Origin of the sequence: Staphylococcus sp. GDX8P80P (assembly GCF_017893095.1) — a bacterium.
GTDB lineage: Bacteria > Bacillota > Bacilli > Staphylococcales > Staphylococcaceae > Staphylococcus > Staphylococcus borealis.
Genome location: NZ_JAESMI010000017.1, coordinates 1 through 106,645, shown reverse-complemented (window position 1 = coordinate 106,645; position 106,645 = coordinate 1). Strand labels below are relative to the sequence as shown.

93 protein-coding genes, 1 other RNA gene, 2 pseudogenes, 1 riboswitch and 3 other annotated features are annotated in these 106,645 nt (G+C 33.2%); of the genes and pseudogenes, 88 read left to right on the top strand and 8 right to left on the bottom strand.

All coding sequences use genetic code 11. The features are described from left to right. Nucleotides 1–238: 238 nt before the first annotated feature. Nucleotides 239–736, bottom strand: coding sequence for a universal stress protein (locus tag KA858_RS02415; protein ID WP_053029623.1), 498 nt, complete (start codon nucleotides 734–736; stop codon nucleotides 239–241). A gap of 143 nt (nucleotides 737–879) precedes the next feature. Between KA858_RS02415 and ald the strand changes: the two genes are divergently transcribed. Beyond that, nucleotides 880–2,001 (top strand): alanine dehydrogenase, encoded by a 1,122-nt coding sequence (ald, locus tag KA858_RS02410; RefSeq protein WP_053029622.1) that lies wholly within the window; start codon nucleotides 880–882, stop codon nucleotides 1,999–2,001. Between the two features lie 76 nt (nucleotides 2,002–2,077). On the opposite strand, the gene KA858_RS02405 is transcribed toward ald, so the two are convergent. After that, nucleotides 2,078–3,133 (bottom strand): M24 family metallopeptidase, encoded by a 1,056-nt coding sequence (locus KA858_RS02405; protein WP_210134918.1) that lies wholly within the window; start codon nucleotides 3,131–3,133, stop codon nucleotides 2,078–2,080. 155 nt (nucleotides 3,134–3,288) lie between these two features. Between KA858_RS02405 and KA858_RS02400 the strand changes: the two genes are divergently transcribed. Further along, the gene (locus tag KA858_RS02400; RefSeq protein WP_210134917.1) at nucleotides 3,289–3,978 is read left to right on the top strand and encodes a metal-dependent hydrolase; all 690 of its coding nucleotides are present in this window, start codon (nucleotides 3,289–3,291) and stop codon (nucleotides 3,976–3,978) included. A 283-nt stretch (nucleotides 3,979–4,261) separates the two neighbouring features. Here KA858_RS02400 and KA858_RS02395 read toward each other — a convergent pair whose 3' ends face one another. Then, nucleotides 4,262–4,675 carry a universal stress protein gene (locus KA858_RS02395; protein WP_210134916.1) on the bottom strand — a complete coding sequence of 138 codons (414 nt, stop codon included), beginning with the start codon at nucleotides 4,673–4,675 and terminating at the stop codon, nucleotides 4,262–4,264. A gap of 227 nt (nucleotides 4,676–4,902) precedes the next feature. Here KA858_RS02395 and KA858_RS02390 point away from each other — a divergent pair, with 227 nt between their 5' ends. From KA858_RS02390 to KA858_RS02350, 9 genes are all read left to right on the top strand, one after another. Beyond that, nucleotides 4,903–6,207: a DRTGG domain-containing protein gene (locus KA858_RS02390; protein WP_210134915.1), complete on the top strand. Its 1,305-nt coding sequence runs from the start codon at nucleotides 4,903–4,905 to the stop codon at nucleotides 6,205–6,207. Between the two features lie 35 nt (nucleotides 6,208–6,242). Next, complete coding sequence (locus KA858_RS02385; RefSeq protein ID WP_210134914.1) at nucleotides 6,243–7,181, top strand: DHH family phosphoesterase; 939 nt, start codon at nucleotides 6,243–6,245, stop codon at nucleotides 7,179–7,181. 21 nt (nucleotides 7,182–7,202) lie between these two features. Next, nucleotides 7,203–10,406, top strand: a complete 3,204-nt coding sequence (locus KA858_RS02380) for a DNA polymerase III subunit alpha (protein ID WP_210134913.1) — start codon at nucleotides 7,203–7,205, stop codon at nucleotides 10,404–10,406. 157 nt (nucleotides 10,407–10,563) lie between these two features. After that, nucleotides 10,564–11,793 carry an NADP-dependent malic enzyme gene (gene ystJ, locus KA858_RS02375; RefSeq protein ID WP_210134912.1) on the top strand — a complete coding sequence of 410 codons (1,230 nt, stop codon included), beginning with the start codon at nucleotides 10,564–10,566 and terminating at the stop codon, nucleotides 11,791–11,793. A gap of 157 nt (nucleotides 11,794–11,950) precedes the next feature. Then, nucleotides 11,951–12,817 carry an acetyl-CoA carboxylase, carboxyltransferase subunit beta gene (gene accD / locus KA858_RS02370; RefSeq protein WP_075108959.1) on the top strand — a complete coding sequence of 289 codons (867 nt, stop codon included), beginning with the start codon at nucleotides 11,951–11,953 and terminating at the stop codon, nucleotides 12,815–12,817. Next, the gene (locus KA858_RS02365) at nucleotides 12,810–13,757 is read left to right on the top strand and encodes an acetyl-CoA carboxylase carboxyltransferase subunit alpha (RefSeq protein WP_210134911.1); all 948 of its coding nucleotides are present in this window, start codon (nucleotides 12,810–12,812) and stop codon (nucleotides 13,755–13,757) included. Before accD ends, KA858_RS02365 begins: the two co-directional genes overlap by 8 nt. A 283-nt stretch (nucleotides 13,758–14,040) precedes the next feature. Then, nucleotides 14,041–15,009 (top strand): 6-phosphofructokinase, encoded by a 969-nt coding sequence (gene pfkA / locus KA858_RS02360; RefSeq protein ID WP_053029612.1) that lies wholly within the window; start codon nucleotides 14,041–14,043, stop codon nucleotides 15,007–15,009. A gap of 18 nt (nucleotides 15,010–15,027) precedes the next feature. Then, on the top strand, nucleotides 15,028–16,788 hold the full coding sequence (pyk, locus tag KA858_RS02355; RefSeq protein ID WP_053029611.1) for a pyruvate kinase: 1,761 nt from the start codon (nucleotides 15,028–15,030) through the stop codon (nucleotides 16,786–16,788). Nucleotides 16,789–17,116: 328 nt separating this feature from the next. After that, nucleotides 17,117–18,094: a tRNA dihydrouridine synthase gene (locus tag KA858_RS02350; RefSeq protein ID WP_210134910.1), complete on the top strand. Its 978-nt coding sequence runs from the start codon at nucleotides 17,117–17,119 to the stop codon at nucleotides 18,092–18,094. Between the two features lie 113 nt (nucleotides 18,095–18,207). On the opposite strand, the gene KA858_RS02345 is transcribed toward KA858_RS02350, so the two are convergent. Continuing rightward, complete coding sequence (locus tag KA858_RS02345; RefSeq protein WP_107629763.1) at nucleotides 18,208–19,569, bottom strand: amino acid permease; 1,362 nt, start codon at nucleotides 19,567–19,569, stop codon at nucleotides 18,208–18,210. A gap of 349 nt (nucleotides 19,570–19,918) precedes the next feature. Here KA858_RS02345 and KA858_RS02340 point away from each other — a divergent pair, with 349 nt between their 5' ends. The 28 genes from KA858_RS02340 to KA858_RS02205 all read left to right on the top strand — a co-directional run bounded on the left by KA858_RS02340 (nucleotide 19,919) and on the right by KA858_RS02205 (nucleotide 52,060). Continuing rightward, a complete protein-coding gene (locus KA858_RS02340; RefSeq protein WP_210134909.1) occupies nucleotides 19,919–21,037 on the top strand; it encodes a citrate synthase in 1,119 nt (372 codons plus the stop codon). Between the two features lie 42 nt (nucleotides 21,038–21,079). Next, nucleotides 21,080–22,348 (top strand): NADP-dependent isocitrate dehydrogenase, encoded by a 1,269-nt coding sequence (icd, locus tag KA858_RS02335; RefSeq protein WP_053029607.1) that lies wholly within the window; start codon nucleotides 21,080–21,082, stop codon nucleotides 22,346–22,348. Between the two features lie 367 nt (nucleotides 22,349–22,715). Further along, nucleotides 22,716–23,426 carry a response regulator transcription factor gene (locus KA858_RS02330; protein ID WP_210134908.1) on the top strand — a complete coding sequence of 237 codons (711 nt, stop codon included), beginning with the start codon at nucleotides 22,716–22,718 and terminating at the stop codon, nucleotides 23,424–23,426. Further along, entirely contained in the window at nucleotides 23,426–25,123 is a 1,698-nt protein-coding gene (gene pnpS / locus KA858_RS02325) for a two-component system histidine kinase PnpS (protein ID WP_210134907.1), read from the top strand. The genes KA858_RS02330 and pnpS overlap by 1 nt, the downstream gene beginning before the upstream one ends. Nucleotides 25,124–25,301: 178 nt before the next feature. Next, a complete protein-coding gene (gene polA, locus KA858_RS02320; protein ID WP_210134906.1) occupies nucleotides 25,302–27,932 on the top strand; it encodes a DNA polymerase I in 2,631 nt (876 codons plus the stop codon). Nucleotides 27,933–27,947: 15 nt separating this feature from the next. After that, a complete protein-coding gene (gene mutM, locus KA858_RS02315) occupies nucleotides 27,948–28,820 on the top strand; it encodes a bifunctional DNA-formamidopyrimidine glycosylase/DNA-(apurinic or apyrimidinic site) lyase (RefSeq protein ID WP_210134905.1) in 873 nt (290 codons plus the stop codon). 16 nt (nucleotides 28,821–28,836) lie between these two features. Next, nucleotides 28,837–29,445 (top strand): dephospho-CoA kinase, encoded by a 609-nt coding sequence (coaE, locus tag KA858_RS02310; protein ID WP_210134904.1) that lies wholly within the window; start codon nucleotides 28,837–28,839, stop codon nucleotides 29,443–29,445. 222 nt (nucleotides 29,446–29,667) lie between these two features. Next, entirely contained in the window at nucleotides 29,668–30,693 is a 1,026-nt protein-coding gene (gene gap, locus KA858_RS02305) for a type I glyceraldehyde-3-phosphate dehydrogenase (protein ID WP_210134903.1), read from the top strand. Nucleotides 30,694–30,947: 254 nt separating this feature from the next. After that, the gene (nrdR, locus tag KA858_RS02300; RefSeq protein WP_037551021.1) at nucleotides 30,948–31,418 is read left to right on the top strand and encodes a transcriptional regulator NrdR; all 471 of its coding nucleotides are present in this window, start codon (nucleotides 30,948–30,950) and stop codon (nucleotides 31,416–31,418) included. Further along, nucleotides 31,419–32,810: a replicative helicase loading/DNA remodeling protein DnaB gene (locus KA858_RS02295; RefSeq protein WP_210134902.1), complete on the top strand. Its 1,392-nt coding sequence runs from the start codon at nucleotides 31,419–31,421 to the stop codon at nucleotides 32,808–32,810. Continuing rightward, nucleotides 32,811–33,731, top strand: a complete 921-nt coding sequence (gene dnaI, locus KA858_RS02290; protein ID WP_210134901.1) for a primosomal protein DnaI — start codon at nucleotides 32,811–32,813, stop codon at nucleotides 33,729–33,731. A 308-nt stretch (nucleotides 33,732–34,039) separates the two neighbouring features. Further along, entirely contained in the window at nucleotides 34,040–35,977 is a 1,938-nt protein-coding gene (thrS, locus tag KA858_RS02285; protein WP_107629770.1) for a threonine--tRNA ligase, read from the top strand. A gap of 48 nt (nucleotides 35,978–36,025) precedes the next feature. Beyond that, nucleotides 36,026–36,201: riboswitch (Lysine riboswitch) on the top strand. A 161-nt stretch (nucleotides 36,202–36,362) separates the two neighbouring features. After that, the gene (locus tag KA858_RS02280; RefSeq protein ID WP_053029598.1) at nucleotides 36,363–37,856 is read left to right on the top strand and encodes an amino acid permease; all 1,494 of its coding nucleotides are present in this window, start codon (nucleotides 36,363–36,365) and stop codon (nucleotides 37,854–37,856) included. A gap of 63 nt (nucleotides 37,857–37,919) precedes the next feature. Continuing rightward, nucleotides 37,920–38,047 (top strand) — a sequence feature (ribosomal protein L20 leader region). A 22-nt stretch (nucleotides 38,048–38,069) separates the two neighbouring features. Next, a complete protein-coding gene (gene infC / locus KA858_RS02275) occupies nucleotides 38,070–38,597 on the top strand; it encodes a translation initiation factor IF-3 (protein WP_053029651.1) in 528 nt (175 codons plus the stop codon). A gap of 27 nt (nucleotides 38,598–38,624) precedes the next feature. Next, the gene (gene rpmI, locus KA858_RS02270) at nucleotides 38,625–38,825 is read left to right on the top strand and encodes a 50S ribosomal protein L35 (RefSeq protein WP_002448990.1); all 201 of its coding nucleotides are present in this window, start codon (nucleotides 38,625–38,627) and stop codon (nucleotides 38,823–38,825) included. 54 nt (nucleotides 38,826–38,879) lie between these two features. Next, nucleotides 38,880–39,236, top strand: a complete 357-nt coding sequence (gene rplT / locus KA858_RS02265) for a 50S ribosomal protein L20 (protein ID WP_011275545.1) — start codon at nucleotides 38,880–38,882, stop codon at nucleotides 39,234–39,236. Between the two features lie 150 nt (nucleotides 39,237–39,386). Further along, the gene (locus tag KA858_RS02260) at nucleotides 39,387–39,995 is read left to right on the top strand and encodes an NUDIX domain-containing protein (protein ID WP_107629771.1); all 609 of its coding nucleotides are present in this window, start codon (nucleotides 39,387–39,389) and stop codon (nucleotides 39,993–39,995) included. 12 nt (nucleotides 39,996–40,007) lie between these two features. Beyond that, entirely contained in the window at nucleotides 40,008–40,931 is a 924-nt protein-coding gene (locus KA858_RS02255; protein WP_210134900.1) for a hypothetical protein, read from the top strand. A gap of 159 nt (nucleotides 40,932–41,090) precedes the next feature. After that, on the top strand, nucleotides 41,091–42,395 hold the full coding sequence (gene tig, locus KA858_RS02250; protein WP_210134899.1) for a trigger factor: 1,305 nt from the start codon (nucleotides 41,091–41,093) through the stop codon (nucleotides 42,393–42,395). A gap of 157 nt (nucleotides 42,396–42,552) precedes the next feature. Further along, complete coding sequence (gene clpX, locus KA858_RS02245) at nucleotides 42,553–43,815, top strand: ATP-dependent Clp protease ATP-binding subunit ClpX (protein ID WP_070854903.1); 1,263 nt, start codon at nucleotides 42,553–42,555, stop codon at nucleotides 43,813–43,815. Nucleotides 43,816–44,021: 206 nt separating this feature from the next. Beyond that, nucleotides 44,022–44,609, top strand: a complete 588-nt coding sequence (gene yihA, locus KA858_RS02240) for a ribosome biogenesis GTP-binding protein YihA/YsxC (protein ID WP_107629774.1) — start codon at nucleotides 44,022–44,024, stop codon at nucleotides 44,607–44,609. 170 nt (nucleotides 44,610–44,779) lie between these two features. Then, complete coding sequence (gene hemA, locus KA858_RS02235) at nucleotides 44,780–46,126, top strand: glutamyl-tRNA reductase (RefSeq protein WP_210134898.1); 1,347 nt, start codon at nucleotides 44,780–44,782, stop codon at nucleotides 46,124–46,126. Between the two features lie 21 nt (nucleotides 46,127–46,147). After that, nucleotides 46,148–46,960: a cytochrome C assembly family protein gene (locus KA858_RS02230; RefSeq protein WP_075108319.1), complete on the top strand. Its 813-nt coding sequence runs from the start codon at nucleotides 46,148–46,150 to the stop codon at nucleotides 46,958–46,960. Nucleotides 46,961–46,991: 31 nt separating this feature from the next. Next, nucleotides 46,992–47,924, top strand: a complete 933-nt coding sequence (gene hemC, locus KA858_RS02225; protein ID WP_053029590.1) for a hydroxymethylbilane synthase — start codon at nucleotides 46,992–46,994, stop codon at nucleotides 47,922–47,924. Nucleotides 47,925–47,950: 26 nt separating this feature from the next. After that, nucleotides 47,951–48,631, top strand: coding sequence for a uroporphyrinogen-III synthase (locus KA858_RS02220; protein ID WP_210134897.1), 681 nt, complete (start codon nucleotides 47,951–47,953; stop codon nucleotides 48,629–48,631). Next, nucleotides 48,621–49,595, top strand: a complete 975-nt coding sequence (gene hemB / locus KA858_RS02215) for a porphobilinogen synthase (protein WP_070854909.1) — start codon at nucleotides 48,621–48,623, stop codon at nucleotides 49,593–49,595. Before KA858_RS02220 ends, hemB begins: the two co-directional genes overlap by 11 nt. 24 nt (nucleotides 49,596–49,619) lie before the next feature. Further along, nucleotides 49,620–50,903, top strand: a complete 1,284-nt coding sequence (hemL, locus tag KA858_RS02210) for a glutamate-1-semialdehyde 2,1-aminomutase (RefSeq protein ID WP_210134896.1) — start codon at nucleotides 49,620–49,622, stop codon at nucleotides 50,901–50,903. Between the two features lie 80 nt (nucleotides 50,904–50,983). Beyond that, entirely contained in the window at nucleotides 50,984–52,060 is a 1,077-nt protein-coding gene (locus tag KA858_RS02205; RefSeq protein WP_210134895.1) for an AbrB family transcriptional regulator, read from the top strand. 210 nt (nucleotides 52,061–52,270) lie between these two features. Here the strand turns inward: KA858_RS02205 and KA858_RS02200 are convergent, their stop codons facing one another. After that, complete coding sequence (locus KA858_RS02200; protein WP_210134894.1) at nucleotides 52,271–52,825, bottom strand: DNA-3-methyladenine glycosylase I; 555 nt, start codon at nucleotides 52,823–52,825, stop codon at nucleotides 52,271–52,273. Nucleotides 52,826–52,881: 56 nt separating this feature from the next. After that, nucleotides 52,882–53,100 (top strand) — a binding site (T-box leader). Between the two features lie 44 nt (nucleotides 53,101–53,144). On the opposite strand from KA858_RS02200, the gene KA858_RS02195 reads away from it, so the two are divergent. The 10 genes and pseudogenes from KA858_RS02195 to KA858_RS02150 all read left to right on the top strand — a co-directional run bounded on the left by KA858_RS02195 (nucleotide 53,145) and on the right by KA858_RS02150 (nucleotide 64,457). Next, the gene (locus KA858_RS02195) at nucleotides 53,145–55,775 is read left to right on the top strand and encodes a valine--tRNA ligase (RefSeq protein WP_210134893.1); all 2,631 of its coding nucleotides are present in this window, start codon (nucleotides 53,145–53,147) and stop codon (nucleotides 55,773–55,775) included. Between the two features lie 11 nt (nucleotides 55,776–55,786). Then, entirely contained in the window at nucleotides 55,787–57,049 is a 1,263-nt protein-coding gene (locus tag KA858_RS02190; RefSeq protein WP_053029583.1) for a bifunctional folylpolyglutamate synthase/dihydrofolate synthase, read from the top strand. Nucleotides 57,050–57,241: 192 nt separating this feature from the next. Beyond that, on the top strand, nucleotides 57,242–57,937 hold the full coding sequence (locus KA858_RS13055) for a prepilin peptidase (RefSeq protein WP_481906461.1): 696 nt from the start codon (nucleotides 57,242–57,244) through the stop codon (nucleotides 57,935–57,937). Between the two features lie 15 nt (nucleotides 57,938–57,952). Beyond that, nucleotides 57,953–58,492: pseudogene (radC, locus tag KA858_RS02180) on the top strand (RadC family protein); the annotation flags it as partial. 133 nt (nucleotides 58,493–58,625) lie between these two features. Further along, nucleotides 58,626–59,711: a tyrosine-type recombinase/integrase gene (locus KA858_RS02175; protein ID WP_000867968.1), complete on the top strand. Its 1,086-nt coding sequence runs from the start codon at nucleotides 58,626–58,628 to the stop codon at nucleotides 59,709–59,711. Then, complete coding sequence (locus tag KA858_RS02170) at nucleotides 59,708–61,606, top strand: tyrosine-type recombinase/integrase (protein ID WP_210134891.1); 1,899 nt, start codon at nucleotides 59,708–59,710, stop codon at nucleotides 61,604–61,606. Before KA858_RS02175 ends, KA858_RS02170 begins: the two co-directional genes overlap by 4 nt. Continuing rightward, on the top strand, nucleotides 61,607–61,990 hold the full coding sequence (locus tag KA858_RS02165) for a DUF6262 family protein (RefSeq protein ID WP_000517973.1): 384 nt from the start codon (nucleotides 61,607–61,609) through the stop codon (nucleotides 61,988–61,990). It begins immediately after the preceding gene. 316 nt (nucleotides 61,991–62,306) lie between these two features. Then, nucleotides 62,307–63,881, top strand: coding sequence for a Vga family ABC-F type ribosomal protection protein (locus tag KA858_RS02160; protein WP_000698182.1), 1,575 nt, complete (start codon nucleotides 62,307–62,309; stop codon nucleotides 63,879–63,881). Between the two features lie 75 nt (nucleotides 63,882–63,956). Further along, a pseudogene (locus KA858_RS02155) lies at nucleotides 63,957–64,097 on the top strand (JAB domain-containing protein); the annotation flags it as partial. 78 nt (nucleotides 64,098–64,175) lie between these two features. Continuing rightward, entirely contained in the window at nucleotides 64,176–64,457 is a 282-nt protein-coding gene (locus KA858_RS02150) for a hypothetical protein (protein ID WP_210134890.1), read from the top strand. A 56-nt stretch (nucleotides 64,458–64,513) separates the two neighbouring features. On the opposite strand, the gene KA858_RS02145 is transcribed toward KA858_RS02150, so the two are convergent. Beyond that, nucleotides 64,514–64,693 (bottom strand): hypothetical protein, encoded by a 180-nt coding sequence (locus tag KA858_RS02145; protein WP_053029580.1) that lies wholly within the window; start codon nucleotides 64,691–64,693, stop codon nucleotides 64,514–64,516. A gap of 165 nt (nucleotides 64,694–64,858) precedes the next feature. Here KA858_RS02145 and KA858_RS02140 point away from each other — a divergent pair, with 165 nt between their 5' ends. From KA858_RS02140 to KA858_RS02030, 24 genes are all read left to right on the top strand, one after another. Continuing rightward, a complete protein-coding gene (locus KA858_RS02140) occupies nucleotides 64,859–65,335 on the top strand; it encodes a DUF4930 family protein (protein WP_053029579.1) in 477 nt (158 codons plus the stop codon). Nucleotides 65,336–65,415: 80 nt separating this feature from the next. Next, on the top strand, nucleotides 65,416–65,541 hold the full coding sequence (locus KA858_RS12770; protein WP_107629785.1) for a hypothetical protein: 126 nt from the start codon (nucleotides 65,416–65,418) through the stop codon (nucleotides 65,539–65,541). 197 nt (nucleotides 65,542–65,738) lie between these two features. Then, a complete protein-coding gene (gene mreC / locus KA858_RS02135; protein ID WP_070854914.1) occupies nucleotides 65,739–66,575 on the top strand; it encodes a rod shape-determining protein MreC in 837 nt (278 codons plus the stop codon). Then, nucleotides 66,575–67,084, top strand: a complete 510-nt coding sequence (gene mreD, locus KA858_RS02130; RefSeq protein ID WP_210134889.1) for a rod shape-determining protein MreD — start codon at nucleotides 66,575–66,577, stop codon at nucleotides 67,082–67,084. Before mreC ends, mreD begins: the two co-directional genes overlap by 1 nt. Nucleotides 67,085–67,130: 46 nt before the next feature. Beyond that, nucleotides 67,131–67,206 (top strand) — a sequence feature (ribosomal protein L21 leader region). A 13-nt stretch (nucleotides 67,207–67,219) separates the two neighbouring features. After that, nucleotides 67,220–67,528 (top strand): 50S ribosomal protein L21, encoded by a 309-nt coding sequence (gene rplU / locus KA858_RS02125; protein ID WP_002448968.1) that lies wholly within the window; start codon nucleotides 67,220–67,222, stop codon nucleotides 67,526–67,528. A gap of 3 nt (nucleotides 67,529–67,531) precedes the next feature. Then, nucleotides 67,532–67,852: a ribosomal-processing cysteine protease Prp gene (locus KA858_RS02120; protein WP_210134888.1), complete on the top strand. Its 321-nt coding sequence runs from the start codon at nucleotides 67,532–67,534 to the stop codon at nucleotides 67,850–67,852. 11 nt (nucleotides 67,853–67,863) lie between these two features. After that, the gene (gene rpmA, locus KA858_RS02115) at nucleotides 67,864–68,148 is read left to right on the top strand and encodes a 50S ribosomal protein L27 (RefSeq protein ID WP_011275573.1); all 285 of its coding nucleotides are present in this window, start codon (nucleotides 67,864–67,866) and stop codon (nucleotides 68,146–68,148) included. A 280-nt stretch (nucleotides 68,149–68,428) separates the two neighbouring features. Continuing rightward, the gene (gene obgE / locus KA858_RS02110; protein ID WP_053029575.1) at nucleotides 68,429–69,721 is read left to right on the top strand and encodes a GTPase ObgE; all 1,293 of its coding nucleotides are present in this window, start codon (nucleotides 68,429–68,431) and stop codon (nucleotides 69,719–69,721) included. Between the two features lie 11 nt (nucleotides 69,722–69,732). After that, nucleotides 69,733–70,188, top strand: coding sequence for an ACT domain-containing protein (locus KA858_RS02105; RefSeq protein ID WP_070854917.1), 456 nt, complete (start codon nucleotides 69,733–69,735; stop codon nucleotides 70,186–70,188). 12 nt (nucleotides 70,189–70,200) lie between these two features. After that, entirely contained in the window at nucleotides 70,201–70,806 is a 606-nt protein-coding gene (gene ruvA, locus KA858_RS02100; protein ID WP_210134887.1) for a Holliday junction branch migration protein RuvA, read from the top strand. Nucleotides 70,807–70,857: 51 nt separating this feature from the next. Next, nucleotides 70,858–71,847 (top strand): Holliday junction branch migration DNA helicase RuvB, encoded by a 990-nt coding sequence (gene ruvB, locus KA858_RS02095; protein ID WP_075108336.1) that lies wholly within the window; start codon nucleotides 70,858–70,860, stop codon nucleotides 71,845–71,847. Nucleotides 71,848–71,864: 17 nt separating this feature from the next. Beyond that, nucleotides 71,865–72,890 carry a tRNA preQ1(34) S-adenosylmethionine ribosyltransferase-isomerase QueA gene (gene queA, locus KA858_RS02090; protein WP_053029650.1) on the top strand — a complete coding sequence of 342 codons (1,026 nt, stop codon included), beginning with the start codon at nucleotides 71,865–71,867 and terminating at the stop codon, nucleotides 72,888–72,890. A gap of 19 nt (nucleotides 72,891–72,909) precedes the next feature. Beyond that, entirely contained in the window at nucleotides 72,910–74,049 is a 1,140-nt protein-coding gene (gene tgt, locus KA858_RS02085) for a tRNA guanosine(34) transglycosylase Tgt (protein WP_070854918.1), read from the top strand. Nucleotides 74,050–74,065: 16 nt separating this feature from the next. Beyond that, nucleotides 74,066–74,326, top strand: coding sequence for a preprotein translocase subunit YajC (gene yajC / locus KA858_RS02080; protein ID WP_011275581.1), 261 nt, complete (start codon nucleotides 74,066–74,068; stop codon nucleotides 74,324–74,326). Nucleotides 74,327–74,552: 226 nt separating this feature from the next. Continuing rightward, nucleotides 74,553–76,838 (top strand): protein translocase subunit SecDF, encoded by a 2,286-nt coding sequence (secDF, locus tag KA858_RS02075; protein WP_193839256.1) that lies wholly within the window; start codon nucleotides 74,553–74,555, stop codon nucleotides 76,836–76,838. 138 nt (nucleotides 76,839–76,976) lie between these two features. Further along, a complete protein-coding gene (gene recJ, locus KA858_RS02070; protein ID WP_210134886.1) occupies nucleotides 76,977–79,250 on the top strand; it encodes a single-stranded-DNA-specific exonuclease RecJ in 2,274 nt (757 codons plus the stop codon). Nucleotides 79,251–79,271: 21 nt separating this feature from the next. After that, nucleotides 79,272–79,790, top strand: coding sequence for an adenine phosphoribosyltransferase (locus KA858_RS02065; protein ID WP_053029568.1), 519 nt, complete (start codon nucleotides 79,272–79,274; stop codon nucleotides 79,788–79,790). Between the two features lie 374 nt (nucleotides 79,791–80,164). After that, nucleotides 80,165–82,354 carry a RelA/SpoT family protein gene (locus tag KA858_RS02060; RefSeq protein WP_053029567.1) on the top strand — a complete coding sequence of 730 codons (2,190 nt, stop codon included), beginning with the start codon at nucleotides 80,165–80,167 and terminating at the stop codon, nucleotides 82,352–82,354. A 15-nt stretch (nucleotides 82,355–82,369) separates the two neighbouring features. After that, the gene (dtd, locus tag KA858_RS02055; protein WP_075108341.1) at nucleotides 82,370–82,822 is read left to right on the top strand and encodes a D-aminoacyl-tRNA deacylase; all 453 of its coding nucleotides are present in this window, start codon (nucleotides 82,370–82,372) and stop codon (nucleotides 82,820–82,822) included. Beyond that, nucleotides 82,819–83,694: an N-acetylmuramoyl-L-alanine amidase family protein gene (locus KA858_RS02050; RefSeq protein ID WP_210134885.1), complete on the top strand. Its 876-nt coding sequence runs from the start codon at nucleotides 82,819–82,821 to the stop codon at nucleotides 83,692–83,694. The genes dtd and KA858_RS02050 overlap by 4 nt, the downstream gene beginning before the upstream one ends. 359 nt (nucleotides 83,695–84,053) lie before the next feature. Continuing rightward, on the top strand, nucleotides 84,054–85,322 hold the full coding sequence (gene hisS / locus KA858_RS02045; RefSeq protein ID WP_210134884.1) for a histidine--tRNA ligase: 1,269 nt from the start codon (nucleotides 84,054–84,056) through the stop codon (nucleotides 85,320–85,322). Between the two features lie 23 nt (nucleotides 85,323–85,345). Then, nucleotides 85,346–87,112 carry an aspartate--tRNA ligase gene (gene aspS, locus KA858_RS02040; protein ID WP_053029563.1) on the top strand — a complete coding sequence of 589 codons (1,767 nt, stop codon included), beginning with the start codon at nucleotides 85,346–85,348 and terminating at the stop codon, nucleotides 87,110–87,112. Between the two features lie 221 nt (nucleotides 87,113–87,333). Next, nucleotides 87,334–87,524: non-coding RNA, 6S RNA (ssrS, locus tag KA858_RS02035), on the top strand. Between the two features lie 92 nt (nucleotides 87,525–87,616). Next, nucleotides 87,617–88,393, top strand: coding sequence for a tRNA threonylcarbamoyladenosine dehydratase (locus KA858_RS02030; protein WP_210134883.1), 777 nt, complete (start codon nucleotides 87,617–87,619; stop codon nucleotides 88,391–88,393). A 72-nt stretch (nucleotides 88,394–88,465) separates the two neighbouring features. Here the strand turns inward: KA858_RS02030 and KA858_RS02025 are convergent, their stop codons facing one another. After that, on the bottom strand, nucleotides 88,466–89,734 hold the full coding sequence (locus tag KA858_RS02025) for a replication-associated recombination protein A (protein WP_193839261.1): 1,269 nt from the start codon (nucleotides 89,732–89,734) through the stop codon (nucleotides 88,466–88,468). 85 nt (nucleotides 89,735–89,819) lie between these two features. Between KA858_RS02025 and cymR the strand changes: the two genes are divergently transcribed. Together cymR and KA858_RS12980 are read left to right on the top strand one after the other, a co-directional pair. Beyond that, nucleotides 89,820–90,242: a cysteine metabolism transcriptional regulator CymR gene (gene cymR, locus KA858_RS02020; protein WP_033080142.1), complete on the top strand. Its 423-nt coding sequence runs from the start codon at nucleotides 89,820–89,822 to the stop codon at nucleotides 90,240–90,242. Between the two features lie 138 nt (nucleotides 90,243–90,380). Further along, nucleotides 90,381–90,515 (top strand): SAS049 family protein, encoded by a 135-nt coding sequence (locus KA858_RS12980; protein ID WP_254613586.1) that lies wholly within the window; start codon nucleotides 90,381–90,383, stop codon nucleotides 90,513–90,515. Between the two features lie 300 nt (nucleotides 90,516–90,815). On the opposite strand, the gene KA858_RS02015 is transcribed toward KA858_RS12980, so the two are convergent. After that, nucleotides 90,816–91,829, bottom strand: coding sequence for an LLM class flavin-dependent oxidoreductase (locus KA858_RS02015; protein ID WP_210134882.1), 1,014 nt, complete (start codon nucleotides 91,827–91,829; stop codon nucleotides 90,816–90,818). A gap of 666 nt (nucleotides 91,830–92,495) precedes the next feature. Here KA858_RS02015 and KA858_RS02010 point away from each other — a divergent pair. The 13 genes from KA858_RS02010 (at nucleotide 92,496) to greA (ending at nucleotide 106,442) form a co-directional block, all read left to right on the top strand. Next, nucleotides 92,496–93,635 carry a cysteine desulfurase family protein gene (locus tag KA858_RS02010; protein ID WP_053029559.1) on the top strand — a complete coding sequence of 380 codons (1,140 nt, stop codon included), beginning with the start codon at nucleotides 92,496–92,498 and terminating at the stop codon, nucleotides 93,633–93,635. 2 nt (nucleotides 93,636–93,637) lie between these two features. Continuing rightward, entirely contained in the window at nucleotides 93,638–94,750 is a 1,113-nt protein-coding gene (gene mnmA / locus KA858_RS02005) for a tRNA 2-thiouridine(34) synthase MnmA (RefSeq protein WP_053029558.1), read from the top strand. A 114-nt stretch (nucleotides 94,751–94,864) separates the two neighbouring features. Beyond that, nucleotides 94,865–95,539 (top strand): tetratricopeptide repeat protein, encoded by a 675-nt coding sequence (locus KA858_RS02000; RefSeq protein ID WP_245342013.1) that lies wholly within the window; start codon nucleotides 94,865–94,867, stop codon nucleotides 95,537–95,539. 1 nt (nucleotide 95,540) lies between these two features. Next, on the top strand, nucleotides 95,541–97,973 hold the full coding sequence (gene recD2 / locus KA858_RS01995; protein WP_210134881.1) for an SF1B family DNA helicase RecD2: 2,433 nt from the start codon (nucleotides 95,541–95,543) through the stop codon (nucleotides 97,971–97,973). A gap of 298 nt (nucleotides 97,974–98,271) precedes the next feature. After that, nucleotides 98,272–100,902, top strand: a complete 2,631-nt coding sequence (gene alaS, locus KA858_RS01990; RefSeq protein WP_210134880.1) for an alanine--tRNA ligase — start codon at nucleotides 98,272–98,274, stop codon at nucleotides 100,900–100,902. A gap of 66 nt (nucleotides 100,903–100,968) precedes the next feature. Then, nucleotides 100,969–101,229: an IreB family regulatory phosphoprotein gene (locus tag KA858_RS01985; RefSeq protein WP_011275600.1), complete on the top strand. Its 261-nt coding sequence runs from the start codon at nucleotides 100,969–100,971 to the stop codon at nucleotides 101,227–101,229. Nucleotides 101,230–101,232: 3 nt separating this feature from the next. Then, the gene (ruvX, locus tag KA858_RS01980; RefSeq protein ID WP_075108353.1) at nucleotides 101,233–101,661 is read left to right on the top strand and encodes a Holliday junction resolvase RuvX; all 429 of its coding nucleotides are present in this window, start codon (nucleotides 101,233–101,235) and stop codon (nucleotides 101,659–101,661) included. Nucleotides 101,662–101,674: 13 nt separating this feature from the next. Continuing rightward, nucleotides 101,675–101,995 carry a DUF1292 domain-containing protein gene (locus tag KA858_RS01975; RefSeq protein ID WP_053029554.1) on the top strand — a complete coding sequence of 107 codons (321 nt, stop codon included), beginning with the start codon at nucleotides 101,675–101,677 and terminating at the stop codon, nucleotides 101,993–101,995. Nucleotides 101,996–102,410: 415 nt separating this feature from the next. Continuing rightward, nucleotides 102,411–103,046: an O-methyltransferase gene (locus tag KA858_RS01970; RefSeq protein WP_193839265.1), complete on the top strand. Its 636-nt coding sequence runs from the start codon at nucleotides 102,411–102,413 to the stop codon at nucleotides 103,044–103,046. Nucleotides 103,047–103,048: 2 nt separating this feature from the next. Next, nucleotides 103,049–103,972 (top strand): peptidase U32 family protein, encoded by a 924-nt coding sequence (locus tag KA858_RS01965; RefSeq protein WP_210134879.1) that lies wholly within the window; start codon nucleotides 103,049–103,051, stop codon nucleotides 103,970–103,972. Between the two features lie 15 nt (nucleotides 103,973–103,987). Then, a complete protein-coding gene (locus KA858_RS01960; protein WP_210134878.1) occupies nucleotides 103,988–105,256 on the top strand; it encodes a peptidase U32 family protein in 1,269 nt (422 codons plus the stop codon). Then, nucleotides 105,256–105,879: a uridine kinase gene (udk, locus tag KA858_RS01955; protein WP_011275606.1), complete on the top strand. Its 624-nt coding sequence runs from the start codon at nucleotides 105,256–105,258 to the stop codon at nucleotides 105,877–105,879. The genes KA858_RS01960 and udk overlap by 1 nt, the downstream gene beginning before the upstream one ends. 86 nt (nucleotides 105,880–105,965) lie before the next feature. After that, nucleotides 105,966–106,442: a transcription elongation factor GreA gene (greA, locus tag KA858_RS01950; RefSeq protein ID WP_053029550.1), complete on the top strand. Its 477-nt coding sequence runs from the start codon at nucleotides 105,966–105,968 to the stop codon at nucleotides 106,440–106,442. Nucleotides 106,443–106,645 lie beyond the last annotated feature (203 nt).

The following is a 106,645-nucleotide window of genomic DNA, read 5'->3' as shown; positions in this document are numbered from 1 at the left end:
ATGTTTGCGTAGAACCTTTTTATTATTACAAATTCGAATCATTGTTTAAAATGAGTATGAATATGCTCAAGTAATACCACCGACTTCCTACGGTTTAGTTGTATGATATGACAGTAGTAATATTATTTTAGGACTCCAAGAAGATTTTAAGAGGGACTAATGTTGTATTGGTGATAAAAAAATAGGATAGAGCATTAAACTCTATCCCATTCATGATTACATCGATTGTGCTTTAATCTTATGAATATTGTTGTCTAAATTCAGGTGTTGCAACTTCAGGTTGGAAATCTTCAGGAATTTCTTCTGTACGTACAACTAATACATCACATGGTGCATGACGAACAATAGCCTCTGATACAGAACCTACGATAAATCGTTCTACTGCGTTTAAGCCTGAAGTACCACACATAATTAAATCGGCACCTAATTCACTTGCTAATTTCTTAGGGATGATAGCTTTTGGAGAACCAAATTCTAATCGAGTTTCGACATTAGTTACGCCTGCGCGTGTTGCTACTTCTTGGTAACCTTTCAATAATTCTTCAGAGAAACTTTTAGATTTCTCAGTGAATTGTGCATCATATACTTCATAAGAAGAATATGTTCTTGAATCGATAATGTTCACTATAGTTAATTTAGCGTCATTACGTTTAGCTACGTCTACTGCTTTATTGAAAGCCCACTCAGCTTCGTGTGAACCATCAACTGCGATTAAAATGTTTTTGTATGTTAACATCTTAATTACCCCCTTAGCTTTTCTTACTTATATTTTACCACAAATTTCAGAATATTTATTCTTTATATTTTAACAATAATGTGTACTTTTTCTGATTGCGCTTTCATTGGTTTAGCGTTACGATAGTGATGGAGGTGGATGGAATGAAAATTGGTATTCCAAAAGAGATAAAAAATAACGAAAATAGAGTTGGTTTATCACCAAGTGGTGTACATGCATTAGTAGAACAAGGTCATACTGTACTTGTTGAGAAAGATGCTGGGTTAGGTTCATTCTTTGAAGATAAAGACTACAAAGATGCAGGTGCTGAAATTGTATCTGAACAATCATCTGTATGGGATGTAGAAATGGTTATCAAAGTTAAAGAACCATTAGAAGAAGAGTATAAATATTTCAAAGAAGACTTAATCTTATTTACATACTTACATCTTGCTAATGAAGAAAAATTAACTCAAGCGTTAGTTGACAATAAAGTCGTAGGTATTGCCTATGAAACGGTTCAATTACCTGACCGTTCATTACCATTATTAACACCAATGAGTGAAGTTGCAGGACGTATGTCTGCACAAGTTGGATCACAATTCCTACAAAAATTTAACGGTGGAATGGGTATTTTACTTGCCGGTGTACCTGGGGTACCAAAAGGTAAAGTAACTATTATCGGTGGCGGTCAAGCTGGTACAAATGCAGCGAAAATCGCATTAGGTTTAGGTGCCAATGTTACTATTTTAGATGTTAATCCTAAACGTTTAGCTGAATTAGATGATTTATTTGATGGCCGTGTGAACACAATCATGTCTAACCCATTAAATATCGAAAATGCTGTTAAAGAAAGTGATTTAGTTATCGGTGCCGTATTAATTCCTGGTGCCAAAGCACCTAACTTGGTAACTGAAGATATGATTAAACAAATGAAAGATGGTTCAGTTATCGTTGACATTGCTATTGACCAAGGTGGTATTTTTGAAACGACTGACAAAATCACAACACATGATGATCCAACATATGTCAAACATGGTGTTGTTCACTATGCTGTTGCCAATATGCCAGGTGCAGTACCACGTACGTCTACAATCGCATTAAATAATGCAACATTACCATATGCGCAATTATTAGCAAGTAAAGGCTTCCGTGAAGCATTTAAAGCTAACCATGCGTTATCATTAGGTTTAAATACTTACAAAGGACATGTTACACACAAAGGTGTAGCTGAAGCCTTTGGTTTAGAATATACTTCTATCGAAGAAGCACTTAAAGAAGATTAATAAACGATTGTAATAAAAATAATCCAGTTGTTTATAGATTATCATAGTCTATAAGTACAACTGGATTTTTTAAATTTTATTTATCGTAATGTGTCAGAATTTCATAACCATCTTCAGTGACTAATATATCATCCTCTATACGAACGCCTGCAACATTCGGTACGTAAATTCCTGGTTCAATCGTAATAACCATTCCAGCTTCAAGTAAATTCGTATTGCTACTTGAAACATCTTGGTATTCATGTTCTTCTAAGCCAAGACCGTGGCCTAATCGATGTGGGAAATACTCACCATATCCAGCGTTACTGATGATATCTCTAGCAATTTGATTGATATCTTGTAAAGGTACACCTGCTTTTATGGCTTTTATAGCGCTTGTTTCCGCTTCTAAAACAATTTTATAAATGGTTTGTGCTTCTTCAGAAGGGGTACCAAATTTAACTGTGCGTGTCATATCACTGCAATAGTGATTGTATATTACACCTAAATCAAATAATACATATTCATCATTGACTAATTTTCGGTCACCTGGTGTTCCATGAGGTGAAGCAGCGTGATCACCAAATAGTACCATTGTGTCGAAACTCATTTCACTCACACCATATTTTTTGATTTCATTTTCAATGTGATTAACGACTTCTCGCTCTGTTACACCAACTTTTAAGAATGCTGTTCCGATTTCAATACACTTATCAGCTAGTTTTGCAGCTTCACGAATATTTTCGATTTCTGAATCATTTTTAATGTTACGTAAATCTTTGATTGTTTGATCAATATCACCATAGTGTTGTACGCCAAAGTTCTGAGTTAATTCACGTTGACGTTTGACAGTTAAATGTTCGCTTTCAATTAATAATTTATTAAATGAGCGTGGTTCAATTTCAAATGGATTCTCAGTGTCTAAATAACCAATGATTTTTCCATCAAACGAAGAACGTTTCACTTCTTCAACTTCCATCTTAGGACAATATAACGTTTGGCTTCCATCTGAAGTAATTAAAAGAGCGAATAATCTCTCATGAGGTTCACTTCTATATCCAGTGAAGTAGAATACATTCAGTGGCGTTGTTATCCATGCCGCATCAGCTTTCGCTTGGTTTAATTGTTCAATTATTGTTTCAATTTTACTCATCTAATCATCTCCATTAAGTATTTAGTTTAATTTTACGTCTAATTGAATGATAATTCAAAATGATTTAATAAAGTAATGGTTTATTTCCAGTTTATGTTATAAGTTTTTATAGCTAGGGTATAATATAATTAATCAAGCTATAGGAGGCTATAATTATGAAACTTTCTTTTCATGGTCAATCAACGATTTATTTTGAAGGTAATGGTAAAAAAGTAATTGTAGATCCATTTATTTCAGGTAATGACAAATGTGATTTAGATGAACATACCTTAGATGTAGATTACATCATCTTGACGCATGGTCATGCTGATCACTTTGGGGATGTAGTAGAATTAGCAAATCGTAATCACGCAACTGTAATAGGCTCTGCTGAGTTACAAGGGTATTTAAGCACTTATTATGGTGTAGAAGACGTGCATGGCATGAATATTGGTGGGAAAGCAACATTTGATTTTGGTAGTGTGAAATACGTACAAGCTTTCCATAGTTCTAGCTTTACGCATGAAAATGGTATACCGGTATATTTAGGAATGCCTATGGGACTCATTCTAGAAGTAGAAGGTAAAACAATTTATCACATGGGTGATACAGGATTATTTAGTGATATGAAATTAATCGCTGATAGACACCCAGTTGATGTTTGCTTTGTTCCGATTGGCGATAATTTTACAATGGGTATTGATGATGCGAGCTATGCCATCAATGAATTTGTAAAACCCAAAATCTCTGTTCCTGTACATTACAATACATTCCCTTTAATTGAACAAGATCCTCAGCAATTTAAAGATGCAGTTCATGAAGGTGAGGTACAAATATTAGAACCTGGTGAATCAGTCACTTTCTAATTTAATCGTAAATGAACTTATAAATTATTTCATAATACGAATAAAAGAGGCTGGGACATAGTCATATGTCTCAGCCTCATTATCATTTTGGCAGTAGGTGACTGATTTGAAAATAGACTTAAATCAAGCTTTTTCAAATCTAGCCCTCCTTAACGGTAAGACCCCGGCGAAGAGAACTTCACTAAGAAATTCTACAAACAAAGCCAGATGGGGAGGACAACAAATTTTATTATTTCTGTCCCGCTCCCTAGTAATTTAATTTTTATTTCAAACAGTTTACTAACTATTTTACAATTAATACAGGGATGGTAGCACGTTTTGCTACTTTGTGACTTACGCTTCCTAGTACGAATTTTTTCTGTGATTCAGCTTTACGGTTACTCAATACAACAATTTCGTATTTACCGCTATTTGCGTGTTTTACTAATTCATCTTTAGGGTTTCCACGTACAATGATTTGATAGTAATCAATGCCATAATCTTCTAAAGTAGTACGTGTTTTTTCTAATAATCGACTACGTTTCTCAGTCAATTCATTAATGTGTGTACCAGCTTTAATTGATGCTTGGGCATCTTGCTCACCAATCGCATTTAAAATAGTTACTACAGTATCTGGACCTGCCAATTTTGATACTTCTTTTAACGCTTTCTCATTTTTTAATTGAGTATCTACACCTAATAAAATATTTTTATACATAGGTCATCCCTCCTCACATTCAATTATATATAAAATATTTTAATTTTACCAATGTATATAATTAAAATAATTAAATATTTAATTTACATAACTTGATTTAATATTTAATAAAAAATCAAACTCATTATGCTTATTTAAGACGGATGAATTTACATTTTGTAAATCGATTTTTTTGGATTAAAAAGTTATAATAGATAAAACACTGTACATTATAAAGAGGTATTTCAATGACTAAACATGAACAAATCATAGCATACATAGAATCATTAAATGTTGGCCAAAAAATTTCTGTCAGGAAAGTTGCCAAAGTAATGAAAGTATCTGAGGGGACAGCATATAGAGCTATTAAAGATGCGGGTCAACTCGGATTAGTAACTACCATAGATAGAGTTGGTACAGTACGTATTGATAAAAAGAACCGAGAAGAAATTGAAAATTTAACGTTCAAAGAAATATTAAAAATAATTGATGGCGATGTTATTGGTGGTAAAAATGGATTATCGAAAAGTGTTTCTAAATTTGCGATTGGTGCTATGGAACTTAAAGATGTCGTTAAGTATTTAAGTCATCATACACTTTTAATTGTTGGGAATAGACCAGATGTTCAATTAGAAGCTTTAAAAAGAGGGAGTGGCGTTCTGATTACAGGTGGTTTTAAAACCACTCAAAAGATTATTGATTATGCCAATAAACATGATTTACCAATCCTATCTTCAAATTATGATACATTTCTAGTAGCAAATATTATTAATAGAGCGATGTATAACCAAATGATTCGAAAAGAAATTCTAATCGTAGAAGATATCGTAAAGCCGATTAATGATATGACAGTTGTTTTTGATGAGATGGGAATAAAAGATTACAAATCACGTGCAAAAGTAACTGGACATTCAAGATTTCCTGTTGTAGATAAGGATTGGAGATTAGTTGGTATCGTTACGAGTAAAGAAGTTATTCAAATGAATGCCAATGATACGATTGCTAAGGTGATGACTAAACGTCCCATCAATGTGGAATTAAACACAACAGTAGCGAGTTGTGCACATATTATGATTTGGGAAGGTATTGAAATATTGCCAGTAACACAAAATAAAAAAGCGATAGGTGTCATTACGAGAGATGATGTTTTGAAAGCAATGCAACTGATTGGCAGACAACCTCAAATAGGTGAGACCATTAATGATCAGATAGCAAAACATATCACAATTGCCCAAAATGCTATTTCAGTGGAAGTATCTCCATTATTGACTAATCAGTACGGTACACTCAGTAAAGCCGTCTTCGTTGCAATTATTGAAGAGACAATTAAACACCAATTACGTAAATATAAAAAAGTCGATGTAATGATTGAAAGTTTAAACATTATTTATATTAAAACAGTGCCTATCGAAGCATCTATAAGCGTAGAATACGATATGCTTGATGTTGGACGTAATTTTGCTAAATTAGAAGTCACGATGTTAAGCGGTAATGATAAAGTAGCGAATGCAATGATTATTTGTCAGATGTTCGAAGATATGCAAAATAATTAATTTTAAAAGAAATATTTTTAAAAGGAGATTTTACAATGGTAGAAATTTTTAATGAGATTATGAACAAAATAAAAGAAGCGAATACAATTATTATTCATAGACACGTAAGACCCGATCCAGATGCTTACGGTTCTCAACTTGGATTGAAGTTATATCTTGAACGTAAGTTTCCTGAAAAAAATATATACGCAACTGGTGAAGGAGAGCCATCTTTATCATTTATAGGAGAGTTAGATACAGTTGAAGATAATGTATATAACGATGCACTAGTCATTGTCTGTGATACAGCTAATGCGCCTCGTATTGATGACCAAAGATACGGCAACGGACAAGCATTAATTAAAATCGATCATCATCCGGCAATCGATCAATATGGGGAAATCAATTATGTTAATACTGAAGCATCATCAACAAGTGAAATTATATTTGATTTTATTACTCATTTTAATGATCTTAGCATTATCGATGAACATGTCGCACGTGTATTATACCTAGGTATAGTGGGTGATACTGGACGTTTCTTATTCAGTAATACATCGACGCATACGATGGAAGTCGCTAGTCAATTATTAGCATTTCCATTTAATCATAATGCTGAGTTAAATAAGATGTCAGAAAAAGATCCTAAATTAATGCCGTTTCAAGGATATATTTTGCAGCATTTTGAGCTTTCAGAGTCACATGAATATTGTCAAATTCGAATTACAAATGATATATTAAAACAATTTAATATCCAACCCAACGAAGCATCTCAATTTGTAAATACTGTAGCAGATATTAGCGGTTTGAAAATATGGATGTTTGGTGTAGACGAAGGGGATCAAATTAGATGCCGCATTCGCTCAAAAGGGATTACTATTAATGATATCGCTAATCAATTTGGTGGTGGAGGACACCCTAATGCGTCAGGTGTATCTGTATACAGTTGGGACGAATTTGAAGACTTAGCGCAAGCATTACGCCAAAAATTATAAAATTTAGAAAGGAAGTCATCAATGGTTGCACACTTAAATCTTCATACAACCTACGATTTATTGAATTCTAGTTTAAGAATTAATGATGTAGTCAAAAAAGCACAACATAATCACTATGATTCGTTAGCAATTACTGACACTAATGTTTTATATGGCTTCCCTAAATTTTATGATGCTTGTATAAAAGCCAATATTAAACCAATTTTTGGAATGACCGCACACGTAACGGATGGTTTATATACAATAGAAACTGTGATTTTGGCGATGAATAATGATGGCCTAAAGTCACTGTACCAACTCTCTTCTGCAATAAAGATGAAACAAAAAGATGTCATCTCTATTGATTGGTTAAAACGTTATGCAAGCAATTTGGCAATTATTTTTAAACAAGCAGATCAATCACATTATGCCATTATTGATCATTTCAGTGATCACGACTATGTATATATTAATCATTCAAGTGATATAACTTTTTATAACCAATTAAAAATAGTTTGGCTTGAAAATACGCGTTATTTGAATGAAGAAGATGTAGAAACTATACCTGCGCTTGAGGCAATTAAAAACAACACTAAATTGGATTTAGTTCATGAAACTGAAAGCATGGGAGAACATTTTCCGAATCAAAATGAGATAGCGTCATTAAATGTATCGACAGAAGTGTGGGATAATACACTCGAATTGGCCAATATGTGTAATGCCAATATAGAATATCATCAAAATTTACTACCTAAATTTGATGCGCCATCAGGTGATTCCTCTAAACAGTATTTATGGTCTCAATTACAATCGCGTTTACAGAAGTTTGGATTACATCAAGATGAACGTTATATACAAAGGTTGAATCATGAATATCAGGTTATTACGGAAATGGGCTTTGAAGACTACTTCTTGATTGTAAGTGATTTAATTCATTATGCTAAAACACATGATGTAATGGTTGGACCTGGACGTGGTTCTTCAGCGGGATCTCTAGTAAGCTATTTGCTAGGTATCACAACCATCGATCCTATTAAATTCAACCTACTTTTTGAGCGCTTTCTAAACCCAGAACGTGTGACAATGCCAGATATTGATATCGATTTTGAAGATACAAGAAGGGACAAGGTCATACAATATGTACAAGACAAATATGGACACCATCGTGTCTCAGGTATCGTAACTTTTGGGCATCTATTAGCTAGAGCAGTTGCAAGAGATGTGGGTCGTATTATTGGCTTTGATGATACGACATTAAATGAGATTTCTAAATTAATCCCTCATCAACTTGGAATAACATTAGACAAGGCGTATGAAGATGAGCGATTTAAACAGTTTGTACATAGAAATCATAGACATGAGAAATGGTTTGAATTGAGTAAAAAATTAGAAGGATTACCTAGACATACTTCTACGCATGCAGCAGGTATTATTATTAATGATCAACCATTATATGACTATGCACCGTTGACATTAGGAGACACGGGTTTACTAACGCAATGGACGATGACAGAAGCGGAGCGCATTGGTTTACTTAAAATTGACTTTTTAGGATTGAGAAATTTATCCATTATTCATCAAATTGTGACTCAAGTGAAAAAAGATTTAAACATCTCTATTGAGATTGAATCTATACCATTTGATGATGACGATGTGTTTAAACTGTTGTCTAGAGGCGATACAACTGGTATTTTCCAACTTGAATCAGATGGCGTAAGAAAAGTTTTGAAAAGATTACAACCTGAGCATTTTGAAGATATCGTTGCAGTTACCTCGCTTTATCGACCAGGACCTATGGAAGAAATTCCTACATATATTTCACGAAGACATAACGAAAGTGAAATTAACTATTTACATCCTGATTTAGCTCCTATACTTAAAAATACGTATGGCGTTATCATCTATCAAGAACAAATTATGCAAATAGCAAGTAAGTTTGCGAGTTTTAGTTATGGTCAGGCAGATATATTACGCCGTGCAATGAGCAAAAAAAATAGAGCTGTCTTAGAAAGTGAAAGACAACACTTTATCGAAGGTGCGATGAAAAATAATTATGATAAAACAATAAGTAAACAAATCTTTGACTTAATACTTAAATTTGCTGACTATGGGTTCCCTAGAGCGCATGCAGTAAGCTATTCTAAAATTGCTTATATTATGGCATATTTAAAAGTACATTATCCTAATTATTTTTATGCAAATATCTTAAGTAATGTGGTTGGAAATGAAGCCAAAACCGCTGCTATCATTGACGAAGCTAAAAATCAACAATTAAAAATTTTACCACCTAATATTAATGAAAGTCATTGGTATTATAAGGCTACTCAATCCAATATTTATCTATCTTTAGGTGCCATTAAAGGTGTTGGTTATCAAAGCGTGAAATCAATTGTAGATGAAAGATATGAAAATGGTAAATATAAAGATTTCTTTGACTTTGCTAGACGCATACCGAATCGCATTAAAACTAAAAGATTACTTGAATCATTAATACTAGTAGGTGCTTTTGATTCATTTGGAAAAACACGTGCAACATTAGTAGGTGCCATTGATCAAGTGTTAGATGAAGTATCAGATGTAGAACAAAATAATTTATTGTTAGACATGTTAACACCAAAGCAATCTTACACTGACAAAGAAGAATTTAGTGATCAAATGATTAGTAATTATGAAATGGAATATCTAGGTTTTTATATCTCAAATCATCCAGTTGAAAAGCATTTCAAGCAAAAGCAATATTTAGGAATCTATACACTAGGTAATGTCCTAAATCACAAACCGATATTAATTCAAGTGGATCAAATTAAACAGATAAGAACAAAAAATGGTCAAAATATGGCGTTTTTAGTTCTAAATGATGGCCGTCATGTTATGGATGCAGTTCTGTTTCCGGATAAATTCAAACGTTATGAAACACAATTAAACGAGAAGAAAATGTATATTGTGTGGGGGAAATTTGAGAAGAGGAACCAACAATTGCAACTCATTATAAATCAAATAGATTCTGTTGAGCATTTTGAATCAACAAAAATTAAAGAAGCCACACAGATAGTTTTAAGAAACATTCAACACATAGAAGCTATAAAACAGCAACTCAATGCAGAACCTAATAGCCAAATGATTAATGTCAATATATATAACGAAAAGACTGGTGAACTTGATTATTTAGGAAGTTTGACTAAAACACCAGATACGATTACAAACATTATTAAAGGGTTTGAACCGAGTGATATAAGAATTTTATAACTTTTATGTCTAAAAAAATTATGATATAGTAAACTGATGATTTATAAAATAAAGTCATCAGTTTATTTTTTGTTAAAAAATTTTAAATAAAGCGTATATAAATTCATTATACTGATTAAATTGTCGGTATATTAGCAAATAAATAGGGGTTGATTTAATGTCTTTAAGAGATGATGCATTACAAATGCACAAAGAAAACCAAGGTAAGTTGGAAATAACACCTAATATTAAAGTTACTAATAAAGAAGAGTTAAGTTTAGCCTACTCACCAGGTGTAGCAGAGCCATGTAAAGAAATCCATGAAGATCCAAGAACGGTATACAATTACACAATTAAAAGAAATACCGTAGCGGTTGTTACTGATGGTACCGCGGTACTAGGTTTAGGTAATATAGGCGCATCAGCGAGTATTCCAGTTATGGAAGGTAAAGCTGTTCTATTTAAAAGCTTTGCCGGAATTAACGGTGTACCTATCGCTTTAGATACGAAAGACCCTGAAGAAATTATTAGAACTGTAAAATTAATTTCACCAAACTACGGCGGTATCAATTTAGAAGATATTTCAGCACCTAGATGTTTTGAAATAGAGGATCGTCTTAAAAAAGAAACAAACATTCCAGTATTTCATGATGATCAACATGGTACAGCAATTGTGACGATGGCAGGTTTAATCAATGCGTTAAGAATTGTAGATAAAGACTTATCCGATATCAAAGTTGTGTTAAATGGCGCAGGTGCAGCAGGCATTGCAATAGTTAAATTGTTAGATTCTTATGGTGTTAGAAACATGATTATGTGCGATTCAAGAGGTGCCATTTTTGAAGGACGTTCGTATGGTATGAATGATACTAAAGATTATGTTGCTAAATTCACTAACAAAGATAAGGTTGAAGGATCATTAAAAGATGTAATCAAAGATGCTGATGTATTTATAGGTGTTTCAGTTGCCAACTTACTATCTAAAGACATGGTTAAATCAATGGCTGATGACGCAATTATATTTGCAATGGCCAACCCTGATCCAGAAATCAAACCAAATGATGCAAAAGAAGCGGGTGCTAAAGTTGTAGGTACAGGGCGCTCAGATTTCCCAAATCAGATTAATAATGTATTAGCATTCCCGGGTATTTTTAGAGGCGCCTTAGATACTGAATCAACACATATCAATGAAGATATGAAAAAAGCAGCAGTTGAAGCAATTGCGAATTTAATAGAAGCTGATGAACTCAACCCAGATTATTGTATTCCTGGGCCTTTCGATAAAAGAGTGGCACCTTCAGTTGCACGAGAAGTCGCTAAAGCGGCAATGGAAACTGGTGTAGCAAGAATAGAGGTTGATCCACAAGCGGTTTATGATAAAACAATGCAATTAACAGATTTGAAATAACCTAGAAGGGCAACGATTTTTATATAGAAACATAGACATGTATAATTGAGACATTATGATATAACGTATCCATAATGTCTCGCTCATCTTTTATGTTCGATATTATTATTTCAGAATGTAAACAATTAATGTTGTATGGTTAGGTGGAGGTTTACGAATGTTTAAAGACTTTTTTAATCGCAGTAGTAAAAAGCGAAAATATTTAACAGTCCAAGACTCAAAACAAAATGAAGTACCAGCAGGCATTATGACAAAATGTCCTAAATGTAAAAAAATAATGTATACAAAAGAATTAAATGAAAATCTGAATGTATGCTTTAACTGTGATCATCATATTGCATTGCCTGCTTACAAGAGAATTGAAGCAATTACTGATGAGAATAGTTTCGTTGAATTCGATAAAGGTATGACATCAGCAAATCCATTAGACTTCCCTGGTTACCAAGAGAAAATTGAAAAAGATCAACAAAAAACAGATTTAAGTGAGGCTGTTGTGACTGGTACTGCCAAATTAGAGGGTATTGAATTTGGTGTTGCAGTTATGGATGCTAGATTTAGAATGGGAAGTATGGGGTCCGTTGTTGGTGAAAAAATATGTCGAATTATAGATTACGCTACAGAACATAGACTACCGTTTATTTTATTTTCTGCAAGTGGTGGTGCAAGAATGCAAGAGGGGATTATTTCGTTAATGCAAATGGGTAAAACGAGTGTTTCCTTAAAACGACATTCAGATGCGGGATTACTTTATATTTCATATCTAACGCATCCAACAACTGGTGGTGTTTCTGCAAGCTTTGCTTCTGTTGGTGACATCAATTTAAGTGAGCCAAAAGCATTAATAGGATTTGCTGGTCGACGTGTCATTGAACAAACTATAAATGAGAAACTTCCAGATGATTTCCAAACTGCAGAGTTTCTACTTGAACATGGACAATTAGATAAAGTTGTTCATCGTAAAGAAATGAAAGATACACTTGCTCAGTTATTAAAAATGCACCAAGAGGTGAAAAAAGATGCTTGATTTTGAAAAACCACTTTTTGAAATAAAAAATAAAATTGAATCACTTAAACAATCTCAAGAAAAAAATGATGTCGATTTACAGGATGAAATTGATTTACTTGAGGCATCACTTGAAAGAGAAACTAAAAAAATATATACCAATCTCAAGCCTTGGGATAGAGTACAAATTGCACGTCTTCAAGAAAGACCTACAACGTTAGATTATATCCCGTATATCTTTGATTCGTTTATTGAATTACATGGTGACCGTAATTTTAGAGACGACCCTGCGATGATAGGTGGGATTGGCTATTTGAATGGAACACCTGTCACAGTAATAGGCCAACAACGAGGTAAAGATACTAAGGATAATATTTATCGTAACTTTGGGATGGCTCATCCTGAGGGGTATCGTAAAGCCTTAAGATTAATGAAACAAGCTGAGAAATTTAATAGACCTATCTTCACATTTATAGATACTAAAGGTGCCTATCCAGGTAAAGCTGCTGAAGAGCGAGGACAAAGTGAATCTATTGCTAGAAATTTAGTAGAGATGGCTTCATTAAAAGTCCCTGTTATAGCAATTGTCATCGGTGAAGGTGGTAGTGGTGGCGCACTCGGCATTGGCATTGCAAATAGAATTATGATGCTTGAAAATAGTACTTATTCTGTTATTTCTCCAGAAGGGGCCGCAGCACTATTATGGAAAGATAGTTCATTAGCTAAAATGGCTGCCGAAACGATGAAAATCACTGCAAAAGATTTATATCATTTAAAAGTGATAGACAGCGTTATTGATGAACCATTATGTGGTGCACATAATAATGTAGAGCAACAAGCGGTTGAAATTAAAAAGGCCTTCATTAATCAATTAGAACAATTGCAATCATTAAGTAGTGATGAACTCGTTGAAAATAGATTTACGAAATTTAGAAATATTGGTTCATTTATTGAAAATTAATAAAGGAATTAATGACTATAATAACTTTCAAATTTAAATATCAATTTGCATCAATTCACTGAGCAATGAAAGAACTTATATAATCTATAATGTTCTTGTCATTCTTAAGCGGGTGGGACGAAAAATTCGTATAGAATTTTGTCCCACCTTTTTTCTGTATCATTATAAATTTTCTTTATAAAACGTTTACATCAATTTTATACACCTATATTGATGGAACACTAAAAAAAATTGTGGTAATTTATTATTAAAGAGAAATCTAGTTAGGAAAGGGAATGTCGTCATGAAGAAAATTGCGGTTTTAACTAGTGGTGGAGATTCACCAGGCATGAATGCTGCTGTAAGAGCAGTTGTACGTAAGGCGATTTATAACAACATTGAAGTTTATGGAATTTATCAAGGTTATCAAGGATTGCTAGATGATAATATTCATAAATTAGAATTGGGTTCAGTAGGGGATACAATTCAACGTGGAGGTACTTTCCTTTACTCTGCAAGATGTCCTCAATTTAAAGAGGCAAGTGTAAGACAAAAAGGTATAGAGAATTTACACAAACGTGGTATTGAAGGACTCGTAGTTGTCGGAGGAGACGGTAGTTACCGAGGTGCCCAACGTATTAGTGAAGAAACTAAAGATATTAAGACAATTGGTATCCCAGGTACAATTGATAATGATATTAATGGTACTGACTTCACTATTGGATTTGACACAGCATTAAATACGATTATTGATAGTGTTGATAAGATCAGAGATACTGCTTCAAGTCATGCAAGAACATTTGTTGTTGAAGTTATGGGTCGTGATTGTGGTGATTTAGCACTTTGGGCTGGATTATCAGTAGGTGCTGAAACAATATTAGTTCCAGAAGCGAATACAGACATTAAAGATATCGCTGAAAAGATAGAAAGTGGTATCAAGCGTGGTAAGAAACACTCAATCGTGATGGTAGCTGAAGGAAGTATGAGTGGTCAAGAATGTGCGGATCAATTGATGAAATATATTAATGTTGATGCACGTGTATCTGTATTAGGTCACATTCAACGTGGCGGTAGCCCATCAGGTGCCGATAGAGTATTAGCATCACGTTTAGGTGGTTATGCTGTTGACCTATTAATGCAAGGTCGTTCTGGACAAGGTGTTGGTATCATGAATAATAAATTGACTGCTACACCATTTGATGAAATCTTCAATGGCAACGACCATAAATTTAATACAGATATTTATGAATTAGCGAAAGAGTTATCTATTTAATTTAGGAGGCTTTTTAAAATGAGAAAGACTAAAATTGTATGTACAATTGGACCTGCATCAGAGTCTGAAGAAATGTTAGAAAAATTAATGAAAGCTGGTATGAACGTAGCGCGTTTGAACTTCTCTCATGGTAGTCATGAAGAACATAAAGCACGTATTGATACGATTCGTAAAGTAGCAGATAGATTAGGTAAAACAATTGGTATCTTATTAGATACAAAAGGACCTGAAATTCGTACTCATGACATGAAAGACGGCTTAATTATGCTTGAAAAAGGCAAAGAAGTAATCGTAAGTATGTCACAAGTTGAAGGTACACCTGAAAAATTCTCAGTAACTTATGAAGACTTAATTAATGATGTGCAAGTAGGGTCATACATCTTACTTGATGATGGTTTAGTTGAATTACAAGTTAAAGACATCGATAAAACTAAAGGCGAAGTTAAATGTGATATCTTAAACACTGGTGAATTAAAAAATAAAAAAGGTGTTAACTTACCTGGCGTAAAAGTTAATTTACCTGGTATTACTGATAAAGATGCTGACGATATCTTATTTGGTATCAAAGAAGATGTTGATTATATCGCAGCAAGCTTTGTTCGTCGTCCTAGTGATGTTTTAGATATTCGTGAAATTTTAGAAAGAGAAAATAATCATAACATTACTATTTTCCCTAAAATTGAAAACCAAGAAGGTATTGATAATATCGAAGAAATATTAGAAGTATCTGACGGTTTAATGGTAGCTCGTGGTGATATGGGTGTTGAAATACCACCTGAATCAGTACCAATCGTACAAAAAGATTTAATTAGAAAATGTAATAAATTAGGTAAACCAGTTATTACTGCAACACAAATGTTAGATTCAATGCAACGTAATCCACGTGCAACTAGAGCAGAAGCAAGTGACGTTGCCAATGCGATCTATGATGGTACTGACGCTGTGATGCTTTCAGGTGAAACTGCTGCAGGTTTATATCCTGAAGAAGCTGTTAAAACAATGAGAAATATTGCTGTTTCTGCTGAAGCTGCTCAAGATTACAAAAAATTATTATCAGACCGTACTAAATTAGTAGAAACTTCATTAGTTAACGCTATTGGTGTATCAGTTGCACATACTGCATTAAACTTAAATGTTAAAGCGATTGTTGCGGCAACTGAAAGTGGTTCTACAGCTGTAACAATTTCAAAATATCGTCCTCATTCAGATATTATTGCAGTTACACCAAGTGAACATACTGCGCGTCAATTAGCTTTAGTTTGGGGTGCATATCCTGTCATTAAAAAAGGACGTAAAACTACGGATGACTTATTAAATAATGCAGTTGCAACAGCAGTCGAAACGGGTCGTGTTACAAATGGTGACTTAATCATTATCACTGCTGGTGTACCTACTGGTGAAAAAGGTACAACTAACATGATGAAATTACATTTAGTTGGCGATGAAATTGCTAAAGGTCAAGGTGTAGGTCGTGGATCTGTTGTTGGTAAAACAATAGTTGCAAACAGTGCAAACGATTTAGAAGGTGTAGATTTAAGTGAGTCAATTATTGTAACAAACTCTGTAGATGAAACATTAGTACCTTACATTGAACAAGCGGTTGGCTTAATCACAGAAGAAAATGGTATCACTTCACCAAGTGCAATTATTGGTCTTGAAAAAGGCATTCCAACAATTATTGGTGTTGAAAATGCGACTAAAGAATTAAAAGATGGTATCTTAGTAACCGTCGATGCAGCCCAAGGTAAAATCTTTGAAGGGTATGCAAATGTTCTTTAATCTTTGATGATAAAAGCACAATTGCGTAGTGTATAATACGCTTAAAGAATCATTATGATTAGCTAAAGTGTACAATATAAAATATATTATTTATGCTACATTGCTAAACCACAGTAGTTGACTAGAATTGGAATATTTTTGTGAAAGATGTTTTTCAATATTTTAGTCTTCGATACGGGAGTGAGACAGTGAACACTGTGCCACTCCCGTTCTGTTTTTGCTTAGAAGTTTAGGTAACTTAGAAAACTACATTTTGAATAAGTTTATTTTTTATGGTAATATAGCATGGATAAAATTAGAGATATTAATATAAGAAGGTTTAATAATTATGAAAGAAAATTTTTGGAGTGAATTACCACGTCCTTTTTTTATTTTGGCACCAATGGAGGATGTAACTGATATTGTTTTTCGTCATGTTGTGAGTGAAGCAGCAAGACCTGATGTTTTTTTCACTGAATTCACTAACACTGAAAGTTTTTGTCATCCAGAAGGTATCCATAGTGTACGTGGAAGGTTGACTTTTAGTGAAGATGAACAGCCAATGGTAGCCCATATATGGGGAGATAAGCCAGAGCAATTTAGAGAGATGAGCTTTGGTTTAGCGGACATGGGATTTAAAGGTATAGATTTAAATATGGGATGTCCTGTTGCTAATGTGGCTAAGAAAGGAAAGGGGTCTGGTTTAATACTAAGACCAGAAACTGCGGCAGCAATTATTCAAGCAACAAAAGCAGGAGGCTTACCAGTAAGTGTAAAAACACGTCTAGGATATTACGATATCGATGAGTGGAGAGATTGGTTGAAGCATGTTTTTGAACAAGAAATTGCAAACTTATCAATCCATCTCAGAACGCGTAAAGAGATGAGTAAAGTAGATGCTCATTGGGAATTAATTGAAGCGATTAAAGAGTTAAGAGATGAGATTGCCCCAAATACGTTACTAACGATTAATGGTGACATTCCTGATAGACAAACTGGACTAGAACTTGCGACCAAATATGGTGTAGATGGCGTTATGATTGGTAGAGGGATTTTTAATAATCCTTTTGCTTTTGAAAAAGAACCTCGTGAACACTCAAGTAAAGAATTATTGGATCTATTTAGATTGCATTTAACATTGTTTGAAAAATATAGTAATGATGAAAGTCAACAGTTCAAAAGTTTACGAAGATTTTTCAAGATTTACGTAAAAGGTATCAAAGGTGCTAGCCAATTACGTCATCAATTAATGAGTACAGAGTCTGTTGATGAAGCACGTGCGCTATTGGATGAATTCGAAGCTAATATTAAAGAAACTATAGATTGAGCTTCGAGCCGACATAGACACAATTTTAACAGTAGTTATAACAATAAAAGGCCAGTAGATGAATTATTATCAATTCATCTACTGGCCTTTTTAGGTCTTAATCAATGTTTCAACTATCTAGTACGTTTTGCAACTTGTCTATATCTTAAGTACATTAAACCTAATAGTACAAACCATATAGGAGTTAGGAAGATAGCATTTCTAGTTGTTTCATTTACAAATAATAAACAAAATACTAAGAAGAAGAATACTAAAATCGCATAACCCATATATTTACCACCAGGAAGTTTATAAGATACAGTTTTATGTAACTCTGGATTTTTTCTGTGATAATTAATATAAGCAATAATAATTAATGCCCATACGATAATAAATAATACAGTCGAAATAGTAGTTACATACGTAAACACTAATGTAGCGTCAGGGAAAATATAGTTTAATAACGCTGTAACTAATAATAATGCTGATGAACCAATGATAGCAAAATGAGGAACACCATTTTTATTTGTACTTCTAAAGATTGGTGGTGCTTGGTCTTGTTCAGATAATCCGAATAGCATACGGCTATTTGAGAATATACCACTATTACAAGATGAAGCTGCCGCAGTAAGTACTACAAAGTTGATTAATCCAGCAGCGAAAGGAATACCTATTAAAGAGAATAATCTAACGAATGGACTCTCATTAGGATCAACTTTATCCCAAGGGATAATAGACATGATAACTGCTAATGCACCCACATAGAATACTAAAATTCTCAAAGGTACAGCATTAATCGCTTTTGGAATTGTTTTTTCTGGGTCTTTAGTTTCACCGGCAGTAACACCAATCATTTCAATACCTACGAATGAGAATAACGCCATTTGGAATGACATAAAGAAACCAGATGCACCATTAGTAAATATGCCATGTTTATATAAATTTGTGAAACTAGCATGTCCAAATTGTGTTTTATAAGCAATTAAAATCATCACTAAACCTACAACAATTAAAGCAATAATTGTTATGATTTTGATAATAGCGAACCAGAATTCTAATTCGCCAAATAATTTAGCACTTAGTAAATTAAATAGCATTAATATAAGTACACAAAATAATGCACTGATCCAGTTAGGAATTGCAGGGAACCAGAAACTAACGTACTTAGCAACCGCTGTAACTTCTGCCATACCTGTTATAATCCAACATAACCAATATGTCCAACCAGTAACGAAACCAGCAAACGGTCCTATGTATTCATTTGTCACGTCGGCAAAAGATTTGAAGCGAGTATTTTGAATAATAATCTCACCTAAGCCTCTCATAAACATGAACAACATGAAACCTATAATAATATAAGTTAATAGAATAGATGGACCAGTCATTGCTATGGTTTGTCCTGCTCCCAAGAATAACCCAGTACCAATAGCGCCGCCAATAGCAATCAATTGCACATGACGATTACTCAATCCTCTTTGTAATTTTTCTTCAGCCATAAGACAACTCCCTTACATTTAATTAATATTATTATGCACCTATATGTTCAATTCGACAATTATTTTTCTAATATTTTCTAAAAATTCCTTTAAATTTTGATTAAATAATTGTAATCAAGCTTGATAATAAAAATGAAATTTTCAATATTTTCTCATTAATTACATAATTTGAATTGGATTGAATGCTTATATAATGGCGTTTATTGGGTATTTGAGTAAAAATAAGTCTATTAAATTAAAGTTAAATACCATTTATTGAGCGATATATAATCGTTCACAAAAGTTATTTGTTTGGCTATAATGATACTTGAAAGCCATTACATTATGTATAAGAAAAGGGGAATTACTTATGGCAGAATTACAAAAAGGTTTAGAAGGGGTAATTGCAGCTGAAACAAAAATCAGTTCAATTATCGATAGTCAATTAACATATGCGGGATATGATATTGATGATTTAGCAGAAAATGCATTGTTTGAAGAAGTCGTGTTCTTATTATGGAACTATAGACTACCAACACAAGATGAATTAGATGCATTGAGAGAAAAACTAAATCATTATATGACTTTAAATCCGAGAGTTTATAAACATTTTGAAGAATATGCGACGGATAATGTGCATCCTATGACGGCATTACGTACATCTGTATCATATATTGCACACTTCGATCCTGATGCTGAAAATGAAACAGAAGAAAATAGAAAAGAAAGAGCCATTCGTATTCAAGCTAAAATTGCTTCTTTAGTTACAGCGTTTGCGCGTGTTCGTGAAGGAAAAGAACCTATTAAACCAAATCCTGATTTAGGCTATGCAGCGAACTTCCTATATATGCTAAGAGGGGAATTACCTACAGATACTGAAGTTGAAGCATTTAATAAAGCTTTAGTATTGCATGCAGACCATGAGCTTAATGCTTCTGCATTTACAGCTCGTTGTGCCGTTTCTTCTTTATCTGATATGTATTCAGGCATTGCAGCTGCAGTAGGTTCATTAAAAGGACCATTACATGGTGGTGCGAATGAACAAGTTATGAGCATGCTTTCTGATGTTAAATCAGTAGATGAAGTGGATGCTTACTTAGATGAAAAATTCAAAAACAAAGAAAAAATTATGGGATTCGGTCACAGAGTTTATAAAGACGGAGATCCTAGAGCCAAATATTTACGTGAGATGAGCCGTAAAATTACTTCTGAAACGGGTAGAAACGAATTATATGATATTTCAATTGCTATTGAAAAACGTATGAAAGAAGAAAAAGGCCTTATTCCTAATGTCGATTTCTTCAGTGCTACGGTATATCATAGTATGGATATCCCACATGATTTATTTACGCCTATATTCGCAGTAAGTCGTACATCAGGTTGGACTGCGCATATTCTTGAACAATATCGTGACAACAGAATTATGCGTCCAAGAGCAAATTACATCGGTGAAACAGATCGTAAGTATATACCAATTGAAGAAAGATAAATAATAAAGTCAAATAGATTCACAATATTTGGAGGTAAAATTATGTCAGCTGAAAAAATTACAAGATTAAATGATGGATTAAACGTCCCTAATGAACCAATTATTCCTTTTATAATTGGTGATGGTATTGGACCAGATATTTGGAAAGCAGCAAGCCGTGTTATCGATGCAGCTGTTGAAAAAGCTTATAACGGTGAGAAACGTATTGAATGGAAAGAAGTTCTAGCTGGTCAAAAAGCTTATGATGAAACTGGTGAATGGTTACCTCAAGAAACATTAGATACAATAAAAGAATATTTAATTGCGATTAAAGGACCATTAACTACGCCAATCGGTGGTGGTATTCGTTCATTAAATGTTGCTTTACGTCAAGAGCTAGACTTATTTACGTGCTTACGTCCAGTACGCTGGTTCAAAGGTGTACCTTCACCTGTTAAACGTCCACAAGATGTAGATATGGTAATCTTCCGTGAAAATACTGAAGATATTTATGCTGGTATTGAATTTAAAGAAGGTACTGATGAAGTTAAAAAAATAATTGATTTCTTACAAAATGAAATGGGTGCTACGAATATTCGATTCCCAGAAACTTCAGGTATTGGTGTCAAACCAGTTTCTAAAGAAGGTACTGAGCGATTAGTTAGAGCAGCAATCCAATATGCAATCGATAATGACCGTAAAACGGTAACGCTTGTTCATAAAGGTAATATCATGAAATTTACTGAAGGTGCATTCAAACAATGGGGCTATGATGTAGCACATAATGAATTTGCTGATAAAGTATTTACATGGCAACAATATGACGAAATAGTTGAACAAGATGGTAAAGATGCAGCTAATCAAGCGCAAGAAAAAGCAGAACAAGATGGAAAAATCATTATTAAAGATTCTATTGCTGACATTTTCTTACAACAAATTTTAACTCGTCCAGCTGAACATGATGTTGTTGCTACAATGAATCTTAACGGTGACTATATTTCAGATGCTTTAGCCGCTCAAGTAGGTGGTATTGGTATTGCACCTGGTGCCAACATTAACTATGAATCTGGTCACGCTATTTTTGAAGCAACACATGGTACAGCACCTAAATATGCTGGTTTAAATAAAGTTAACCCATCTTCTGAATTGTTAAGTTCAGTGTTAATGTTAGAACATTTAGGCTGGCAAGAAGCTGCTGATAAGATTACTGATGCAATTGAAGCGACAATCGCATCTAAAGTTGTAACTTATGATTTTGCACGCTTAATGGATGGCGCTACTGAAGTATCTACTTCAGATTTCGCTGATGAATTAATTAAAAACTTAAAATAAGTCAATCAGTGAACAAGGCTTAGTTGTTTATACAAAATAATCTTAGTTAAATCATGATAATTAGATAGTTAGCGATACATTTGAGTGAGGCTTTATTTAAACCCTTTCTCAAAGTTGCTATCACTCAAAGGAGTGGAACTTGGTATTCAAATAAATCCAGTTCCATTCCTTTTTTTATTAAAAAATCAGTTAAATAATTTTATATTTTCTTAACAATATTTAAATAATAGTAATACAAATACTCAATAATTAGAAAAAGATAATTTGATTGTTAAGATTATGTAAATTTAATATGTTGTATGTTATTTTTGTTTTAACTTCCGTTATAATGAAATTGAAATGTTATATTTATTCAGGGAGGCACATTATGTCACAAAAAGTATTAGTGGTTGACGATGAGCAATCAATTGTAACTTTATTAAAATATAATCTTGAAACGGCTGGTTACATCGTTGAAGTAGCATACGATGGTGAAGAAGCTTTGGAAAAGGTAAACGAAATTCAACCAGAACTTGTCGTTTTGGATGTAATGTTACCTAAAAAAGATGGTATTGAAGTATGTAAAACAATACGTTCTGATAAAAATTTAGTTCCTATTTTAATGCTAACTGCAAAAGATGATGAGTTTGATCGTGTATTAGGATTAGAATTAGGTGCAGATGACTATATGACAAAACCTTTTTCACCGAGAGAAGTAGTTGCAAGAGTGAAGGCTATCTTGAGAAGATCTAAATTTGCTAGTGAAATTGAAAAAGAAGATGTTGATTATGAGGATATATTAATTGAGAACATTCGAATCAGACCTGAGTTCTTTGAAGTTTATAAAGATGATGAGTTATTAGAACTTACGCCTAAAGAGTTTGAATTATTATTATATCTCATAGAGAGACAAGGGCGAGTAATTACCCGTGAACATATGTTGAATTCAGTTTGGAATTATGAATTCGCAGGCGATTCTCGAATTGTTGACGTTCACATTAGCCATTTGCGAGATAAGCTCGAAGAGAATCCAAAACAACCTAAATTAATCAAAACTGTTCGTGGACTTGGTTATAAATTAGAAAGACCTAAGGCTTAATGCTCAAATTTCATCATCGGTTATTATTATTATTAAGTACAATTACCATTATCAGTTTTATTGGTTTAGGCATCATTATTCATCATACAATTTATCAAATATTATCAACAGCGCAAGTCACTGAGCTCAAACATGTTTCCGAAAATTTCCTCAAATTAAACAAACAAAATGACAATAAGGAAATAAAGAACATTTCTGCTAATCAAAATCTAATCGTTAAGATTACTAAAAACGGAGAAGTCGTTTATCAAACAGGGAATCAGCATAAATTTAATAATAACATTGATAATGAAGCTAACCCGTCTAATATTATTTATAATCGAGAAAATGGACAGGTTAGATATACATTCAAAACGGTTATTAATGATAAAACGGTATACATAAGTGGGATGAATACTGAAATTCTTGAATTACAGAAGAGTATGTGGAAGTATTTATCTTTAATTGGAATTATTGTTCTTTTAGCAATATATTTGGCAGTTAGAAGCATTCATCGTACATATATTAGACCGATTAATGAGGTTACTTATGCGACTTCATTAATCGCTGATGGCTATTATCATGTTCGCGTGCCTGAAAGTAATGTCAAGGAGACCAAAGCACTGTTTGTTACAACTAATGATTTGGCTAGACGCTTACAAAAGCTTAATAATAAGCAAAAAATGCAATCCAATCGTTTAAAAACTACATTAGAAAATATTCCAAGTTCCGTTTTAATGATTGACAAACATGGCGAAATTGTAGTTGCAAACCACGCCTATTATGATTTGTTTAGACCAAATGGTAAGGTTGAAAATAAAAAGTATACCTCATATTTAGATACGAAAATTCAACAATTGATTTTAGAAAGTTTTAAAACTGAAAAGTCACTCTATGATCAAATTGAAATTGTATTAAATAACTTTCATCATAAATATTTTGATCTATCTTGTGTTCCGATACTTAGTAAATCTAAAAAGAAATTACAAGGTATGGTTGTTGTTATGCATGACATTACAAATCTTAAAAAATTAGAAAACTTACGACGTGAATTTGTGGCAAACGTTTCTCATGAACTTAAAACGCCTATTACTTCTATTAAAGGTTTTGCTGAAACATTAATTGAAGGTGCAAAAAACGATGAAGAGTCGCTTGATATGTTTTTAAATATCATTTTAAAAGAATCTAATCGGATTGAGTCTCTTGTTGCGGACCTATTAGATTTATCTCATATCGAACAACAAACTGAGATAGAAACATCGTTTGTGAATCTCTCAGAACTTGCTTATACAACAATTGATAATCTACAAAACCAAGCAAGATATAAAAATATTAGCATTTTGCCTGAAATTGAAAAAGATATCATCATAGAAGCACATGAAAATAAAATGGCACAAGTCATTACTAATTTACTTTCAAATGCGATTAATTATTCACTTGAAAATAGTGACGTTATTGTAAGAGTTTATAGAAAAGGACTTGAAGTTAACTTAGAAATTCAAGATTTTGGCATAGGAATTGAGAAGAGTGACCAAAACCATATTTTCGAAAGATTTTATCGTGTAGATAAAGCGAGAAGTAGAGATTCAGGTGGCACAGGCTTAGGGTTGTCTATAACGAAACATATTGTCGAAGCACATCATGGTACAATAAATGTTGAAAGCAATATTGGTGAAGGTTCGTTATTTAAAGTTTCATTCATAGATGAACAAAAATAATATTTCATCCATTAAGGCCTTTCGTTCATATTCAATGATTCAATTGATTAATGAAACGAGAGTGCCTTTTTTATTTGCAGAAATTTTTAATCAAACAAAGATTTTGAAGAAACCATACATTCGTTAACGAACTCTGAATATGCTAAAATATAATAAAATCACTCTGGAGGTATACGCTTTGAATAAACTAGTTTTAATTGATGGTAATAGTTTAAGTTTTCGAGCATTTTATGCATTACCACTTCTTTCTAACAAAGCAGGAATACATACGAATGCAATATATGGTTTTGCAATGTTACTTGAAAAGATTTTAAGAGAAGAACAACCAAGTCATTTTTTAGTTGCGTTTGATGCAGGCAAAACTACATTTAGACATTCAAAATATAGTGAATATAAAGGCGGTAGACAAAGCACGCCACCGGAATTAAGTGAACAATTCCCGTATATTCGACAACTATTGGATACGTATCATATCAAACATTATGAGTTAGAGAACTACGAAGCTGATGATATCATTGGTACATTAAGCAAAGAAGCAAATGAGCAAGGATTCGAAACAATCATTGTTACAGGAGATAGAGACTTAACTCAACTCGCTACTGATCATGTAACCATCTATTACACTAAAAAGGGTGTTACAGATGTCGATCATTATACTCCAGAATTTATTAATGAAAAATATGATGGGCTTGTACCTAGTCAAATTATTGATATGAAGGGACTCATGGGTGATACATCTGATAACATCCCAGGTGTTGCTGGTGTAGGTGAGAAGACAGCTATTAAATTATTGAAACAATTTAATACGGTTGAAGGTGTCTATGAAAATTTAGATGCAGTTTCAGGAAAAAAATTAAAAGAAAAACTTGAGAATAGTCGTGAAGATGCATTCATGAGTAAAGATTTGGCTACAATAAATAAAGATAGTCCAATTGAAGTAGCACTTAAAGATACTAAATTAGATAATCAAGATGATAATCAAGATAAAATTGAACTGTTTAAAAAGTTAGAATTCAAACAATTATTAGCTGATATCGATAGTAATCCATCAGAAGAATCTCAAGAAGACAAAGTATTTGAAGTACATCATGATTTCAACAAGATTAATTTTAATGATTTAAAAGAAGCGGTCATCCATATTGAAGTGGATGGTACCAATTACTTACATGATGCTATTCTCAAATTTGGCTTCTACAATGGCGTGGATCACATTGTTATTCCTGTTGATCAACTTAAAGATTATCCAGAACTGATTGATTGGCTAGAGAATGAAACTACAGAAAAGGTAGTTTATGATGCTAAAAAGACATATGTTGTTGCACATAGATTAGACATTGATATTAAAAATATTGTGTTTGATGTTATGTTAGCTAGTTATATTATCGATCCATCAAGAACAATTGAAGATGTTAATTCGGTTGTTAGTAACTATAAGCAAAACTATGTTCAAGATGATGTGTCAATCTATGGAAAAGGAAAAAAACGACACATTCCAGAAGATTCGGTTTTAGATAAGCATATTGCATCCATTACTGAGGCAATTTTTGCTTGTAAACCTGAAATGGTTGATGAACTAAAATCTCATCAACAAATAGATTTATTGTTAAACTTAGAACTTCCATTAGCGCGCATCTTGAGTGAAATGGAAGAAACTGGCATTTACACTGATGTAAATGATTTGAAAGAAATGCAGTCTGAAATACAAGGGAAATTAGATTTATTAATCAGTAATATTCATGAGGCAGCTGGAGAAGAATTTAATATTAATTCTCCTAAACAACTAGGTGTAGTACTATTTGAAACGTTGGAATTACCAGTCATTAAGAAAACTAAAACAGGTTATTCTACGGCGGTTGATGTGTTAGAACAACTACAAGGTCAACATCCTATTATTGATTACATTTTAGAATATCGTCAATTATCTAAATTACAATCTACCTATGTTGAAGGATTACAAAAAGTGATTAGTGATGATAATCGCATTCATACCCGCTTCAACCAAACGTTAGCACAAACGGGACGTTTATCAAGTGTAGATCCAAACTTACAAAATATACCTGTTCGTCTTGAAGAAGGGCGTAAAATTAGAAGAGCCTTCAAACCCACTTCTAATGACAGTGTGATTTTATCAGCAGATTATTCTCAAATTGAATTACGTGTGCTTGCACATATCACTCAAGATGAAAGTATGAAAGAGGCATTTATTCACGAAAGAGATGTCCATACTGCAACTGCAATGAAAGTATTCGGAGTAGAAGCGGGAGAGGTTGATGCGCTAATGCGAAGACAAGCGAAAGCTGTTAACTTTGGTATCGTTTACGGTATTAGTGATTATGGTTTAAGTCAAAGCTTAAATATTACGCGAAAAAAAGCAAAAGCATTTATCGATGATTATTTAGCTAGTTTTCCAGGTGTAAAACAATATATGTCTGACATCGTTAAAGATGCTAAAGCGGATGGATTTGTCGAAACATTATTGCATCGTCGTAGATATATTCCTGATATTAATAGTCGAAACTTTAATTTAAGAGGATTTGCTGAACGTACAGCAATGAATACGCCAATACAAGGTAGTGCAGCAGATATTATTAAGTTAGCAATGGTTGAATTTGATAAACAAATAAAACAAACGTCATATCATGCGCAATTGTTATTACAAGTACACGATGAGTTGATTTTCGAGGTACCAGCAAATGAAGTAGAGGATTTCATTTTATTTGTTGAAGAAATTATGGAACACGCACTACAATTAGACGTACCGCTGAAAGTAGACTCTAACTACGGAGCTACATGGTATGATGCAAAATAGAAAGAGGAATTAGAAATGCCAGAATTGCCAGAGGTTGAACATGTAAAGAGAGGGATTGAACCTTATATCTTAAATGCGACAATTAAAAGTGTGACATTTTCGAGTAAAGTTATAGAAGGAAAACAACATGGAAAAGAGACCATCATTAAAGGTATCAACTTGGATGGGTTCCGATTGAATAGCGAAGGGTATGCTATTCAATCTGTGGAACGTAGAAGTAAATATATTGTTTTCACAATTCAAAAAAACCAAACTCAACGTATTATATTAAGTCATTTAGGTATGGCGGGAGGCTTTTTTATCGTTGATAAATTATCGGATATTAGTACACCAAATTATCGAAAACATTGGCATGTTGTATTTCACTTAGATAATGGTAAACAACTAGTATATTCGGATATCAGACGATTTGGTGAGTTAAGAAATTTGGCGTCTTTCCAAGATTACCCTGCTTTTCTTGATATTGCACCTGAACCATTTAATGATGATGCATTAAATCACTTTTTAAATCGTATTAAACTTAAAAAATATCAAAATAAACCCATTAAACAAATGCTACTTGATCATAAGATGATAGCAGGATGTGGCAATATTTATGCGTGTGAAGCTTTGTTTAGAGCAGGTGTATTACCAGATCGGAAAGTTAAACAAACTTCAGACCAAGAACGTCAAATGTTGTTTTACTATGTTCAAGAAGTGTTAAAAGAGGGTATAAACAACGGTGGTACTAGCATTTCAGATTATCGTCATGCAGATGGTAAAACAGGAGAAATGCAATTACATTTAAATGTATATAAACAAAAGACATGTAACGTTTGTGGGCATGACATTGAGCAAAAGGTAGTGGCTACACGTAATAGTCATTTTTGCCCACATTGTCAGAAATAAAGGTGAGTGAATATTTATGCCAAAAGTAATAGGATTAACAGGTGGTATTGCCACAGGTAAATCAACAGTTTCTGAATTATTGACAGCATATGGTTTTAAGGTTGTAGATGCTGACATCGCTTCAAGACAAGCTGTTGCAAAAGGAACGAAAGGTTTAGAACAAGTGCGTACTGCTTTTGGTGAACGTGCTATCACAGATGAAGGTGAAATGGATCGTCAATACGTAGGAGAAATTGTGTTTAATCATCCAGAAAAGCGCATCGAGTTAAATGATATCGTGCATCCAATAGTCAGAGAAATAATGGAAAAAGGGAAACAAAACTATCTTAATCAAGGTTATGATGTCATTATGGATATTCCACTCCTTTTTGAAAATGAATTACAGGATACGGTGGATGAAGTATGGTTAGTTTATACATCTGAAAGCATCCAAATAGAGAGATTGATGGAACGTAATCAATTGTCACTTGAAGATGCTAAAGCACGTGTATATAGCCAAATTTCAATTGATAAAAAAAGTAGAATGGCAGATCATGTTATTGATAACCTAGGAGATAAGTTAGAACTTAAACAAAATTTAGAACAACTATTAACTGAAAAAGGGTTTATCAATAGAGAAATATAAATTCTATGTGACTCAATTTATAAATTATAGCTCTAGTAGACGAAACATGCTTAAACTTTAATTTTTGCATTATTACGTTTATTAGAGCTTTTTGCTAATTTAAAATAATCAGCTTAAAAAAATTTTTTAAAATCATCAGAAAACGCTTTCAAATTTCCGTTATTATGTTACACTAATTTTATAAAGTATAACATATAAACAAACAATCAAGGGGTGCTTTAAATGTCAACAAATATAGCAATTAATGGTATGGGTAGAATTGGTAGAATGGTGTTAAGAATCGCTTTACATAAAGAAGACTTAAATATTGTAGCGATTAACGCAAGCTATCCACCTGAAACAATTGCGCATCTAATTAATTATGATACTACTCATGGTAGATTCGATAAGAAAGTTGAACCTATTGAGAATGGTATCCGTGTCGATGGACATGATATTAAACTTGTGTCTGACCGTAACCCTGAAAATTTACCTTGGGAAGCGTTAGATATTGATATCGTTATTGAAGCTACGGGTAAATTTAATCATGGTGACAAAGCGATTGGACATATCAAAGCTGGGGCTAAAAAAGTATTATTAACTGGACCATCTAAAGGTGGACATGTACAAATGGTAGTTAAAGGGGTAAATGATAATCAATTAGATGTTGAAGCGTATGACATTTTTAGTAATGCGTCTTGTACAACAAACTGTATTGGACCGGTAGCTAAAGTTTTAAATGATGAATTTGGTATTGTTAATGGACTTATGACAACAGTTCATGCAATTACAAATGATCAAAACAATATAGATAATCCACATAAAGACTTACGTCGCGCACGTTCTTGTAACGAAAGTATTATACCAACGTCAACTGGTGCTGCTAAAGCTTTAAAAGAAGTACTACCAGAATTAGAAGGTAAACTTCATGGTTTAGCTTTACGTGTACCAACTAAAAACGTTTCACTTGTTGATTTAGTTGTTGATTTAAAAGAAAACGTAACAGCAGAACAAGTTAACGATGCATTCCGTAATGCAGGTTTAGATGGTATTCTTGATGTGGAAGATGCACCTTTAGTTTCAATGGACTTTAATACTAACCCTAATTCAGCAGTCATCGATGCTCAAAACACAATTGTAATGGGTGATAATAAAGTAAAAGTGATTGCATGGTACGATAACGAGTGGGGTTATTCAAATAGAGTAGTTGAAGTTGCTCAACAAATTGCCAAATTAATTGGTTCTGAAAATGTTGCGACTGCGAAATAATAAATTTTAACAGTCGAATATCGCGAGACTATTAAATCTTTTAACTAAGATTAAATAGTCTCGCTTTTTTGTTTTATATCATTTAGATACAAACCTTTTACATAGTATTAGAAATTAAGGTATAGGTTATACGTAAATTAGAATTTTTATTAATTTTTTAAATTTTAGTGTTTTTTTAATGCGCATTAGACTTCTTTTGTCTAGAATGCTTTTATAGTATAATGAATCATAATCTATTCAAGAGGGTGAAAGAAATGAAATGCCCAAAATGTAGTTCAACGCATTCGCGTGTTGTTGATTCAAGACATGCAGATGATGCTAATGCAATTAGACGTAGAAGAGAATGTGAAAATTGTGGCACTCGATTTACGACATTTGAACATATAGAAGTAAGTCCATTAATTGTGGTTAAGAAGGATGGGACGCGAGAACAATTTTTAAGAGAGAAAATATTGAATGGACTTGTTAGATCATGTGAGAAGCGACCTGTACGTTATCAGCAATTAGAGGATATTACGAATAAGGTTGAATGGCAATTACGTGATAGCGGCCAAACAGAAATTTCTTCTAGAGATATCGGAGAACATGTAATGAATTTATTAATGCATGTTGATCAAGTATCTTATGTAAGATTTGCTTCAGTATATAAAGAATTTAAAGATGTTGATCAATTATTAGCATCAATGCAAGGCATCTTGAATGATAATAAACGGAGTGATATATAAATGAGTTTGCACTCATATGAGTATGGTTTAAGCCCGCATGACGGTTATAAAGTGTATCGTCAGTTCCAATTTAATCATAATCATTTGGAGATACTTAATCGATTGTACATGCCCTTAATAGGCGCACAAGCTATAGGTACATATCACTTTATGAACCAATTTGTGAACAGTGATGAAACATTAACGCATTATACAATCATGAATGAATTAAAATTGAATTTGGCAGAATTTCGTCAATACATGGATTTATTAGAAGCAATCGGTTTGATTAAAACATATGTAAATCACGATGAACAACAATCATTTTTCATTTATGAATTAGTACAGCCACCTACGGCATATCAATTTTTTAATGATCCTATGTTATCTGTTTACTTATATAATCAAGTTGATAAACAACGTTATAAAAGCCTAAAAAATTATTTTAAAAAGCAAAAACCTGATTTAAATGGCTTTCAACAAGTTACGCGGAAATTTACTGATGTATTTAAAGTACCTCATGCTAATGTTCCTGTAGATGCATCATCAATAAAAAAAGAAAAGTCGTACAATGGTATTGATTTATCTAATGTGTCGTTTGATTTTGAAATTTTAAAAGAGATGCTACGTAATCATTTTATTAGCGATGAAATTATTACTAAAGAAACTAAAGTTTTAATAGTTCAATTAGCGACATTATATGGTTTAACAGAAGATGCTATGAAGCGTATTATTTTAAATTCAATTACAAGTAATCAACAGTTATCGCATGAAGAAATTAGAAAACATGCCCGTTCATATTATTTGATTGAACATAATCAACAATTACCTGAGTTGGAACCAAAAGGTAGCGGTGAAAGCCAAAGTGAAGCTACTAATATTCGTCAAGCTACATCGTCAGAACAAGTCACTACAGATAATGATTGGTTGCAATTGTTAGAGGAGACGAGCCCGATTGATATGTTGACATCTTGGTCTGGATCAGAGCCAACATTCCAACAAAAGAAAATGGTTGAAGAATTAATCGAAAGAGAAAAGTTAAACTTTGGTGTTATAAATATTTTGCTTCAATTTGTCATGTTAAAAAATGATATGAAATTACCAAAGACATACATTTTAGAAATTGCATCAAACTGGAAGAAATTGGGCATTAAGTCTGCAAAAGAGGCATATGACTACGCATTAAAAGCTAGTGAGCAAAAAGCCGATTACAAAGGCAACGATAAATCTCAATCAAGAAAAAGATATGTTAAATCTCGAGAAATTGTTTCTAGAGAGAAAACGCCAAAATGGTTGAAAAATAGAGGACAGGAAAAACAGGAAAAAGCACTAACCAAAGAAGAACAGGAACGTTTTGAAAAAGAACGCGCTGCATTCCGTGAACAGCTCATACGTGATTGGGAGGAGGATTAAATGAAGTCATTTAATAGTATTATCAAGGCAAATGGAGATTTAGAGAAACGAATTGCTAAGATCAAGCAGCAAGTCATAAATGACCCTGCTGTAAAAGCATTCTTAAATCAGCATCAATCTGAATTGACGAACGACATCATTGATAATGATATGAATGTATTACAAGAGTATAAAGATCAACAAAAGATTTATGATGGTCATGATTACGAACACTGTCCGAATTTTGTAAAAGGACATGTTCCTGAATTATATGTGGAGAATCATAGAATAAAAATTCGTTATAATATGTGTCCATGTAAAATTAAACATGATGAAGAAAAATTCAATGCGCATTTAATAACTTCACACCATATGCAACGCGATACATTAAACGCTAAGATGAAAGATATCTACGATTCAGATATACATCGACTAGCTATCGCTAAACATGCGAATGATATGTGCAAGCAATTAGTTAATGGCGAGAAGGTAAAAGGTATGTATATTCATGGTCCATTTGGAACTGGTAAGTCGTTTATCTTAGGTGCAATTGCAAACCAACTTAAAGCTAAAAGTATCGCCTCAACGATTGTTTATTTACCTGAATATATTCGTACGCTTAAAAGTGGTTTCAAAGATGGTAGTTACGAAACTAAGTTACAACGCATAAGAGAAGCAAATATATTAATGATAGATGATATTGGCGCAGAAGAAGTGACACCATGGGTGAGAGATGAAGTGATTGGTCCATTGTTACACTATCGAATGGTCCAAGAACTTCCAACATTTTTCTCATCAAATTTAAATTTTGACGAGTTAGAGCATCATTTATCGATTACGCGTGAAGGTGCAGAAGAAACGAAAGCAGCTAGAATTATAGAAAGAATTAAAACATTGTCAACACCATATTATTTAGATGGTAAAAATTTAAGAAACAATTGAAATTTAAAATAACTATTGTATAATTAAGATAAATCTTAATCGTTGAAATAGTTGAAGATATGATAATTTAATCCATGTTATACAGCGAGCTAATATTTAGGATGAGAATTTAGCTAACATATTAAGTTATTACTCCTTCATTATTAGGTATTGGTAATCAATGCCCGGCTCAAGACCGTTATCTTAAGCAAAGATGTTTAGCAATTGCTAAATAACTAGGGTGGTACCACGACAAACTCGTCCCTTTTTTAGGGGGGCGAGTTTTTTTATTTCAACGAAAATAGAATTTAATTACGGAGGTTTTATAAATGGATCAAATCAATGTTCAATTTCCAGATGGTAATTCGAAAGCGTTTGATAAAGGAACAACAACTGAAGATATAGCACAATCAATTAGCCCAGGATTAAGAAAAAAAGCTGTGGCTGGTAAATTTAATAATCAAATGGTGGATTTAACAAGACCATTAGAAGAAGATGGAAGTATTGAAATTGTAACACCTGGTAGTGATGAAGCACTTGAAGTTTTACGCCATTCTACTGCGCATTTAATGGCTCAAGCTTTAAAACGTTTATACGGTGATGTGAAATTTGGTGTTGGACCGGTTATAGATGGCGGTTTTTATTATGATTTTGATATGGACGAAAAAGTTTCATCAGATGACTTTGAAAAAATTGAAAAAACAATGAAACAAATTGTTAATGAAAATCATAAAATTGAACGCAAAGTTGTATCTAGAGATGAAGCCAAAGCTTTCTTCAAAGATGATCCATATAAATTAGAATTAATCGATGCTATTCCCGAAGATGAGAGTGTAACGTTATATTCTCAAGGTGAATTTACGGATTTATGTCGCGGTGTGCACGTTCCTTCAACTTCTAAAATTAAAGAATTTAAGTTACTTTCAACTGCTGGTGCCTATTGGCGTGGAGACAGCAATAATAAAATGTTACAACGTATTTATGGTACAGCCTTTTTCGATAAAAAAGATTTAAAAGCACATTTAGAAATGCTTGAAGAACGTCGTGAACGAGATCATCGCCGTATTGGTAAAGATTTAGAACTATTCACTAATAACCAATTAGTAGGGGCTGGATTACCATTATGGTTACCAAACGGTGCTACAATCCGTCGTGAAATTGAACGCTACATTGTTGATAAAGAGGTAAGTATGGGATATGACCATGTTTATACACCTGTATTAGCAAATGTGGAGTTATATAAAACGTCTGGACACTGGGACCATTATAGAGATGATATGTTCCCACCAATGAAATTAGATGAAACAGAAGAGATGGTATTACGACCTATGAACTGTCCGCATCATATGATGGTTTATAACAACCGTCCACATTCTTATCGTGAATTACCTATTCGTATTGCTGAGTTAGGTACTATGCATAGATATGAAGCGAGTGGTGCCGTATCAGGATTACAACGTGTACGTGGAATGACTTTAAATGATTCTCACATTTTTGTAAGACCTGATCAAATCAAAGATGAGTTTAAACGTGTTGTAAATATGATTCAAGAAGTATATAGAGACTTTGGCTTTGAAGATTATACATTTAGATTAAGTTACAGAGATCCTGAAGACAAAGAGAAATATATGGATGACGATGAAATGTGGAATAAAGCTGAAACTATGCTAAAAGAAGCGGTTGATGAGATGGGATTACCATACGTTGAAGCGATTGGTGAAGCGGCATTCTACGGTCCAAAACTAGACGTACAGGTTAAAACTGCTATGGGTAAAGAAGAAACATTATCTACTGCGCAAATTGATTTCTTATTACCAGAAAGATTTGAATTAACTTACATCGGTAGTGATGGTGAAAATCATCGACCAGTCGTTATTCATCGTGGTGTCGTTTCAACTATGGAACGTTTCGTAGCCTTCTTAACTGAGGAAACAAAAGGTGCCTTCCCAACATGGTTAGCACCAAAACAAGTTGAAATTATCCCAGTTAATGTAGACTTACATTATGATTATGCTAGAAATTTACAAGATGAATTAAAATCACAAGGTGTTCGTGTAGAAATTGATGACCGTAATGAAAAAATGGGTTACAAAATACGTGAAGCCCAAATGCAAAAAATACCTTATCAAGTTGTAGTAGGCGATAAAGAAGTTGAAAATAACGAGGTTAATGTACGTAAGTATGGTTCTCAAGATCAAGACACAGTTGAAAAAGATGAATTCATTTGGAATTTAGTTGATGAAATTCGTTTGAAAAAACGCAGATAGTCTTGATAAAAAAGACAGCATAATGTATATTACTATATAGTTAAATAAAAATGAGTTAGAGGTTGCGTTTTTAATGAGTAACACTTCAGAAGTTATTAGGGAACGTATGTTGAAAGTGTGAAAGGTAAAGATGCCGAAATGAATGATATCCTTAAAGATCATTTGTTGGGACAGTTATCGAACAGAAACTGTACTGTCACAATTTGTGATGTGCTACCGAAATAGATTAAGCAAATGGTTGCATATCTTAAGGTATGCAACCATTTTTATGTGCTTTAAAAAGTATGAAAAATGGTTTGAAAGTATTAATTGAATGCGTTCATAATCATCGCATAACACAACAAAACGATTTTAGTTAGCCTCTACTGTAAGAAAGGGAGCTTCTATGAGAAAAGTTGAAAGTCAAAATGACGGTATCAAAAGAGGATTGAAAGATCGCCATATTTCTATGATCGCTATGGGAGGTTGTATAGGAACTGGATTATTCATGACATCTGGTGGTGCAATACATGATGCTGGTGCATTAGGTGCTTTAATTGCATATGCCATTATAGGTGCGATGGTGTTTTTCCTAATGACATCTCTTGGTGAAATGGCAACATATCTACCGGTTTCTGGATCATTCAGTACTTATGCAACACGATTCGTAGATCCATCTTTAGGATTTGCGTTAGGATGGAATTATTGGTTTAACTGGGTTATTACAGTTGCAGCGGATGTTACAATAGCTGCTCAAGTTATTCAATATTGGACACCTATGGCTGGCATTCCAGCTTGGATATGGAGTTGCATTTTCTTAGTCATTATATTCGCTTTGAATTCTTTATCAGTGAGAGTTTATGGAGAAAGTGAATATTGGTTCGCATTAATCAAAGTCGTAACAGTTATCATCTTTATCGTCATTGGTTTGTTAACGATATTAGGTATCATGGGTGGCGAATTTGTAGGCTTTGATACATTTACTAAGGGTGAAGGACCTATTTTAGGTGGCAACCTAGGCGGCAGTTTACTATCAATTCTAGGTGTATTCTTAGTTGCTGGATTCTCATTCCAAGGTACTGAATTAATTGGTATTACTGCTGGAGAATCTGAAAATCCAGAGCGCGCAGTTCCAAAAGCCATTAAACAAGTATTCTGGAGAATATTACTATTCTATATTTTAGCGATATTTGTTATTGGTATGTTAATTCCTTATGATAGCAATGCTTTAATGGGTGGCGATGACAATATTGCTACGTCACCTTTTACACTTGTATTTAAAAATGCTGGTTTAGCCTTTGCAGCATCATTTATGAATGCAGTTATTTTAACTTCTGTATTATCTGCAGGTAACTCAGGTATGTATGCATCAACACGAATGTTATATTCTATGAGTAAAGATAAATTAGCTTTCCATTCATTTGGTAAAACGAATAAATATGGTGTGCCATACTTATCATTATTTGCGACAGCGATTTTAGTTGTTATTATTTTCTTAGTCCAAAAACTAAGTGGTGACGCATATGAATATATTGTTGCTGCAAGTGGTATGACAGGCTTTATCGCATGGGTTGGTATTGCGATTAGTCATTATAGATTTAGACGCGCATTTGAAAAACAACATCACAGTAAGAGAGAATTAAAATATAAAGCAAAATGGTTCCCATTCGGTCCAATTTTTGCAGGGATACTTTGTGTGATTGTTATCATTGGGCAAGATGTTGATTTCATTAAAACAGGTCATTTTGATTTAAATCGATTTGTTATCACATACATGGGTATTCCAGTATTCTTAGTGTTCTTTATTTATCATAAATTGAGATATAAAACTAAGATGATTCCATTGGATAAAGTAGACTTAAGACAAGATGTATCAATGGATGAAGTAAAACATCATTAAATTAAAAATACTTGTTGACTTATACCACATACACTGATATGATTAATAACGTTGAATACGAAACGTACCAAGTAGAAACACCCGTTTCTCACCTGTAGCGACGCATTAAGCAGTTGGCAGGTTAATCATGTCACACATTATATGTGTATGAGAGAAGAGCGGGCATTCTATGCTCGCTCTTTTTGCTTGGAAAATTTCGTAAAATTTTGGGAGGTGTCAACCATAGCAAAAGATCAAACGCAAGTTAACGAAAAGATTCGCGCTAAAGAATTACGTTTAATTGGCCAAAATGGTGACCAAATTGGTGTTAAATCAAAACGAGAAGCATTAGAAATGGCTGAACGTGTTGAATTAGATTTAGTAGTTGTAGCACCAAATGCTAAACCACCTGTTGCGAGAATCATGGATTATGGTAAATATAAATTCGAACAACAGAAAAAAGAAAAAGAAATGAAAAAGAAACAAAAAGTTATCAATGTTAAAGAAATACGCTTAAGTCCAACAATTGAGGAACACGATTTCCAAACTAAGTTGAAAAATGGTCGTAAATTCTTATCTAAAGGCGATAAATGTAAAGTTTCTATTCGTTTTAGAGGTCGTGCAATTACGCATAAAGAAATTGGTCAACGCGTATTAGAAAAATTCGCTGACGAATGTAAAGATATTGCCACTGTTGAACAGAAACCTAAAATGGAAGGGCGTCAAATGTTTATCATGTTAGCGCCTGTTAACGAAAAATAATTCATTATTATTAGGAGGAAATGAATCATGCCAAAAATGAAAACTCACCGTGGAGCAGCTAAACGTGTTAAAAGAACTGGTTCAGGTCAATTAAAACGTTCAAGAGCTTTCACATCTCACTTATTCGCAAATAAAAACACTAAACAAAAACGTAAATTACGTAAAGCTAAATTAGTTTCTAAAAGCGATATGAAACGCGTAAAACAATTATTAGCTTATAAAAAATAATTGTCATTAATAAACGAATGATAAATCATTGTTATATCTAAGGAGGAATTTAATATGCCACGAGTTAAAGGTGGAACAGTAACAAGAGCACGTCGTAAAAAAACGATTAAATTAGCTAAAGGTTACTTCGGTGCTAAACACACATTATATAAAGTAGCAAAACAACAAGTAATGAAATCAGGTCAATACGCTTTCCGTGACCGTCGTCAACGTAAACGTGACTTCCGTAAATTATGGATTACACGTATCAATGCAGCTGCACGTCAACATGACATGAGCTATTCAAGATTAATGAACGGCTTGAAAAAAGCAGACATCAATATTAACCGTAAAATGCTTTCTGAAGTAGCTATTTCAGATGAAAAAGCATTCGCTGAATTAGTATCAAAAGCTAAAGAAGCTTTAAAATAATTGATTTATTAAAGATGACTTTGAAGTCATCTTTTTTTGTTTTCAAATAATTAATAATTGAAATTATAAATCGTTCATGCACCTTTATTTGTTCTTTGGTGATTGAGTTTGATAAAATGCTAATTAAGAAATTATTGTAAGGAGAACACTATGTCTAAATATGATGAGCAAATTATAGTAGTACCAAGAGATATTCTTTTTGAAGAAGAATCAAATGCCTTTAATGGGTTTTTAACTAAAAATGATCCACAAGGCAAAGCAATATTTAATACTTTTTCTAAATATGAAGTTAAACGACGTGGAGATATGGAAGAGGACCCTTCATATAAACAATTAATTTCATATTGCTTACTAGAAAATGAAAAAAATGAATTGCTAATTTATAAAAGGTTAAGTGGTGGTGGAGAATCACGTTTACACGGTCAATCATCTATTGGTGTGGGCGGACACATGAATGATGTAATAGGCGCGAGTTCGATTAATGAAATTTTAAGAGAAAATGCTCAAAGAGAACTTGAAGAGGAAGTAGGATTATCTGAAGCAAACTCTCAAAACATGGAATATATTGGATTTATAAATGATGATACAAATGATGTTGGCAAAGTACATATCGGTGTAGTTTTTAAAATTAAAGTTAACTCAAATGATATTGAAGTTCGTGAAACAGATACATTAAAAGTTCAATGGTTGGAGAAAGAAAACATTGATAATTATGATGATTTTGAAACATGGAGTGCATTGATTTTAAAAGAGTTATAGGAGGGAGATGAAATGTCTGATATTATCCCTTTTCCGAAATTGCAACAAAAACTATATAAAGATATTAAAGTAGCACATAATAAGCAACAATATGAAATGCTATACCAATTATTTGAAAATTATGAGACTCAATTTGAATTAGACGAAACACTAGCTTTAATTAAATGTAATATGCTGTATCATTTAAATTCTTTTTTAGAGTTAAGAGAAGAGGCTATTGTACTCTTGAAAAGAGGGATTCAACAATATGATGAGTTAATGTTATATTACATCAAAGCGTTAAATGGTCTTGGACAGTACTATGAATCCGTCAATGTTATTAATCAGATCATAGATGAAGTTCAAAGTCATAAAACTAGAATGGCGCTATTCCCACTAAAAGAATATGCGCAATCACAGTTGAATGAAGCTAAACATATAACTAGTCAAATGTTGACTAAATTCAACACCTTGAACCTAAACGAACAAATTCAATTAATTCTTAAATTGATTGATAATGGCCACTATGAATTTAAAGAAACCATTGCCTTTTTGCTAGCCAATGAGGTAGAAGCAGATAATTTAAAAAGTTTAATGATCGAATTCTTAAGGTTTGCTGGATATCATTCAGCGATTTCGATAAATAAGATGGGTCACGCCATTAAAGTTATTCCATCTGAGCTTAATGGCCTAGAACATACTGAACTTAAAACTCAAGTTATTCCTAAAGTCATTGATCGTTTAGAGAATGGCGCACTAAACATCATAGATGAAGCCATACATGCAATGAATAACCATGCGATATTATTATATCCACTTAATATATATGAATTGTTTGATTATGAAGATTGGATTGTGGGATATGATGTTTACTTTAAATCAATGATTGGTATAGAAAGTACGGAAGCTAATTTAGACGTATTAAATTTAATTCATCAACTTGATGGTCAACTTTGAGCAAATTATTTTATAATATTAAATGAATTCGTTAAAGTTAGATTATTGAAATTTAAAAGTGTTTTAAAGCCCTATAAAAGACTGTTTGTGTCCGTATTGGACGTGTGCTATAATAGGGAAGTTGAAAAAATAAAAATGTAATCATGGAGGTATTTATACATGACAGCAACTTGGGAAAAAAAGGAAGGTAACGAAGGTTTATTAAAAGTTACAGTTCCAGCAGAAAAAGTAGACAAAGCATTAGATCAAGCATTTAAAAAAGTAGTTAAACAAATTAACGTGCCTGGTTTCCGTAAAGGTAAAGTGCCTCGTCCTATCTTTGAACAACGTTTCGGTGTAGAAGCATTATATCAAGATGCAGTAGACATTCTATTACCTGAAGCTTATGGTGAAGCGATTGATGAAACTGGTATTAATCCAGTAGCACAACCTGAAATTAATGTTACACAAATTGAAAAAGGTAAAGATTTCGAATTTGAAGCTACTGTAACGGTTGAACCAGAAGTTCAATTAGGTGATTACAAAGGTTTAGAAATTGAAAAACAAGATTCAGAATTAACTGATGAAGATTTACAAGAAGCGATTGACCACAGCTTAGGTCACTTAGCTGATATGGTAGTTAAAGAAGATGGCGCTGTTGAAAATGGTGATACAGTGAATATCGACTTTGATGGCTATGTAGACGGTGAACAATTTGAAGGTGGACAAGCAGACGGTTATGATCTTGAAATCGGTTCAGGTTCATTTATCCCTGGATTTGAAGATCAATTAGTAGGCGTTAAAACAGGTGAAGAAAAAGACGTAGTTGTTACATTCCCTGAAGAATACCATGCTGAAGAATTAGCTGGTAAAGAAGCTACTTTCAAAACAAAAGTAAATGAAATTAAATATAAAGAAGTACCAGAATTAGATGACGAAATCGCTAATGAATTAGATTCTGAAGCTAATAGTGTTGATGAATACAAAGAAAACTTACGTAAACGTTTATCAGAACAAAAAGCTGAAGAAGCTAAAAATGTAGAAAAAGAAGAAGCAATTAACAAAGCAACTGATAATGTAACAATCGATATTCCTCAAGCAATGATTGACACTGAATTAGATCGTATGATTCAAGAGTTTGGTCAAAGAATTCAACAACAAGGATTAGACTTACAAACTTATTTCCAAATTTCAGGTCAAGATGAGTCTCAATTAAGAGAACAAATGAAAGATGATGCTGAACAACGCATTAAAACAAACTTAACACTTTCAGCAATTGCAGATAAAGAAAATATTGAAGCAACTGATGAAGATATCGATAAAGAATTAGAAAAAATGAGTAAACAATTTAATATCTCTGTAGAAGATATTAAAAACACTTTAGGTAATACAGATATCATTAAAAATGATGTACGTATTCAAAAAGTTATTGACTTACTTAGAGACAATGCTAAATACGCTGAATCTACAAAAGAAGACAAATAATAATTCATTGTTAAATTAATAATTAAAATTTAAAGTAGCAGGTGCATCAATATATGTAACCTGCTACTCTATGTTTTAAGCATTTTAGTTGTTAACCATGAATTTGCATTGTAGAATGCTATCTAGTATAGTCGTTTAAGAATAGAGGTGTAAATGAATGTTTAAATTCAATGAAGATGAAGAAAATTTAAAATGTTCTTTCTGTGGTAAGGACCAAGACCAAGTTAAGAAATTAGTCGCAGGAAGTGGCGTATATATCTGTAATGAGTGTATCGAATTATGTTCAGAAATTGTGGAAGAAGAGTTGGCTCAAACGACTTCTGAAGAATTTACTGAACTGCCTACACCGAAAGAAATTATGGATCATTTAAATGAATATGTTATTGGTCAAGAAAAAGCTAAAAAATCTTTAGCAGTAGCTGTATATAATCACTACAAACGAATTCAACAATTAGGACCTAATGAAGACGAAGTCGAGTTACAAAAAAGTAACATTGCGTTAATAGGACCAACTGGTAGCGGTAAAACTTTACTCGCACAAACATTAGCCAAAACGTTAAACGTCCCATTTGCAATTGCAGATGCTACAAGTTTAACAGAAGCTGGCTACGTTGGTGATGACGTAGAGAATATTCTATTACGATTAATTCAAGCAGCTGACTTTGATATTGATAAAGCTGAAAAAGGTATTATCTATGTTGATGAGATTGATAAGATTGCTCGAAAATCTGAAAATACGTCTATTACACGTGATGTATCTGGTGAAGGTGTTCAACAAGCTTTACTTAAAATTCTTGAAGGCACGACTGCTAGCGTGCCACCACAAGGTGGACGTAAACACCCAAACCAAGAATTAATCCAAATTGATACAACGAATATCTTATTCATTTTAGGTGGTGCGTTTGATGGCATCGATGAAGTTATTAAACGTCGCTTAGGTGAAAAAGTAATTGGATTTGCAAGTAATGAGGCGGATAAATATGATGAAGAAGCATTGTTAGAACAAATTCGCCCAGAAGATTTACAATCATATGGTTTGATTCCTGAGTTTATCGGACGTGTGCCAATTGTTGCTAACTTAGAAACATTAGATGTAGAGGCGCTTAAAAATATTTTAACGCAACCTAAGAACGCTTTAGTAAAACAATATACTAAAATGTTAGAACTTGATAATGTCGAGTTAGAATTTACAGAAGAAGCATTAGCTGCTGTAAGTGAAAAAGCAATTGAACGTAAAACAGGTGCACGTGGCTTACGTTCTATTATTGAAGAAGCATTAATTGATATCATGTATGATGTGCCATCATCAGAAGATGTAACTAAAGTCGTAATTACAGATAAAACAATTAATGATGAAGTTGAACCAGAACTATATGACGCTGAAGGCAACTTATTGAATGATAGTAAAACATCTGCTTAATTAAATATATTGCTTAATATGCTTTAATGATTCACAGTCACTAGTGTTAAAGAAATTCAAGACAATTATAAATTGGAGTGGGACCTCGAATTCAATTTGAATTCCGTTCCACTCTTTTTTTATTTTGAGTAATTGTTTGTTTAGAAATATCACAATATATATTATAATGAAACAGTTAAAAATAATTCTAAAAGAGAGGATAATCTATGAATATTAACCCTAATAATATTGATTTAATTATTAGTGCAGTTCAAGAAGCACAGTATCCAGATACAGGTTTATCTGAAGTAGCGTTAAGCGGACGTTCAAATGTCGGTAAATCCTCATTTATAAATAGTATGATAGGTAGAAAAAATATGGCACGTACGTCACAACAACCAGGGAAAACACAAACATTAAATTTCTTTAATATTGATGATCAATTAATATTTGTTGATGTACCTGGATATGGATATGCAAAAGTAAGTAAATCTCAACGTGAGAAATTTGGTAAAATGATAGAAGAGTATCTAACTAAAAGAGAAAGTTTAAAGTTAGTTATTCAATTAGTTGACTTACGCCACAATCCTACGGAAGATGATGTTTTAATGTATAATTATTTAAAACATTTTGATATTCCTACTTTAGTCATCTGTACTAAAGAGGACAAGATTGCTAAAGGCAAAGTTCAAAAGCACATCAAAAATATTAAAGAAAAATTAGATTTAGATCCTGATGACACGATCATTAGTTACTCATCAATTCAAAATACTAAACAACAGCAAATATGGGATTTAATTGCTAATTATTTATAATCATTACAATCTAAACAAAGATGAAACTTTTGTTTAGATTGTTTTATGTTTAAAGTGTCAAAATTTTGACTTTAAATTAGAATCTTTCTAATTTGTTTGAGCAATCAACTTAAAATCGTTAAATTATGTGTTATACTAACAGTATTGTTAGTATTTGGAGGGCGTTATAAATGCATTTTATTGCTTTAAGTATAAATCATCGCACTGCCGATGTAGCACTTAGAGAGCAAGTCGCTTTTAGAGATGATGCCTTACGATTAGCCCATGAAGATTTGTTCGAAACTAAATCTATTTTAGAGAACGTTATTCTATCTACATGTAATCGTACTGAAGTATATGCCATAGTTGATCAAATCCATACAGGTCGTTATTATATACAAAGATTTTTAGCGCGTTCATTTGGATTTGAAGTAGATGATATAAAACAAATGTCAGAAGTTAAAGTGGGGGACGAAGCAGTTGAACATTTACTGCGTGTCACTTCTGGCTTAGATTCTATTGTACTGGGTGAAACACAAATTCTTGGACAAATGAGAGACGCATTCTTTTTAGCTCAAGATCTTCAAACAACTGGTACAATGTTCAATCATTTATTTAAGCAGGCTATTACATTTGCTAAAAAAGCGCATAATGAAACTGATATAGCAGATAATGCTGTTAGTGTTTCATATGCTGCGGTTGAATTAGCTAAAAAGGTATTTGGTAAACTAAAAGGTAAACAAGCTATCATCATAGGTGCAGGGGAAATGAGTGAGTTATCACTTTTAAATTTATTAGGTTCAGGTATTGATGATATTACTGTTGTAAATCGAACTGAAACTAATGCGTATAAATTAGCAAACAAGCACGGCGTGAATTATAATACACTTGAGTCATTACCAACTCTATTGACTGATGCGGATATTGTTATCAGTTCAACAAGTTCACCAGATTTTATTGTTACAAAATCTATGATAGAAGATGTCAATCTTCAAAGAAAAGCTTCATCATTACTGTTAATTGATATTGCAGTTCCTAGAGATATTGAACCAGATATTAACATTAGTGAGAATATATTCAGTTATGATGTGGATGACCTTAAAGGTTTAGTTGATGCAAACTTACGAGAACGTCAAATGGCTGCAGATTTTATAGCTAGTCAGATTCCTGATGAAGTACAAGCACATAACGATTGGGTGAATATGTTAGGCGTTGTACCTGTTATTAGAGCGTTACGTGAAAAAGCAATGACAATCCAATCAGAAACGATGGATAGTATTGACAGAAAGCTTCCTAATCTTACAGATAGAGAACGTACAATAATTTCGAAACACACTAAAAGTATTATCAATCAAATGTTGAAAGATCCAATAAAACAGGCTAAAGAATTGAGTAATGATAAGAGAAGTAATGAAAAATTAGAGCTATTTCAAAACATATTTGATATTGATGCTGAAGATCCTTACGAACATATTAAAGCGCGTAAAGTACAAAAAGAAAAAGAAATGTCTATCCGTCATATCTTTAGTTTTGAATAAGCATATTTATATGGTGATAATATGCAAGAGACCCTGTTTATTAGATTTCATGAAATAATATTAATTATATATTTAATTAGTATTCTCTGTTATTTTATTGACTTCGTAAAAAAGAGTCATAAAATTAGACAATTGGGAATTTATACATTAGGGATTGTTTGGATATTACAAACAATCTCTTTGTCTGTTTATATCACTTCACATAATAGAATTCCATTAAGTTCGTTATTTGATGTATTTTTCTTTTTATCGTGGATAATCATATGTATTGCACTGATTTTAAATGTTGTTAAAGTATTAAGTTTTTCTGTGTTCTTTCTTAATGTAATAGGATTTATCTTATTAATGATGAATACGTTTCAACCTGAACATTATTCAACAAACGTGCAACGGGTTGCAGTTATTAATGAATTATTGTTAGTGCATATTGGATTAGCAGTATTAAGTTATGCATTTTTTGCCTTAGCTTTTGTTAATTCGTTGCTTTATATTATTCAGTACCGAAATTTGAGAGAGAAGAATTTTGATCAAAAGTATTTTAGGATTGGTAGCGTAGCTACACTTGAAACCGTTGTGTTCTACTCATCTTTAGGTGGATTCATCATCTTAATTTTAAGTGTTATCCTAGGTGCTCAGTGGGGCGTGTATGCCATAGGTCATAGTATCTTTGCTGACCCTAAAGTGGTATTATCGTCAATTATTACTATTTTCTACGCTATTTATTTAATAAGTCGTATCAATCACTGGTTTAAAACAATTTATTTAATCTACTTTAACATTGTGTTATTTTGCTTATGTATGGTTAATTTATTTTTTACAACGCATTTCACTTAAATTTTTTAAATGTCATTAGGAGGCAACAAGTATGCGCAAATTAGTTGTAGGCTCACGTAGAAGTAAACTTGCTTTAACACAGAGCCAACAATTTATCGATAAGTTAAAAGAAGTGGATCCAACTCTAGAAATTGAAATTAAAGAGATTGTCACAAAAGGTGATCGCATTGTAAACAAACAACTATCTAAAGTTGGTGGTAAAGGGCTATTCGTCAAAGAGATTCAGCAAGAACTTTTTGATAAAGATATCGACATGGCGATTCACTCACTTAAAGATGTGCCAAGCATTATACCTGAAGGTTTAACATTAGGTTGTATTCCAGATAGGGAAGTACCGTTTGATGCTTATATTTCAAAAAATCATGTTCCATTACATGAATTACCAGACGGTAGTATAATTGGAACAAGTTCGTTAAGACGTGGTGCTCAAATTTTATCTAAATATCCTAATTTAGAAATAAAATGGATAAGAGGTAATATTGACACGCGCCTTCATAAACTTGAAACTGAAGATTATGATGCCATTATTTTAGCTGCTGCTGGATTGAGACGCATGGGTTGGTCAGATGACATTGTTACAACGTATTTAGATAAAGACGTTTTATTACCAGCTATCGGCCAAGGTGCATTAGGTATTGAATGTCGTAGTGATGATACCGAGTTATTAGAATTATTACAGAAAGTCCATAATCAATCTGTAGCAGACTGTGTTACTGCTGAAAGAACATTCCTTTCGGCTATGGATGGAAGTTGCCAAGTACCCATTGGTGGTTATGCCACAAACAAAGAAAATGGGGAAATTGAATTTACTGGGCTCATTATGACGCCAGATGGCTCAGAAAGATATGAACATACAGAAGTTGGTAGCAATCCAATTGATTTAGGTGAAAAAGTCAGTCGTGTATTAAAAGAACAAGGCGCTTATGACATCATAAAAAAATTAAACGAAGAACAATCGCATTAAACCAAATTTTAGAGGTGTAATGAATTATGAAACCAGTTGTAGTTATGACGCAATCGAGTGAATTTAATAGTGATTTAGTTGACATAGTGCATAAGCCATTTATTGAAATTCAATCACTTGAATTTGACACTCAAGTTTTGCATCATAATTATGACTGGATTATTTTTTCCTCTAAAAATGCGGTTCGATTATTTTATCAATATTTGAATCAAGTAGATGTTAACTTTGTAGCAGTTATTGGCAAGAAAACAGCAGAACTATGTGAAACGTTAAATATTAATGTGGACTTTGTTCCTGATGATTACTCTCAAGAAGGGTTGTTAGAACAGTTTAAACAAGAAAATCAATCTATTTTAATACCAAGTAGTGCTATGGCACGACCTAAACTTCAACAAACGTTAGCACAAACTAATAATGTGACCAAAATCGATTTATATGAACCTATTGCGAATGATAGAAATATTAGTGAAGTGATTCAACAAGTCGAAAGTCATAAGATTGATGCTATAACGTTTTCAAGTTCTTCTGCTGTAAACGCATATATTAAGCATAATGTGCCGAAACAGTTTGATAACTATTTTGCAATAGGAAAGCAAACTGCAAACACATTACATCAACATGGTTTAAATTCATTGGTAGCAGATAAACAAACTTCAGAATCGCTCATAAATAAAATTATTGAAAGTTGGTATAATAATGAAATTTGATAGACATAGACGATTACGTTCATCAGAATCAATGCGTAATTTAGTTAGAGAAAATCATGTTAGAAAAGAAGATTTAATTTACCCAATATTTGTAGTTGAAAAAGATGATGTAAAAAGTGAAATAAAATCACTTCCTGGCGTTTATCAAATCAGTTTAAATTTGTTAGATGATGAAATTAATGAGGCATATGACTTAGGTATAAGAGCGATTATGTTCTTTGGTGTACCGAATGCTAAAGATGATGTAGGTTCAGGTGCATATGATCATAATGGCATTATTCAAGAAGCGACTAGAAAAGCCAAAGCATTGCATCAAGATTTATTAATCGTTGCAGATACATGTTTATGTGAATATACAGACCACGGTCATTGCGGTGTTATTGATGAGCATACGCATGATGTAGATAATGATAAATCCTTACCATTGCTTGTTAGAACGGCCCTTTCACAAGTTGAAGCAGGTGCTGATATTATTGCACCAAGTAATATGATGGATGGTTTTGTCGCTGAAATTCGAAAAGGCTTGGATGACGCAGGTTATTATAATGTTCCAATTATGAGTTATGGCATTAAATACGCATCAAGCTTCTTTGGACCATTCAGAGATGCGGCAGACTCTGCACCGTCATTTGGAGATAGAAAAACATATCAAATGGATCCTGCAAATCGTTTAGAAGCATTCCGTGAACTTGAAAGTGACTTAAAAGAAGGCGCAGATATGATGATTGTAAAACCTGCCTTAAGTTACTTAGATATTGTTAGAGATGTTAAAAATAATACAAATATTCCTGTTATCGCTTATAATGTTAGTGGTGAATATGCGATGACGAAAGCTGCAGCTCAAAATGGTTGGATTGATGAAGAACGTGTTGTTATGGAACAAATGGTTTCTATGAAACGCGCTGGCGCAGATATGATTATTACTTACTTTGCTAAAGACATTTGTCGTTATTTAGATAAATAAAATAACTAGTAGGAGGACTTTGATATGGGTTACGAGAAATCGATAGAGGCTATGCAAGTTGCTGAAAATCTAATGCCAGGTGGTGTTAATAGCCCTGTAAGAGCATTTAAATCTGTAGATACACCAGCAATTTTTATGGATCATGCTAAAGGATCAAGAATTTATGATATTGATGGCAATGAATATATTGATTATGTATTAAGTTGGGGGCCATTAATTCTAGGACATAAGAATGAACAAGTCATTAAGAAACTTCATGAAGCTGTAGATAGAGGCACAAGTTTTGGTGCATCTACTTTAGAGGAAAATAAACTTGCTGAATTAGTTATCGAACGCGTGCCATCAATTGAAAAGGTACGTATGGTTTCGTCTGGAACTGAAGCAACATTAGCAGCTTTACGATTGGCTCGTGGTTATACAGGACGTAATAAGATCGTTAAATTTGAAGGATGTTATCACGGCCATAGTGATTCATTATTAATTAAAGCGGGTTCTGGTGTAGCAACACTTGGCTTACCTGATTCACCTGGTGTACCTGAAGGCACTGCTAAAAATACAATCACCGTTCCTTATAATGATCTTGATGCAATTAAAGTTGCATTTGAGAATTACGGGGATGATATAGCTGGGATTATTGTAGAGCCTGTTGCAGGTAATATGGGTGTTGTTCCACCTAAAGATGGATTTTTACAAGGATTACGTGATATTACAAATGATTATAGTGCACTTCTTATTTTTGATGAGGTTATGACAGGTTTCCGAGTAGGATACAATTGTGCACAAGGTTACTTTGGTATTACACCAGATCTTACTTGCTTAGGTAAAGTTATCGGTGGCGGACTACCAGTAGGTGCTTTTGGTGGTAAAAAAGAAATAATGGATAAAATTGCGCCAGTAGGTAATATTTATCAAGCAGGAACACTTTCAGGTAACCCGTTAGCGATGACAAGTGGTTATGAAACATTAAGTCAATTAACACCTGAGTCATATGAATATTTCCAAGAATTAGGTGATATGTTAGAAGAGGGACTTAAAAAAGTCTTCAGTAAACATAACGTCCCAATCACTATAAATAGAGCTGGTTCTATGATTGGATACTTCTTAAATGAAGGACCTGTCACTAATTTTGAAGAAGCAAATAAAAGTGATTTAGAACGATTTAGTCAAATGTATCGTGAAATGGCAAAAGAAGGGGTATTCTTACCACCATCTCAATTTGAAGGTACTTTCTTATCTACAGCACATAGTAAAGAAGACATTGAAAAAACCATCCAAGCATTTGATACTGCTCTAAGTCGTATTGTATAATGTTATGAAATAGAATGAGGTTAGGACTTTCAACTCGATGATGTCTTAACCTCATTTTTAATGAAAGAAGTGGATGCATAATGAAAAAAATATGGATCAATAACTTTATTCTTTTAGTGACAGCAATTGTAATAAGCTTGATACTGCATGTTGCACATATTCTTTTACCATTTATGTTTGGTCCTATTATTGCATCAATAATTGTCATTAAAGTATTTAAATTAGAGGTTAAATGGCCTTTTTGGTTCAGTCAGATTGGACTTATTTTATTAGGTGTTCAAATTGGATCGACATTCACGACTGAAGTGCTTCACGATATCAATGATGATTGGCTGACAATTATTATTGTTACACTATTACTCATCATTTTATCGCTACTGATAGCATTCTTTTTTAAGAAAATAGCAAATGTTAACACTGAAACGGCGATATTAAGTGTTATACCCGGTGCATTAAGTCAAATGTTGATCATGGCTGAGGAAAATAAAAATGCAAATATACTCGTGGTGAGTTTAACGCAAACGTCTCGAGTCATTTTTGTAGTGATATTAGTACCAATGATTTCATATTTCTTTAGTAGCCATGGTGATAATGGAGTAACGCCTTTGAAAGCACCACCATTAACAGAAGTACTTAACTTATCGCAAGTAGTATTACTCATGTGTTGTATTGCCATTGTCTATAGTTTTATGGCGAAAATTAATTTTCCTACTAAACAATTATTAGCGCCTATATTAGTTTTGGTTATTTGGAATTTGTCGACACAACACATATTTACATTGGATAACTATATCCTTGCTTCTGCACAAGTGATATATATGATTAGAATCGGACTACAGATTGCCAATTTACTCTCAGATTTAAAAGGTCGTATTGCCGTAGCTATTATTTATCAAAATGTCTTTTTAATCATTGGATCATTTATCATGGTATATATTGTGCATCTGTTTACAAATAATAATATTAATGAATTATTTTTAGGTGGGGCGCCGGGAGGTATGAGTCAAATTGTTTTAGTCGCAGTGGCAACTGGGGCAGATGTGGCAATGATTTCTAGTTTCCATATATTTAGAATCTTTTTTATTTTATTTGTAGTAGCACCTATCATTGGCTATTTCTTACGTGGTGGTATATCGAAATTTCTGAAAAAAAGATGAGATTGGGTCAAAATAGTTAGATAATACTACTTGGTAAATTTACAGTAGCCGATTGATCTGAAAAGACGCTTAAATCAAACGTTTAACAAACCTAGTTATCCTTGCTAGCGGGGTCCTAGCAAAGTGAATGTCATCATAAAAAGCTACAAGCTAAGCAAGCTAGGGCGGGACGATAAATATATTTTATTTCTGTTCCGCCCCATATTAATTTTATGAAGGTTTAGATGGGCATCCTTTTAAATGAGCGTCATATAACCCAGCCGCTTCCAAAAATGAAAATACGGTTACTGGACCAAGAAACTTAAAGCCATATTTTTTTAAGTCTTTAGACAATTGCTTAGCACGATCATCTACGGTTAGTCTTTCCGAAGCATTTGTGTAGTTTAAATCAATTGGTTTGTGATTTACATAAGACCATAGAAAGTGGCTAAAGCTACCATAGTCATTTTCTATTTCAAAATAACCTTTGGCTTGTGACACAATGGCTTCTAACTTTTTACGATTATGAACAATATTTGGAAATTCCATTAATGCATCAATATCACTTGGTGTCATTTGTGCAATTTTGCTTGGTTCGAAGTTGTAAAATGCTTCTTCATATGAGTGTTTCTTTTTTAAAATGGTTAACCAAGATAAACCTGCATGTTGAGATTCTAAAGCCATTAGTTTAAATAAAGCTTTACTATCATATATAGGTTGTCCCCAGACATTGTCATGATAATCTAAGTAAGTCGGGTCTGTTGTGCTAAACGCACATTCATTCATAAATATACCTCCAAGAGATTGACTTATCACGATTTCCATTATACTATAATTAAGTAATGAAATATATTATTGGGAAGAGTAAGTTTGAATGATAGCACAGAGAGCATATGGTCGGTGTAAATATGTATAACATTCAATCTGAAGGTAGCCCACTAGAACTTTTATTGAACAATTAATAAGTAGATAAAAGCGTGTTTGAGCGTTAATCAAATTAAGTGCAAGTATATGGATATATGCTTGAATTTAGGTGGTACCACGGAACATCCGTCCTATGTTATTTAGGAGGATGTTTTTTTAATTATTAGGAGGTTTTTAATCGATGAACATGGAGCCTAAGTATAATCCACGCGAAGTTGAGGCTGGGCGTTATGAAGAATGGGTAAAGAGTGGTTATTTCAAACCCTCAGAAGACAAATCAAAAGAAACATATACAATTGTAATTCCACCACCCAATGTAACAGGTAAATTACATCTTGGACATGCATGGGATACAACGTTACAAGATATCATTACGCGAATGAAACGTATGCAAGGCTATGACACTTTATATTTACCTGGTATGGATCATGCTGGTATTGCTACTCAAGCTAAGGTAGATGCTAAATTAAAAGAACAAGGCATTTCTCGTCATGATATTGGGCGTGAAAAGTTCTTAGAACATGCATGGTCATGGAAAGAGGAATACGCATCATTTATTCGCCAACAATGGGCTAAATTAGGTTTAGGACTTGATTATAGTCGAGAACGATTTACTTTGGATGATGGATTAAGTAAAGCAGTTAGAAAAGTCTTTGTTGACTTATACAACAAAGGTATCATCTATCGTGGAGAACGTATTATTAACTGGGATCCCGAAGCTCGAACTGCGCTATCAGATATTGAAGTCATTCATGAAGACGTTCAAGGTCATTTTTATCATTTTAAATATCCTTATGCTGATGGAGAAGGGTATATTGAAATCGCAACAACAAGACCTGAAACAATGTTAGGAGATACTGCTATAGTAGTAAATCCAAATGATGACCGCTATAAAGATGTAATTGGAAAGACAGTTATATTACCTATTGTAGGTCGTGAATTACCAATATTAGCTGATGAATATGTTGATATTGATTTTGGTAGTGGAGCTATGAAAGTTACACCTGCACACGATCCAAATGACTTTGAAATTGGACAACGACATGAGTTAGAAAATATTATAGTCATGGATGAAAATGGTAAAATGAACGATAAAGCTGGTAAATATGCTGGTTTAGATCGCTTCGAATGCCGTAAACAGCTAGTTGAAGACTTAAAAGCGCAAGATTTAGTTATTAAAATTGAAGAACACGTTCACTCAGTTGGGCATTCTGAACGTTCTGGTGCTATTGTTGAGCCGTACTTATCTACGCAATGGTTTGTAAAAATGAAACCACTAGCACAACGTTCACTTGATAATCAAAAAACGGATGACCGTATTGATTTTTATCCACCACGTTTTGAGAATACTTTCAATCGCTGGATGGAAGAAATTAGAGACTGGACGATTTCTAGACAATTATGGTGGGGACACCAAATTCCTGCATGGTATCATAAAGAAACAGGAGATATTTATGTTGGAGAAGAAGCACCTAAAGACATTGATAATTGGGAGCAAGATGAGGATGTATTAGATACTTGGTTCTCAAGTGCGTTATGGCCGTTCTCAACTTTAGGTTGGCCAAATATTGATGCCGACGATTACAAACGCTACTATCCTACGAATGCGTTAGTAACGGGATATGACATTATCTTTTTCTGGGTTGCGAGAATGATATTCCAAGGTCTGGAATTTACAGATAGAAGACCATTCAATGATGTTTTACTTCATGGATTAGTTCGAGCTGAAGACGGCCGGAAAATGAGTAAGTCTTTAGGTAATGGTGTAGACCCTATGGATGTTATTGAAGAATATGGGGCAGACAGTCTCAGATATTTCCTAGCAACAGGATCATCACCTGGTCATGATTTACGTTACTCTACTGAAAAAGTAGAATCTGTTTGGAATTTCATTAATAAAATTTGGAACGGTGCACGTTTCAGTTTAATGAATATTGGAGAAGAATTTAAATTTGAAGATATCGATTTAAGTGGTAATTTATCACTAGCAGATAAATGGATACTAACTCGCTTAAACGAAACGATAGAAACAGTTACAAACTTAAGCGAGAAATACGAATTTGGTGAAGTTGGTCGAGCATTATATAACTTCATTTGGGATGAATTCTGTGATTGGTACATTGAAATGAGTAAAATCCCAATGAATGGTGATGATGAGGTACAAAAACAAACAACACGTTCTGTTTTAAGTTACACACTTGATCAAACGATGAGAATGTTACATCCATTCATGCCATTTGTCACTGAGAAGATATGGCAAAGTCTTCCGCATGAAGGAGAAACAATTGTAAAAGCATCATGGCCAACTGTTAAAGAAGAATATATCTTTGAAGATAGTAAACAAACGATGCAACAATTAGTTGAAATCATCAAATCTGTAAGACAATCACGTGTTGAAGTGAATACACCACTTTCAAAAGCTATTCCTATTTTCATTCAAGCTAAAGATGAAAATATTAAAGCAACACTTATTGAAAATGCAGATTATATTCATAAATTCTGTAATCCAAGCGAATTAACGATAGATACACATATTGATATACCAGAAAAAGCGATGACTGCAGTAGTAGTTGCTGGTAAAGTTGTATTGCCTTTAGAAGGTTTAATCGATATGGATAAAGAAATTGCACGCTTAGAAAAAGAATTAGATAAATTACAAAAAGAACTAGATCGTGTTGATAAAAAATTATCTAATGAAAATTTTGTTAATAAAGCGCCTGAAAAAATCATCAACGAAGAAAAAGAAAAACAACAACGTTATCAAGAAAAATATGATGGTGTGAAAAACAGAATTGAACAATTAAAAGCATAGGAGAATCGCCAATGAATTACCTAGAGAGTTTGTATTGGATACATGAGAGAACTAAATTTGGTATCAAACCCGGTGTAAAACGTATGGAATGGATGCTAGATCGTTTGAATAATCCTCAATTAAATATCAGAGGCATACATGTTGGTGGTACAAATGGTAAAGGCTCAACTGTCGCTTATATAAGAGCCGCTTTAGTTGAAAATGGTTATGAAGTAGGAACGTTCACTTCTCCATTTATTGAAACGTTCAACGAAAGAATCAGTTTAAATGGACTTCCAATTACAAATGATGAAATTGTTGAATTAGTTGAAATAGTTAAACCAATTAGTGAAGCTTTAGAACAAGAAACAGAATTAGGTGGCGCTACTGAATTTGAAATCATCACAACGATGATGTTCGTTTACTTTGGTCAAATCCATCCAGTTGATTTTGTTGTCGTTGAAGCGGGATTAGGTATAAAAAATGATTCCACTAATGTGTTTAATCCAATTCTCTCAGTACTTACAAGTATAGGATTAGATCATACAGATATATTAGGTAACACATATTTAGATATTGCAAAAGATAAAGGTGCAATTATCAAGCCGAATACACCTGTCATTTATGCTGTTAAGAATGAGGAAGCACTTAAATATATCCGTGATCTTGCAGAGAGTACTGAAGCAAAACCTATTGAACTTGATCGTGAAATCGTTGTGGTCTCACAAGATGATGAATTTACTTACCGATATAAAGATTATGAGCTCGAAACAATTATTCTTAATATGCTTGGAGAACATCAAAAAGAAAACGCATCTCTTGCCATTACTGCACTGATAGAACTTTACGAGCAAGATGTTATCACTTTGGATTTTAATAAGATGATTGATGCAATTGAGAGTGTTACATGGACTGGTCGCATTGAACAAGTCAAAGAGAATCCATTAATGATTATCGATGGTGCGCATAATAATGAAAGTATTGAAGCGCTAATTGATACTATCAAAAATTATTATGACAATGAAAAAATGGATATTCTTTTCTCAGCCATAAAAGGTAAACCGGTTCACGGTATGCTTAATAAACTTGAAGAAATATCAAATCACTTATATTTCACTGAATTTGATTTCCCTAAAGCACTAACTAAAGAGGAATTGTCCGAACAAGTAAATTTAGAAAATATTGAATTCATCGATGACTATGTGTCGTTCATAAAGAATTACGATGGTGACGGGCTATTAATTACCGGTAGTTTGTATTTTATAAGTGAAGTAAAAAGTAATACTGAGTTTTAAATTTATAGTAGTTTATTCCCAAGTTGTCTAGGTGACTAAAAATACCTAGTTGACTTGGGAATTTTAGTTATAACGATAATTTGAAAAACCGCTTCAATTATTCCCTGTTTTTTAAATACTATATATTATTTATAATATAAATCGTACAACTTATTTACTTTTAAAGGGGAAGCGTTATACTTATTATAGGTGATGCTAGTGCTAATAACGTCTTTTGTTTGCAGTGTTCTCTTTAGTTTTTTATATCAACTGACAAATATGACGCAATTGAAATTCAATTATCTAACCATGCGTTCTAAATGCGATTATTGTGACTCGAAATTACAATGGTTTGTTCTAATACCTATACTTAGCTTTTTTATTTTAAGAGGGAACACCGATTGTTGTCACAATAAGTTAAAACGTCATTATATTATAGGAGAATGCTTATCGTTTATACTGATTCCGATAATTATTTACTTCGGCGTCCAAGTGCATTTATCCCTTTTTATTACCACGTATTTATTTTTACTGACCATGGCACTTTATGATATCGAAACATTATCCATTAATGTATTTATGTTAATTCTCTTCGCGATAGTGTGTACGGCACACTCAATATTTTATTTTTCCACATTTATTATTTTTTTCTTCATATTACATGTATTTTATTTTTTATCCCCTAAACATATAGGCTACGGTGATATACTACTTTTAACCATTTTATCCTGCTTTTTCCCTTATCATTTTTACGTAATATTTTTACTCTTTACGCTTTTTATTGCTATTATCGTATCTTCAGTTTTACTCATCATAAAACAGCAAACGTATATTCCATTTGTACCATTTATGTTTATTGGATTTATATTTGCAAGCTGTTTATACCATTCCACACTAATGTATTTATAGAAAGGTTGATAATTATTGAGAATTAAAAGTATGGCAAAGTCTGAATTACCTAGAGAGCGACTCATACATAATGGAGAGAAAAGTTTATCTAATAGTGAGTTGTTGGCAATTCTTATTAATACAGGAAGGCAAGGATTTTCAAGTATAGATATTGCCAATGAATTAATCATACGTTTTGATGGTTTAAAAGCGCTCAAACATTTATCAATAAATGACTTTACAAAAATTAAAGGAATAGGATTATATAAAGCAGTCATTCTTAAAGCTGCTTTTGAACTAGGTGAGAGAATGTATGCTAGAGACCTCAGTGAAAAGATTAAAATAACATCTCCAAGTGACGTTGCAGATATTATGATGTCAAAGATGAAAGATTTGACTCAAGAACATTTTGTTGTACTCTTATTAAATTCTAAAAATATTGTGATTAAAGAAGAAACAATTTATAAAGGAACATTGAATGCATCCGTTATTCATCCACGAGAAGTCTTTAAAGCAGCTATTAGAGCATCTAGTAATGCCATTATCGTATTACACAACCATCCTTCTGGTGATGTCTTAAACGTAGTATACTAATCTATAGTACTTAAAGTATTTAAAGAAAGTATAATGGATGATATACTACTTTGAGTACATTATATCAATAGGAGAAATATAAAGTATATAAAGTATTCAAAGTGGGGGAGGAAAAATGAAAGTGCAAAAAATAGTAGTGGATAATAAAGCTTATCCACTATTTATATTGCTTGATGAACAATTTGAAGTAGTTGAACCGGTTATGAGCTTCATTAAATATCTAGATAATACTAATAAGTCACCCAACACTATAAAAACATATTGTTACCACCTAAAGTTATTTTATGTGTTTATGCAGCAAAGAAAAATCTCGTTAGACGAAATTCAGTTTGACGAGTTGGCGAATTTTGTAGGATGGTTACGTAACCCCACAGAAAACGCGAATGTTATTGACATTCACCCAAAAGAAGCTAAAAGAGAGGAATCTACTGTTAATGCTATTCTTAATGCCGTGATTAGTTATCTAGAATATTTGAGTCGTTCTGGTGGCTTTAAAATGCTTGATTTGTTCAATGAAACACGAGGCAGAAACTACAAAGGATTTCTCCATCATGTGAGTAAAGGAAAGCCATATAAAAGAAACGTATTGAAGTTAAGGGAAAAAAAGAAAATGATTAGGACACTAAATCATTCAGAGGTAAAAGAAATCGTAGAAGCCTGTCACACCCTCAGAGATAAATTAATCATAATGCTTATGTATGAAGGTGGGATGCGAATAGGAGAGGTTTTGTCTCTAAGACTGGCAGACATAGTGACTTGGGATAATCAGGTTCACATAACACCTAGAGAAGAAAGTCTGAATGGAGCTTACATAAAGCTTAGAAAAGAAAGAGTAATCCATGTTAGCAAAGAGTTAATGGCTCTCTATACAGACTATCTTGTGCATGAATACTACGATGAATTAGAGCATGATTATGTATTTATAGCATTAAAAGAATCGCATTTTGGGCAGCCTTTAAAATATCAAAGTGTACTCGATCTCGTTCGGCGGTTGAATAAAAGAACAGGTATTGTGTTTACACCTCATACGTTACGCCATACCCATGCGACAGAACTGATTAGAAATGGTTGGGATGCTGCTTACGTCCAAAAAAGATTAGGACACGCACAGGTTCAGACCACTTTAAACACATACGTCCACCTCTCTAACCAAGATATGAAAGAAGAATTTAAAAAGTATCTTGAAGGGAGAGATAAATGACGATGAATACCAAAAGAAAAATTATAAGCTCTGTAGCAATTGGTAAAAAAATAGCAGAAATGAACAGCAAATTAGAAGGATATTGGGCTGATGATAGATGGGATATCAGAAAGTGCCCACTACCTTCAGCAATCGAACTTTCTAAAAGCCCATCTTTAAGAAACCGATGGGTAAATTTTGACCGAGTTGAAAATTTGTGGTTAAGAACCGAATTGAAATTCTTTTTCTATTACCACATGACCAATGAGGTTTGGAATGCTAAAACCGTGTGGATTAGAAAAGGAACTGTAATTAATAAAATGTTGGGTTTCTTAGATATGAAATATCCTCACATAGAGTCAATCACAGAAGTACCAATTGAAAAAGCTATGACTGAATACAGGACTTACTTAGTAGAGCAAGGAGTCAGAATAACAACTACCAATCACAAGCTAAATGCCAAACAAGAAAGAATCACAGTAAAGGCAAATTCATACTATGTGACAAATCTTAAGCAGTTTATGGAGTTTTATGAAGATTATTATTTTGACGGAGAAGAATGGGAAAAGGATGTTTGGGATAGAAGAAAAATGAATCTACCTTCTGATAAAGTCAATCCCACTCAATATGAGTATCTCGTATCTTTCAAAGAGATTCCTAGTATTTATTACAGAGAGCTGACAAAACGATATTGCAAGCTCAAATTAAACACCGTGAGCTTTTCTCATGTAAGCGATATCGCAGGCAGGTTGAAAGAGTTTTTTGTATTTCTTAATAAAAATTATAAACATTTAACAAGACTTCATCAGCTTACCCGAGAGCAAATTGAACACTACTTGGCAGAACTGAATAAATCAGGAATTAAACCGAGCACTTTAATAGGGAAAATATCGGTTTTGGACGGTTTCTTTACTACAATTCAGAAGTTTGATTGGAATGACGTTCCTTCAAAGATACTAGTTTTCCAAGAAGATTATCCTAAGGTACCGAAAGCAACACCGAGATATATTGATGAATACGTTTTGGAGCAATTAAACAGTCATTTAGATGATTTACCTGCTTATATAGCAACTATGGTAATGATCATTCAAGAAGGTGGTGTGAGAATCAGTGAGTTGTGTACTTTGAAAAGAGATTGCCTTCTCGAAGATAAGGAAGGTGATTACTTTTTAAAATATTACCAATGGAAAATGAAAAAAGAACATACTATTCCGATATCGAGAGAGGTAGCTGGTCTTATTAAGGCACATGAAAAGCATGTGTCAGAGGAGTTTGGTGGATGTGAATACCTCTTTCCTCGTAAAGATGGCTCTCCATTGAAACAGGATACTTTTAGACGGGAACTAAACGAGCTGGCACATAAGAAAAATATCGTGGATCGAGCAGGAAGCGTTTTTAGATTCCACGCACACGCATTTCGGCATACCGTTGGTACAAGAATGATTAATAATGGCATTCCTCAACATATTGTCCAGAAATTTTTAGGACATGAAAGCCCGGAAATGACGAGCAGATATGCCCACATTTTCGATGAAACATTAAAGGAAGAGTTCTCTAAATTCAAAGAGACGCTTGTGACAAATCAGGGCAGCATTATTGACATAGAAGAATCCGAAGAAGCCAATAAAACTGATCTTCAATGGTTCAAGAAGAACATTAACGCTCAGGTATTGCCCAATGGCTATTGTCGACTCCCGATAATCGCTGGTCCTTGTCCTCACGCCAATGCTTGTTTAGACTGCACACACTTCTGTACAAGCAAAAAGTTCTTATCGCAACATAAAGATCACTTAGCTCATACTAAGGAATTATTAGCTATCGCAAAAGAGAAACAATGGCAACGACAGATTGAAACCAATTCTCGTGTACAAGAGCGACTAGAGCAGATAATAGGCAGCTTAAAGGAGACGGAGTAAATGGGGAAACAATCAAGGAATACTGATAAGATTATTCAACTGGCAAAAGAAAAAAGTCACAATACCAGACTAAATGTAGAAAAGATAATTTCAAAAATGTCATTAGAAGGCAAAACTATAAATTTTAATACAGTAGCTGCAGAAGCAAAAGTCTCGAAATCTTGGTTGTATAAAGAAAGTGATATAAGAAAACAAATTGAAAATATCCGACATCGCCAACTCAATGGAAAAAGATTGAACTCTACGCCTATAAAGAAAAATAAAAAATCAGAAGAAATACTTATCAAAACGCTAAAAGCGAGGATAAAAGAATTAGAGGAAGAAAATGGTCAATTGAAAAATCAAGTTCAGAAATTATATGGTGAGCTTTATTTTAAAGACTAGAAAGAATACTCTGACTTAAACATTTGACATTTCCCCGTCATTTGTTTAAGGTAAACTTAATTAGACGAAGGAAAGGGTGAACCAACTACATGATTAACTAATCCTATTTTTGAAAGTAAACAATCGAAGGTGTTTGATTTACAAATGATGTTTTATTTGTGCTGCCTTCAATTGTGATCTTCAGGATAGGATTAAATTTCTGTAGTTGGCTCTAAAAGAGTCTTTTTTAGAGTACATCTATATTGATTTATGCCTCCTATTCTGAATGAATTAGGAGGCATTTATTGTCTCCGATTATTTTTAAGGGGATGATAATATGAAAATATTGTTAGAGGCTCTTCGTATAAAACACTATGTTCAAGATCGTTTACTGTTGAACATAGATCAATTACAGATTTATCAGAATGACCGAATTGGGTTAGTTGGTGGAAATGGCAGTGGAAAAACAACGTTACTTCACATATTGGATGAAAAGCTTTTTCCTGAAGAAGGTACTGTAACTCAGTATTCACGGTGCGAACTCATTCCACAATTGAAACATATGGAAACAACAAAAAGTGGTGGTGAAGTAACACGAAAATATATTCAGCAAGCACTTGATAAAAACCCAGAACTGTTACTAGCAGATGAACCGACAACTAACCTTGATACAAATTATATAGAAAACTTAGAGCGAAAATTAAAGGACTGGCATGGAGCATTTATCATCGTTTCACATGATCGTGCTTTCTTAGATACTCTTTGTACGAGTATATGGGAAATCAAAGACGGGGGTATAACCGAATACAAAGGGAACTATAGTGACTATATTGAGCAGAAAGAATTAGAAAATCGCCAAGAGCAATTAGCACATGAAAAATATGAAAAAGAAAAGAAACAGTTAGAAGAGGCCATAAAGTTAAAAGAAGAGAAAGCTCAACGAGCTACTAAGAAACCGAAAAATATAAGTTCATCGGAAGCAAGGCTAAAAGGAGCGAAGCCATACTTCGCAAATAAACAGAAGAAGTTACGGAAAACGGCAAAAGCTCTAGAAACTAGACTGGATAAGCTTGAAAAGGTAGAAAAAACAAAAGAACTACCCCCACTTAAAATGGATTTATTGAATTCAGAGACTTTTAAAAATCGGATTATACTCCGTGTTGAAGATGTTTCGGGTGTAATTGAGGAACGAGTATTGTGGAAAGCAGCTAGTTTTTACGTTCGAGGAGGAGATAAGCTGGCAATTATCGGCTCTAACGGTACGGGCAAGACCACCTTTATTAAAAAAATTGTTCAGGATAAGCCAGGTATTTCATTTTCACCATCTGTTAAAATTGGTTACTTTAGCCAGAATCTAGACATATTAGAGCTCGACAAGACTATTTTAGAAAACGTCCAATCTTCTTCACGGCAAAATGAAACTCTTATTCGAACCATTCTAGCGAGAATGCATTTTTTCAGAGATGATGTTCATAAACCAGTAAATGTCTTAAGTGGTGGAGAGCGAGTTAAGGTAGCACTAACTAAAGTGTTCTTAAGTGATGTTAATACGTTAGTATTAGATGAACCAACAAACTTTCTTGATATGGAGGCTATAGAGGCGTTTGAATCCTTATTAGAGGAGTATGAAGGAAGCGTAATTTTTGTCTCCCATGATCGTAGGTTTATCGAAAAAATAGCTACCCGAATCATGATGATTGATAATAAAGAAATTAAAATATTTGAAGGAACATATGACCAATTTAAAGCTAAACAAGCTAGGGAGGAAACACGGGATATAAAAGAGGATAAAAAACTTTTACTTGAAACAAGGATTACTGAGATACTCAGTCGATTGAGTATTGAACCTTCGGAGGAATTAGAAAAAGAGTTCCAAAACCTAATTAACGAGAAAAGAAATTTAGATAATTGAATCACTTTAAGGACATGTCTTTAAAGTGTAAAGGTTATTACAATCGGCTTTTTTATGGATTACTCTTGATATCAAGTTACACCTTCTAAAGAAGACATAGCAACTACTATAAGATTAAAAGATTGCGGTGAATTATTAGGGATTCAAGTCCTGGATCATATTATTATTGGAGATCAGAAATATGCAAGTTTAGTGGAAGAAGGTTATTTTGAATAAGTTAGTTTAAAGAATGATTTGTTTTAATGATTAATCATCTTGTATAATTGTGTTTGAAAAATTTTATAGAGGTGTTTTATGACATTATTTTTAATCATTGGGATTTTGATACCAGTTATATATGTTTTAAGACTTACAATTAAAGAATACACTATTGGACTTAAAGAAATGCTTGTCACAGTTGTTCTTTCAATGATAGGCATTGTGATATTTACTGTACTAGGCGTGTTGATTAGTGGCCAAGATATAAATATTGCTACATTAATTTTAGCTTCGTTAATTACAGGGGCGATATGGGGGATATTACTATCTAGCATATATAAATTATTTAACTATCTAAGACATACATTTCGTAAATAAAAACTAGCCTTTGCAATATCAATTTGATAAGTGATAATGCATAGCTAGTTTCCAATTTATTGAATATAGGCGGATAATACTTGGAAATTTTCCATAATCCAAAGTATACCTTGATATCCTAAATATAATCCTAATAGTATTAAGGCTGCAGATATTACAAATCTAAGAATTGCAAAACCAACCCTAAATAGCAATATCACAAGTAATGCAATTAAAATGATACTCACAATACTCATTATCAACACTCCTCATGAATATCCATAAACAATAATATAGTTATATTATAAAACATTCTTGATTAATTTGGTATCATACTTTAGTGCATACCATTTTCATGCTTAAGACTGATGATGTGACAACGGTCATTTATAATAATATGGAATACTATTGGAGGGTATTTAATGCGATTTTTACTTAGTATTATTAAAAATATCATTGCAGTCATAGCTATTATTTGTATTATATATTTTGCATTAAAATACGCACCATTTTTAAGAGATCAAGATTGGAATCCAATTAATCATCCTATTAATAATGAGCAAGTCAGTAACGCACCAAATAATTTGAATCGTCCACAAAATATTCCGGCTAATGGTAAGCATTATGAAATCCAAGATAATGATATTTTACAAAATATACCAGCAAGTCAAACTAGAAATGTATTTAAATATTTGGATAAAAAAGAGTTTATGGCGGTTTCTGGTCTAGGTAGAATGGGATATAATGACAATTATTTAGCAGGTCAACGCGATGATGAATTCATTATTTATAAATTTGGTAGTGATCATATTAAAGTATATCGAACTGAAATAGAAATGGAACAAGATTTAAATGCGCTCGGTCAATATATTGAATTAAGACCTTTTGATGCATATTAATTAAGTTTTCATAATTGAACTCGCTTATTTTCTGCGTTATGGTTATGTTATAAACTAAATTTCGAAGGTTGGTGTGATGAATGTCTGAACAATCTAAAGAAAAACAAGCAAATGAACAAGCTAAAGCGCAAAATCTTTTCGCGAAATGGAGAAAAGATGAAAAACTTTATAGTGATGATGATAAAAAAGATAAAGACAAAAAGTAAAATTAATTTCAAAATGAGTTTGATGAGTAAGATTAGATAATATAGGCTAAGTAACACGTTTCGTATTAGTCTAGTTATCTAATCTCTTTTTTATTTTAAGATGATACTATAGAATAAACTTAGTGCTTTATTTAAGACTCCGAGTAATATAAAATATTATAGGATGATTAAAATTAGAATTTATAGAGGTGTTATGAGTGCAAAAGTTTTTCAAAAATAACAAATTAATTGTTGTTTTTTGTGCGGTTATTATTTTTATTGCACTGATTGGTTTGTCATTAAGATCGCAGACGCAATCACCTCCTGAACAATATGTGGGGGATTCCGTTTCTCTTGGACAAAGAGTCGTGAGCTATCCTGTCAATTTTGTTACTGGAGCGATTAATAATCTTTTTAGCTCAAATAAAACAACTGATAATAATAAAGTGAAACAGCTAGAGGCTAAAAATGAAAAGCTAGAAGCGGAAAATAAAGATTTAAAAAAAGAATTAGATATGACTGACATTTCTAAATATGATCCTATTTCTGGTGCAGTAATCGCTAGAAATGCAGATCAGTGGATGAATACAGTTATTATCGATAAAGGTAAAAAAGATGGTGTTAAATCTAATATGGCTGTTATGACCGCTGAAGGTTTAGTTGGAAGGGTAACGAAAGTCAACCAATTTTCAGCTCAAGTAGACTTATTATCAACGAATACAAGAACAGGTAAATTGTCTGTTAATATTCAACATGATTCTAAAAATGTGTTTGGCTTAATCGACCATTACGATAAAAAGAATCAGGAACTTGTGATTGGAAATATTAATAATAAAGATAAGATTTCAAAAGGCGATAAAGTTGTTACAAGCGGATTAGCTGATCAATTGCCAAGTGATTTATACATAGGTGAAGTTACCAAAGTTGAGAATGATGAGTATGGATTAGCAAAAGAAGTGAGCGTTAAGACGGGTGCCAATTTATCAGATATTAGCCACGTTTATATTGCCAAAAAAGATCCTGACAATGGTACGGATGAAAGCAGGGACAATTGATGAGAGTATTGTGGTACTTAATTGTTGGCGTTGTGTTGTTTTACATCGACAGCATCATTGGACTTGTGATACCGATGCATTTTGGTCATTTTGAGTTTAATCTTATCCCACACTTAATGTTATTGTATATTTTGTTGTTAACAATTTATCGTGGCTTCGGTTTAGGATTAATCTTTGCATTATTATTTGGAATTGTAACGGATGTTTATACCGGTAGTGTATATGGTTTATATATGTTTGGTTACTTAGCACTCGTGGTTATTTTCGATAAATTCCTTAACGTTTTTTATCGAGATTATACTATGGTTTTTGCACTAAGTATTGCAAGTATCATTGTGTTTGAGATTTATATAGCAATGATATATGGTGTAATTGGGTTCGTAAATATTGATATCATTAATCTTATTTTATTGAGATTAATACCAACGATAATAATGAATATCTTATTGTTAATAATTCTATTTCCTATATTTATGAAATTAATGAAAAAAACACAAAATCAAGATTGACACATAGATGTAGTAATGGTAAGATGCAGTAGTTGAGTAGTTTTATAGCTACATACAACCGCTCAAATATAGGTTTAAGAACATTTCGATGTCACCTATATATGGCGTGACTTATAATTATAGGAGGTGCAAAGTATGTTTGCTATTATCGAAACAGGCGGTAAACAAATTAAAGTAGAAGAAGGTCAAGAAATCTTCGTTGAAAAATTAGATGTTAATGAAGGTGACTCATTCACATTTGATAAAGTTTTATTTGTAGGTGGCGATTCAGTTAAAGTTGGTGCGCCAACTGTTGAAGGTGCTACAGTTACTGCTACAGTTAATAAACAAGGACGCGGTAAAAAAATCACTGTATTTACGTACAAACGTCGTAAAGACTCTAAACGTAAAAAAGGCCATCGTCAACCATACACTAAATTAACTATTGATAAAATCAACGCTTAATCTATGATTACTGTTGATATTACTATTAATGATAGTGGAAAAGTAACTGACGTTATCATGGATGGTCATGCTGATCATGGTGAATATGGTCATGATATTGTTTGTGCAGGTGCATCAGCGGTTATATTTGGAAGTGTTAATGCGATTCTAGGTTTAACGACTGAGAAGCCAGACATTGATTATGAAGATGACGGAGGTCATTTTCATATCAGAAGTGTAAATACAAACAATGAACAAGCGCAACTAATTCTTCAAGCGATGTTAGTTTCTTTACAAACGATTGAAGATGAATATAATGAAAATATCAGATTAAATTACAAGTGAGGTGTATCCCGATGTTAAAATTAAACTTACAGTTCTTCGCATCTAAAAAAGGGGTAAGTTCTACTAAAAACGGTCGTGACTCTGAATCTAAACGTTTAGGTGCTAAACGTGCTGACGGTCAATACGTTACAGGCGGTTCAATTTTATACCGTCAACGTGGTACTAAAATTTATCCTGGTGAAAATGTAGGTCGTGGTGGCGATGATACATTATTCGCTAAAATCGACGGCGTTGTTCGTTTCGAACGTAAAGGTCGTGACAAAAAACAAGTTTCTGTTTATGCAGTAGCTGAATAATTTTGTCTAGTTAACGAGGCTGGGACAGAATAATAAGATAATGCTACTTCGCAAATTCGCAGTAGCTGACTGAATTGAGAAAGTGCTTAAATCAAGCTTTTCTCAGTTCTAGTCATCCTTGCGGGGGTGGGACGACGAATTTAAAAGAATTCTGTCCCACCCCCGTTTTTATTTTGTTTTTATACAATTTAACTAACTTTATTGTGTTAGTTTTTTATACTTTAATGGATAATGATATAATATTGTCATTGAAGAACAAATAGTAAAAGAGGTGAGATATATGTTTGTCGATCAAGTTACAATATCTCTTAAAGCCGGTGATGGTGGTAATGGTATCACAGCTTATCGAAGAGAGAAATATGTCCCATTTGGTGGACCTGCTGGTGGTGACGGTGGTAAAGGCGCATCAGTAGTTTTTGAAGTAGATGAAGGTTTAAGAACATTATTAGATTTTAGATATCAACGTCACTTTAAAGCAAAAAAAGGTGAAAATGGACAAAGTAGTAACATGCATGGTAGAGGTGCCGAAGATTTAGTGTTAAAAGTACCACCTGGCACGATAATAAAAAGTGTTGAAACGGATGAAGTTTTAGCAGACTTAGTTGAAGATGGCCAACGCGCTATAGTTGCTCGAGGTGGACGTGGTGGACGTGGTAATTCTCGATTCGCAACGCCTAGAAATCCGGCGCCTGATTTTAGTGAAAATGGTGAACCTGGTGAGGAATTAGATGTTACATTAGAACTTAAATTACTTGCTGATGTTGGATTAGTAGGATTCCCCAGTGTAGGAAAATCAACGTTGTTATCAATCGTTTCCAAAGCTAAACCGAAAATTGGTGCCTATCATTTCACTACGATTAAACCGAATTTAGGTGTTGTTTCAACACCAGACAATAGAAGTTTTGTAATGGCTGATTTACCAGGTTTAATTGAAGGTGCTTCCGACGGTGTTGGATTAGGACATCAATTTTTAAGACATGTTGAACGTACAAAAGTAATAGTGCATATGATAGATATGAGCGGATCAGAAGGCAGAGATCCATATGAAGATTATCAAATCATTAATAAGGAATTAGTTAATTATAAGCAAAGATTAGAGGATAGACCTCAAATCGTTGTAGCTAACAAAATGGATATGCCTAACGCAGAAGACAATCTAACGCTATTTAAAGAAGAAGTAGATAAGGATGTTGTAATCATTCCTGTCTCAACGATTACACGTGATAATATTGATCAATTGTTATATGCGATAGCGGATAAATTAGATGAAGTTAAAGATATTGACTTCAGCGTCGATAATGACGAAGAAGTAGGTGTTAACCGCGTACTTTATAAACATACGCCTTCACAAGATAAATTTACTATTACGCGAGATGATGATGGCGCTTATGTTGTCAGTGGTAATGCTATTGAAAGAATGTTCAAAATGACGGACTTCAATAGTGATCCTGCAGTTAGAAGATTTGCTCGACAAATGCGCTCAATGGGTATTGATGATGCATTGAGAGAGCGTGGTTGTAGTAATGGAGACATCGTTAGGATTTTAGGTGGAGAATTTGAATTTGTAGAATAGGAGTGCTAACAGTGGACAACAAAGATTATAAAAAGTTTTATTTGATACGAGAAGATGTTTTACCTGAATCAGTGGTTAAGACATTAAAAATTAAAGATGCTTTAAAAAATAATCCGGAATTGTCCATTTATGAAGCAGTTAAATTATTCGATCTTTCCCGGAGTGCATTTTACAAATATAGAGAAACCATATTTCCTGTAGATGAGAAAATGCTAGACCATCGTGAATTTACACTCATCCTTTATGTAAATGACATAGTAGGAATGCTGGCACAAGTACTGAATACTATTTCTAAACTACAATTATCTGTACTTACAATTCATCAAAGTGTACCTATGGAAGAGAAAGCTACGATAACGCTATCTTTAAGCGCCCAAAATACTACGATTTCAATTGACGAAATTATTAAAGCTTTACGAAATATTGATCATGTTTCTAAAGTCGAATTAATCAGTATGAGTATGTAAGGAAGGTTAATAATGTACGCTTATATTAAAGGGAAATTAACACAATTATTTCCAACTCACGTAGTTGTTGAAACATCGAATGGAGTAGGGTACGAAATTCAAACACCTAATTCTTATCGTTTTCAAAAATATTTGGAGCAAGAAGTAGTCATATATACTTCGTTGATTGTTAGAGAAGATGCAGAGTTACTTTATGGCTTCATCAATGAAGAAGAAAAAGATATGTTTTTAAGTTTGATTAAAGTAACAGGGATAGGCCCTAAATCTGCATTAGCAATTTTAGCGATAAGTACTCCAAATGAAGTTAAACTAGCCATTGAGAATGAAAATGACGCTTATTTAACGAAGTTTCCAGGTATAGGGAAGAAAACTGCGCGTCAAATTGTGCTTGATTTAAAAGGAAAAGTACAAATTACAACAGAAACAACTGAATCACTACTCAGTATCAATGAAAATAGTTCAAATAATGAGCAACTAGTGAAAGAAGCTTTACTTGCACTTGAAGCTTTAGGATATTCAAAACGTGAAATAGCTAAAGTTGAAAAAGTATTGAACAAATCATCATTTGATTCAGTTGATGAAGCAGTGAAACTCGGCTTAAAAACACTGGTATCTTAATTTTTTAAAAACAGAGACTAAACATTAACTAATGTAACTGGGGGAGAAAATATGGATGACAGAATGGTTGATCAATCTTTGCATAATGAAGAAACGTCTTTCGAGCTGTCACTTAGACCAACAAGATTAAAACAGTATATAGGACAATCTTCAATTAAGAATAATCTCGAAGTATTCATTAAAGCGGCTAAACTTCGTGAAGAACCATTAGATCATGTACTTTTATTCGGACCACCAGGACTTGGTAAAACAACGCTATCTAATATTATTGCAAATGAAATGGATGTTAATATTAGAACTGTTTCAGGACCATCATTAGATAGACCTGGTGACCTAGCTGCGATACTTTCTGGCTTACAACCTGGCGATGTATTATTTATTGACGAAATTCACCGTTTAAGTAGTACTGTAGAAGAAGTGTTATATTCCGCAATGGAAGATTTCTTCATTGATATTATTATTGGTAAAGGTGATGAGGCGAGAAGTATTAGAATAGACTTACCTCCATTTACGTTAGTTGGTGCAACTACACGAGCTGGAAGTTTAACAGGCCCATTGAGAGATAGATTTGGTGTTCATCTAAGATTGGAATATTATAACGAAAATGATTTAAAAGAAATCATTATCCGTACAGCAGAAGTTTTAAATACTAAAATTGACGATGAAAGTGCGACTGAATTAGCGAAACGTTCGCGAGGTACACCACGTGTTGCCAATCGTTTATTAAAACGTGTCAGAGACTTTCAACAAGTTAATGAAGATGAACAAATTTATATTGAAACAACGAAACAAGCTTTACAATTACTACAAGTAGATGCAGAAGGTTTAGATTATATTGATCATAAAATGATGAGATGTATTATAAATCAATACAATGGAGGACCTGTAGGACTGGATACAATAGCTGTATCTATAGGTGAAGAACGTGTAACCATTGAAGATGTCTACGAGCCTTTTTTAATTCAAAAAGGCTTTATAGAACGTACACCTAGAGGTAGAAAAGCCACTGCATATGCGTATGAACATTTCAAAAATTTTTAATAAATGAGGGAATAAAAATGAATGTTGAGGAATTTGATTATGACTTGCCTGAATCATTAATTGCTCAGACCCCTTTGAAAGATAGAGACCAAAGTAAATTATTGGTGTTAGGTAGAAAAGATGGTCACATCACACATAAACATTTCAAGGATGTGATTGATTATTTAGAAGCTGGTGATACGCTTGTCTTAAATGATACGCGTGTTATGCCTGCACGATTATTTGGTTTGAAAGAAGAAACTGGCGCAAAAGTTGAAATGCTAATGCTTACCCGAATTGAGGATAACGATTGGGAAGTATTACTTAAACCTGCAAAACGAATTAAAGTGGGTAATAAATTATCTTTCGGAGACGGTAAGATTGTAGCTGAATGCATCAAAGAATTAGATCAAGGTGGACGTATCATGCGTTTACATTATGAAGGAATATTAGAAGAAAGATTGAATGAACTCGGTGAAATGCCACTACCTCCATATATTAAAGAACGTTTAGATGATCCTGATCGTTATCAAACTGTATATGCCAAAGAAAGCGGCTCAGCAGCAGCGCCAACAGCTGGCTTACATTTTACAGATGAATTGTTAGATGATATTAGAGCTAAAGGAATAAATATTGCATTTATAACCTTGCATGTTGGATTAGGTACATTTAGACCTGTGAGTGTTGAAGACATCAATGACCATGAAATGCACAGTGAATATTACCAAATGACACAAGAAACAGCGGACTTATTAAATCAAACTAAAAAAGAAGGCCACAGAATCATTTCTGTAGGTACAACATCTACTAGAACCTTAGAGACGATTCGTAGAGATTATAGTGAATTTGTAGCTGTCAGTGGCTGGACTGATATTTTTATCTATCCAGGATTTACGTACAAAGCCATAGATGGTTTGATTACTAATTTCCATTTACCTAAATCAACGCTTGTCATGCTTGTTTCCGCATTTAGTAGTCGAGAAAACATTTTAAACGCATATAAAGAAGCTGTTAACTTGGAATATAGATTCTTCAGTTTCGGTGATGCGATGTTAATTATTTAATGAATGAGAGGTATTAAATATGCCAGCAGTAACTTATGAACATATAAAGACTTGTAAACAATCAGGTGCACGCTTAGGTATCGTTCACACACCACATGGTTCTTTTGAAACGCCGATGTTTATGCCAGTAGGTACAAAAGCAACCGTTAAAACAATGAGTCCTGAAGAATTACGCCAAATTGAAGCTAAAATTATACTTGGAAATACGTATCATTTGTGGTTACAACCTGGAAATGATATTATCAAACAAGCTGGGGGTCTACATAAGTTTATGAATTGGGATGGCCCAATTCTTACTGACTCAGGTGGTTTCCAAGTATTTAGTTTAAGTAATCTTCGTAAGATCAGTGAAGAAGGTGTTGAGTTTAGACATCATACGAATGGATCGAAATTATTTTTAAGTCCTGAGAAATCGATGGAGATTCAAAATGATTTAGGTTCAGATATTATGATGGCGTTCGATGAATGTCCACCTATGCCTTCAGAATATAAATATGTAAAAGATTCAATTGAACGTACGACACGTTGGGCTGAACGTTGCTTAAAAGCGCATAAGCGTCCTGATGATCAAGCGCTCTTTGGTATTATCCAAGGTGGAGAATACAAAGATTTAAGAGAACAAAGTGCGAAAGAATTAGTTGCACTAGATTTCCCTGGATATGCAATCGGTGGCTTATCTGTAGGTGAACCTAAACCAGTAATGTACGAAATGGTTGAACATACTGTGCAATATATGCCAGATGATAAACCACGTTATCTTATGGGTGTAGGGTCTCCAGATGCGTTAATTGAGTGTAGTATACGTGGAATGGATATGTTTGACTGTGTTTTGCCAACGCGTATCGCTAGAAATGGTACATGTATGACATCGAACGGAAGATTAGTGATTAAGAATGCTAAATATGCTAACGATTTTAAACCACTAGATGAAAATTGTGATTGCTACACATGTAAGAATTATTCACGTGCTTATATCAGACATCTGATCAAAGCTGAAGAAACTTTCGGTATCCGTCTTACTACTATTCATAATTTACATTTTCTGCTAAAATTGATGGAAGATATTAGACAAGCTATTCGAGAAGATCGTCTTTTAGATTTTAAAGATGAATTCTTTGAACAATATGGGCTTAATGTAGAGAACCCTAAAAATTTCTAAATAAGGAGACAACATAATGAACGTTTCAGCGTTAATTTTACCTATAATTTTAATTATAGTATTTTATTTCTTTTTAATTCGACCTCAACAAAAACGTGCGAAAGAGCATCGTGAAATGATTAGTCGAATTGAATCAGGTCAACGTATTACTACAATTGGTGGTTTAAAAGGAACTGTTAAAGCTGTGGATGAAACTACAGTTGTTATTACAGTTAATGGTCATGGTACTGAAATGACTTTTGAAAAACCAGCGATTAAACAAGTAGACCCTTCTTAATATTAAGGGAGATACGAAATGAATTATCTAAAACTGTCGACAGAGTTGATCTTTGTTGACAGTTTTTTTAGTTTTAAAGGGTTAGGTGCAATGATCTTAATTTCACTAATAGATGTGGTATGTTAATATAGATAGGTCATGTAATAACTATGTAATTTTTTATTAACTTGCACATGGTTTATTAAAAGATTATTCTTAGTACATAAGTAAACAATGAGGTGTTCATGTGAAGAAATTTAGTAGGATAATTGCATTCATACTAATCGTAGCCGTTCTATTTGTTGGAATGGGGATGACTTATAAGAATGTAGTTAAAAATGTAAATCTCGGACTAGATTTACAAGGTGGATTCGAAGTGCTTTATCAAGTTAAACCACTTGATGGGGATAAAAAAATCGATGAAAAAGCCTTGCAATCTACTGCTAGAACTTTGGAAAACCGTGTCAACGTGCTAGGTGTTTCTGAACCTCACATTCAAGTTGAGGATCCAGATCGTATCAGAGTTCAATTAGCAGGTGTAAAAGATCCTGATGAGGCACGTAAAATATTATCTTCTCAGGCTAATTTAACGATTCGTGATGCTAATGACAAAGTTAAATTAACAGGTAAAGATATTGTACAAGGCTCAGCTAAGCAAGAATTCAAGCAAGGTACAAATGAGCCAGCAGTTACGTTTAAATTAAAAGACCGTGCAAAATTTAAAAAAGTAACAGAAGAAATTTCAAAAAAACAAGAAAACATGATGGTAGTTTGGCTTGATTTTAAAAAAGGAGATAGCTACCATAAAGAATTAGAAAAACCTGAAGACAAACGTAAATTCGTTTCAGCAGCGTCTGTTGATCAACCTATTAATTCTGATAGCGTTGAAATTTCAGGTGGTTTCCATGGTCAAGAAGGTGTAGAACGTGCTAAACAAATTGCAGAATTGCTTAACGCAGGTTCTTTACCAGTTGACTTAAAAGAAATTTACTCTAATTCAGTAGGTGCACAATTTGGTCAAGACGCACTTGATAAAACTATATTTGCATCTGCAATTGGTGTAGCAATTATATACTTATTTATGGTAGGCTTCTACAGACTTCCAGGTATCGTTGCTATTATCGCATTAACAGTATATATTTACCTTACTTTAGTAGCATTTAACTTTATTTCTGGTGTGCTTACATTACCGGGGTTAGCAGCACTTGTGCTCGGTGTAGGTATGGCGGTAGATGCGAATATTATCATGTATGAGCGGATAAAAGATGAACTGCGAATCGGTAGGACATTAAAACAGGCTTACTCTAAAGCAAATAAAAGTTCATTCTTAACTATCTTTGACTCGAACTTAACAACAGTAATTGCAGCTGGTGTGTTATTCTTCTTCGGTGAAAGCTCAGTTAAAGGTTTCGCAACAATGTTACTTTTAGGTATCTTAATGATATTTGTAACCGCCGTATTCTTATCAAGAGGTTTATTATCATTACTTGTATCTTCTAACTACTTTAAGAAGAAATTCTGGTTATTTGGTGTTAGTAAGAAGGATCGACATGATATTAATGAAGGCGTAGATGTTCATGATCTTAAAACCTCATATGAAAAATGGAATTTTGTGAAATTAGCAAAACCATTAATTGGATTTAGTATTTTAATCTTAATCGTTGGTATTGTTATATTGAGTATCTTTAAATTAAACCTTGGTATTGATTTTTCAGCAGGTACTAGAGTAGACATTGATTCTAATACGAAACTATCACAACCTAAAGTTGAACGTACGATGAAAGATTTAGGATTAACACCAGATCAAGTTCAAATTAATGGTAATGACAACAAACAAGCGACTGTTCAATTCAAAAAAGACTTATCTAAAAATAAAGTCGTAGAGTTAAATAAAAAAGTAAATGACGAGTATGGTCATAAACCAACAGTCAATACGGTATCACCTATGATTGGTCAAGAATTAGCTAAAAACGCAATGAAAGCTCTTATATACGCTGCAATAGGTATTATTATCTATGTATCACTAAGATTCGAATGGAGAATGGGATTATCATCTGTTTTAGCATTGCTCCATGACGTCTTTATGATTGTTGCTTTATTCAGTTTATTCCGATTAGAAGTTGATATCACATTTATCGCAGCTGTACTAACCATTGTAGGTTATTCAATTAATGATACGATTGTTACATTTGACCGTGTAAGGGAGAACCTTCATAAAATTAAGGTTATTACTAAACCTGAACAAATCGATGAAATCGTCAATCGATCTATACGTCAAACAATGACACGTTCTATCAATACGGTATTAACTGTTATAGTTGTCGTAGTAGCGATTTTAATCTTTGGTGCATCAAGTTTATTTAACTTCTCATTAGCACTATTAATCGGATTAGTTTCTGGTGTGTTCTCTTCAGTATTTATCGCTGTGCCATTATGGGGTATTATGAAAAAACGACAACTTAAGAAATCAGATAATGGTAAATTAACGGTATACAAAGAGAAAAAATCAAATGATGAAAAAATATTAGTATAGTTTATAAGAGTAGAATGTTGAATTCAATTCGAATTCCGTTCTACTCTTTTTTAACGCTTTTAATAACTTAACGTTGATTACTTTTTATTTAGCTCAATTTTCGGTATAATGGCTTTTGGAAAAAGGGAGGATAATGACATGATTAAATCAAAATATAATTGGCTATATGAACCTCCAACACAATACATAGATGAAACATTAGCAAATAAATATCAATTAACACCCATTATAAAAAAAGTACTTGAAAGTAAATCTATTACTGAAGATGCGTCTATTAAAGCGATTTTGAATCAAACAGCCGTCAACCATGATCCATGGCTATTAAGTGATATGGAAAAAGCGGTTAATCGAATTAATAAAGCTATAGATAAAAATGAACGCATTTTGGTATATGGTGATTATGATGCTGATGGTGTCACTTCTACGACTATATTGGTTAATACGTTAAAGACATTAGGTGCTGAGGTAGGTTGGTATATTCCAAATCGCTTCACAGAAGGTTATGGACCTAATGAACTTGCATTTAGAAATGCACATGACGAAGGTGTATCCCTAATCATAACTGTCGATAATGGTATACAAGGTCATAAAGAGATTGAAATGATACAAGAACTAGGCGTTGATGTTATTGTTACTGACCATCATGAAATTGGTCGAACGTTACCTTCAGCATATGCAATCGTGCACCCAATGCACCCGGAATATGATTATCCATTTCATTATTTGTGTGGTGCTGGCGTGGCGTATAAATTATCTCAAGTTTTATTGGATAATCCACCTAATTATTTTATAAGCTTAGCTGCAATAGGAACGATTGCAGATTTAGTTTCATTGACTGATGAAAATCGTTCGATTGTAAAACAAGGATTAGCTTTGTTAAACGAAAGTTGTCCGATACAAATTAAAGCTTTACTTAACCAAGCGGGTTATAATGACACGATTAACGAAGAAACGATAGGTTTCATTATAGGACCCAGACTAAATGCAGTAGGCCGATTAGAAGATGCTTCATTAGCAGCAGAATTATTAATGACAGAAGATGAAGAAGAAGCGGAATTTCTAGCGGAACAAGTTGAACATTTTAATATTGAACGTAAAGAGATAGTTGCTCAGATTACTGAAGAAGCATTAGCTATAGCCGAGGATAAAGTGAATAAGGGCAAACAATTTTTGTTATTAGCTAAGGAGGATTGGCATGAAGGTGTCCTTGGTATCGTAGCATCTAGAATAGTTGAAACCTATGGACTACCGACTTTAATGCTTAATATTGATTTAGAACAAAACCATGCTAAAGGGTCAGCACGAAGTATAGAGCAAGTATCTATGTTTGAAATTTTAAGTGCACATCAAGATTTAATTTCTAAATTCGGTGGTCACCATATGGCGGCTGGAATGACTATGGAAATTGATTATATTGAGTCGTTAGAGCAAGGATTAAATGAATGGATGCACCAATTATCAGAACATACGTCATTAGAGCCAAATAAACGTGTCGCAGTTAAATTAGAAGAGAGTGATATTACGATTAACAATATTCGTGATATTCAAAGACTCAGTCCATTTGGTACAGACTTTGAGAAACCGTTATTAGAATTAGATGACAATGAAGTTGTAGATGTTAAAGCCATTGGCAAAGATAAAAACCACTTAAAATTAATAACTGGGCAATTGAAACTGCAAAGTTTATTTTGGCAAAATGGTGATTTAGCTACGCAAATAGAACTTGGTCAACCAATTAATCTTCTGGGTAATTTGCAAATCAACGAATGGAACGGTAACCAATCACCACAATTTATTATTCAAGATATTGCAACAAATAATGAACAAATATTAGACTATCGAAGCAAACGTAAACAATTGAATTTGGACCCTAATGATACTAATATTGCATTCTTGATTCATCCTAAAAAAGAAAAATTACATGATAATTACTATTATTATGGTGATAAAATAGATGGGGACCATGAAGTCGTTGTCTTAAGAGATTTACCACTTGATTTAGAGAGTTTAAAAATGAGTCTCGAAGAATTAAATTATTCTCAACTTTATTTAGTGTTACAACATCAACAATCAATCTATTTTGATGGTATGCCGACGACGACGCAATTCAAAAACTGTTATAAAGCACTAATAACTAAAAAAGAAACAAATTTAGAACAAGAAGGCATGTTATTATGTCAGTTTCTAGATGTAAAGCCTAACATTTTAAAATTTATGCTAAAAGTATTTTTTGAGTTAGGTTTTGTAACAGAGGAAAATGGTATAATTAAAATTAAAGATAATCCTAATAAACAAAATATTGAAACAAGTCGTGTTTATCAACTAAGACAATCAAGAATGGAAGTTGAGAAACTTCTTCTTTATGATGATTTTACGCAACTAAAAACTTGGATTAAATCACAAAAGGGTTAGATTATAGGAGGAAATAGATAAATGGATTTAAAGCAATATGTTTCGGAAGTGCAAGATTGGCCAAAACCGGGAGTAAGTTTCAAAGATATAACTACAATCATGGATAATGGAGAAGCTTATGGTTATGCTACCGATCAAATTGTAAAATATGCTAAAGACAGAGATGTAGATGTTGTTGTAGGTCCTGAAGCTAGAGGATTTATCATTGGATGTCCAGTAGCGTATTCAATGGGTATTGGTTTTGCGCCAGTTAGAAAAGAAGGTAAGTTACCTCGTGAGGTCATTCGCTACGAATATGACTTAGAGTACGGAACAAATGTTTTAACGATGCATAATGATGCAATTAAACCAGGTCAACGTGTGCTTATCACAGATGATTTGTTAGCAACTGGAGGTACGATTGAAGCTGCAATTAAATTAGTTGAAAAGCTTGGCGGTATCGTTGTTGGAATTGCATTTATTATTGAACTTAAATATTTAAATGGTATTGAAAAAATTAAAGATTACGACGTTATGAGCTTAATTTCATACGATGAATAATTGACTAGCGTACGACATAAGCGTTGCGCACGTTGATTAATACTTGCGTGATAAGTGGGAATGAGATAATGGATTCGAAAGGAATTCTATCTTATTCCCACTTTTTGTTATTAAAATAAACGACTTGTTTTTGTTTTAGTGTAACACCATTTATTTATTTAAAAACTTGTAGTATCATAGAACTATTATTTATATAATTGTTAAAGCTTTTATAGTTCTTTTAACATTTGATAAAATTAAAGTAATACTCGCATTTCTATATCGAAATAGATGATATACTCGGATTAAAGAAGGACAATGTATGTTTTCTTAATTTTCAAAAATTCGAATATTGGTTGAGTATTTGAAATACAAATGAGTTGGGGTGTCATATATTGAATAACGAGTATCCATATAGCGCTGACGAGGTGCTAAATAAAGCTAAATCATATTTATCAACTGATGATTATCAATACGTCTTAAAAAGTTACCATATCGCTTATGAAGCTCATCAAGGCCAGTTTCGTAAAAATGGTCTTCCGTATATCATGCATCCTATTCAAGTAGCGGGCATACTTACAGAAATGCGTTTAGATGGTCCAACGATTGTTGCAGGATTTCTTCATGATGTTATAGAGGATACACCATATACATTTGATGATGTGAAGGATATGTTTAATGAGGAAATCGCACGAATTGTGGATGGCGTAACTAAACTAAAAAAAGTAAAATATCGTTCTAAAGAAGAACAACAAGCAGAAAATCATCGTAAATTATTTATTGCAATCGCAAAAGATGTTCGAGTCATACTTGTTAAATTAGCAGATAGATTACATAATATGAGAACATTAAAAGCGATGGCTCGAGAAAAACAAGTGCGTATTTCTAAAGAAACATTAGAAATCTATGCACCATTAGCACATCGTTTAGGTATTAACACAATTAAATGGGAATTAGAAGATACTGCGTTACGATACATAGATAGTGTTCAGTATTTCCGTATTGTTAATTTAATGAAAAAGAAACGTAGCGAAAGAGAAGCATATATCGCAAACGCTATAGATAAAATTCAAACAGAAATGGTGAAAATGGATATCACTGGTGACATTAGTGGTAGACCGAAACATATTTATAGTATTTATCGTAAAATGATGAAACAGAAAAAGCAGTTTGATCAAATATTCGATTTATTAGCTATTCGTGTAATAGTTAATTCTATTAATGATTGTTATGCAATATTAGGATTAGTTCATACGTTATGGAAACCAATGCCTGGACGATTTAAAGATTATATTGCAATGCCTAAACAAAATATGTATCAATCGCTTCATACAACAGTAGTTGGACCAAATGGAGACCCATTGGAAATTCAAATTAGAACGTATGAAATGCATGAAATTGCAGAACATGGTGTTGCTGCGCATTGGGCATATAAAGAGGGTAAAACCGTCAATGAAAAGAACCAAGATTTCCAAAACAAATTGAATTGGTTAAAAGAATTAGCTGAAGCCGACCATACTTCATCGGATGCACAAGAATTTATGGAATCATTGAAGTATGATTTGCAAAGCGATAAAGTATATGCGTTTACACCTGCAAGTGATGTCATCGAATTACCTTATGGTGCTGTTCCAATTGATTTCGCCTATGCCATTCATAGTGAAGTCGGTAATAAAATGATCGGTGCTAAAGTAAACGGTAAAATTGTCCCAATTGATTATGTCCTACAAACTGGAGATATTATTGAAATTCGCACCAGCAAGCACTCGTATGGGCCAAGTAGAGATTGGCTTAAAATAGTTAAATCATCAAGTGCTAAAAGTAAAATTAAAGGATTCTTTAAAAAGCAAGACCGTTCCTCTAACATTGAAAAAGGTAAATTTATGGTTGAAGCTGAAATTAAGGAACAAGGCTTTAGAGTAGATGATATTTTAACGGATAAAAATATTGAAGTCGTCAATGAAAAATATAATTTTGCCAATGACGACGATTTATTTGCTGCTGTTGGTTTTGGTGGTGTAACAGCACTTCAAGTTGTGAATAAATTAACGGAAAGACAACGGATACAAGACAAGCAAAAAGCACTTAACGAAGCACAAGAAGTGATTAAGTCATTACCAATAAAAGAAGATATCATTACGGATAGTGGTGTTTATGTTGAAGGTATTGAGAACGTATTAATCAAACTCTCAAAATGTTGTAATCCAATCCCAGGAGATGATATTGTAGGATATATCACTAAGGGGCATGGCATTAAAGTACATCGTACGGACTGTCCAAATGTTAAAAATGAAACAGAGCGATTAATCGCAGTTGAATGGGTAAAATCTAAAGATTCAACACAACGATACCAAGTTGACCTAGAGGTAAGTGCTTATGATCGTAATGGTTTATTAAATGAAGTAATACAAGCTGTTAATTCTACAGTTGGAAGTATTATCAAAATTAATGGACGTTCTGATACAGATAAAAATGCAATCATTACAATTAGTGTTATGGTACGTAACGTTAATGATGTCTTCCGTGTTGTGGAGAAACTTAAACAACTAAGTGATGTATACACTGTAAGTAGAGTATGGAATTAATGAGGTGCTATTAATATGAGAGTAGTTGTACAAAGAGTAAAAAGAGCAGCAGTTACAAATGACAGCATTCATAATGAAATAGACAAAGGTTATTGCTTGTTAGTTGGTATAGGTAAGGAAACAACTGAAGCCGACATAGAAGCAGTTGCTAAAAAAATCATAAATGCACGTTTGTTTGAAGATGATAATGGCAAACTTAATTTAAATATTCAACAGGTGGATGGTCAAATTTTATCTATTTCACAATTTACGTTATATGCTGACGTCCGCAAGGGTAATCGACCTGGATTTTCAAATTCAAAGAACCCTGAAGAAGCCAATGCGTTATATGAAAAATTTAACACTGCCTTAAGATCGTACGATGTTGAAGTGCAAACTGGTGAATTTGGCACGGACATGGAAGTTGAAATTATAAATGATGGTCCAGTTACGATTATTTATGAAAGTCAGGATGGCAAAATAATATGAATAAAATAGATGCATGGTTATCTAAACATGATCTTAAAAATCTAACAACATTGGTTGTTGTATGCGCATTTATATTATTTTTAATATTATTATATATGCTTATGAATCATAGTGATCAAGGAAGCAATAGAATTACAGTTTCTGAAGATGCTGAATTACGTACTGGTCCAAATGCCGCCTATCCTGTGATTTATCATGTCGATAAAGGCGACACATTCACAAGATTAGGTAAATCTGGTAAATGGATAGAAGTTGAAAGTAGAGATGGCACTGAAAAGGGGTGGATAGCTGGATGGCATACAAGCTTAAATATTGAAGCGGATGCTAACAAGAATGAAAACCCTTTGAAAAATAAGGTCATTGTCTTAGACCCTGGACATGGAGGCAATGACCAAGGTGCATCCAGTAATACTACAAAAAAGAGTTTAGAGAAAAATTATACTTTGAAAACTGCAAAAGAATTGAAGCGTGCACTTGAAAAAGCAGGTGCAACAGTAAAGTTAACGAGATCAGATGATACTTATGTTAGTCTAGATGATAGAAAAATGAATGGTGATGCTTTTATCAGTATACATAATGATTCTCTTGATAGTCCTAATGCAAATGGTGCAACGGTTTATTGGTATAAAGATAATCAGGAAACATTAGCAGAGACGTTGAATGCTAATATTCAAAAGAAAGCATTATTGTCTAATAGGGGCACACGACAAGAGAACTTCCAAGTACTTAGACAAACGAATAAGCCAGCTGTATTATTAGAGCTTGGTTATATTAGTAATCCAACTGATGAAGTAATGATCAGAGATCAAATTCATAGACAAGTTGTTGAAGAAGCTGTTGTTGATGGATTAAAACAATATTTTGCATCTTAAAGCTTGCAAACTATACATAAACTCGTTATCATAGTTATTGAACTTTATAATTAATACCGATATGATTCTTGAAAGTATAAATGAAAGAGACAACAATTCATATAATTGTGTAGAGATATAATCCTTGGCTGGAAGATTATACTGAGTAATTTATAACTTTGAACACAAGAACAGGTGCTTTAATAGATTAAGCCGATTGACGTACGTTACGCGTTTTGAGTGGTAACTTAGTTTAAGAAATAGACTTCGTTACAATTAGGGTGGCAACACGGCGATTCGTCCCTTGTATAGTAGTTATACTATATAAGGGGCTTTTTTTATTAAAGAGAGTTTAAAAAAGAAAATGAAGGAGTGATTGTGTGATTAGAATTCCTAGAGGTACACAAGACATCTTACCTGAAGAGTCTAGTAAGTGGCGCTATATAGAAAACCAATTAGACGAATTAATGAAATTATACAATTATAAAGAAATACGCACACCTATTTTTGAAAGTACAGATTTATTCGCTCGTGGCGTCGGCGATTCTACTGATGTCGTACAAAAAGAAATGTACACGTTCAAAGATAAAGGTGATAGAAGTATAACATTAAGACCAGAAGGAACAGCAGCAGTTGTGCGTTCTTATATTGAAAATAAAATGCAAGGGTTACCAAATCAACCTGTCAAATTATACTATAATGGCCCAATGTTTAGATACGAACGTAAGCAAAAAGGGCGTTATCGTCAATTTAATCAATTTGGTGTTGAAGCAATTGGTGCTGAAAATCCAAGTATGGATGCCGAAGTTTTAGCAATGGTGATGCATATATATGAATCATTTGGCTTAAAACATCTAAAATTAGTTATCAATAGTATTGGTGACGCTGATTCACGTAAAGAATATAATGAAGCACTTATTCGTCATTTCGAACCAGTTATTGATACGTTTTGTGATGATTGTAAATCAAGACTGCATACTAATCCGATGAGAATATTGGATTGTAAAATAGATAGAGATAAAGAAGCGGTTAAAAATGCGCCGAGAATTACTGACTATTTAAACGAAGAGTCAAAAGCTTATTATGATGAGGTCAAAAGTCATTTGGATCGTTTAGGTATTTCATATGTAGAAGATCCAAATCTTGTACGTGGACTTGATTATTATACACACACTGCTTTTGAATTAATGATGGACAATCCTAATTATGACGGTGCTATAACTACTTTATGTGGCGGTGGTCGTTATAATGGATTACTTGAACTATTAGATGGACCAAGTCAAACAGGTATTGGTTTCGCATTAAGTATCGAAAGATTGTTGTTAGCACTTGAAGAAGAAGGCATTGAACTTAACGTTGAGGATGAGTTTGATTTATTTATTGTTACAATGGGTGAAGAAGCTGAAAGATATAGTGTTAAGCTTTTAAATCAATTGAGAAAAGCAGGTGTAAGAGCCGATAAAGACTATTTGCAACGTAAAATAAAAGGCCAAATGAAACAAGCCGATCGTTTAAATGCTAAATATACAGTTGTCATTGGTGATCAAGAACTCGAGAATGAAACGATTGATGTTAAAGACATGACTACTGGTGAAACTGAAACAATTAAGTTAACAAATTTAGTGAATTATTTTCAAAACAAAAAATAAATGATTATAAAAGGAGAATATAAATGAGTAAAAGAACAACATATTGTGGTTTGGTTACAGAAGAACTTTTAGATCAAAAAGTTACTTTAAAAGGTTGGGTTCATAATCGTCGTGATTTAGGCGGTTTAATCTTTGTAGACTTACGTGACCGTGAAGGTATTGTGCAAATTGTATTTAATCCTGATTTCTCTGAGGAAGCATTGAGTATTGCTGAGACAGTTAGATCTGAATATGTCGTTGAAGTTGAAGGTACAGTAACTAAAAGAGATGAAGATACTGTAAATCCTAAAATTAAAACGGGACAGGTAGAAGTTCAAGTTTCAAAAATTACAATTATTAATAAATCAGACACACCACCATTTTCAATCAATGAAGAAAATCAAAATGTCGATGAAAATATTCGTTTAAAATATCGTTATTTAGATCTTAGACGTCCAGAGTTAGCACAAACATTTAAAATGAGACATCAAACAACACGTTCTATTCGCGAATATTTAGATAATAATGGCTTTTTCGATATCGAAACGCCTGTTTTAACGAAATCTACGCCAGAAGGTGCGAGAGATTATTTAGTACCTTCTCGTGTACATGAAGGTGAATTTTATGCTTTACCACAATCACCGCAATTGTTTAAACAATTATTAATGATTAGTGGCTTTGATAAATACTATCAAATAGTTAAATGTTTCCGAGATGAAGATTTACGTGCTGATCGTCAGCCAGAATTCACTCAAGTCGATATTGAAATGAGTTTCGTTGATCAAGAAGACATCATCGAGATGGGTGAAGAAATGTTACGTAAAGTTGTAAAAGATGTTAAAGGTATTGATGTTCAAGGTCCTTTCCCTAGAATGACTTACGAAGAAGCAATGAGACGTTATGGCTCAGATAAGCCAGATACACGTTTTGACATGGAACTTAAAGATGTATCACAATTAGGTCGAGAAATGGACTTTAAAGTATTTAAAGATACTGTTGAAAATAATGGAGAAGTAAAAGCAATAGTAGCAAAAGGTGCTGCTGATAACTATACTCGTAAAGATATGGATGCATTAACAGAATTTGTTAATATTTATGGTGCAAAAGGGCTTGCATGGGTGAAAGTTGTTGAGGAAGGATTAAGTGGTCCTATTGCACGTTTCTTTGAAGATGCGAATGTATCAACATTAAAAGAACTTACACAAGCTGAACCAGGAGACTTAGTAATGTTTGTTGCTGATAAGCCTAATGTAGTAGCTCAAAGTTTAGGCGCTTTACGTATTAAAATTGCTAAAGAGCTAAATCTAATTGATGAAACAAAACTTAATTTCCTATGGGTAACAGATTGGCCATTACTAGAATACGATGAAGATGCTAAACGTTATGTTGCAGCGCATCATCCATTTACATCTCCTAAACAAGAGGATATTAGCAAATTGGATTCAGAGCCTGAAAATGCACAAGCGAATGCATATGATATTGTCTTAAATGGTTATGAATTAGGTGGCGGTTCAATCAGAATTGCTGATGGTGAATTACAAGAAAAAATGTTCGAAGTACTAGGATTTACTAAAGAACAAGCAAGAGAACAATTTGGTTTCCTATTAGATGCATTTAAATATGGTGCACCGCCACATGGTGGTATTGCTTTAGGTTTAGACCGCTTAGTTATGTTATTAACGAATCGTACAAACTTACGTGACACAATTGCATTCCCTAAAACTGCGTCTGCAACATGCTTACTAACAGACGCACCAGGTGAAGTTTCTGACAAGCAATTAGAAGAATTATCATTACGTATTCGTCATTAAATTTAATAGTGTTTATTATAGTCATCAAAATCGTTACCGATTTTGGTGGCTTTTTTAAATTTTAAATTATTTTAGATATACGTTTATTGATTTATAACAACTATAATTATATTATGTAAACTTATAATGTTTAAATTTTTAGGTTCACAAAAAATACATTTCTACACAAGTAATAAGGATTTCCTTATCTTGGTCTCTGTGGTAATATATTCATATAAGGTAGTCATCTGTATTGTTCGTATGTTTGCTTTTTATTTGGGCCTAACACTTTTTGATCAGGGAGCCCAATAGGTTTTCTTGCAGCGCACACGCCTCAATTGGAGGACTTGCAAAACAAGAAACAGGGCACCCACCTGTATATAGCAGGCCGAATGATCAAGCTTTTTATAACTACGGCAATTACGGACTCTACCGGTACGCAAGGCTTTTTAAGTCTTGCGTATTTTTATTTGTCTTTTTCTGTTAATATTAAATTATCGTATTGTTTTTATAAAGGAGTTTAAAATGAAACATCAATTTTCAAGAAATGAATTAGCATATGGACAAGAAGGTTTAGATTTATTAAAAGAGAAAACAGTAGTTGTCCTTGGTGTAGGTGGTGTAGGCTCATTTGCTGCAGAAGCATTAGCACGAACTAATATTGGTCATATCATTTTAATCGACAAAGATGATGTAGATATTACTAATGTCAATCGTCAAATACATGCACTTACAACAACCATTGGACAAAGTAAAGTCACATTGATGGAAGAACGAATTAAATTAATTAATCCTGATTGTAAAGTGACACCACTACATATGTTTTATACTGAAGAGACATATGAAGAACTGTTCAATAACTATGATATTGATTACTTTATCGATGCGAGTGATACAATTATTTATAAAGTGCATTTAATGAAAGAATGCTTAGAGAGAAATATTAAAGTGATTTCAAGTATGGGTGCAGCTAATAAAACGGATCCTACACGTTTCCGAATTGCTGATATTTCGAAAACATTTATGGATCCTATGGCTAAAATTATTCGAAATAAATTAAAACGTCAAGGGATAAAAAAAGGCGTGCCGGTTGTATTTTCTGATGAAAGTCCAATTGTAATTCGTGAAGATGTTAAGGCCACAGTTGGAGATGCTAACGCTATTAATCGAAAAGGACAAATGCCACCGTCATCTAACGCATTTGTACCTAGCACGGTTGGATTAATTTGTGCTAGTTATGTTGTAAATGATATTTTAAAAAACATTCCTGTTCGACGTATTAAGGATAAAGGTAACTTATAAATATAAAGACTATGAATCAAACGAAATGCCAATAATACATTGCATTGGCTTCGTGTAATTCATAGTCTTTTGTTATTTTTGATTTCTTAAATTATCATATATAGTTTTAAATTGTTGTTCACTTTTTGAGGTTGTTTTAGGTTGATAATAGACTTTATCTTTTAGTTTATCAGGTAAATACTGTTGTACGACATGACCATTCTCATAGTTGTGAGGATACTTATAACCAGTGGCGCGACCTAACGCTTTAGCACCAGTATAATGGCCATCTCGTAAATGATTCGGTATTTGACCTATATTTCCTTGGCGGATGTCGCTTAGTGCATTATCAATTGATGTAATAGCTGAATTTGATTTAGGCGATAACGATAGCTCAATAACTGCTTGACTAAGCGGAATTCTCGCTTCTGGAAATCCTAATCGCTCTGCTGATTGAATAGCTGCAAGGGTTCGTTGTCCTGCATTAGGGGAAGCTAAGCCTACATCTTCGTAACTAATGACTAATAAGCGTCTAACAATTGTTGGTAAATCGCCAGCTTCAATTAATCTTGCCAAATAATGAAGCGCGGCATTAACATCACTACCTCTAATCGATTTTTGAAACGCACTCATAACATCATAATGCATATCTCCATCTTTATCACTAACAAAAGCACCTTTTTGAAGACAATCTTTAGCATCCTCAAGTGTGATATGTCTATTTTCATCAACTATTGGTGAACTTAAGACAGCTAGCTCGAGCGCATTCAATGCACTTCTAACATCACCTTGGCTTTGAGTAGCAAAATAGTCTAATGCATCTTCATCAACTACAGGTTTATAGTCAGCTAATCCACGTTCTGAATCACTAAGTGCTCTCTCAATAGCAAGTCGCACATCATTGTGATCTAAAGCGTATAACTCAAATATTTGAGCTCTAGAACGAATAGCGGGATTAATAGCATGGTAAGGGTTAGAGGTTGTCGCTCCAATTAAAACGATTTTGCCATTCTCTAAATGAGGTAATAAAAAATCTTGCTTAGCTTTATCTAATCGGTGAATTTCATCTAATAAAAGAATGACTTGTCCAGACATCTTAGCTTCTTCTACAACCATTTGCATATCTTTTTTTGAATTAGTAACCGCATTTAATTGTCTAAATTTATATTCAGTACTACCAGAAATTGCTTTCGCGATACTTGTTTTACCAATTCCTGGTGGTCCGTAAAATATCATTGAAGATAATCTCTTAGTTTCAACCATACGTCTAATGATGCCTCTAGGTCCCACTAGATGTTGTTGAGAGATTATCTCATCGATATTAGTAGGTCTCATTCTTGAGGCTAAAGGTTCAGTAGTCACGATTTTCACACCTTTCTATTACTATCTTAACTGAAAAAATGCTAGAATGGTATTATATATTATTCGAATTAAGTGAGGTTATGTTATGAAGATATCAACGAAAGGGAGATATGGCTTAACTTTAATGATTTCCCTTGCTAAAAGAGAAGGGCAAGGATGCGTATCTTTAAAGTCAATTGCTGAAGAGAATAGTTTGAGTGATTTATATCTCGAACAATTAGTTGGCCCTTTAAGAAATGCTGGTTTAATTCGAAGTGTTCGTGGTGCTAAAGGTGGTTATCAACTAAGAGTGCCAGCTGACGAAATTAAAGCAGGCGATATTATTCGCTTATTAGAAGGCCCTATTACAATAGTAGAAAGTATTGAATCAGAACCACCTGCACAAAAACAGTTATGGTTACGTATGAGAGATGCAGTTAGAGAAGTATTAGATAATACCACTTTAAAATATTTAGCAGATTATGTTGAAACTGATGATAAACTTGATGGTTACATGTTTTATATTTAATTTTAAATAAATGTTTATAATAAGTTGTAAGTGGTAAACAGATAATACAACAGTATAGATACATTGATTTTTTGTATCTCAGAATGCACGCAATACTTGATCGATAATTATTCTTAAATTTGAAAGGAGAATTTCATTATGGGATTCATGGATAAAGCGAAAGATGCAGCAGAAAAATTTAAAAATAGCGATAACGAACAAGTTAATAAAGCCAAAGATAAAATCAATGAATATACTGAAAAAGGCAACGATGATAAAAAAGAAGATAAATAATTAAATTTTGCAAGTATAGGATAACATTCCTAAAAATATAGCCAGTAAAAGCGACATTGTGATGTGCTTTTACTGGCTTATTTATATATGCTATTACATTTTTTGCATACTTTTTGATAAGGATTTACATAACGATGTGTTTTAATTATTTTTCAATACCACGCTTTAATCAATTATTAGGGGATACCTAAAAACATATAAAGAGGGGCAATGAATCCAAATTGATTATTGTCCCACTCTCAAATTACATTCTATATGCTCATAATGATTTAAATCACCTTACGTTACTTTATATACCAACTATTGGTTTAATTTTTCGATTACATTGTGTAAACGTTTAAACGATCCAAATTGTTTATCTTGATCATAAATATAACTAATGCCCATTAATTCATCAATATCTCCATATTCCTCAATAAATGATTCTAATTTTTCTTTTACGGTTTCTTCAGAACCTATTAACGAATCGTTGAATCTTTGTTGAGCCATTTCATATTCTCTAGGTGTTAAAAGCGCTTGTAAATCATTTGTCGGTGGTTGTACTGGCTGCATTCTACCACGCGCTATGCCAATAAATACTTGTGCTAAAGTACTTGCTAAGTATTCGGCTTCTTCATCGGTTTCGGCTACAATCGCATTTAAACATACAATCATATATGGTTGATCTAACACATCTGAAGGTTCGAACAACTCTTTGTAAATTTGCATAGCTTCTTTCATTTGTTGAGGTGCAAAATGACCTGCAAAAACATAAGGTAATCCTTTACGTGCAGCTAAATGCGCTGAATCTGTAGAAGAACCCAAAATATATAATGGTACATTTTTACCTACTGCCGGATACGCTCTTACATAAGCTTGTTTGTTACCAGGTCCGAAATAAGTTTGTAATTGTTCAACTTCTTCAGGGAATTCGTAAACACCATTATGTTGATCACGTCGTAACGCACTTGCAGTCATCATATCTGTACCTGGTGCTCTTCCTAAACCTAGATCAACTCTATTTGGAAAGAGTGTCTCCATTGTTCCAAATTGTTCAGCAACAATCAATGGCGCATGGTTTGGCAACATGATACCTCCAGATCCAACTTTGATACGGTGTGTGTGTTCAAGTGCATGTTGAATTAATAGAGAAGTAGCAGAACTTACTAAATTAGGTGCATTATGATGTTCTGCAATCCAATAACGTTCATAATTAAGTGAATCTAGTTCTTGAGCTAAACTAACCATGTCCTCAATGGCCTCTTTATCACTTTGACCTTCTCTAATTGGAACTAAATTTAATGCAGATACCTTAATATTACCCACAAATTTCATCTCCTCAAATATATTTAGTATGCTTAAGTTTAACAAGAGCAATGATAGAGTGATATTGAAATGCTCAAAGTTGCAAAAAATTGTAAAATTAAGTTAACTTTCGTTAATCACAATACAGAGGCTGGGACAAAAATAATATAAAGAAGCTATTTTGCAAATTCGCAGTAGCTGACTGAACTGAGAAGGCGCTTTAATCAAACTTTTCTCGGTTCTAGTCATCCTTGCGAGCGGGGCCCCAACAAAGAGAATTTCACTAAGAAATTCTACAAGCAAAGCAAGCTGGGAGTCGGGGCCCCAGCAAAGAGAATTTCACTAAGAAATTCTACAAGCAAAGCAAGCTGGGAGTCGGGGCCCCAACAAAGAGAATTTCACTAAGAAATTCTACAAGCTAAGCAAGTTGGGGTTACGACGAATTTAAAAGAATTCTGTCCCACTCCCATCTTACTTTATATATTTATAACGTGAATAGATAAAAATGTTGCGTCTATTCGTATTATTAATTCCATTTTTACAAATTTATTATTGAATGGGTTAAATTTGTTTCTAATTGAATGTTAAAATGAAAATTAATAGAACGTTATATGTTTATAAACAACTATATAGAAAAAATTGTTTACAGGTGCTATTATAGGAACATTGATAATATTGTGAGGAGTGTACTTAATAATGGAAGTATATGCAGATTATGCTGCAACTACACCGGTCAAACCAGAGGTTGTAGAAGAAATGATGGCAATTTACAAGTCACATTTCGGAAATCCATCATCTATTCATTCAATTGGAAGAGACGCACGTCGTTATTTAGATGAATCAAGAAGAACAGTTGCTAACTTACTAAATGCAAAGCCAAGTGAAGTTATATTTACAAGTGGCGCTACTGAATCAAATAATACCGCTATCAAAGGGTTAGTCTATGCCAATCAGCATCTTGGAAATCACATTATCACTACTAAAATCGAGCATCATTCAGTTCTACACGTCTTTGAACAATTAGAAAAAGAAGGCTTTGATGTGACTTATCTAGATGTCGATGATACAGGTACAGTGGATTTAGATCAACTTAAAGAAGCTTTAACGAGTGATACAATCTTAGTTTCGATAATGTTTGTTAATAATGAAGTTGGAACTGTAGAACCAATGTATGATATTGAAGATATCGTTAGCGAATCGAATGCTTTGTTGCATGTTGACGCTGTTCAAGCAATTGGACATTTAGATGTCAGCTTTGAAGATTTTAAAATGGATACTTTGAGTTTAACGGCGCATAAATTTGGTGGTCCAAAAGGCGTGGGTGTACTATTAGTTAGAGACCAAACACCAATTGTGTATTCACAGTTAGGTGGGGAACAAGAAACTAAAAGACGTGCCGGTACAGAAAATGTGGCACAAATTGTAGGCTTAACTAAAGCGTTAGCACTAGCAAATGATAATAGAGATCAAAATAATTTACATTTAATGCAGTTAAAGGAATTATTTCTAGTTAGTTTGCAAGAACGAGCAATACCGTTTGAGGTCAATGGTTCAATGGTAGACACAACTGGTCATATACTCAATTTGTATTTCCCATTTATAGATGTGGAAACGATGTTAACACTTCTGGATTTAGCAAATATTTATGTATCGTCGGGTTCAGCTTGTACAGCTGGCTCAACTACACCTTCACATGTTCTAGCAGCAATGTATGAAGATGAAGAGCGTGCGAAACACTCTGTAAGATTTAGTTTTAACGAATTAACAACGGAGCAAGAAATTAAATATATCGTTGCTGAAATTCATAAAATATATCATAAATTTAAGGAGGAATAAATGTGTCAAACAAAGATATACGTGTAGTTGTTGGTATGTCTGGTGGAGTTGATAGTTCAGTCACTGCCCATGTTTTAAAAGAACAAGGGTATGATGTTATTGGAATATTTATGAAAAACTGGGACGACACTGATGAGAATGGTGTTTGTACAGCAACTGAAGATTATAATGATGTCATCGCAGTATGTAATCAAATTGGCATCCCATATTATGCGGTTAATTTTGAACAGGAATATTGGGATAAAGTCTTCACTTATTTCCTAGATGAATATAAAAAAGGACGCACACCTAATCCTGATGTTATGTGTAATAAAGAAATTAAATTTAAAGCATTTTTAGAGCATGCACTTAAATTAGGCGCTGATTATGTCGCAACTGGACATTATGCAAGAATACGTCGTCATGACGATGGTCATGTGGAAATGTTAAGAGGTATTGATAATAATAAAGATCAAACCTATTTCTTAAATCAATTGTCACAACAACAATTATCAAAAGTGATGTTCCCAATTGGTGATATTGAGAAAAAAGAAGTTCGAAAAATTGCTGAAGAACAAGATTTAGCAACCGCTAAGAAGAAAGACTCAACAGGCATATGTTTTATTGGAGAGCGTAATTTTAAAACATTCCTATCACAATATTTACCGGCTCAATCTGGAGAAATGCGTACATTGGACGGAGAAAAGAAAGGTATGCATAGTGGATTAATGTATTACACTATTGGACAAAGACATGGTCTTGGAATTGGCGGAGACGGTGATCCATGGTTTGTAGTTGGCAAGAATTTAAAAGATAATATTTTATATGTTGAACAAGGTTTCCATCATGATGCACTCTATAGTGATTATCTTATTGCATCTGATTTCTCATTCGTTAATCCAGTTGATTTAGAAAATGGATTTGAATGTACTGCTAAATTTAGATATCGCCAAAAAGATACCAAAGTGTTTGTTAAACGTGAAAGTCAGGATGCCTTACGTGTAACATTTGATGAACCAGTACGTGCGATAACGCCAGGACAAGCGGTTGTATTTTACGATGAGGAAGTTTGTTTAGGTGGCGCAACAATCGATGATGTATTTAAAACAACAGGTCAATTGAGTTATGTTGTTTAATTAAAAAAACAGAGGGTGGAGTGTAATGAAATCGTCTAAGATTTCACATACTACTCCATCTTTATTTTTACGTTTAAATCAATACAAACGATGACTAAAGAATTGGGTGAAAATATGATAACAAAACAAGAGGCAATTTATAAATGGATTCAGGACGGTCAACTTGAAGATGCATTAAAAGCATTATTCGAAAACATAGAAGAAGAACCGAATACAATTGAAAATTATATAAATGCAGGAATCGTACTCGCTGACGTTAATGAAGTGGAAAAGGCTGAAAGATTTTTCCAAAGAGCGCTTACAATTGATGATAAAAATGGACCTGTATATTATAATTTAGCTAATCTATACTATGATCAAGGTAAATACCGCGATGCCATTAAGCTATATCAATTGGCATCTAAATACGATATGGATAAAATAGATACGAATTACATGATTGGGATGTCATTTAATCAATTAGATGCACCAAAAGAATCGTTACCTTTCTTTATGACTGCAGCAGAATTAGAACCTAATCGTGATGCTGAAGTTCAATTTCAATATGGGTTAGCATTATGTCATTTAGAAATGTTTGAACAAGCTATTCAACAATTAAAGTTAGTGCTATCAATAGACTCACAACATGTAGATGCACTATATAATCTTGGTTTAGCTATATATATGCATACAGAAGATGTTGAATTAGCCATATCATATTTTGATAAGGCTATATCTATTGATCCAGAACACCTATTAAGCCAACATGCTAAGAAGACCTTTGAAGCAATAAAGAACGAGGAGGAGTAATATGTCAGACCCTACACTATTTGATTATTCAATGATTAAAGGTACTGTAGATGCTATTTTATTTCAGAATAATGATAATTTTTATACAGTGATTAAAGTGGATACAATTGAAACAAATGAATCATTTGGTAATTTACCAACAGTTGTAGGGTTCTTTCCAAATATTGTTGAAGGAGACGTATACACTTTTAAAGGTCAAGTTGTAGAGCATCCACGTTACGGTAAGCAACTGAAGGCTGATACGTTTGAGAAAGAAGTACCACAAACTAAAGATGCAATCATTACATATCTATCGAGTGATTTGTTTAAAGGTATAGGAAAAAAGACTGCTCAAAATATAGTGAACACGCTTGGTGAAAATGCGATCAATGATATTATGTCTGATGCATCTGTTTTAGAAAAAGTTTCCAATTTACCTAAAAAGAAACAAAAGCAGATTGCTGATCAAATCAATGCCAATCAAGAGTCAGAAAAAATTATGATTCGACTACATGATTTAGGCTTTGGACCTAAATTATCAATGGCGATTTATCAATTTTATCAATCTGACACCCTTCAAGTACTTGAGAATAATCCATATCAACTCGTATATGATGTTAAAGGAATTGGTTTTCAAAAGGCTGATATTTTAGCGCGAAATAATGGGATTGCCTTTAATGATCAAGAAAGATTAAAAGCTGGATTGTTATATACACTTGAAGAAGAATGCATTAAGCAAGGTCACACGTATTTATCAAATGACTATATCATCGACGTAACGCAACAAATTCTAAGTAACAAACAGCAAGGTGAGGCCATAGAGCAACAACAATTAGAAGATGTTCTACAAAATTTATCAGAAGAAAGCAAATTAATTCTCGATAATCATCGTGTTGCTATTCCTAGTTTATATTATTCTGAATTGAAAAGTGTTCAAAATTTATATCGCATTCAAACCTACAAGAACAAGTTAAAAGAAATAGAACAATCTGATTTACAATTGCATATAGGGGAAATAGAAGATAGCAATAATGTCAATTATGCACCATCTCAAAAAGAAGCTTTGCAAACTGCTATTAATTCTAAAATTATGCTGTTGACAGGAGGCCCTGGCACAGGAAAGACAACGGTAATCAAAGGAATTGTTGAATTATATGCTGAAATACATGGCCTATCGTTAAATTATTCTGATTATCAAGATGATGATTATCCAGTCGTTTTAGCTGCACCAACTGGTCGTGCATCTAAGCGTTTACAAGAGTCAACAGGACTTGAAGCGATGACAATACATCGCTTAATTGGGTGGAATCAGGATACTCAACCTGAAGATATATTAGATAATGAAATAAAAGCTAAACTTATCATTATTGACGAAATGTCGATGGTGGATACTTGGTTATTTCATCAGTTTCTAAGTGCAGTGCCATTAGATGCACAGGTGGTATTTGTTGGTGACGAAGATCAATTGCCATCAGTTGGACCAGGGCAAGTATTTAAAGATCTAATCGATTCTAAAGCAATTCCACGTGTAAATTTAACTGAAGTTTACCGTCAACAAGATGGCTCTAGTATCATTGATTTAGCACACCGAATGAAGCATGGGGAACCTATCGATATTTCACAACGTTATCATGATAGAAGTTTTATTAATTGTGGCGTAGAACAAATACCTTCAGTTGTTGAGAAAGTAGTATCAAGTGCTGTAAATAAAGGGTATGACATGAGTGATATTCAGGTGTTAGCACCGATGTATAAAGGTAGTGCAGGTATAAAACGATTAAATCAAGTGTTGCAGGATATATTAAACCCTAAGGAAGATGATACGCGCGAAATAGAGTTCGGTGATATCAAATTTCGTAAAGGGGATAAAGTATTACAATTAGTCAATCGACCTAACGATAATATATTTAATGGTGATATTGGTGTTATAGTTGGAATCTTTTGGGCAAAAGAAAATGCACTTAACAAAGATGTGCTTGTAGTAGACTTTGAGGGGAATGAAATCACCTTCACAAGACAGGATTTACTTGAATTAACACATGCTTATTGTACATCTATTCATAAATCACAGGGTTCTGAATTTCCGATAGTCATCATGCCAATTGTGAAGCAGTATTTTAGAATGTTGCAAAGACCTATTTTGTATACAGGACTCACTAGGGCAAAACAATCACTTGTTTTACTCGGTGATCCTAAGGCATTTGATATAGGTCTAAACACCCAAGGTCAAATACGTCAGACGCAACTTTGCCAATTAATTTTAAGCTATTTTGAAATTGATAATAATAATGCTAACCGTCATCAAAATAATGATAATTCATCAATAGATACAGATGAAAAGTTGAATTTAGAAGTAGAGGAAAAAGAAATTATTTTAAGCGAATCTACAATATATCAAATTAATCCAATGATCAATATGGGTGATGTATCCCCATACGATTTTGCTGAGCGTTGACATTTAGCTTGAAAATACTTAAAATAATCTTAAGTTCGCATGAAGATAAGTAGACAATACATACTTATATAGAGATGTACTGGTTGGTGTAAAGTGCAATGTATATTGTTGAACGCTACTTCATGTTATTTTCATATTGAATTTGAGTGATAATTGTCTTCTGCCTAACGATATTTTATCGGTTAAGGGTAGACCATTTATAACTAGGGTGGTACCGCGAGAACGTTCGTCCCTTTTTTGAGGATGAACGTTTTTTGTTTTATTTTCTTAATAAATTGGTGAAATAGGAGTGTAAATAATGAAAAATTTAAAGGCTAGTGAAATTCGTCAAAAATATATTGATTTCTTTGTTGAAAAAGGACATATGGTTGAACCTTCAGCACCATTAGTACCGATAGATGATGATTCATTATTATGGATTAATTCTGGTGTAGCAACGTTAAAAAAATATTTTGATGGCAGAGAAACACCTAGAAAGCCTAGAATTGTTAATTCTCAAAAAGCAATCAGAACCAACGATATCGAAAATGTTGGATTTACTGCAAGACATCATACATTCTTTGAAATGCTAGGTAACTTTTCAATCGGCGATTATTTCAAAAAAGAAGCTATTCATTTTGCATGGGAGTTTTTAACAAGTGAAAAATGGATGGGAATGGAACCAGAAAAATTATATGTCACTATTCATCCAGAAGATACAGAAGCTTATCGTATTTGGAATGAAGAAATTGGCTTAGAAGAAAGTCGCATTATCAGAATTGAGGGTAACTTCTGGGATATTGGTGAAGGTCCTTCTGGTCCAAATACTGAAATTTTCTATGACCGTGGAGACGAATATGGACAAGATGATCCAGCCGAAGAAATGTATCCAGGTGGAGAAAATGAAAGATTTTTAGAAGTATGGAATTTAGTCTTTAGTGAATTTAATCATAATAAAGACAATACGTATACACCACTTCCAAATAAAAACATTGATACTGGTATGGGTCTTGAACGTATGGCATCAGTGTCTCAAAATGTACGTACTAATTACGAAACAGACTTATTCATGCCAATTATTAATGAAGTTGAAAATGTCGCTGGCAAAACGTATTTAGAAAATAGTGAGCATGATATAGCATTTAAAGTCATCGCAGACCATATTCGTACGATTGCATTTGCAATAGCTGATGGCGCATTACCTGCAAACGAAGGAAGAGGCTATGTATTACGTCGACTTCTACGTAGAGCGGTTCGATTCAGTCAAACATTAGACATTAATGAACCGTTTATGTATAAATTGGTTGATATTGTTGCAGACATTATGGAACCTTATTACCCTAATGTTAAAGAAAAAGCAGATTTTATTAAACGTGTAATTAAATCTGAAGAAGAACGTTTCCACGAAACACTTCAAGAAGGTTTAGCAATTTTAAATAATTTACTAGCTAAAGCCAAAGATTCAACAAACGAAATTAACGGATCAGATGCGTTTAAATTATATGATACGTATGGTTTCCCAATTGAATTAACTGAAGAATTAGCTAGTCAAGAAGGCATTTCTGTAGATATGGCTACATTTGAAGTAGAAATGGAACAACAACGTACACGAGCTCGAGAAGCACGTCAAAGTTCACAATCAATGCAAATTCAAAGTGAAGTGCTCAAAAATATTACTACAAATAGTAAATTCGTTGGCTATGAAACGACAGATTATCAAACAACATTAACAGATTTAATTTATAATGGTGAATCAGTTGAAAGTGCTGAGCCTGGAGAAACAGTTTACTTCATTTTGGAAGAAACACCATTTTATGCAGTTAGTGGTGGACAAGTAGCTGATAAAGGAACCGTAGGCAATGAAAACTTTGAAATAGAAGTTACCGAAGTAACTAAAGCACCTAATGGTCAAAATTTACATCAAGGTGTAGTCCAATTCGGCCAAGTTACTATTAATAGTAATGTAGATGCAAGTGTAAATAGAGATGAAAGAAAAGATATTCAAAAAAATCACAGTGCCACTCACTTACTTCACGCTGCTTTAAAAGAGGTACTAGGAGAACATGTTAATCAAGCTGGTTCTTTAGTCGAAAGTGAACGTTTACGCTTTGACTTCTCACATTTTGGTCCTATGAGTCAAGAAGAAATAGATCGTGTTGAGAGACGTGTTAACGAAGAAATTTGGAGAGGTATTTCAGTTAATATTCAAGAAATGCCAATTGATGAAGCTAAACAAATGGGTGCTATGGCTTTATTCGGTGAAAAATACGGTGATATTGTACGCGTTGTAAATATGGCGCCATTTTCAATAGAACTATGTGGTGGTATTCACGTAAGTAACACTGCTGAAATTGGTCTTTTCAAAATTGTTAGCGAGTCAGGAACAGGTGCGGGTGTTAGACGTATTGAAGCATTGACTGGTAAGTCAGCATTCCTTTATTTAGAGAATATTCAAACGAAATTTAATGCTGTTAAAGATCAAGTTAAAGTAAAATCTGACAATCAAGTTTTTGATAAAATTGTGCAGTTACAAGAAGAAGAAAAACAACTTCATAAACAATTAGAGCAACGCAACAAAGAAATTACATCACTTAAGATGGGTAATATTGAGGAACAAATTGAAGATATAAATGGATTTAAAGTATTAGCTACAGAAGTCGAGGTATCAAATGCTAAAGAAATCAGACAAACAATGGATGATTTTAAATCTAAACAACAAGATGCTATCATTATCTTAGCAAGTAATTTAGGAAATAAAGTGTCATTAATCGCAACTGTACCTAAAGAACAAACTGACAGCATCAAAGCTGGGGATATTATTAAAAACATGGCACCTATCGTTGGTGGTAAAGGTGGCGGTCGCCCTGATATGGCTCAAGGTGGCGGTACGCAACCTGAAAATATCTCAGAAGCATTACGCTTTATTAAAGATTACATTAAAAAACTATAACTTTGTAATCAACTAGTGTAAAATTGGTGTATGTAAGATAAACCGTTATAGAGGAGTGTCGCACCTATGGATAATATTGATAAAACTATGAAGTTTGACTATGAAGAAATTCCTAAAGATAATGTCGAAACTGTGTTAAATAATGTACACCGAACATTAGAAGAACGTGGTTACAATGCTGTCAATCAAATCGTTGGGTATTTACTCTCTGGAGATCCAGCCTATATACCTCGTCAAAATGATGCTCGAAATCAAATTCGACACATTGATCGTGACGTTATTATGGAAGAACTCGTTTCAAATTACTTAAAAGAGAACAAGAAATAGTCCATGTTAACGCATAAAATTTTAGGTTTAGATGTAGGTAGTAAAACAGTTGGCATTGCTATTAGCGATTTAATGGGTTGGACTGCCCAAGGATTGGACACTCTAAGAATTAACGAGGAACAAGAAGATTTCGGTATAGATCAATTGGTAGCTATCATTAAAGAACATCATGTTGGTTCTGTAGTGATTGGTTTACCAAAGAATATGAATAATTCTATTGGCTTTCGTGGAGAAGCTTCGTTAAAATATAAGGAGTTACTTCAAGAAAGCTTACCTGATATAGAGATTATAATGTGGGATGAACGATTAAGTACTATGGCAGCAGAGCGTTCATTACTTGAAGCAGATGTTTCAAGACAAAAAAGAAAAAAAGTAATTGATAAAATGGCAGCAGTATTTATATTGCAAGGCTATTTAGACTCAATCCAATAAAGGAGATATAAAGATGACTGAACATAATCATGACCATAACCATGACGTAGAATTAGATATTAGCAATGAAGAAGAATTATTAACTTTATTTGATGAAAATGGTAATGAAGTTTTATATCGCAAAATGTTAGAATTTTACCATCCAGAATTCAAAAAGGAATATGTTATCTTAGCAGAAGAGGGCGCACAATCAGACGACGATGATATGATTGAACTTATTCCAATGATAAATGAACCTGATGAATCAGGCGATGGTGGTAAATTAGTACCTATCGAAACGGATGAAGAATGGGACATGATTGAAGAAGTAGTAAATACAAATATGGAAGAGTAAATGATGCATTCATTCATCACATTTATAGATGAATGGAAGTTAAATAGTCAATTCGTAATTATGAATTGAACGATCTTAGTTCATATGTTTAGCTGAGTTAACTCAATAATGTTGTAGTGGGAGTGGATAAAGAATTCAAAGCGAATTCTTTTCTGCTCCTTTTTGATTGACAAAATCATGTTTTTTTACTTGTTACACCTTAATTTACAATCAAATATGTGATAAAATATTTAAAGTTAAATTCTTATAACTAGACAAGTATTTTAATAAATATTTAAATCAGTCATACAATTATACACATGAGTTGACGTCATTTGATTTAGGTTATTTATAAGTCATCGGTGATTAAAACTTAATTTAATAGAGACTGGTTTATTTTTTAATGTCATTTTGTCTTAAAAAAGGAAGTAAGTAAATGGAAGCTAATCAGCAATATTTATTGGAGATACAATCTAAAACAGATAATCAGATTGAATCATTAAGAAGCTATGCAGAAGAGAATGCTGTACCAATTGTAGACAGATTATCTCTAGAAATGATCAAACAATTAATTCGAATCCATGGTGCAAAAAATATATTGGAAATTGGTACTGCGATAGGTTATAGTTCAATGCATTTTGCATCGGTATCAGATGACATTCAAATTACAACAATAGAACGTGATGAGAAAATGATTACGCAAGCTAAAACAAATTTTGAAACTTATGGTTATTCATCACAAATACGATTAATAGAAGGCAATGCCTTAGAGCAATATAGTCAAGTCGATGACAAAGTATATGATATTATCTTTATTGATGCAGCTAAAGCGCAATCTAAGAAATTTTTTGAATACTACACACCATTATTAAAAAAAGGCGGACTAGTGATTACAGATAATGTTTTATATCACGGTTTTGTATCGAACATAGATATTGTTCGTTCCAGAAATGTTAAGCAAATGGTGAAAAAAGTCCAAAAATTTAATGAATGGTTAATGAATCAAAAAAATTACAGTACAAATTTTATCAATATGGATGATGGGTTAGCTATTTCAATTAAAGGAGAATAATTATGACGGAATTACTCGTTACTCCTAAATCTTTAACACATTTAGAAACACTAATCGATATTGGCGCGGATGCCTTTGTCATTGGTGAGCAAACATTTGGGTTACGATTACCGGGAGAATTTAATCGAGAAGATATAAAAAAAGCAATTAAATTAGCACATGAACATGATAAAAAAATCTATGTCGCTGTAAATGGTATTTTTCACAACTATCATTTAAACGCATTGGAAGACTACATTAATTTCTTACACGAAATCAATGTGGATCGTATTATCTTTGGGGATCCTGCAGTTGTTATGTACGTAAAAAATCAACAAAATCCCATACCTTTAAATTGGGATGCCGAAACAATTGTTACCAACTATTTCCAATGTAACTATTGGGGTAAACGCGGTGCGAAACGTGCACTTCTTGCCAGAGAATTAAACTTAGATGAAATTATAAATATTAAAGAGAATGCAAATGTCGAAATTGAAGTTCAAGTCCATGGGATGACATGTATGTTCCAATCTAAACGGATGTTACTTGGAAACTATTATACATTTCAAGATAGACAAATGAAGATTAAACGTGAAAATGATGAACGTGAACTATTACTCTATGACGAAGAACGTGATAATAAATATCCTGTATTTGAGGATTTTAATGGCACACATATCATGTCTCCGAATGACATTTGTTTAATCGAAGAGCTTGAACCATTGTTTGAAGCTGGTATTGATTCATTTAAAATTGACGGTATATTACAGAGTGAAGAATATATCAACGTTGTTACAGCTCAATACAGAGAAGCGATTGATTTATACAATGAAGATCCTGAAGCATATGAAGACGAAAAATTTATGCTAGTAGACCCAATTGAAGACATTCAACCAGAACATCGTCCATTTGACGAAGGATTCTTGTATAAACAAACCGTATACTAAAAGGAGGCGCTAAACTTGAAAACTTTAACTGACGTTCAATCTCAAGCAAAAAGTAAAATCAAAAAACCTGAATTATTAGCGCCTGCTGGTAATTTAGAGAAATTAAAAATTGCTGTTCATTATGGTGCAGATGCCGTATTTTTAGGTGGTCAAGAATATGGTCTACGTTCTAACGCTGATAATTTTACAATGGCTGAAATTAAAGAGGGCGTTGAATTTGCAAATCAATATAATGCTAAAATTTACGTGACTACTAACATTATTGCACATGATGAAAATATTGATGGGTTGGAATCGTATCTAATTGAATTAGAAAAAACTGGAGCTACAGGTATTATTGTAGCAGACCCTTTAATCATAGAAACTTGTAAGCAAGTTGCACCAAAATTAGAAATACACTTATCAACACAACAATCATTATCTAATACTAAAGCTGTAGAATTCTGGAAAGAAGAAGGATTAGACCGAGTGGTATTAGCACGTGAAACAGGCGCTATGGAAATGAAGGAAATGAAAGAGAACGTAGATATTGAAATTGAGGCTTTCATCCATGGTGCTATGTGTATTGCCTATTCAGGTCGTTGTACACTTAGTAATCACATGACAGCGAGAGACTCTAATAGAGGAGGATGTTGTCAAAGTTGTCGTTGGGATTATGATTTGTTAGAGGTTGATAATGATGGTGATTTAGATCTTTATTATCAAGAGGGCGACATTATCCCATTCGCTATGAGTCCTAAAGATTTAAAATTAATCGAATCAATACCGCAAATGATGGATATTGGCATTGACTCCCTTAAAATAGAAGGTCGTATGAAGTCGATACATTATATTGCTACTGTGGTTTCAGTTTATCGAAAAGTAATTGATGCCTATGCTGAAGATCCAGAGCACTTTAAAATAAATCCTGAATGGTTAATCGAATTAGATAAATGTGCTAATAGAGATACAGCGCCAGCTTTCTTTGAAGGTACACCAGGTTATGAAGAGCAAATGTTTGGTGTTCAGCAAAATAAAAAATCACCTTATGATTTTTGTGGATTAGTATTAGATTATGATGAGGCAACGCATATTGCTACTATTCAACAAAGAAATCACTTTAAACCTGGTCAAGAAATTGAATTTTTTGGACCTGAAATTGAAAGCTTTAGACAAGTGATTGATGCCATATACGATGAGGAAGGCAATCAATTAGATGCTGCACGTCATCCACTTCAAATTGTACAAATTAAGGTAGATCATCCAATTTACCCTAAGAACATGATGAGAAAGGAAATTAGATAATGGCAAACACAACAATTATTGGCATTGCCGGTGGCTCTGGATCTGGTAAGACAACAGTTACTAATGAAATCATGAAAAATTTAGAAGGACATAGTGTTGCACTTCTTGCTCAAGATTATTATTATAAAGACCAATCACATTTAACTTTTGAAGAGCGTCTTGAAACAAATTATGACCATCCCTTTGCCTTTGACAATGATTTGCTAATTGAAAACTTAAAGGATTTACGTAATGGTCATGCAGTTGAAGTTCCAACATACGATTACACAAATCATACACGAAGTAATGAAACCATTGCATTTGAACCTAAAGATGTTATTATCGTAGAAGGTATATTTGCTTTAGAAAATAAAACACTTCGTGATATGATGGATGTCAAAATATACGTTGATACTGATGCAGACTTAAGAATTCTAAGACGACTAGTACGTGATACTAAAGAGCGTGGTCGATCAATGGAATCGGTCATTAACCAATATTTAAATGTTGTTAAACCAATGCACAATCAATTCATTGAACCAACAAAGAAATATGCTGATATTATTATTCCAGAAGGCGGAAGTAATAAAGTAGCAATAGATATTATGACAACAAAAATTCAAACATTGGTTAGTAAACAATAAGTAAGTTACAATGTATATTAAAAATAAATGTATTCAATCAATTTTAATTGACTCAAACATATTAACTTAAAAAGGAAGATGACATAATGGAAAATCAAAAACAATATCCAATGACTCAAGAGGGTTATGAACAATTAGAAAAAGAATTAGAAGAATTAAAAACGGTTAAACGTCCTGAAGTTGTAGAAAAAATTAAAGTGGCACGTTCTTTTGGTGACCTTTCTGAGAACTCTGAGTATGATGCTGCTAAAGATGAACAAGGATTCATTGAACAAGACATTCAACGTATCGAGCATATGCTTAGATATGCATTAATTATTGAAGATACAGGTGATAACAATGTTGTTCAAATTGGTAAAACTGTAACTTTTATTGAATTACCTGGAGATGAAGAAGAAAGTTACCAAATCGTTGGTTCTGCTGAAGCAGATGCCTTTAATGGCAAAATCTCAAACGAATCACCTATGGCTAAAGCACTAATTGGTAAAAGTTTAAAAGATGAAGTACGTGTGCCTTTACCAAACGGTGGAGAAATTAACGTTAAAATCGTAGATATCAAATAATCTCTCTTTATAACAATGATTAATTTGAGTCTGAGACAATAATAATATACAAACTGCTTTTTTCAAAAAAGGCAGTAAATAACTAAACTGAGAGGGCGTTTAAATTAAGCTTTTCTCAGTTTTAGTCATTCTTGCGAGAGTGGGACATTGAATTTAAAAAATTCTGTTCCACTCTCGTTTTTAAGGTTCTAAGAGAAATGCGG

Bases quoted from the DNA above. Each gene is read 5' to 3' on its own strand.
- KA858_RS02415 (WP_053029623.1), bottom strand. From the start codon at position 736: ATGTTAACATACAAAAACATTTTAATCGCAGTTGATGGTTCACACGAA.
- ald (WP_053029622.1), top strand. From the start codon at position 880: ATGAAAATTGGTATTCCAAAAGAGATAAAAAATAACGAAAATAGAGTT.
- KA858_RS02405 (WP_210134918.1), bottom strand. From the start codon at position 3,133: ATGAGTAAAATTGAAACAATAATTGAACAATTAAACCAAGCGAAAGCT.
- KA858_RS02400 (WP_210134917.1), top strand. From the start codon at position 3,289: ATGAAACTTTCTTTTCATGGTCAATCAACGATTTATTTTGAAGGTAAT.
- KA858_RS02395 (WP_210134916.1), bottom strand. From the start codon at position 4,675: ATGTATAAAAATATTTTATTAGGTGTAGATACTCAATTAAAAAATGAG.
- KA858_RS02390 (WP_210134915.1), top strand. From the start codon at position 4,903: ATGACTAAACATGAACAAATCATAGCATACATAGAATCATTAAATGTT.
- KA858_RS02385 (WP_210134914.1), top strand. From the start codon at position 6,243: ATGGTAGAAATTTTTAATGAGATTATGAACAAAATAAAAGAAGCGAAT.
- KA858_RS02380 (WP_210134913.1), top strand. From the start codon at position 7,203: ATGGTTGCACACTTAAATCTTCATACAACCTACGATTTATTGAATTCT.
- ystJ (WP_210134912.1), top strand. From the start codon at position 10,564: ATGTCTTTAAGAGATGATGCATTACAAATGCACAAAGAAAACCAAGGT.
- accD (WP_075108959.1), top strand. From the start codon at position 11,951: ATGTTTAAAGACTTTTTTAATCGCAGTAGTAAAAAGCGAAAATATTTA.
- KA858_RS02365 (WP_210134911.1), top strand. From the start codon at position 12,810: ATGCTTGATTTTGAAAAACCACTTTTTGAAATAAAAAATAAAATTGAA.
- pfkA (WP_053029612.1), top strand. From the start codon at position 14,041: ATGAAGAAAATTGCGGTTTTAACTAGTGGTGGAGATTCACCAGGCATG.
- pyk (WP_053029611.1), top strand. From the start codon at position 15,028: ATGAGAAAGACTAAAATTGTATGTACAATTGGACCTGCATCAGAGTCT.
- KA858_RS02350 (WP_210134910.1), top strand. From the start codon at position 17,117: ATGAAAGAAAATTTTTGGAGTGAATTACCACGTCCTTTTTTTATTTTG.
- KA858_RS02345 (WP_107629763.1), bottom strand. From the start codon at position 19,569: ATGGCTGAAGAAAAATTACAAAGAGGATTGAGTAATCGTCATGTGCAA.
- KA858_RS02340 (WP_210134909.1), top strand. From the start codon at position 19,919: ATGGCAGAATTACAAAAAGGTTTAGAAGGGGTAATTGCAGCTGAAACA.
- icd (WP_053029607.1), top strand. From the start codon at position 21,080: ATGTCAGCTGAAAAAATTACAAGATTAAATGATGGATTAAACGTCCCT.
- KA858_RS02330 (WP_210134908.1), top strand. From the start codon at position 22,716: ATGTCACAAAAAGTATTAGTGGTTGACGATGAGCAATCAATTGTAACT.
- pnpS (WP_210134907.1), top strand. From the start codon at position 23,426: ATGCTCAAATTTCATCATCGGTTATTATTATTATTAAGTACAATTACC.
- mutM (WP_210134905.1), top strand. From the start codon at position 27,948: ATGCCAGAATTGCCAGAGGTTGAACATGTAAAGAGAGGGATTGAACCT.
- coaE (WP_210134904.1), top strand. From the start codon at position 28,837: ATGCCAAAAGTAATAGGATTAACAGGTGGTATTGCCACAGGTAAATCA.
- gap (WP_210134903.1), top strand. From the start codon at position 29,668: ATGTCAACAAATATAGCAATTAATGGTATGGGTAGAATTGGTAGAATG.
- nrdR (WP_037551021.1), top strand. From the start codon at position 30,948: ATGAAATGCCCAAAATGTAGTTCAACGCATTCGCGTGTTGTTGATTCA.
- KA858_RS02295 (WP_210134902.1), top strand. From the start codon at position 31,419: ATGAGTTTGCACTCATATGAGTATGGTTTAAGCCCGCATGACGGTTAT.
- dnaI (WP_210134901.1), top strand. From the start codon at position 32,811: ATGAAGTCATTTAATAGTATTATCAAGGCAAATGGAGATTTAGAGAAA.
- thrS (WP_107629770.1), top strand. From the start codon at position 34,040: ATGGATCAAATCAATGTTCAATTTCCAGATGGTAATTCGAAAGCGTTT.
- KA858_RS02280 (WP_053029598.1), top strand. From the start codon at position 36,363: ATGAGAAAAGTTGAAAGTCAAAATGACGGTATCAAAAGAGGATTGAAA.
- rpmI (WP_002448990.1), top strand. From the start codon at position 38,625: ATGCCAAAAATGAAAACTCACCGTGGAGCAGCTAAACGTGTTAAAAGA.
- rplT (WP_011275545.1), top strand. From the start codon at position 38,880: ATGCCACGAGTTAAAGGTGGAACAGTAACAAGAGCACGTCGTAAAAAA.
- KA858_RS02260 (WP_107629771.1), top strand. From the start codon at position 39,387: ATGTCTAAATATGATGAGCAAATTATAGTAGTACCAAGAGATATTCTT.
- KA858_RS02255 (WP_210134900.1), top strand. From the start codon at position 40,008: ATGTCTGATATTATCCCTTTTCCGAAATTGCAACAAAAACTATATAAA.
- tig (WP_210134899.1), top strand. From the start codon at position 41,091: ATGACAGCAACTTGGGAAAAAAAGGAAGGTAACGAAGGTTTATTAAAA.
- clpX (WP_070854903.1), top strand. From the start codon at position 42,553: ATGTTTAAATTCAATGAAGATGAAGAAAATTTAAAATGTTCTTTCTGT.
- yihA (WP_107629774.1), top strand. From the start codon at position 44,022: ATGAATATTAACCCTAATAATATTGATTTAATTATTAGTGCAGTTCAA.
- hemA (WP_210134898.1), top strand. From the start codon at position 44,780: ATGCATTTTATTGCTTTAAGTATAAATCATCGCACTGCCGATGTAGCA.
- KA858_RS02230 (WP_075108319.1), top strand. From the start codon at position 46,148: ATGCAAGAGACCCTGTTTATTAGATTTCATGAAATAATATTAATTATA.
- hemC (WP_053029590.1), top strand. From the start codon at position 46,992: ATGCGCAAATTAGTTGTAGGCTCACGTAGAAGTAAACTTGCTTTAACA.
- KA858_RS02220 (WP_210134897.1), top strand. From the start codon at position 47,951: ATGAAACCAGTTGTAGTTATGACGCAATCGAGTGAATTTAATAGTGAT.
- hemB (WP_070854909.1), top strand. From the start codon at position 48,621: ATGAAATTTGATAGACATAGACGATTACGTTCATCAGAATCAATGCGT.
- hemL (WP_210134896.1), top strand. From the start codon at position 49,620: ATGGGTTACGAGAAATCGATAGAGGCTATGCAAGTTGCTGAAAATCTA.
- KA858_RS02205 (WP_210134895.1), top strand. From the start codon at position 50,984: ATGAAAAAAATATGGATCAATAACTTTATTCTTTTAGTGACAGCAATT.
- KA858_RS02200 (WP_210134894.1), bottom strand. From the start codon at position 52,825: ATGAATGAATGTGCGTTTAGCACAACAGACCCGACTTACTTAGATTAT.
- KA858_RS02195 (WP_210134893.1), top strand. From the start codon at position 53,145: ATGAACATGGAGCCTAAGTATAATCCACGCGAAGTTGAGGCTGGGCGT.
- KA858_RS02190 (WP_053029583.1), top strand. From the start codon at position 55,787: ATGAATTACCTAGAGAGTTTGTATTGGATACATGAGAGAACTAAATTT.
- KA858_RS13055 (WP_481906461.1), top strand. From the start codon at position 57,242: ATGCTAGTGCTAATAACGTCTTTTGTTTGCAGTGTTCTCTTTAGTTTT.
- KA858_RS02175 (WP_000867968.1), top strand. From the start codon at position 58,626: ATGAAAGTGCAAAAAATAGTAGTGGATAATAAAGCTTATCCACTATTT.
- KA858_RS02170 (WP_210134891.1), top strand. From the start codon at position 59,708: ATGACGATGAATACCAAAAGAAAAATTATAAGCTCTGTAGCAATTGGT.
- KA858_RS02165 (WP_000517973.1), top strand. From the start codon at position 61,607: ATGGGGAAACAATCAAGGAATACTGATAAGATTATTCAACTGGCAAAA.
- KA858_RS02160 (WP_000698182.1), top strand. From the start codon at position 62,307: ATGAAAATATTGTTAGAGGCTCTTCGTATAAAACACTATGTTCAAGAT.
- KA858_RS02150 (WP_210134890.1), top strand. From the start codon at position 64,176: ATGACATTATTTTTAATCATTGGGATTTTGATACCAGTTATATATGTT.
- KA858_RS02145 (WP_053029580.1), bottom strand. From the start codon at position 64,693: ATGAGTATTGTGAGTATCATTTTAATTGCATTACTTGTGATATTGCTA.
- KA858_RS02140 (WP_053029579.1), top strand. From the start codon at position 64,859: ATGCGATTTTTACTTAGTATTATTAAAAATATCATTGCAGTCATAGCT.
- KA858_RS12770 (WP_107629785.1), top strand. From the start codon at position 65,416: ATGTCTGAACAATCTAAAGAAAAACAAGCAAATGAACAAGCTAAAGCG.
- mreD (WP_210134889.1), top strand. From the start codon at position 66,575: ATGAGAGTATTGTGGTACTTAATTGTTGGCGTTGTGTTGTTTTACATC.
- rplU (WP_002448968.1), top strand. From the start codon at position 67,220: ATGTTTGCTATTATCGAAACAGGCGGTAAACAAATTAAAGTAGAAGAA.
- KA858_RS02120 (WP_210134888.1), top strand. From the start codon at position 67,532: ATGATTACTGTTGATATTACTATTAATGATAGTGGAAAAGTAACTGAC.
- rpmA (WP_011275573.1), top strand. From the start codon at position 67,864: ATGTTAAAATTAAACTTACAGTTCTTCGCATCTAAAAAAGGGGTAAGT.
- obgE (WP_053029575.1), top strand. From the start codon at position 68,429: ATGTTTGTCGATCAAGTTACAATATCTCTTAAAGCCGGTGATGGTGGT.
- ruvA (WP_210134887.1), top strand. From the start codon at position 70,201: ATGTACGCTTATATTAAAGGGAAATTAACACAATTATTTCCAACTCAC.
- ruvB (WP_075108336.1), top strand. From the start codon at position 70,858: ATGGATGACAGAATGGTTGATCAATCTTTGCATAATGAAGAAACGTCT.
- queA (WP_053029650.1), top strand. From the start codon at position 71,865: ATGAATGTTGAGGAATTTGATTATGACTTGCCTGAATCATTAATTGCT.
- tgt (WP_070854918.1), top strand. From the start codon at position 72,910: ATGCCAGCAGTAACTTATGAACATATAAAGACTTGTAAACAATCAGGT.
- yajC (WP_011275581.1), top strand. From the start codon at position 74,066: ATGAACGTTTCAGCGTTAATTTTACCTATAATTTTAATTATAGTATTT.
- recJ (WP_210134886.1), top strand. From the start codon at position 76,977: ATGATTAAATCAAAATATAATTGGCTATATGAACCTCCAACACAATAC.
- KA858_RS02065 (WP_053029568.1), top strand. From the start codon at position 79,272: ATGGATTTAAAGCAATATGTTTCGGAAGTGCAAGATTGGCCAAAACCG.
- dtd (WP_075108341.1), top strand. From the start codon at position 82,370: ATGAGAGTAGTTGTACAAAGAGTAAAAAGAGCAGCAGTTACAAATGAC.
- KA858_RS02050 (WP_210134885.1), top strand. From the start codon at position 82,819: ATGAATAAAATAGATGCATGGTTATCTAAACATGATCTTAAAAATCTA.
- aspS (WP_053029563.1), top strand. From the start codon at position 85,346: ATGAGTAAAAGAACAACATATTGTGGTTTGGTTACAGAAGAACTTTTA.
- KA858_RS02030 (WP_210134883.1), top strand. From the start codon at position 87,617: ATGAAACATCAATTTTCAAGAAATGAATTAGCATATGGACAAGAAGGT.
- cymR (WP_033080142.1), top strand. From the start codon at position 89,820: ATGAAGATATCAACGAAAGGGAGATATGGCTTAACTTTAATGATTTCC.
- KA858_RS12980 (WP_254613586.1), top strand. From the start codon at position 90,381: ATGGGATTCATGGATAAAGCGAAAGATGCAGCAGAAAAATTTAAAAAT.
- KA858_RS02015 (WP_210134882.1), bottom strand. From the start codon at position 91,829: ATGAAATTTGTGGGTAATATTAAGGTATCTGCATTAAATTTAGTTCCA.
- KA858_RS02010 (WP_053029559.1), top strand. From the start codon at position 92,496: ATGGAAGTATATGCAGATTATGCTGCAACTACACCGGTCAAACCAGAG.
- KA858_RS02000 (WP_245342013.1), top strand. From the start codon at position 94,865: ATGATAACAAAACAAGAGGCAATTTATAAATGGATTCAGGACGGTCAA.
- recD2 (WP_210134881.1), top strand. From the start codon at position 95,541: ATGTCAGACCCTACACTATTTGATTATTCAATGATTAAAGGTACTGTA.
- alaS (WP_210134880.1), top strand. From the start codon at position 98,272: ATGAAAAATTTAAAGGCTAGTGAAATTCGTCAAAAATATATTGATTTC.
- KA858_RS01985 (WP_011275600.1), top strand. From the start codon at position 100,969: ATGGATAATATTGATAAAACTATGAAGTTTGACTATGAAGAAATTCCT.
- ruvX (WP_075108353.1), top strand. From the start codon at position 101,233: ATGTTAACGCATAAAATTTTAGGTTTAGATGTAGGTAGTAAAACAGTT.
- KA858_RS01975 (WP_053029554.1), top strand. From the start codon at position 101,675: ATGACTGAACATAATCATGACCATAACCATGACGTAGAATTAGATATT.
- KA858_RS01970 (WP_193839265.1), top strand. From the start codon at position 102,411: ATGGAAGCTAATCAGCAATATTTATTGGAGATACAATCTAAAACAGAT.
- KA858_RS01965 (WP_210134879.1), top strand. From the start codon at position 103,049: ATGACGGAATTACTCGTTACTCCTAAATCTTTAACACATTTAGAAACA.
- udk (WP_011275606.1), top strand. From the start codon at position 105,256: ATGGCAAACACAACAATTATTGGCATTGCCGGTGGCTCTGGATCTGGT.
- greA (WP_053029550.1), top strand. From the start codon at position 105,966: ATGGAAAATCAAAAACAATATCCAATGACTCAAGAGGGTTATGAACAA.